This window comes from Streptomyces sp. NPDC029956 (assembly GCF_055574655.1).
Genome location: NZ_JBVHZJ010000016.1, coordinates 8,451 through 122,169 on the forward strand (window position 1 = coordinate 8,451; position 113,719 = coordinate 122,169).

Genomic DNA, 113,719 nt, shown 5'->3' on the forward strand with positions numbered 1-113,719 from the left:
AAAAACGAGTTGGGGCCTTCCCACCGCACTCTGTTGACAAACCCCCCCCCACCCCCCCCCACGCCCAACGCTGGCCCCCACCCCTCCCCCCGGCCCGCCCCCCGCCGTGTCGAACGCTCCGTCAAATGCCTGGTCAGGCATGGTCTGTCTGCCCCTCGTCGATCCCCGTATGTCTTACGGGCCCCACCCTAAGGGTGGGGCCCGTGGGGGCCCAGGGGTCATGACGTGCGGCTTCTCGCCTCCGCCGCTTCCCGGCCACACGCGTACGCGAGGGCGCTGATCAGTTCCTCGGCGTCGGGGAGCCAGCGGTTCGCCGGGGTGGGGCGCCGGGCCCACTGGACCGCGCCGCTGCCGCCGATGCGGGTGGGCGGGGCCGCCACGTAGTGGCCCTCGCCGCGGGTGGTGAGGTCGATGGAGGCCGGGACCCAGCCGAGCTTGCGGACGAGGTCGGGCACCTTGGTCGCGGCGCCCGGCAGGACGAAGAAGTACATCCGGCGGTCCGGGGTGCAGGTGACCGGGCCGAGCGTCAGCTCCATCCGCTCCATCCGGGCGAGCGCGAGGAACCCGGCCGACTCGGGCACCTCGATCGCGTCGAACGTCCGGCCCGTCGGCAGCAGGATCGACGCCTTCGGCTGCTTCGACCACATCCGCCGGGCCCCGACCCCGCTGCCGGTCGCCAGGGTCGACCAGTCGGGCCTGACCGCGTGGGCGCCGGGCACGGCGCACGCGTCCGCCCCGCAGGAGCAGCGCTCCCGCCCCTCGACGGCCTCCAGCCAGGTCCCGGGAAACACGTCCCAGTGCCGCTCTTCCGCGTACCGCACGGCACTGTCCAGCAGCTGCTCGCCGCGCTGCTGGGGGATCTGTGCGGCTTCCGTGACTCCGATGGTCTCTTCCACGTGGAACACAACTTCCCCCGCCACCTGGGGTTACGGCCAGGGCGCGGAGCGGTGTGAGGCATCGATCCTGCACGCGGGGCGCATCGGTGCACGAGCGGGGGCGCGCGGGGGGCCGGGGAGCTGGGGTGGGTACGGACAGGTGGGGGCGCCGGTGGCGAAGCCGCGGCCGACGTGTCCGGTTTCGCGTGTTCACATCGGCATTGACCGGATATTCACCGGGCAGTGATCTCCTCTCCGATGATCACCGCACGGCCTCAGGGGGTTACTCATGGCAGCCAGGCCACTCGTTCCGCGTCAGCTCAACGAACGGCTCCAGGCGCTCATCCAGGAGGCCGGCTGCTCCAACGCCGGCCTCGCCCGCAGGGTCAACATGGTCGGCGCGGAGCGCGGCCTCGACCTGCGGTACGACAAGACGTCGGTGGCGCGCTGGCTGCGCGGGCAGCAGCCGCGCGGGCGCGCGCCGGGGATCATCGCCGAGGCGCTCGGCCGCAAACTGGGCCGTACGGTCACGATCGACGAGGTCGGCATGGCCAACGGCCGCAACCTCGCGGCCGGGGTGGGGCTCCAGTTCGCGCCGACCGTACCCGGCGCGATCGAGCAGGTCTGCGAGCTGTGGCGCAGTGACGTGGGCCGCCGCGACTTCCTCTCCGGCTCCGCGGTCGCGGCCTCCGCGCTCGTCGAACCCAGCCGGGACTGGCTGATCACGGGCCCGGACCCGCACGTGGCCCGGATGGCGGGGGCGCGCGTCGGGGTCGCGGACGTGGCGGCCGTACGGGAGATGACGGCGGCGCTCGTCGACCTCGACCGGCGGTTCGGCAGCGGGCACGTGCGCCCGGTGGTCGTCCACTACCTCAACAGCGTGGTGTCGGGGATGCTGTCCGGCTCGTACCGTGAGGCGGTCGGCCGGCAGCTGTTCGCGGCGGTCGCCCGACTGACCGAACTCGCCGGGTACATGGCGGTGGACACGGGAGAACCGGGCCTCGCCCAGCGGTACTACATCCAGGCGCTGCGGCTCGCGCAGGCAGCCGGTGACCGGGGCTACGGAGGCTATGTCCTCGCCGCCTCCATGAGCCACCTCGCCGCACAGCTCGGAAACCCCCGGGAGATCGCCCAGTTGGCGCGGGCCGCGCAGGAGGGGGCGCGCGGGAAGGTGCCGCCGCGCGCGGAGGCGATGTTCCAGGCGGCCGAGGCGCGCGGGCACGCCCTGCTCGGGGACCTCAGCGCCTTCGAGACGGCGGCGGGCCGTGCCGTACGGGCCCTGGAGCAGGCCGATCCGGAGTCGGGCGACGACCCGGCGTGGATCGCGCACTTCGACCAGGCGTACCTGGCGGACGAACTGGCGCACTGCTACCGGGATCTGGGGCAGGCGGACGCGGCGGCGCGGGCGGCGGAGGAGTCGATCGCCGGTCATCCCGCGACGCGTGCGCGGCGCCGGGCGATCGGCCTCGCCCTGCTCGCCTCGGCGCAGGTCCAGCAGCGCGAGGTCGAGCAGGCCTGCCGCACGGGCACGCGCGCGCTCGAACTGCTCGGCACGCTGCGGTCGTCGAGGGGTGCGGAGTACCTGGAGGACCTGCGGGAGCGGCTGGAGCCGTACGCGGGGGAGGCGGTGGTACGGGAGTTCGGGGCGCGCATGGAGCTCCATGCGGCGTAGTCCCTGCTGGGAGCGGGGCCGTTCGAGAAGGTTGTGTAACCGGGCTCACACGTGTGTGCGGAGCCCGGGGCGTACCCGGTAGCGTGAGCCGACGATTCCGTAGGTCCATCAGTAGGAGTCCCGGTGACGCAGAACGGACAGGGTCCGGAGCCGCAGTACCCGGCGGTGCCCCCCGCGCAGAACGCCCAAGGGGGAGCACAGCCGTACGGTGGCGCCTGGGGTCCCGCCGGCGCGGCGCCGGGCGGGCAGCCGCTGCCGCCCGCGCAGCCCCTGCCTCCGGAGGCGGCGCCGGGCGGCGCCGCCGACATGCAGTCCACCCAGTACCTGCCGCCGGTCCCGCCGCCGCAGCCCGGTTACGGCTACCCGGCGCCGGGTGCCCCGGGCGGCGCCGACATGCAGGCGACCCAGCACATAGCCCCGGTCCCGGGCGGGATGCCGCCGGTGTCCCCGGTCCAGGGCGGGATGCCCCCCGTACCGGGGCAGCAGCCGGGCTACGGGTACCCGCAGCAGGTGCCCGGCGGGATGCCGCAGCCCGGTCAGCAGCCCGGGTACGGCTATCCGCCGCCGGCCGGGGACATGCAGGCCACCCAGCACATCGCCCCCGTGCCGCCGCAGCAGGGCGGGGGCGCCCAGACCCAGTTCCTGGGCACCGGGCCGCTCCAGGCGCAGGGCCCCGGGCCCACGGGTGCCTCCGACGCGACCCAGTACATCGCCCCCGTACCGGCGCAGGAGCCCGGTGAGCGGCAGCCGCCCGCCGAGTTCGACAACCTGTTCCGTACGGAGGCCCCGCGGGCGCCGCAGGCCCCGCAGCAGCCGCACACGCAGGCGTACCAGCAGCCCGCCCCGGCCCCGTACCAGCAGCACCAGCCGCCGCAGCACCAGCAGCACCATCAGCCGCCGGCGCCCCCGCAGCAGTACGCGTACGAGGGTGCCTACTACGACGACGGTGCCGACCCCGAGCCCCCGCGCCGCAAGTCCCCGCTCGCGCTGATCGCCGCCGTCGTCGTCGGCTGCGCGGTCGTCGGCCTCGGCGCCGGTGCGCTGCTCAGCGGTGGCGACGAGGACAAGGACCCCAAGAAGGGCACCGAGACCGTCGCGGAGAGCTCCGCCGCCCCGTCCGGCGAGGCGACGACCGAGCCCGCCGAGAAGCCGGCCGACCCGGCGGAGCCGCAGGCGCAGGAGCTGAGCAAGCTCCTCGCGACCAGCAGCGACAGCCGTGACACGGTGATCAGCTCGGTCGAGTCGATCAAGCAGTGCAAGAACCTGGACAAGGCCGCGAGCGACCTGCGGGGCGCTGCGGAACAGCGCCGGAACCTGGTCACCAAGCTCCAGTCGCTCTCGGTCGACAAGATCCCGGACAACCCGGCCCTGACGGCCTCGCTCATCAAGGCCTGGCAGGCCTCGGCGTCCGCGGACGACCACTACGCGGCCTGGGGCGACCAGATGAAGGCCAAGAAGGCCTGCAAGGGCGGCAAGGCGCGCTCGACCAGCCACCTCCTCGCGGCGAACAACAAGAGCGGCGAGGCCACCGCGGCCAAGAAGCAGGCGGCCTCGCTGTGGAACCCGACGGCCTCGAAGTACGGCCTGGAGAAGCGGACGTACACCCAGCTGTAGCCGGGTCCTCCCCACCGGCCGCCGTCCGGCCGTGGGGCACCCGCCGCAGCCGTGGCCGCGGCGGGGGTGGGGCTCAGGGAGCGGTTCGCACGGTCTCGCCGACGTCGACGAAGCCGGGCTTCTGCGCCACCAGCTGCCCCTTGCGGACCACCTGGAACGTCACCTCGTGGTTGACGATCCGGGGGAAGCCCGGGGCGCCGAGCAGGTCCTCGTACTTCCAGCGCAGGGTCGGGGTCAGGCCGCCGGTGTCGATCTGCGCGCCCCGGTCGAGGGCGCGCGCGATCTGCGTGGCGGTGATCTTGTCGGTGTCGAGGGACTCGACGACCTTCTTGAGGACCGTGTAGGCGATCCAGGTGGTCTGGACGCCCGCGTCGGCCGGGTCGACCCGGTTGTCGGCGAAGGCGTGCTCCTGGATGACCTTCCGCATCGGCGCCCAGCTCTTGTCGGAGGCCTCCGGGTACCAGCCGGTGACGAACGCCCCCTCGAAGGGGCTGTGGGCGCCGCCGGTCCGGTCGATCACGGGCTGGCCGACGCTGCCGAGGACGGACGAGATCCGCACGCCGCCCTTCTCGCCGTCGCCGTCACCGGAGCCCTCGCCGTTCCCGCCGTCGCCGTTCCCGCCGTCGCCGTCCTCCTGCGGGAGGCGGCGGAAGGAGTCGAAGAAGGTCTGGGTGCGCTCGCCGAGCACGGCGGTGACGCAGCCGTCCTCGTCGCCGGCCTGCTTGCGGGCCTCGACGGCGGGCTCGGTGTACTCGGCGGCGTCCTCGACGGCGGGGATGTCGACGGCGCTGCGGTGGCTCGCCTTGCGCAGGCCCGAGTTGAGGAGCTCGGGGAACTTGTCGCCGGCGAGGGTGTCGGGCCGGACGAGGGAGACCCTGCGGCAGGACGCGGCCAGCTGCATGCCGTGACCGGCGATGAGCGAGGCCTGGCCGCCGTTGACGGGGTAGGAGAGCGAGCTGGTGAACTCGTCCTCGGTGATCCCGTAGCCGCCGATGTACGGGATCCCCGCGGCCTCCAGGGGGGCCATGAAGGCGCGCCCGTTCTGGCTGTACGAGCCGACGACTGCGACCGCCTTCTCGTGGGCGGCGCGGCGGGCGCAGGCGGCGGCGCCGGTGGTGGTGTTGTGCTCGTTGCAGGTGAGGATGCGCAGCTCGTGCCCGTCGATGCCGCCCTGGGCGTTCACCCAGCGGGCGAAGGTCTGCGCCATGGCGGGCATTCCGGGCATGTTGGTGGCCCGGGTCTGGTCGGGAGCCCACGTCATGACGGTGACGGGCTCCCTGGAGCCCCCCGTGGCTCCAGGGAGCACGCCACAACCGGTGAGCAACGAGGCTCCGGCCGTCGCGGTCGTGACGTACGCGAGGAGTGAGGTCAGTCGCCGTCCGGTCATGGACACGCACATTTCCGCCTCACGGGTAACGCGGGAGTGAGCATGGTTCAACAGGGGGTGACGACAAGGTGAATTACGGGGGTTGCGAGGGGGCGGCTCCGGTTACCGGACAAGGGAACGTACGATCGAAACGTGTCCAGTCCAGTCTCCGGTTCGGTTAACTCTTCCCGTCGCGGCCGTCGCTCCTCCACCATGGGCGGCATGCCGCTCAACGACATGCCGTGGTGGCGCTGGCGCAGCAACGTGCGCTCGGCGCTGCACATGCTCTCCGACCCCGGGTTCCACGAGACCACCTGGCTGGCCGGCCTCGACGGGTACGGCGACGTCACCGACGCCGTCTACCGCCTGGTCGAGGACACCTGGCTCGACAACTGGTCAGCCGAGAAGTACGTCGGCTCGATCTTCCGCGACACCGGCGAGGCCGCCCTCGTCGACGTCGCCGTCCTCCGGGTGCTGCGCATCATGCACCAGGTGGGCCCCGACGCCCCCGTCTCCGCCTACCTCCAGCACCCCGGCTGGCCCGAGGCCGTACGGGCCGCCCGCGAGGCCCACGTACACCTCGCGCGGGCGGACGGGGAGGACCCGGACACGCCGCCGCGCTCCCTCGACGTGCTGCACATCATGACGGGGTCCGTCTGACGGACGGTGGGTCACCGCGCAGCTCCGGATATGGCAGGCTGACCGGATGACCGACCAGTACGTCCTCACCCTCTCGTGCCCCGACAAGCAGGGCATCGTGCACGCCGTGTCGAGCTACCTCTTCATCACCGGGTGCAACATCGAGGACAGTCAGCAGTTCGGAGACCGTGACACCGGGCTCTTCTTCATGAGGGTCCACTTCTCTGCCGAGGCCCCGGTGAACGTCGACAAGCTGCGCGCCAGCTTCGTCGCCGTCGGCGACTCCTTCGAGATGGACTGGCAGATCCACCGACCCGACGAGCGCATGCGGGTCGTCCTCATGGTGTCGAAGTTCGGCCACTGCCTGAACGATCTGCTGTTCCGCTCGCGGCTCGGCGCCCTGCCGGTCGAGATCGTGGCCGTCGTCTCCAACCACACCGACTTCGAGGAGCTCGTCGGCTCGTACGGGCTGCCCTTCCGGCACATCCCCGTCACGAAGGACACCAAGGCGGAGGCCGAGGCCGAGCTCCTGGACCTGGTCCGCGAGGAGAACGTCGAGCTGGTCGTCCTCGCCCGCTACATGCAGGTCCTCTCCGACGACCTCTGCAAGCAGCTCTCCGGGCGGATCATCAACATCCACCACTCCTTCCTCCCGAGCTTCAAGGGCGCCAAGCCCTACCACCAGGCGCACGCGCGCGGCGTGAAGCTGATCGGCGCGACCGCCCACTACGTGACGGCCGACCTCGACGAGGGCCCGATCATCGAGCAGGAGGTCGAACGGGTCGCCCACGACGTGACCCCGGACCAGCTGGTCGCGATCGGCCGCGACGTGGAGTGCCAGGCACTGGCCCGCGCGGTGAAGTGGCACGCGGAGCACCGCATCCTGCTCAACGGCCGCCGCACGGTGGTCTTCGCGTAACACCCGCCTGAGCGTGCGGCCGCGAGGCGCCCGGCAGCCGGGAGCCGGCGGTGCGGGGGCGGACCGGGGCGGGGACGCCCTACGGACCGGGCGGGCGCGGTCTACAGCCGGCTCAACGCCGCCGCCGCCGACAGGACGTCCCTGATCGCCTCGCGGTCGCCGTCCTGGCCCGCCGCCGCTTCCTCCGGGGAGATGTGCCCCGCCACCAGCTGGCAGAACTCCACCCCGTCCATCGCCACCTGCGCCACGACCTGCTCCGGCGAGCCGAGCGCCGCCGGGGAGTCCAGTGCGATGTACCAGTGGCCGCCGCCCGCGCCCTCCACCTCCAGGTGCAGCGAGCGGCCCGGCGTGCCCGCCGCGACCAGATGACGGGCCGGCGAGGCGAGGCCGGTGCGGCGCCGGTTCGCCAGGGCGCCCGGCAGCAGTCGCGCCGCCAGGTCGATCATGCTGTGCAGATGCGCCCCGCTCGGCGCCGCGTACGGGTACGCCACCGCGTTCGCGATGTCGTCCGCGTGCACCCAGCACTCGAACGCCCGCTCAAGGAGCGAGTCCCGGAGCGGCAGGGCGAAGTCCTTGTACGTGACCGTCAGGTCCGCCACGCCCCGCCCCGCGAACGACACCGTCCGGATCAGCGTGTGGCTCTGGTCCCGCCACGGGCCGCGGATCGAGCGGTTCGGCGGCCGGTCCAGGCCCGACCAGAACGCGTCCGTCCGCTCCGAAGGCGACAGCTCCGGGGTCCCCGCCCCCAGCGGGTCCTCCAGGCCGAGCGCCGCCGACACGAGCCCGTCCACCGCGAAGAGGTGCGCCATGACCCCGGCGACCGTCGCCTTCCGGCGTACGATCCGGCCCTCCTCGTACCACTTCAGCCGGACCGGCGCGTGCCACTCCGACTCGCCGATGTCCCGGAGCAGGGCGTCGAGCCGCGCGGTCTCCGCGTCGTACGGCGTGACCCACTCCGGCACCGGGATGCGGGCCGGCCGCCGGCCCAGGCAGTTCTCGAGCACCCGGGACCGCAGCAGCGGATCGAGGTCCAGGTCGCGGTCCTCGTGCAGCAGCGCCACCGCGTCCCGCAGCCGCAGCGCCTCGTCCGCGCACGGCGCGCAGGCCGTCAGGTGGTCCTCGACGGCCTGCGTCTCCCCGGGCGAACACGCCGAAAGGGCCCAGGCCCCGAGAAGGGACTTGAGCACCCCGTGCGTCAGGACGGGTACGTCGGGCTCGGGCTCCACCCCGGGCTTCTCCTCTTCCGCCGCGTCGCTCGGACCGGCCGTGAGGTCCGCGTCGCTCGGGCCGGCCGTCAGGTCCGCGTGGTCGTCCGCCGCGCGGCGCGGCCCAGGTATCCACGGGGCGCGTGCGACGTCGTCCTCGTCGTCGCCGTTCGCCCGGGTCACCGTGCCCGTCCGTAGCCGGGCGGACCGCCGCCCTCGGCGAAGGGCCGGTTGGCCGAGGAGAGCAACTGGAGTCCCAGGCGCAGGCGCCGCCGCGCCTCGTCCTCGGTGACGCCGAGGTCGGCGGCGGTCTGCCGGTAGTCCCGCCGCTGGAAGTACGCCAGTTCGAGCGCGGCCCGGAGCGGCGTCGGCATGGACGTCACGATGTAGTCGGCGCGGGCCGCGACCGACGCCCGCCGCACCTTCTGCTCCAGCTCCTCCGCCGAACCCCGGCCCGTCTCCGCGTACGCCGTCGTCTCCGCCTGCCGCAGCCGGTGGACGGCCTGCCGCTGCGTCAGCTTGGCCACCCACGAGCGCAGGTTCCCCTGCTTGGGGTCGTACGCGTCCGGGTTCTCCCAGATGTAGCCGAAGACCTCGCGGGTGATCTGGTCGGCCGCGTCGTCGTCGTCGAGGACCCGGTGGGCGAGGCTGTGCACCAGGGCCGCGAACCGGTCGTACAGCTCGCCGAGCGCGGCCGCCTCGCCACGCGCCAGCCGCTGCTGCATCCTGCGGTCCCAGCGCGGTGGTGTGTCCATCGCCATCCGACCCTCGCCCCTCCCGGCTCCGGCGGCTCTCCGTGTCTACTCCAAAGTAGTGTGCCGCCCCGACAACGCACGCATGTTTGCCGCAAGTGCGCCCTTGACGGGGGCCCGGATGGTAAGGAAAGCGCCATCCCCGCGCCCGGGGGTTTCGGACCGTGCCCGTGGGGCAGGCGGCGACCGTGACGACGATCGAGGTCGACGAGGACGAGTACGGCTCCTGGACGGTGTTCCGCGTGCGGGGCGAGATGGATCTGGTCACCTCCCCCCGGATACGCCGCCGCGTCCACGACGTCGTGGCGGGCGGCCGCCACGACCTGGTGATCGACCTGTCCGCGGTGCGGTTCTGCGACTCCAGCGGGGTGGGAGTGCTGATCGCGGCCCGCCGGCTGCTCCGCTCCTGCGGCGGCCGGCTGCGCCTGATCCTCCCCGAGGACCGGGACGGCCACGTCGGCAGGGTCCTCACCGCGCTCGGCGTCCGGCGCCTCTTCGAGGTGTACGAGGACGTCCCGGGGGCGCTGACGGGGGCGGCGGAACTCGCCGACGTGTCCCTCCCCAGCCAGCAGGTCACCGACCGAATCGCTCCCTGAGCTTGTACTTCAGCACCTTCCGCAGCGTCTCGTTGCGGGGGAGGGCGTCCACCACCTCCAGCTGCTCCGGCAGCTTGTGGACCGACAGGCCCGCCTCCCGCAGGAAGGCCGTGACCAGCGGGAGGGTCAGCGGGGCGGCTCCCGGGGGCTGTTCGACGACGGCGCAGACGCGCTCGCCGCGCTCGGTGTCCGGGAGGCCTATGACGGCGGCGTCGCCGACGTCCGGGTGCCGGTGGAGGAGGTCCTCGATCTCCTTGGCCGAGATGTTCTCTCCCTTGCGGATGATGATGTCCTTGATGCGGCCGGTCAGGACCAGGTGCCCGCTCGGGGTGAGGTGCCCGACGTCGCCGGTGACGAGGAAGCCGTCCTCGTCGAAGGCGGCGGCCGTCTGCGCCGGGTCCAGATAGCCCCGGCAGACGGCCTCCCCGCGGAGCCGCACCTCCCCGGAGCCGGTGATCCGGATCTCCATGCCCTCCGGCGGGCGGCCCTCGGTCGTGGCGAGGTTCTCGGTGGTGTCGTCGGGCGCGCCCATGGTGATCATGGGGACCTCGGTCATGCCGTACCCGTGGGTGAGCTGGCAGCCCAGCTCCTTCCGTACGGCGTGGTAGATCTCCGGCGGCTTCGGCGCCCCGCCGCCCGCGAGCAGCCGCAGGGTGGGGATGACCGGCTCGCCGGGCTGTTTGCGCTGCTCGGCGAGGAACATCGAGTAGAAGGCGGTGGAGCCGCCGGCGACCGTCACCCCGTGCCGCCGGTACTCGCCGAGGGCGTCGGGCAGCGCGAACTGTTCGAACATGACGGCCGGGAATCCGTACAGCAGCAGCATCACCGTGTAGTCGGGCCCGGCGATGTGCGCGTACGGGAAGGCCATCGAACCGACGTCGGACGCGGTGAGCTGCAGCGCGTGGGCGAGGCAGGAGCCGCCCGCGAGCAGTGAGCGGTCGGTGTGCAGGACGCCCTTGGGGTCGGAGGTCGTGCCCGAGGTCCAGTAGATCCAGCGGACGTCGGTCCCGGAGGAGGGCGGGGGAGGCAGCGTCGCCGGGTCGCCGTCGGGCAGGGAATCGGGGCCGTACGCCTCGAAGATCCCGTGCGCGCCGAGCCGCCGGGCCATCTCCGTATGGTCGAATTCACGCCAGACTCCGGGGACGGCGAAGAACTCGGCTTTGGACTCCCGCAGGGCGAAGCCGACCTCCTTGTCCCGGTAGAAGGGGATCACGGGCGTCTGTACGGCTCCGATGCGGGCGAGCGCGAAGGAGAGCACCGCGGTCTCGATGCGGGTGGGCAGCTGCCAGGCGACGACCGTGCCCGGGCGCACCCCCATGGCGTGGAGTCCCGCGGCGCAGCGTTCGGCGCGCTCGCGCAGCCCGTCGAAGGTGAGGACCCGGTCGCCCTGGAGGAGGACGGGCCGGTCGGGGGTGAGGGCGGCGCGGCGCTCGACGAGCTCCCAGAGCGTGCGGGCCGCGCCCAGGGCGTGTGCGGTCTGATCCATGACCGGACTCCTCTTGGCTGACGTTCCGTCAGATCGTCCGGCGAGCGTAGAGGTCGGGCGCTTGTCGGTCCAGGGGTGCGGGGCTAGCCTGATGCCGTCAGATCTGACGGTCCATCAGAAACATGGAGGGGTCATGACGGAACTGCCCCGCATCATCAGCGTCGACGACCACGTGATCGAGCCCGCCCACCTCTTCGAGACCTGGCTCCCGAAGAAGTACCGCGACCGCGGGCCCCAGCCCCTCACCGCCGGCATCGGGGAGCTCGCCTACGTCGCCGGCAAGTACCAGATCACGATGGACCCGGACGGCCCGCCGACCGACTGGTGGATCTACGAGGACCTCAAGTTCCCGTACAAGCGGAACATCGCCGCCGTCGGCTTCGACCGCGACGACATGACCCTGGAGGGCATCACCCGCGCCGAGATGCGGCGCGGCTGCTGGGACCCCAGGGCCCGCCTCGCCGACATGGACCTCAACCACGTCGAGGCCTCCCTCTGCTTCCCGACCTTCCCCCGGTTCTGCGGCCAGACCTTCGCCGAGGCCCACGACAAGGAGGTCGCCCTCGCCTGCGTGCGCGCCTACAACGACTGGATGGTCGACGAGTGGTGCGGCGACAGCGGCGGCCGGCTCATCCCGCTCTGCATCATCCCGCTCTGGGACATCGACCTCGCCGTCGCCGAGATCCGGCGCAACGCCGCCCGCGGCGTCAAGGCCGTCACCTTCTCCGAGATCCCCACCCACCTCGGCCTGCCCTCGATCCACTCGGGCTACTGGGACCCCTTCTTCGCCGTCTGCCAGGAGACGGGCACGGTGGTCAACATGCACATCGGCTCCAGCAGCCAGATGCCCGCCGCCTCGCCCGACGCCCCGCCCGCCGTCCAGGCCTCCCTCAGCTTCAACAACGCGATGGCCTCGATGATGGACTTCCTCTTCAGCGGGGTCCTCGTGAAGTTCCCCCGGCTCAAGCTCGCCTACAGCGAAGGCCAGATGGGGTGGATCCCGTACGCCCTGGAGCGCGCCGACGACGTGTGGGAGGAGCACCGCGCCTGGGGCGGCGTCCGCGACCTCGTCCCCGAGCCGCCGTCCACCTACTACTACCGGCAGATCTTCTGCTGCTTCTTCCGCGACAAGCACGGCATCGCCTCGCTCGACGTCGTCGGCCGCGACAACGCCACCTTCGAGACCGACTACCCGCACGTCGACTCGACCTTCCCGCACACCAAGGAGGTCGCCCTCGACCACGTCCAGGGCCTCGACGACGAGACGATCTACAAGCTCATGCGGGGCAACGCCATCCGCATGCTCGGCCTCGACCTCGACCGGGGCGTCGACTTCGGGCGGGGCACCGCCTGATGGACCTCTCCTGCACCGGCGAGGAGGAGGAGTTCCGCGCCCGGCTCCGGGAATGGCTCACCGCGACCCTGCCCGGCCTTCCGCCGAGACCCGACCCGCTGGACTGGCCGGCCCGCCGGGCGTACGACTGCGGCTGGCAGCGCCGGCTCCACGACGCCGGATACGCCGACGTGCACTGGGACGCCTCCCCGACGCAGCGGCTGATCTTCCTGGAGGAGACCGAACTCGCCGGGGCGCCCTACGTCGGCGCCAACTTCGTCGGCCTCCTCCACGCCGGCCCCACCATCGCCGCCGAGGGCACGGCCCGACAGCGTGCCCGCTGGCTGCCGCCGGTCCTGCGCGGCGACGAGGTCTGGTGCCAGGGCTTCAGCGAGCCCGGCGCCGGCTCCGACCTCGCCTCGCTCCGGACCCGGGCGGTCCGGGACGGGGACGCGTACGTCGTCACCGGACAGAAGATCTGGACCTCGCACGCGGAGGTCGCCGACTGGTGCGAACTGCTCGTACGGACCGACCCGGACGCGCCCTCGAAGCACCGGGGCATCACCTGGCTCGCGATGCCCATGGACGCCCCCGGCATCACCGTACGACCGCTGCGCACGCTCGCCGGCTCCACCGAGTTCGCCGAGGTCTTCCTCGACGAGGTGCGGGTGCCCGTCGAGAACCGGGTCGGCGAGGAGAACGACGGCTGGCGCGTCACCATGGTCACCCTCTCCTTCGAACGCGGCACCGCGTTCGTCGGAGAGGTCGTCGCCTGCCGCCGCCTGCTCGGCGAACTCGCCCGCACCGCCCGGAAGAACGGCACCTGGGACGACGCCGTCCTGCGCCGCCGCCTCGGCAGGCTCTCCGCCGAGTTCCGGGCCCTGTGGCGGATCGTCCAGGCCAATGTCAGCGAGGCCCAGGCGACCGGCGGAGTGCCTGGCGCGGGCGGCTCCGTCTTCAAACTGCACTACTCGCACGCCCGCCAGGAGCTGTACGAGGCCGCCGCAGCCGTCCTCGGCCCCGACGCGCTCGACCTCGGCCGCGACTGGACCCTCGACCGGCTGTCCTCGCTCTCGTACACGATCGCCGCCGGCACCTCCCAGATCCAGCGCAACATCGTCGCCGAGCGCATCCTCGGCCTCCCGAAGGGCCGGTGACCCCCGCCATGGACTTCCGACTCACCGAGGACCAGCGGGCTCTGCGGCGGGGCGTACGGGACCTCCTCGAAGGCCGCTTCGACCGGGAGGCGCTCCGGGCGGCGGTCGACTCCGGCGGGGAGCTGGACCGCGACCTGTGGCGGGAACTCGGCGCGGCCGGGTTCTTCGCCCTGCGCCTGCCGGAGGAGGAGGGGGGCGTGGGGCTGGGCCTTCCGGAGGCGGTCCTCGTGTTCGAGGAGGTGGGCCGCGTGCTGCTGCCGGGGCCGCTGGTGGCGACGCACGCGGCGGCGGGCTCCGTGCCGGGTGCGGCGGAGGGGGCCGTGGTGGTGACCGAGGTGGCCGAGGGCCTCGTCCCCTGGCTGGACGCGGCGGATGTGGTGGTCGGCGACGCCTCCGGGGCCGTACCGCTGCGATCCGTCGACCCGCTGACCCCCCTGCACCGGGTGCCCGTGCCCCCGCCGGGCGCCGGGCGGGAGGCGGGTCTCGAAGCCGTCCTGCTCACCGCCGCCGAGCAGGTGGGCAGTGCCGGGCGGACCACCGAGGCAGCGGTCTCCTACGCCCGTGAGCGGGAGCAGTTCGGGCAGGTCATCGGGGGTTTCCAGGCCGTCAAGCACCTCTGCGCCGGGATGCTCGTCCGTACCGAGCTCGCCCGGGCCGCCGTCCGGGCCGCCTCCCTCACCGTCGACCCCGTCGAGATCGCGGGCGCCAAGCTCCTCGCCGACGAGGCCGCGACCGCCAACGCCCGCGACTGCCTGCAGGTCCACGGCGGCATGGGCTTCACCTGGGAGGCCGACGTCCACCTGCATCTCAAGCGCGCCTGGGTGCGGGCCGAGCTGCGGCTGCCCGCCGCGCGCGCCGAGGAGGCGGTGGCCGCCGGACTGTGACTCCCGGCATCGCTCTCCGCGCCCGCCGGGTCACGGAATGTTGATATCTGGTTGTGTCCTTCGACGGGGCCGTCACGGCCCGGAGTCGGCCTCCGGCTCCGGTACGCTCCGTGGGATGCGAGTGCTCGTTGGCCCGGATCGTCCCGGTGTCGCCCCTGAGGTGGCTCCGGGCCCGGGAATGCGCGCCGCTCGCGCCCCGAGGAGGCGCCCCGCGCGCTCCTGTTCGACTCCCCGCAGCGTGCGTCGCACAGTATGGACTACGCGTACTCCTTCGCGCTGGAATATGCCCGAAGCGCTTGTTGCGGTGACTGTACGTCAACCATGCTGTCTCGCAAGGGAATCACGTTCCGTAAGGGCGTCGATGGCTGTGAGGCGCGAGGCGATGTGTCCGCCGGTTCGGATGGTGTGAGCGGTGCAGGTGCTTCAGGTTCAGTTGGAGGTCGGGTCGGACCCGGCGGAGGTGGGGCGAGCCCGGAGGTGGGCCCGGTCACGGCTCGCCGGCTCGGGCATAGGCGATGACGAGCCGCTGGCCGAGACGCTGGTGCTGCTCATCTCCGAACTCGTGACCAACGCCGTGGTGCACACCGGCTGTCCGGCCGTCCTGCGGATGCTGTTCGCGGCGGAGGGCGGGGTGCGGGTCGAGGTGGCGGACGCGAGCGACCGCCCGCCGCGGCCCCGGCACGCGGAGGGCGACGACACCAACGGGCGCGGCCTGGAGCTGGTCGACGGCCTCGCGGACCGGTGGGGCTGGCAGCCCGAGGGTGCCGGCAAGAGCATCTGGTGCGAGGTGGACCCGGCTCCGGCCGTGCCTTCGCCGGGTCTGCGGCCCGGCCCGGCGCACGGTTCGGGGCACGCTCCCGGCGTCGGCCCCGCTTCGGGGCCCGGGGCGTCGGTGGCGCCCGGCCGGGTGCACTGCTGACGGTTCGCGGCCGGGTGGCGGGTGACGGCGGCCGAGCCGTGCGCGCCGTCACCCGTCGACGTACCGGTGCTCAGAGGACGGCGACCGGCGCCACCGGTGTGCCCGTACCGCCCACGAAGGGCTCGGGCATAGCGGAGAGCAGGAAGGCGTAGCGCCGCTCTTGTGCACAGGCTGTGGACAGAGCTTCCAGATTCCAGTTCTGCCCCTGGAGCATGCCCATCTCGACCAGGTCGAGGGCGTGCACGGGCAGCCACAGATCCTCGATCTCCGGCGGGAAGATCTCGAAGGTGAGGGTGTCGTCGGCGACCGCCGCGACGTCCCGGGCGTGGAACCACTCCGGCGTACGGATCGAGAGTCCGGGTGACGGGAAAGCGTATCCGTGCCGGTCGCCGGCCAGGTACGACTGCATCTGACCCGTCCGTACGAGCACGATGTCGCCGGACCGTACGGTCACCCCACCGAAGTCGGCGGCCTCGTCCAGGTCCTCGGGCGTGACGGCGTGGTCGCCGGGCAGCCGGTCCAGGCCCTTGGCGGCGGCCACGTCGAGCAGCACCCCGCGGCTCACGAGGTGGCGGGCCGTGTGGATGCCGCTGAACTCGGAGCGGCCGTGCGGGGTGATGGTGGCGGCGGGGCGGCCGTTGTAGATGTGGCCTGAGTGGGAGACATGGGTCAGGGCGTCCCAGTGGGTGCCGGCCTGCAGGCCGAGGGTCACGACGTCGTCGCTGGTGGCGACCGTGCCGGGGCCGAAGAGCTCCTGGTTGATCTGGACCATGACGTGGAGCGGGTTGACCCGCCCCGGGATCATGCCGGTCTGGACGCCGTCCTGCTTCAGGTCGACGGCGAGGGGGACGCGGTGGCCGGTGCGGACGGTGGCGACGGCCTCGCGTACCACCTCGTCGGTGACGAGGTTCAGGGTGCCGATCTCGTCGTCCTGGCCCCAACGGCCCCAGTTGTTGACGCGCTTGGCGATCTCGTGGAATGCGGCGGGCAGAGACATCGGGGCCTCCGGGGTCTTGTTTTCCGGTATCTGACGGACCGTAGAATCCTGACGACGAATGAATCTAACGGACCGTCAGAAACTGCGGGAGGGGCCGGGCGTGGGGAACTTCTTGGCTGGCAAGGTCGTCGCCGTGACGGGCGCGGGACGGGGCATCGGCCGCGCCGTGGCCCTCGCGTGCGCGGCGGAGGGCGCGAAGGTCGTCGTCAACGACTACGGGGTGTCGATCGAGGGCGGTGAACCGACCTCGGAGATCGCGCTGTCGGTGGTGAAGGAGATCGAGGCGGGGGGCGGCACGGCGGTCGCGGTCGCCGACGACATCTCGACGATGGCGGGCGGACAGCGGGTCGTCGACGTCGCCCTCGCCGAGTACGGGCGCCTGGACGGGGTCGTGTGCGTGGCGGGCATCCTGCGCGAGCGGATGCTCTTCAACATGTCCGAGGAGGAGTGGGACCCGGTCGTCGCGACGCATCTCAAGGGCACGTTCACGGTCTTCCGGGCCGCCTCGGCGATCATGCGGCGGCAGGGGACCGGGACGCTGATCGGCTTCACCAGCGGCAACCACCAGGGCTCGGTGGCGCAGGCCAACTACTCCGCCGCGAAGGGCGGGATCATCTCCCTCGTCCGGTCGGCGGCGCTCGGCCTCCACAAGTACGGGGTGACGGCGAACGCGGTGGCGCCGGTGGCACGGACCCGGATGTCGGCGAACGTCCCGATGGAGCTCAAGGAGATCGGGGAGCCGGAGGATGTGGCCGCCCTCGTCGTCTACCTGCTCTCCGAGCGGGCCCGCGAGGAGAGGATCACCGGCCAGGTCTACACGATCGCCGGCCCGAAGATCGCGGTCTGGGCGCAGCCCAGGGAGCTGCGGGCGGGATACGCGGAGGGCGGCGCCTGGACCCCGGAACGGATCGCGGACTTCCTGCCGGGGACGGTCGGGGTGGACCCGATGCCGATGCTGGCGCGCCTGGAGGAGATGGCCCGGGCCGCGGCGGCGGGCGACCGCCCCAATGCGGGTGACCGCCCCGGCGCGGGCGCGGGCCCCGACGCGAATGCCCGTACCGACGCGAGTGCCGGTACCGACGCGAGTGAGAGGAGCGGCTCATGAGGGGCGTGGTCTTCGACGGGAAGCAGGTCCAGGTCGTCGACGACCTGGAGGTGCGGGACCCCGGGCCGGGTGAGGTGCTGGTGGGGATCGCGGCGGCCGGACTGTGCCACAGCGATCTGTCGGTCGTCGACGGAACCATCCCCTTCCCGCCTCCCGTCGTCCTCGGACACGAGGGCGCCGGGGTCGTCGAGGCGGTCGGACCCGGGGTCACGCACGTCGTCCCGGGTGATCACGTGGCCCTGTCGACCCTCGCCAGCTGCGGAGCCTGCGCGGACTGCGACCGCGGGCGGCCCACCATGTGCCGGAAGGCCATCGGGATGCCGGGGCAGCCGTTCTCACAGGGCGGGCGACCGGTCCACCAGTTCGCGTCGAACTCGTCGTTCGCCGAGCGGACCGTCGTGAAGGCGGTCCAGGCGGTGAAGATCCCGCAGGACATCCCGCTGACCTCGGCGGCGCTGATGGGCTGCGGCGTCCTCACCGGGGTCGGGGCCGTACTGAACCGGGCGAAGGTCGGGCGGGGCGAGACGGTCGTCGTCATCGGCACGGGCGGGATCGGACTCAACGTCCTCCAGGGCGCCAGGATCGCCGGCGCGCTGACGATCGTGGCCGTGGACACGAACCCGGCGAAGGAGGCGGTGGCCCGGCAGTTCGGGGCGAGCCACTTCCTGACCTCCACCGACGGGGTGCGGGAGATCCTCCCCACCGGCGCCGACCACGTCTTCGAGTGCGTCGGACACACCGGGCTCGTCCGGACCGCGATCGACCTCCTCGACCGGCACGGGCAGGCGATCCTCCTCGGCATGACCGCGCCGAAGGCGGAGGCGAGCTTCCTGCCCGCCGCGATGTTCCTGGACAAGTCGATCCTGGGCTGCCGGTACGGCTCCTCGCGCCCCCAGCGCGACATCCCGCTCTACGCCGAGCTGTACCGCTCGGGCCTCCTCCTCCTCGACGAACTCGTCACCGCCACCTACCCGGTGGAGGAGTTCGCGAGGGCCGTGGAGGACGCGGAGGCGGGCAAGGTGGCCCGGGGGGTCCTCACTTTCTGAGGGCGCGGTACGCCGCCACGGTCCGGTCGAGGGCTTCCTCGACCGGGGTGGCGACGGCGCCGAGCCGCTTCTCGACGAGCGCGGAGTCGACGACGAACGGCTCCGCGAACTCGTAGCGCATCTCGATCAGTTCGCGCACGGTCGGGTTGAACGCGCCCAGCACGTACAGCGCCGCCGTCGGCATCCGGCGCACGCGGGCGGAGCCGGGGCGGCCGGTGGCGCGGTGGGCCAGGTCGACGAGTTCGCGGGTCGTGCGGGTCCGAGGGTCGTTGGGGAGGTGCCAGACGCGCCCCGGGGCGTCGGGGTGCCGGCCGAGGAGGGCGAGCGCCTCCCCGATGTCGGGGACGTAGGTGTACGTGTGCGGCTGGTCCGGATCGCCCAGGACGGTGGCGGTGCGCCCGGCGAGGAGAGCCGGGACGACCAGGTCGCCGAGGTTGGACTGGGCGCCGCCGCGCGGCCCGAAGTAGTCGGAGGCGCGCCCGATCGCCACCTCCACGCGCCCGGCCCTGTGGGCGGCGAGCAGGTCCTGGGCCATCCGGCCCCGGAGCCTGCCCTTGCGGGTGGTCGCGGCCTCGGGTGTCTCCTCGGTGAACGGGCGGCCCCCGGGCGGCCCGTAGCTGTAGACGTTGTCCATCGACACCATCCGGGCGCCGCTCGCCTCGGCCGCGGCGAGGACGCCGGCCTGGAGGGCGGGGAACTCCTGCCGCCATCGGTGGTACGGCGGGTTGAGGGCCTGGTAGACGACGGCCGCGCCGGCCGCGACGGCCGTGGTGAACGCGGGATCGGCCGCGTCACCGGCCGCCACCTCGACACCGTCGGGGACGTCCGCCCGGCCGGACCGGTTGACGATGCGTACGGACTCCCCCTGCCGGACCAGCGCCTCGGCGACGGCCGTGCCGACGGCGCCGGAGCCGAAGACCACGTGGCGGGGGTTGGTGGTGTGCTTCATGTGTCGACCTCGCGTCGGGAGCCCGGTCCGGTGGTCCGGCCGGGGGTGGTGGCGGGCAGAGTCCGTGGAGCAGGACGCCGGAGAGGGCGGAGAAGATGCGCGCCCCGGAGAACACGGGGGAGAACGGGCGGGGAGACCGAGGTGAGGAGGCCGGGGCAAGGAGACCGAGGTGGGGAGATCGATGCGGGGAAAACGGGGTGGGCCGCACGGGCGTACGTCGTTACGGTCCTGAGCATGTCCTATCGCGAGCTCGCCACCCGTCCCGTTCTCGCCTGGTCCGCCGTCACCGTCGCCGGTCGGCTCCCCGTCGCCATGGCCCCCCTCGCCCTCGTGTTCCTCGTCCGGGAGCGCCCCGGCGGGTACTCGCTCGGAGCCGTGCTCGCCGCCGCGTACGTCATCGGGGAGATCGTCGCCGCGCCCGTCCTCGGCCTGCGGATGAACGCCGAGCGCGCCCGGCCGCAGCTCGCCACCGGACTCGCCGTCGGAGCCGCCGGGTTCGCCGGTCTCGGGCTCGTGCCGGGGGCGCACCCCGTCGTGCTCGCCGCCCTCGCCCTGCTCGCCGGCGCCGGGCCCGCCGCCGTGCCCGGCGGGCTGCGCGCGCTCCTCACCAGCCTCGTCCCCGAACGGGCCGTGACCCAGGCGATGAGCATGGAGTCGGTGCTGACCTTCGGCATCTGGGCCGCCGCGCCCGCCCTCGCCACCGGCCTCGCGCTCGGCGTCGACCCCGCCGTACCCCTGCTGCTCATGGGGGTGCTGATGGCCGTCTCCGTCCCCGGCCTGTGGACGCTGCCGCCGGGCTGGCAGCAGGTCGCGAAGGAGGACGGCACGTCGCTGCGGCGGTCGCTGCTGCGGGCCTGGCCGGTGTACGTGCTGGGGGCGGCGAGCCTGACGCTGCTCGCGCTCGCCGAACTCGTCCTGCCCGCCCTCCTCGAACAGCGCGGGATCGGCATCGGCTGGGCGGGACCCCTGCTCGCCGGGTTCTCGATCGGCTCGGCGGTCGGCGCGTTCGTGTACGGCCTGCGGGGGCACTGGCCCGGCCCGCTCGCCGTCCAGTCCCTCGTCCTGGTCCTCGCGGTGGCCGCGGGCGTGGCCCTGGTCGCCGTCCTGCCGTGGACGGCGGCGATCGCCGTGGCCCTGGTGGCCGCCGGGCTCCTCCAGGCCCCGGCCATGCTCACCCGGAACCTGGCGCTCCGGCAGCTTCTGCCGCCGTCCGCGCTCGCCGCCGGATACTCGGTGATGTACGCGGCCGTCGGCGCCGGTTACGCGGCGAGCGGCACCCTGGCGGGCGGCCTGCTCAAGGTCGTCGCGCCGTCGACGGCCATCCTCTGCGGGGTCGGTCTGACCGTGCTGCTCACGGCGGCCGGCGCGGTGGGGGAGCGGCGGCTCCTCCGGGAGAGGCCCCGGCCTCAGGCAGAGGCCTCCGAGGAGGCGGCCGTGCGGAAGGTCCGCCGGTAGGACGTCGGTGTCACCCCGATCGCGCTCATCAGGTGCACCCGCAGCGATTGCGCCGTGCCGAACCCCGCGTCCTGCGCGACCCGGTCGACGGGCAGGCCGGTGGACTCCAGGAGATGCCGGGCGCGCTCGACCCGCTGCTGGGTGAGCCACTGGCCGGGGCTGATGCCCACCTCGTCACGGAAGCGGCGGGTGAACGTCCGTACGCTCATCGCCTCCCTCTCGGCCAGGTCCCGCAGCTGGATCGGCTCATGGAGGTGGGCGAGGGCCCACGCCCGTGCGGTGGTCGTGGTGTGGGTCCGGGCCTCCGGCAGGGGCCGCTCGATGTACTGGGCCTGACCGCCGTCCCGGTGCGGCGGTACGACGGTCCTGCGGGCGACGTCGTTGGCGACGGCCGTGCCGTGGTCCCGGCGCACGATGTGCAGGCACAGGTCTATCCCGGCTGCCACGCCCGCCGAGGTGAGGACGTCGCCGTCGTCGACGAACAGCACGTCGGCGTCGACCCGTACGCGCGGGAAGAGCCGCTGGAAGTGCTCGGCCGAGGACCAGTGGGTGGTGGCCGGGCGCCCGTCCAGGAACCCGGCGGCGGCGAGCACGTACCCGCCCGTGCAGATGGAGACGAGCCGGGTGCCGGGCCGGATGTGGGCGAGCGCGGCGGCCAGTTCGCCGGGAAGCCGGCCCTCGTCGTAGACCGGACCGAGCTCGTACGAGGCCGGTACGACGACGGTGTCGGCGGTGGCGAGGACCTCCGGGCCGTGCTCGACGTGGATCGAGAAGTCCGCGTCCGTCGGCACCGGGCCCGCCACCGTCGCGCAGGTCACGATCTCGTACAGCGGACGGCCCCCGCTGTCCTTCGCACGGCCGAAGATGCGGTGCGGGATGCCCAGCTCGAAGGGGAGGAGTCCGGGCAGTGCGAGCACGGCGACGCGGTGCGGGGGCGGTTCGGGCGACGGCGGCACGGGCGGTGCTCCCTCCGGGGGTCGGTCGAAATTCAGTGGTGGTGTAGACCACGTGGTGATAGGTCTACCTCTCCGTGACGGACAACACGTACAAGTCTGAGGCCGCCGAGCGGATTCCCGCCCCGGCCGAGCCGCCCGCGCTGTGGAACCGTAACTTCCGGCTCTTCTTCGTCGCCCGGGGCGTCGCCGTCTTCGGCGAGGGCATGGTCCCGGTCGCCTTCGCCGCCGGACTCCTCGGCGCCGGCCACTCCGGCGCCACCGTCGGCTACGCGCTCGGCGGCTGGACCGCCGCCTTCGCGCTCTTCGTCCTCTTCGGCGGCGTCCTCGCCGACCGCTTCACCGCCCGCCGCATGATGATCCTCGCGGATCTGTTGCGACTGCCCGGAGCGGCCGTCCTCGCCGTCGCCTTCACGCTCGGCGGCCCGCCCCTCTGGGCGGTCTACACCCTCTCCGTCCTCAGCGGAGTCGGCGCCGCCCTCTTCCAGCCGGGCGTCGCCTCGACCATCCCGCGCATCGCGCCCGACGTACAGCGCGCCAACGCCGTCCTCCGGGTCGTCGAAGCCCTCATGATCATGGCGGGCCCGGCGGCGGCGGGCGTGCTCGTCGCCGTGTGGAACGCGGGCGCCGCCTTCGCCGTCAACGGCGCGACGTTCGCGGTCAGCGCCCTCTGCCTCGCCCTGATGCGGATCGCCCCGATCCCCTCCGACTCCCTGCGGCGCGACTCCCTCGGCGCCGAACTCGTCGGCGGCTGGCGGGAGTTCAGAGCACGGAACTGGCTCTGGGGGGTCATCGCCATCTGGACCGTGTACGGACTCACCGTGGCCGGCCCCATGGTGCCGCTCACCGCGAGCCTGGTCACCGAGGACCACGGCTCGGCCACGTACGGCGTGCTCATGGCCGTCAACGGCGCGGGCAGCGCCGTCGGCGGGCTGCTCGCCCTCAGGCTGCGCCCGCGCACTCCCCTCGCGGCGGGCGCGGTCGCACTCCTCGGCCTCCCCGTGAACCTCGTGCTGCTCGGCCTGGGCGCGCCCGTGGCGCTGCTCGGCGCGGGCCAGTTCATCGGCGGCGCGGCCTTCGCCTTCTGGCTGGTGATGTGGTCGACGGCCGTGCAGACGCACGTACCGCAGGAGGCCCTGAACCGGATGCACGCGTACGACGTGGCCGGCTCGCTCCTGATGATGGGCGTCGGCCGCACCCTGTCGGGCCCGGTGGCGGCGGTGGTCGGCGCGGAGGAGGTGCTGCTGGTGGGGGCGGGGATCGCGGTGCTCGTGGTGGGCGCGCTGCTGGCGGTACGCCCGATCAGGACGCTGCCGAGGGTGTGAGCGGCGGTGTGGGCCACGGTCCGTGCCCCGGGCCGTGCCACGGTCCGTGCCCCGGGCCGTGACGCGATCCATGGCCCGATCCGTTCGAAAGCTGTCGTCCGGGCCAATGGTCGGACGCGGGGCGGCCCGGGATGCTCAGTGGCATGGCCCAGACAACCGAGACACCGCCCGCCGATACGCCCGACGGGCGGGCTCCCCGCAGCCCGAGTGCCCCGCACGCCCCGCACCCGCCCCGGATCCATCGCGCCTGGTTCGTCGCGGCGGTCACCTTCGTCACGATCATCGGCGCGGCGGCGTTCGCCTCGCTCCCGGGCCTGCTGATCGAGCCGCTGCACAAGGAGTTCGACTGGTCGCGGGGCACGATCGGCTTCGCCGTCTCGGTGAACCTCGCCCTCTACGGCCTCACCGCCCCCTTCGCCGCCGCCCTCATGGACCGCTTCGGCATCCGCCGGATCGTGGCGGTGGCGCTGTCGGTCATCGCGCTGGGCTCGGTGCTCACGGTGTGGATGACGGCGGCCTGGCAGCTCGTCCTGTTCTGGGGCGTGCTCGTCGGGCTCGGCAGCGGCTCGATGGCCCTCGCGTTCGCGGCGACCGTCACGAACCGCTGGTTCACGGCCCGCCGGGGCCTGGTGACGGGCATCCTCACGGCGGCCGGCGCGTCCGGGCAGCTGGTGTTCCTGCCGCTGCTGTCCTGGCTGGTCGAGCACCACGGCTGGCGCCCGGCGGCCGTGACCGTGGCGCTCGCCGCGCTCGCGGTGGTCCCGTTCGTGTGGCTGCTGCTCCGGGACCATCCGTCGGACGTCGGGCTCGCCCCCTACGGCGGGGAGTACGCCGACAAGCCGGCGCCGGTCACGGGCGCGGCCCGGCGCGCGGTGACGGTCCTGTTCAAGGCGGCCCGCACGGGCCCGTTCTGGCTCCTGGCGGGCACGTTCGCGATCTGCGGGGCGTCGACGAACGGCCTGGTGAAGACCCACTTCGTACCGGCGGCCCACGACCACGGGATGCCGGTGACGGCGGCGGCCGGACTGCTCGCGGTCATCGGGGTCTTCGACGTCGTCGGCACGATCGCCTCGGGCTGGTTCACCGACCGCTTCGAGGCCCGCCGCCTCCTCGCGGTCTACTACGCGCTCCGCGGCGTCTCCCTCCTCTTCCTGCCGATACTGCTCGCGCCGTCCGTGCACCCGCCGATGCTGTTCTTCATCGTGTTCTACGGCCTGGACTGGGTGGCCACGGTCCCGCCGACGATCGCCCTGTGCCGCGAGCACTACGGCGAGGACTCGGCGATCGTCTTCGGCTGGGTCCTCGCCTCCCACCAGGTGGGTGCGGCGGTCGTGGCGTTCGCGGGCGGGGTGGCCCGTGACGTCTTCGGCTCGTACAACCTCGTCTGGTACGCCTCGGGCGCGCTGTGCGCGGCGGCCGCCCTGATGGCCCTGGTGATCCGCCGACCCCGGACGGAGACGATGTCCCCGGCAGGAGCATGATGGCCGGCAGGGGGTGATCGCGCATGAGCGGTCGGGACGCGGGCGTGCGGGAAACGGGCGCGGGCGTACGGAATACGGGCGGCCGGGACGCGGGAGGCCGGGGCGAAGGCCGTACGTACGGCCGGATGCTGTGGGCCTCGGTGCTCGCGCTGGCCCTGGAGGGGGCCGTCGCCCTGATCCTCCTCGTGGTGTTCGGGGACACCGGGCAGCCGGAGCCGGGGGAGGAGCGCCTCAGCGCGCTGACCCTCCTCGCGCTCCCGTTCCTCGCGGTGTTCTGGCTGCTTCCGGCGCTCGCGGTCTCCGCCGGGCTCGTGCTGCCGGTCGTGCTCCTCGGCGAGGCCCTGACACGCCGGCTGGGCGGGCGCCCGACCGGCTGGCACCTGCTCCTGTCGACGGCCGCCGGAGCCCTGCTCTGGCCGCTCGCCGGCGGGCCGGGCTGGCTGGTGGCCACGGTGTGCCTGGCCGCGGCGGTGCTCGTCGCTCGCCACGCACGACGGGGCTACTTCGTGGCGCTGCTGGTGTGGGGGACGGTCGTGGTGCTGACCGTGTTCCTGCTCGGCAGCCTGGGCCTGTACACGGGCGCGATCGAGCCCTGACGGCGGTTCAGCGACACGGCCTAGGCGCCGAACCGCCCGAACCTCCCCCGGTGGAACAGGAGTGGGTCTCCGTCCTCCTCGGCCCCCAGCGACTCCACCCGCCCCACCACGATCAGATGGTCGCCCCCGGTGTGCACGGCGGTGATCGCGCAGTCGATCCAGGCGGGCGTGCCGGCGAGCCGGGGCGAGCCCGTGACCGGGGCCGGGGTCCAGTCGACGCCTGCGAACTTGTCCGCCCCGCTGACCGCGAACGACCGGCACAGCGGCCCCTGGTCGGCCCCGAGGATGTTGACGCAGAAGGTGCCCGCACCCGCGATCCTGGGCCAGGTCGTCGACGTACGGGCGACCATGAAGGCGACCAGGGGCGGGTCGAGGGAGAGGGAGGCGAAGGACTGGCAGGCGAACCCGGCCGGTCCTTCCGGGCCGAGCGCGGTCACGATCGTGACCCCGCTCGCGAAGTGGCCGAGGACGCGGCGGAACTCGGCCGGGTCGACGGGCGGTCGCTCGTCCTCCCGTACCGCGCGCAGTACCGGCCGGGGCAGTGGTTCCACGGCCGTCGGCGAACCGGCCGCTCTCAGGTGTCGGACGACGGTGGCCGCCATCCCCGCGTGTCCCATCACACCGCCATTGAACCTGACGGTTCGTCAGATGAGAAGGGCGGAGACGGCGGAGACCGGCGGGAAGACCGGCGGGAGACCCGGCACGCGAAAGCCCCCGGGGCGACGGCAGGACCGCCGCCCCGGGGGCTCTTCGCTCGTACGGCCGCGGGATCAGCCGGCGACGGCGCCCGTCGCCCTGGTCCAGGCGACACCCGAGACGTGCCCGGTGCGGTGGGCGGTCACCCTGACGGTGATCCTGGTCCCGCGCTGGGCCTTGGTGAGCGTGAACGTGCCACGGGTCGCCCCGCTGATCGCCCGCCCGTTCGCGTACCACTGGTACGCGTACGAGGTCGGCGCCGGCGTCCACGTACCCCGGTTCAGGGTGAGCGTCCGCCCGACCTTGACGGTGCCGGTGAGGGCCGGGGCCTTGGTCGCCTTCGGCGCGGCGCCCTTCACCGCGAGGGATCCGCTGACCGCGGTGAGCGTCGGGTGCCCGGCCTTCCGTGCGATCACGGCCACCGACAGTTGCCTGCCCTGGATCGTGGACGGAATCGTGTAGGTGGAGGCCGTGGCCCCCGCGATCGCGACCCCGTTGGCCCGCCACTGGTACGCGAGCGAGTTCACCGGCAGCGACCACGACCCGGGCTTCGCCGTCACCTTCCCGCCGACGACCGCCGTACCGGAGATTCCGGGGGCGGCGGTGTTGCGGAGCGCGGCGACGACGGTCACCGACGGCTTCATGTACTGCACGCCGAACGCGTGGACGCTGGTGCTCAGGGAACCGAGCGGGGCGTTCGTGAGGTCCAGCGCGACCGTCATGCTGCGCCGGTCCGGCGCGACGGAGAGGGTGGTGGACTCGGCCCGGAAGGAGCCGCTCGTCACGACGACCTTGGCCGAGCCGGGCAGCGCCGTGCCGGCGACGGTCATCGAGATCTTCCCGCGGCCGACCGTGGCGGGGCCCACGACGCCGACGGAGCGCTCGTCGGAGCCGCAGACGACGCCGTCGCAGGAGAACTGCGCCTTGACCGGCGTGGAGGCCTGGGCCGGCTTCTCCGGCAGGCCGATCACGAGCGTGGTCGGCTTGGCCGTCCTCGGGTAACCGCCCGACAGCCCGCAGCTGTAGATCTCGCCCTGACTCGTGTACGAGCCCCCGCAGAAGTTCACCCGGCTGGTCCGGTCGTACATCCGGGGCCGCGGCATGGTCGCGAAGGTGCCGGCCGGGCTGAACGCCGCTTCGTAGTAGTCGCCCGAGGCGGTCGGGAGCGCCCAGCACAGCGTGGCGCGCTGCTCGCTGAGGGTGCCGGTGAGCGGACCGAAGCCGTAGCTCACGTTGGCCACCTTGGCGCACTCCGGGGCGGGCCCGGCCGGCGTGCCGATACGGGCGGCGTCGAGCCGGTAGGCGGCCGGTGCGGTGCTCCCCGCCGGGACCTGGATCAGCACCTGGTAGGCGGCGGAACCGGTGGCGGCGCAGCCCTTGGCGAAGTAGTCGCAGACCGCGTCGCCCTTGGCGTCCATGGCCAGGAGACGGACGGCGTCGTTCGCGTCCCGCGCGTCCAGGTGCAGGGTGTCCCCGGCGGCGGACGTCGTGACCCGGTGGCACCGGAAGGTGCCGGGTGCGGCCGGGACGCCTCCGGTGGACGGGCCGCCGACGGCGACGGCCGGGGTGGTGACGCAGCCGCGCGCGGTGGAGGTCACGTCGTGGCGGGTCAGCAGGGTCTCGGCGGGCATGTCACGGCCCTGGACGAGGACCGTGTGGGCGAGGCCCGGGGTCAGGTCGCAGACCGAGAAGGTGCCGTAGTAGTTGCGGATCTCGCAGCTGACCCTGCCCTTCGCGTCCACCACCACGGCCTCGGCGGACGAGCCGCCGGCACCCTTCGCGATCTGGAACAGCTCGTTCGCGGAGTGGGCGGTGGCGGGGATCGTCAGGCAGCCGGCGAAGACACCGTTGCCGGTCTTCACGACCGACCGGGCCGGGGTCGCGCTGAACTCGGCGGCGGTGAAGGTCGGGCAGGCGGACGGTGCGTCGGTCCGGTGGACGACGAGCCCGTAACCGTCGCCGCCCTCGTACGGGTCCTCGTCGATGACGATCATCCGGTAGGGGCCGGTGCCGCCGAGCGTGCAGGTGGCGTCCCACAGGTTGGTGGCGTGGAGGCACTGCTCGGCGCCGGTCGCGTCGTACACCGTGATGTCGGTGGAGAGGTCCGACTGGATGGCGAGGTGCGCGCCCTGCGGCAGCGGCAGGTTCAGGCAGTCGACCTCGCCGGGGGCGGAGAACGTGCCCCGGTAGGCGGCGGTCGGCGCGACCCCGTCCACGCAGCCCTCGGTGGAGCCGCGGCCGAAGAACTGGACGGCGTCGTCGGTGAGGACGGTGTACGCCGTGCCCGCCGCGAGCGTGCAGAGCTCCTCGTAGCTCCGGCAGGCGTAGGTGCCGTCCTGCTTGTACACGGAGACGCTGCTGCGGTTGCCCTCCTCGTCCACGGCCCGCACGTCGTGGCGGCCGGACACGGTGGGTGTGAACGTCTTGCAGCCGGTCGCGGGGCCCGACCGGTCAGGCGCGGTGCCGTAGACGGACGGGGCGGCGGTGGCGCAGCCCGCGGGGTCGGACAGGCGGCGGACCTTCAGCGTGTAGGGGGCGTTGGAGCTGCCGTCCTCCTGGTTGCCGACGACCGCGTGGACGCGGTAGCCGTCGGTGCCCTCGGGCAGGACGCAGCCCTCGGAGCCGTCCTGGTTGCGCTCCACGCAGAGGCGCTTGCCGGTGGCGTCGGAGATCCACGCGAAGGAGTCGCCGTGGGTGACGCGCCGCAGCTCCGTCGTGATCCGCTCGCCCGGGGCGGCGGTGAACGAGTGGCAGACGACGCCCAGCGGGCCGGCGCCGGTGCCGGTCGCCGGGGCCGTGGCGTACCCGGTGCCGGGAACGGCCGGGCAGTCGCCCGGGGTGGCGGCCATCAGCGGGACGAGGGCGACCCGGTTCCTGGCGGCCTCCCAGGCGTTGTTGGTGAGCTGGAGCGTGTACCGGCCGACGGCCAGGTCGCACCAGGCGTCCTTGTACTGCCAGTCCTGGCACGTGACCTTGTCCTCACCCGCGTACAGCCCCGGGTAGGTGTCGTGGCTGCCGTCGATGAGGAGGCGGTACGTGCCGGGCTGCTCCACGGTGACGGTGAAGCAGGTGGTGCCCTTCGACTCGATGGTGACCTGCTGGACCGCGTCGCCCGGCTCGCCGATCGGCGCGAGCGGCATCGCGGGACACGGGGCCGCGTTGGGCGTCGGGTCGGCGGTCGGCGTCGGGTCGGTCGTGGCCGACGGCTCAGGCGCGTTCGGCTCGGAGGCGGTCGGTTCCGGCGCGGTCGGCTCGGAGGCGGTCGGCTCAGGCGTCGGGTCCGTCGTCGAGGGCTCCGGCTCCGGCGCGGGCGCCGGGCTCGCGGCCGGCGGCGGCGGTGTCGCCGCCAGGGCCGTGCCCGTCGGGAGCAGTGGGCCCACGAGGGCGGTCAGCAGGGCCGGGACCAGCAGAAGAGATCTTCCGGATCTTCGGGATCTTGTGCGCGAGCGCGCGGAGTTGGGCATTCCGTTCCCCCCGGAGCGGCGGTGTGTCATATGCGCGACACACGATACGGCCCAGGTCCACCGCCGTCGCGCGACTATCTCCCCTCGTACCGCGCCCCCCGCCGCTCCACGAAGCTCGCCACACCCTCCTTCGCGTCCCGCGTCGTCATGTTGATCTCCTGCGCCGCCGCCTCCGCCGCGAACGCGGCGGCGCGGTCCACGTCCAGGGACGCGTTCACCAGCTGCTTCGTCAGCGCGAGCGCCCGCGTCGGACCCTGCGCCAGCCGCTCCGCCCACTCCCGGGCCGTCTTCTCCAGGTCCTCCGCCGGGACGACCCGGTTCACCAGACCCATGCCGTACGCCTCCGCCGCCGACACCGCGTCCCCGAAGAACATCAGCTCCTTGGCCCGCTGCGGCCCGACCAGCCGCGGGAGCAGATACGCCCCGCCGCCGTCCGGGACGAGCCCCCTCCGCACGAACACCTCGATGAACCGCGCCGACTCGGACGCCAGGACCAGGTCGCACGCGAACGCGAGGTGAGCCCCGATCCCCGCCGCCGTCCCGTTCACCGCCGCGATCACCGGCTTCTCGCAGTCCATGACGGCTCCGATGAACCGCTGCGCCCCGCGCCGGATCGTGCGCGCCACGTCCCCGGGGACGGTCTCCGAGACCGCCGGCGCGCCCCGCAGGTCCGCCCCCGCGCAGAAGCCCCGGCCCGTCGCCGTCACGACCACCGCCCGGACGTCCGGGTCGGCGGAGGCCTCGTCGAGCAGGGCCATGATGCGTTCCCGCTGGTCCCAGGTGACCGCGTTCATCGCCTCGGGGCGGTTGAGGGTGATCCACGAGACGCCGTTCTCGACGGTGTGGAGGACGTCCGGCACATCGGTCGGCAGGACGCCCGGCACATTGGTCGGCCGGACGTCCGGCACATCGGTCGGCACGTCGGTCACAAGAACTCCCGGAAGGTGTCGGCTCGGCTATCGACAGATCGCGAGTGCGTCCAGGGCCACCGCGCCCTGCCCCCGCGGCAGCACCATCAGCGGGTTGATGTCGAGCTCGGCGAGGTCGCCGTCGAGCTCCAGGGCCATCCGCTGGACCCGCAGCACCACTTCGACGAGCGCGTCCACGTCGGCCGGCGGCGCACCCCGTACCCCGTCGAGGAGGGCCCGGCCGCGCAGCTCGGCGAGCATCGAGCGCGCCTCGGACTCCCCGAACGGCGGGACCCGTACGGCCGTGTCGTCGAGAACCTCCACGAGGACCCCGCCGAGCCCGACCGTCACCGTCGGGCCGAACAGGTCGTCGCGGGTCACGCCCACCACCATCTCGACGCCGCGCCCGACCATCTGGCAGACGAGGATGCCGTCGAGGTCGATCGACTCGAAGCGGGCGATGTCGGTGAGTTCGCGGTAGGCGTCCCTGACCTGGCTCGCGGAGGTCAGCCCGACCTTCACCAGACCCAGTTCGGTCTTGTGGGCGAGCTGCGCGCCCGAGGCCTTCATCACGACCGGGTAGCCGACGAGCCCGGCGGCCCGGACGGCCGCCGCCGCGCTGGTGACGAGCTGCTCGCGCGGCACCCGTATCCCGTACGCCCGCAGGAGCTGCTTCGCCGCGTGCTCGCTGAGCCGCCGGCCGGGCCGCATGAGGGCCTGGGCCTTGCGGAAGGAGGGGGAGGGGCTGCGGGGGGCCTCGTCGAAGGGCGAGCGGTAGGCGGTGGTGAAGCGGTGGTGGTCGAGGTAGGCCTTCACCGCCCCGATGCAATTGGCGAACGTACGGAAGGTGGCGACGCGCGAGGAGCCGAGCAGGGTCGTGCGGTACGCGTCCTCCGTACCGACCGGGGACCCCCACACCACGCACACCAGCTTGTCCGTCGCCTCCGCGGCGTCGACGAGGTCCTGGGCGAGCTTGTCGCTCATGGGAGGGAACGGCCCGGTGATCGGACAGATCAGCACGCCCACGGACGGGTCGGCGAGGATCGCGTCGATGATCTTCCGGCCGCGCCAGTCGCCCACCGGGTGGCCGCCGTTGTCGACGGGGTTGGCGACGCTCAGGTACTCCGGGATCCACTGGTGGAGTTCGTCCTGCTTGGCCTGCGGGAGGGTGGGCAGCCGGAGGCCCGCCTCGGTGGCCAGGTCGGCGAAGTGGGCACCCGTACCGCCGGAGATGGAGTAGACGACGACGCCGTCGGCCTGCGGGCGGCGGGCACGGGCGAGCAGGGTCGCGGTGTCCTGGAGCTGGTCGAGCCCGTCGACCCGGATCACCCCGAACTGGCGCATGGCCGCGTCGACGACCTGGTCGGCGCCCGTGAGCTTGCCGGTGTGGGAGGCGGCCGTACGGGCCCCGGTCTCGGTGCGGCCGACCTTCACGGCGACGACCGGGACGCCGTGGCGGGCGGCCCGGTCGGCGGCGAGGAGGAAGGAACGGCCGTCCTTGAGGCCCTCGACGTAACAGGCGATGGCGCCGACCTCGGGCCGTCCGGCGAAGTACGAGATGAAGTCGGAGGTCTCCAGGTCGGCCTCGTTGCCGGTGGGCGCCCAGTGGGAGAGGCGGACGCCGAGCTCCTGGAGGGTGAAGACGGGCCGCCCCTGGTGGCCGGACTGGGTGATGAGGGCGACGGCGGGGCCGTCGAGGTCCTCTCGGAAGCGCTCGAAGGCGTTGAGGTTGGTGTTGGGGCCGAGGAGGCGGAGTCCGGAGCGGCGTACGGCGGCGGCGAGACGTTCCTGTGCGGCGGCCCCGGCCGCGCCGGTCTCGGCGAAACCGGAGGCGAAGGCGACCGCGAACTTCACTTTCGTCTCGGCGAGTTCCTCGATGACGGGAAGCGGGTCGGCGACGAGGAGGACGGCGAGGTCGACGGGTTCGGTGAGCGCGCCGACGGAGGGTACGCAGTCGATCCCGAACACGCTGGTACGGGTCGGGTGCACGGGCACGAGCCGGGCCCCGACCCGCTCGGCCCAGGCGAGCAACTGCCGGGTGATCCCGGTGTTCGGCCGGCCCTCGGCGTCGGACGCGCCGACGACGGCGACGGACTCGGGACGGAAGAAGCGGTCGAGGTCGGGCACGGCGGCGTGCAGCGGGCGCCCGCTGACGTCCTGGTCGCCCGGGGCGGCGGTGACCCCGTGCACGGTGGTGCGGGGTGATTCCCCGCACGCGACCACGCGGGCGCGTAGATCGGTGGTGAAGGTGCCGTGAGTCGATCCAAGCATGCGTTCCGCCCGCCCTTCACCCGTCCGTATACACCTGACGCTCAGTCAGATTACAGAACTGACGGCCAGTCAGGAATAGGTGTGAGGCGCCGGGTGCGCGAGGTGGCGGTCGCCCGGGGGGCGGGGCCGCCCGGAGAGGGCCGGCCGGGGGCTACCGTGCGATCCGCCGTGCGATCTTCTCCGCGTCGATCGCCAGCTCGCGGAACATCCCGCTGATCGGGTTCGTGAACCCCGTGAAGTACAGCCCCGGCGCCTCGCGCGGGCAGCGCGCCCCGTGCACCACCGGATGCCCGCGCCCGTCCAGCACGTCCAGATGACCGACGAGCGGCTCCAGGGCACGCCGGTAGCCGGTCGCCGCGATCACCGCGTCGGGGGCGATCCGCGTGCCGTCCGCGAGGACCACCTCGCCGTCCTCGAAGGCCTCCACTGCCGCGACGATCTCGACCTTCCCCGCCCGCACCGCGTCGATCAGGCCCACGTCCTGCACCGGGATCGCGCCCTCGCGCTGGCGCGTCGCGAGGCCCTTGTCGGGCCGGGGCAGCCCGTACGCCGAGAGGTCCGGCGTCCCGACCCGGGCCACGAGGGCGCCCATCCGGTCGACGAGAGCCGTCGGCAGACGGCGGACGAGGATGCCGGAGCGCTGCGCCGGCCAGCCGGCGGTGGTGCGCTTCACGATGTGCGGGACGGTCCGCACGGCGAGCCGCACCCGGGCGGCGCCGCCGTCGGCGAGGTCGGCGGCGATCTCGGCGCCGGTGTTGCCGATGCCGACGACGAGGACGTCCTTCCCGGTGTACGGCTCCGGGTTGCGGTAGGTCCGGGCGTGGTCGAGACGCCCCTTGTACGCGTCGCGGCCGGGCCAGTCGGGGAGGCGCGGGGTGTGGTTGTAGCCGGTGGCCACGACGACCGCCCGCCCCGTGAGCCGGCGCCCGCCGGTCGCGTGCAGGACCCATTGGGCCCCGGCCCGCTCGACCCGGAAGACCTCGACGCCCGTCACGATCTCCAGCTCGTGCTTCTCCGTGTACTTCTCCAGGTAGCGCACGACGTCCGCGCGGGCGACCCAACGTCCGAACGAGCGGGGCATCCTGAGGCCCGGGAGGGCGGAGAGCCGTCGGGTGGTGTGCAGGCGGAGCCGGTCGTAGTGGGCGCGCCAGGAGGCGCCGACGGCGTCGGACTTCTCCAGGACGACGGCCCGGACGCCCCGCGCGCGCAGGGCGGCGGCGACCGCGAGTCCGCCGGGGCCCGCGCCGATGACGTACACGGGGTGGTCAGTCTGTGGAGAGAGTGCAAGGGGGGTGGTGGCCATGAATGCTGAGCGTAATGACGTGTACACGCTGTGGGTCTCGGTCAAGAGGGATTTCGGTTGCGAATCGGTCACGCCGACCACTCGTCCCGGTCGCCCGGCGCCCGCCTCTTGCGCGGGAGGCCGGGCTGCGCTGAACTGACGTACCGTCAGATTCAGTGTATCCCACGAGGGGGAGCGCGCATGCAGACCGTCTGGCTCACCGGCGCCGAATGGCTCGCCGTCCTCCGCATCGGCCTCGGCCTCTGGTGGCTGGAGAGCTGGCGCCACAAGGACAAGAAGGGCTGGTTCGAGCGCGGCACCGGCATCGCCTGGGCCGCCGACGTGGCGGGCAGACACAAGTGGCCACCGGTCAGGAAGGGCTTCGAGACGATCGTCGCACCGCGCCCCAAGCTCATGGCGTACGTCGTCGTCTACGCCGAACTGGCCCTCGGGCTCGGCCTCGTGGTCGGCTTCCTGACGCCGATCGCCCTGATCGGCGGCCTCCTCCTGAACCTTCTCTACCTCGTCCTCATGATCCACGACTGGGCCGAGCAGGGGCAGAACGCGATGATGGCCCTCATCTCGCTCGTCGCGCTCCTCGCCCTGTCCTGGCAGACCTGGTCCCTCGACCACGCGATCGGACTGTTCTGATGACGGCCGCCGACCCCGACATCGACGCCTTCACCCGCCCGTACTGGGACGCCGCCGCCGAGGGCCACCTCCTCCTGCGCCGCTGCACGGCCTGCGGCCGCGTCCACCACTACCCGCGCGAGTTCTGCCCGCACTGCTGGAGCGAGGACGTGACCTGGGAGCGCGCGAGCGGCCGCGCCACCCTCTACACCTGGTCCGTCGTCCACCGGAACGACCTCCCGCCCTTCGGCGAGCGCGTCCCGTACGTGGCGGCGGTCGTCGACCTCGCCGAGGGCCCGCGCATGATGACGGAGGTCGTGGACGTGGCGGAGGCGGAGCTCCGGATCGGCATGGAGCTACGGGTCGCCTTCCGGGCGGAAGGAGAGGCGACGGTACCCGTCTTCACGGAAGCCGCCACCGGGCGCCGGGCGTAGGTCGCAGCGGGTCGAGCCGATGCGACGGATCGGCCCGATCAGACGGGAGAGACGTTCCTCCAGAGCTGGGTCGCGCTGCTCGGGTCGCAGGAGTACGACATCATGAACGGCGGCCCGGCGACCATGCACTGGCCGCTGTTCATGTTCTTGATGGTCATGCCGGCGGACGTCTTGGTGTTGATCTTCCACGACTGGAGACTGGAGCCGTTGCACGCCTTGGCGGTGAAGCCCGGCGTCCCGCCCGGCTGGAGGCAGTGGCCGGTCGCCTTGTTGACCAGCCGGAAGGCGCCGTTCGCTCCGGGCGAGTAGATCCAGGTGTAGGAGATCGTGCCGCTGTTGGGCGGGGTGCCGCACGGCACGGTGTTGACCAGGATGGCGTAGCCGGGGTTGGACTCGGCCAGGCACTCGCCGTTGGAGACGCTCTCGATCGAGTACGTCCCGGACGGTGCCGAACCGCCGGAGGCCGGCGGCGCGGGCTTCGTGGTCCGCGGCGGCTGCGTGGCCGGAGGGCGGGTCGTGGCACCGCCACCACCGGGGCTCGTGGGGTTGGAGCCGCCGCCGGACGGGTCGGAAGGATCTGCCCCGCCGCCGGAGCCACTGCCGGAGCCGTTCCCGCCACCGTCCCCGGGCTGGTTGCCGGTGCCGCCGACGCCACCGCCACCCGCGCCGCCGTCGGCGGGTGGGGGCGCGCCGGGGGAGGAGCCCGGAGGCTTGGACGACGGCGGCTTGCTGCCGGGCGGGGTCTTGCCGGTGGGCGAGCCGGGCGCGGTCGACGGCAGCTGTACGTTCGCCGGCTGCGAGGCCACGGAGGACGGTGACGAGGACGGCCCGGGGCCCGCGCCGAGCTGGCCGATCTGGTACGGGCCGAGGGCCATGGTCAGGGTGGTGCCGGTCGCCACGACCACGGGCACGGCGAACATGACGAACCGGTTGCGACGCTTCTCGCGCGGCCCGCGAGCAGCGGAACCGGTGACGGCGAGCGGATCGGGAGAGGCGGTGGAGGGCTCCTTCGAGCCCGCCTGCGGGGTGAGGGAGGCGGTGGCGACGTCCTCGGCGGGCTCGGCCTTCGCGAGCTCCGCCAGATGCTCGGCGGTGGGCGACTCGGCGGCGAAGGCGGCCCGCTCGGCTATGCGCTCACCGACGGCGGAGGGCCAGAGGGTGCCTGTGGCGCGCTCGGTGGTGCGCGCGACGAGCTCGGCGGCCGTGGGGCGGTCGGCGGGGTCCTTGGAGAGGCAGGTGCGGATGAGGTCGGCGAGCTCGGGCTCGGTCTCGGTGAGCCGGCCGAACTCGGGCTCGGCGTGGACGACGCGGTAGAGCAGGTCGGGGCCGGAGCCGTCACCGAAGGGAGGGCGGCCGTTCGCCGCGTAGAGGAGGAGGCTGCCGAGGGCGAAGACATCGGCGGCGCCGGTGAGCCGGCGGTCGGCGACGGCCTGCTCGGGGGCCATGTAGGCGGGGGTGCCGATGACCATGCCGGTCTTGGTGAGCCGGCTCTGGTCGGCGGCGCGGGCGACGCCGAAGTCGATGAGGGAGAGACCGGAGGAGGTCAGCATGACGTTGGAGGGCTTGAGGTCGCGGTGCACCATGTCGGCGCCGTGGACGACCCCGAGCCCGGCGGCGGCCTCGCGGAGGAGCCGCCAGAGGGCGGGACCGGGGAGGGGGCCGCCGTGCAGGCGGATGGCCTCGTTGAGGGTGATGCCGGGGATGAACTCGGTGGCGAACCACGGTGGTTTGGCGGTGCGGTCGCTGGCGAGCAGCCTGGTGTTGGCGCCGGCGGGGAGCCGGGCGAGGTTGTCGAGCTCGTGACCGAAGTGGTTGAGGAAGTCGGCGTCTTCGGCGAGGACGGGGAGGACCCGCTTCACCGCGGCGAACTTCCCCGGCACGGCGCCGAGATAGACCCGTCCCATCCCACCGGACCCGAGGACACCGAGGAGTCTGAAGGCGCCGATCTGCCGGGGGTCACCCGGCTCCAGTGGCATGGCTCCGCTGCCGTCCAGGCTGCCCGAATGAGAGTTGTTTTCCAGTTCCCCCTGCATGGGCCACACAGTAGCGGAGGGGGTTTGGGATCTGAATTGAAGCCAAGTGCTTGTTGTGGGGCTGTAGTTGAACGAGAGGTGGCGCTTTCGGCGGGGGTTCTGGGGGTGGACCGGCTTTGAGGGTGCGGGTGCGGCCGCCCTCTTTCCGAGTGTGGCGGCCTCCGTCACCGCGTCAAGGGCGCTCCCTGCGGTCGCGTCGCTGCGCGATGGGCTGCGCCCACCCTTGACCCGGCGGCGGAGGCCGCCTTTTCACACTCGGAGGGCGCCCGGGGGGCGTGGCCGCGCGGGGCTTCGGGCAGTGGCCGGGGTCGGAGTGTGCGTCCGTCGGCCGGTGGGTGGGGGCTCGGCTAGCGGCGGGGGTCGGTGGGTCTGCTTGCCTTGGTTCGGGGTGCGCGGTTGTTGAATGGGGCGGCCCGGCGGCGCTTAGCGGCCGGCCGAAGTCCTCGGGTCGGGATTCAGGCCCCGCTGGTCGCTGTTGGTGGGTGGTGGGGAGCGGGTCGCGGGAGTTTCCTGCACTTTCACCGCCCGAAAAGGGTGATTGGCTACATCTGTCCCCATATCCCAGGGTGTGTTACCTGGAGTAATGCGCAGTTACTCACGCCCCCATCCACCGGGAGTGACCAGCGGGGTCTGAAGCCCCACCCCGGACGGCCTTTCGCCGCTGAGCCGGAGCCCGACCGCCCCATCCAACAACCGCGCACCCCGAACCCACCGGAACCGCGCCACCGACCCCCGCCGCTAGCCGAGCCCCCACCCACCGACCGGCGGACGCAGGCGGCGAGTGGCCGCTGCCCGAAGCCCGGCGTGGACCCCGCCCCCGGACCGCCCTCCGAGAGTGTCTTCGCTCCTGGAGGTGGTGGGTCAAGGGTGGGCGCAGCCCATCGCGCAGCGACGCGACCGCAGGGAGCGCCCTTGACGCACCACCGGAAGGAGCGACTCTCGGAAAGAGGGCGGTCCCACCAGAAGCCCCCACACCCGGCCCACCCCAAGGACCCCGGAGACCTCCCGCTTCCAAGCCGCCCGGGCGCCCCGGGGCGACCCAAGCCGCCCGGACCCGCCCGGACCCGCCCGGACCCGCCCGGACCCGCCCGGACCCGCCCGGACCCGCCCGGACCCGCCCGGACCCGCCCGGACCCGCCCAGACCCGCCTGGCCCCCCGCCCCGCCCCGGATCACACCCCGACCGCTCCATCGATCCGTTCGCGGATCAGGTCGGCGTGGCCGTTGTGACGGGCGTACTCCTCGATCATGTGGATGAGCACCCAGCGCAGTGACACCGCTCCCCGCCACGCGTCACGCCCCTCGGCATCGAGGTGCGGAGCCTCGGCCACGAAGGCCTCTGCGAAAGCGACTTCGGCCTCCCAGGCCGCCCACGACTCCGCGACGGTCTCGGGTTCCGGGCCGGAGCCGTCGAAGTCGCCCTCGGGTGCTTCGACGGAGGAGAAGCGCAGCTCGACGTCGTGCCCGGCGAGCACGGACCGGAACCAGCGGCGTTCCACGTCCGCGAGATGCCGTACGAGTCCCAGCAGGGACAACGAGGAAGGGGGCACGGACCGCACGGCCAGTTCCGCTCCCAGCCCCGCGCACTTCAGCTTCAGCGTGGCCCTCTGGGCATCCAGCATCGCCACGAGCATGGTCTTCTCGTCGCCCGTCGCAGGGCCGCCGAACCGGCGCTCGCTGTCGGCACCGGTGAACAGTTCGATCCGTCGGTCGGGAATCTTCATACCCGCATCATGGGCTCCGGCCGGCCGCCCCCGTAACCCGGCCGGCGAGTGAACTCCCTTCTCCGACCGGCTACTTCCTCAGGTCAGCGCACCCGTGATGTGGGGAGCGGCCTCCGCGAGCGACCGGAAGTGCCGGTGCGCCTCGGGGTGCGGGGCCTCGGTGTTGACCGTCCAGACCGTCATCCCGGCCGCGAGGCCGGAGCGGACGCCGGACGGCGCGTCCTCGATCACCAGGCACTCCGCCGGGTCCGCTCCCAGCTTCTCGGCCGCGAGCAGGTACGGCACCGGGGACGGCTTCCCCTCGGCCACCGACGCCGCGTCCACGATCAGCCCCGGCATCGGAAGGCCGGTCCGCTCGAACCGCCCCCGCACCCGGTGCTCGTAGTTCGACGTGACGAGCGCCCAACGGTCCGGCGGCAGGGCGTTCAGCAGCTCTGCCGCTCCTTCGAAGGCCCCGTACGAGCCCGTCCGGACGTCCTCGTCCTCCAGCGCGTGCAGCACGGCGAGGCACTCGTCCGGGTCCCGCTCCGGGACCACGGCCGCGAACGTCTCGACGGGCCGCGTCCGGAGCGCGACGGCGTACACCTCGTCCCCGTCGACCCCGTACCGCGCGGCCCACTCGTGCCACACCCGGCGCTGGTTGGCGACGGCGTCCATGAGGGTGCCGTCGACGTCGAAGAGAACGAACGTGCTGGTCATGCGACCGATGCTAGGCACTGTCGTCAACCTCCCGCCTGCCCCGCGTCGTGGGGCCGCCCTCCGGGCGACGACGGGAACGTGACGACGGGACCTAGGAGCCGGTCGTGCCGTCGACCAGCTCGCGCAGGATGTCCAGATGGCCGTTGTGCCGGGCCGTCTCCTCGACGAGGTGGAGGATGATCCAGCGGAGGTCGACGTACCGGCCGTCGCGCATGGATCGCTTGGCGCGGGTGTCGAGGTCGTTCCCCGCGACGAGTTCGCGGTAGCGGGCGCTCTGTTCGGCGTATTCGCCGAGCAGCTGCGCGAGGGGGAAGTCGACCGCGATGCGCATCTCGCGGTCGGGGTCCTCCTCGGTCCAGGGGCCCTCGTCCTCCTCGCCGAGGAAGACGACCTGGAACCAGTAGTACTCGACCCAGCGGAGGTGGTTGATCACTCCGCTCAGGGTCATCAGAGGTGAGCCCGGCAGGGGCGCGCTGCGGGCGTTCTCCGCGGAGACGTCCTCGCACTTGGCGCGGGCGGTGTCGCGTGCGTAGTCGAGGAACGTGGTGAGCTGGGTGCGCTCGTCCCACGCGGACGGAGTGTCGTCGATTCTGGTCATCGCACGAAGCGTCCCCGATCGCCGCGTGCCTGTCGACGTGTTTATCGGCATCCTGGATCCGCCTGCCCGGGCCGTGGGCCGAGGCCCATGCCGGTCAGTCTCCTTCCCACGGTCGTCAGTCGAGGCCCATGCCCGTCAGTCGTTCCCGGGCCGCGGCTCGTACCTCTGCGGTCTCCATCGGGTCGTCGCGCAGTACGGCGATGCGTTCCCAGGTCTCCCGGCCGTCGGGTGCCGAGGCGATTCCCAGCAGCCGCGGTCGAGGGGCGTCTCAGGTGGGCCGGGGGAGGACCCTCTTGGCGCCGAGCCGGACGGCGTACCGGTCTCGTGCCGCGAAGTCCGCCGTCCCCCACACCGCCGGGTGCCCGACCTCCGCGCACAGGTGGAGGATCGCGTCGTCTCCGGCGTGGACGCCGACATGAGCCCCGTACGCGTCGGCCGTGGCGTTGAAGAGGACCAGGTCCAGGGGCTGTGCGACCGGCACGTGGACCGTGGCCCCGGTGTCGCTCCACAGCTCCGAGGAGCGGAGCTCCGGAGGCGTCAGGCCGAAGTGCCTGAGCACCTCGTACGCGAACAGCTGGCAGTTGGCGCCGGCCGCGAGTCCCGGCCGGGCGGTCACGGCGGCCGCGCCGGGGAAGCGTGATCCGTCGTAGCGGACGGTCCGGAACTCCGCCGGGAGGGCGGTGACGATGGACTCCATTCGTCGTCCTTCCTGTGGGCTCCGTCGTCCCTTGCCCCGCCCGGGCCGCCCGGGCCGCCCGCCCCGCGTCCCGGCGGGCAGGGCGACCCAGAGCGGCCCCGGGGCGGCCCAGGGCGACGGGATCAGACGATCGGGTGGCGCGGAGTCGGCGTCGCCGGGTAGACGGAGCTGGTCTCGCGCGGGCCGAACGGCGTCGCGGCCGTGCCCGTGCCCCGGTAGACGAACGAGCCCGTCTTGCCGTACGCGAACAGGTCGTTGCGGCCGTCGCGGTCCACGTCGCCCATGCCGACGAGGTGGGTGTACGCGCCCCAGCCCGCGCCGACCCTGACCCGGGCGGAGAACGTGGTGCCGGTGGAACCCTGGTGGAGCCAGAGGACGCCCGCGGTGTCCCGGGCGAGGAGGTCGCCCTGCGGCGTACCGGCGATGTCGCCGACGGCGGTGATCTGGTTGTAGCCGCCCCAGCCCGCGCCGACCTTGGTACGGGTCCGGAAGGGCGCCGATGCGTTGCCCGTGCCCTGGTACGACCACAGGACGCCGGAGGCGTCGGTGGCGAGGAGGTCGGCCCAGCCGTCGCCGTTGAGGTCGCTGCCGCCGGTGATCTTGTTGTACGTGTTCCAGCCGGGGCCGATCTTGGTCCGGCCGGTGAAGGTGCCGTCGCCCTTGCCGAGGTACAGCCAGAGGACGCCGGAGGTGTCACGGGCGACCAGGTCGGCGGGGGCGGCGCCGGCGACGTTGCCGACGGCCTCGATATGGTCGTACGCGTTCCACCCGGCGCCGACGAGCCGGCTCTCCAGCGACCAGTAGTCGGAGGAGGAGGCGGTCTTCCTGACCTCGTCGAGCCACAGGCGGCCGGAGGCGTCGCGGGACAGCAGGTCCGGGGCGCCGTTGTCGTCGTAGTCGTGCAGGCCCGCCTTGCGGGTCACCTTGAAGGTGCCCGTCTTCTTCAGGTCGGGGCCGATGCCGTTGAGCGGCTTGGCGTCGAGCTCCCAGACGTAGTCGCCGTTGGGGGCGAGGCCGTTGGCGAGGGTGCCCTGCCAGTCGAGGCGGATCTGCCCCTGGTTGGAGAACGGCAGCTCCGTGGTCCGGCCGGTGCGGACGTGGCGCAGGGTGACCTTGCCGGCCGCGTTCTCGCGGGACAGCTGCCACAGGAGCGTCGCCCTGCCGCCGTTGCGGTCCAGGTCGATCGTGGACGGGACGTCGGTGGAGGTGAGGGTGAGCGCGGTCGGGGCGTCGGTGCTCGCCACCAGGGTGGCGGTCGGCCTGCCGTCCGCGCCGGGGGAGATCCGGTAGATGCCCTCGCCCTGGGCGACCGTGCCGCCGCGCGCGTAGAGGTCGCCGTTGGGGGCGGTGGTCGAGCTGGAGACGTGGTCGAGGAGCTTGACCGTGGTCCGGGGGTCCGCCAGGGAGCGGGCGGTCAGCGGGAAGAGGGCGGAGGTGAGGGGGGCCGTACCGCCGTTGAGTTCGGCGGTGGTCACCCAGTTCCCCACCACGTTGACGTCGATGTCGGCGCTGGTCGACGCCTGGCCGAGGTCCGTGGTGACCCAGTCGGCGTCGATGCCCCGGAGGGCGGTCACCAGCTGGACGCGGTTGGCGGTGGTGCGCTCGATCCAGGCCCAGTGGGTGCGGGAGAGGAAGGCGTCGGACCCGGTCCGCTCGGAGTGCGTCTCGATCGGCGAGTCCACCGCCTTTCCGGTGGCGGTGTCCACGGGGGCGATGTAGGTGATGCCGGTGTCGGTGGTGTACTGGATCAGCACGACGCCGGGGGTGGTGGCCCAGATGCGGCCGAGGCTGGCGTCGCCGGGGACGACGGTGACGTCGACGATGGTGGGGGTGCCCGTGGTGCGGCTCACCAGGTTCACGTCGAGCACGCCGGTGTCCTCGTCGGTGCGCGCCATGACCAGTGTCTCGCCGGCGGTGCCGCGGACCGTGTAGCGCTGGTCGTTGTGGGACAGGCCGTACCGGAGGGAGTCGTCGCTGTTCATGTCGTTCAGCCAGTAGACCGTCTTCGACGCCTCGTTGGAGAAGACGGTGTCGGACTGGGCGCCGAAGTAGCTGGTGCGGGGCTCGGCCAGGGACCTGGTGGTGCCGTCGGCGTACTTCGTCCAGCGGTACTGGGCGCCGGACGGGTACACGGCGCGGGTGAGGAAGCCGGTCGCTCCGGCGCTGAGGATCTCCGTGGGGTGGGGCAGGGTGGCCACGGCGTCCGCCTGGGCGGGCGCCTTCACGGCGGCCACCGGGGCGGCGGCCGCGGGGGCGGCGGTCAGGGCGCCACCGGCGGTGACGGCCAGGACCGCGGTGACGGCCGCGACGAGTCGCCGTCGGGATGCACGGGGCACACGGGAGTGAGTCAAGAAACGTTCCTTCGCAGGCGTGGGTACGCGGGACGCCACGAGGGGCACACATGCGACGGACGGCCCCCCACGGCACATCGAAACGGCGCGCGATCATCGCCGCGCCGTTCGATGAGACTCACGGCGGGGTCCGTTGGTTGTACGGACCCGAGCCAACTCCACCGGTTCTGAAGGGAGTCCGGAGAATCGGTCCGGTTCTGCTCGTCGAACCGGTTCCGGTCGGAGTCGATCCTGGTCCGGGCGGCCCAGGTGCCGTCGGCGGCTGCTCGCCGTGGCCGAGCGTCTGCCGGGCGTCGTAGAAGGAGGAGGTGGCCGCCGGCCCGGTAGGCCGCTACCGCCGCTCCACCACACCCCGTACGTACGCAGCCTGCCCCGCGTGCTGGAGGTCGTCCGCGATCACCGACACCAGCCGGACGCCGAGGGTGACCGGCGGATCCCAGGCGCTGTCGACGATCCGGTCCAGGTCCGCGTTCGTCACCGACCGCACCAGGTCGAGGGTCCGCGCGTGCACCGCGTCGTGGTACCCGAGCAGCAGCTCCGCCGGGACGCGCACCTCGCCCACCTGCGCGCTCGTCTGGCCGTACCCCGTCGCGCCCTTCCCGAAGGGCAGCCCGAAGCGGTCCTGCCAGCCGTCCGTGTCCCACAGCTGGTCCGTGTCGAAGGCGCCCGCGAGGTGATCGTCCTGGATCCGGGTGAGATGCCAGACCAGCCAGGCGATCGAGTTGGCGTCCGGATCGACCCGGGCGGCGAGCGCGTCCTCGGTGAGGCCCTCCACGGCCTCGTGGACGGCCTCCTGGACCCGGCCGAACGAGTCGACCAGCAGACCGGCGCTGTTCATGGGGGACATGAAGGGCTCCTCTCGACGACGAGCGAGCAGCGGTACGGGCTCCGCGGAGCCCCTCCGTCGAGCGGCTCCGCCGAGGCAGCGGTTACGAGCTCCGCTCCGCCCGCCACCGCTCGACCGTCGCCTCGACGTCGAAGGGCTTGAGGTTCAGCGGCGGACCGACCGGCGGCCGGAGCAGCGCCTCGGCGATCCTGGTGTTGATCTCGCCGAGGATCCGGCGGACCTGGCTCTCCGAGACGGCCGCGGCCACCGCCTCCTCCGCGTCCTCCGCGGCCTTGCGCAGGGCCAGCGAGGGCGGGAGGACGGACGCGCCCTCGCTGTGCATCTTTCCCTTGATCCACCACAGCTCGTCGTACGGCGCCGAGTCGTCGGGGAGCGGCTTCCCGAACCCCGGCAGACTGCTGAACTCACCACGCTCCGACGCCTCGCGGATCTGCTTGTCCACGAACGACTCGAAGCTGACTCCGGGCGGCTTGCGTTCGGTCATGTGTCCAGACTACGTAAGCCCCGCGGTACGGGTGTGGCCTTCGCCGTCTACTGCGAGACGCGATCTTCCGGCACGCTGTGGTCCGTTCGCTGTCGGTCAACGCGCGTCGACCCTTGTCCCCAGGCCCCCAACCCCCACGTACCGGAGGACGCATGCGTGCCCGGATCACCCCCCTCGGCACCCTGCTCGCGCTCGTCGCGGGCCTGCTCACCGCGCTCGTCACCACCACCCCCGCCCAGGCCGCGCCGCTCTTCAAGGCGCCCTTCCCCTGTGGCCAGACCTGGACGTACAGCCACCACTCGGCCGAGGTCCGCCAGGCCCTCGACTTCATCCGCTCCGACGGCGGTACGACCGCCGGCACCGCGGTCCTGGCCTCGGCGTCCGGGACCGCGTACCGCTACTCCCAGCCGTCCGGCGCGGGCAACTACATCGTGGTCGACCACGGTGGCGGCTGGAAGACGTACTACTTCCACCTGAACGCGTACGCGGTGGCCAACGGCGCCGCGGTCTCCCAGGGCCAGCAGATCGGCACCACCGGCAGCACCGGCAACAGCTCCGGCGCCCACATCCACTACGAGCAGCTGTACAACGGCGTCGGCCAGTCGATCGTGATCAACGGCTCCTCGCTCGCGCCCTACCCCGGCGCGTACGGCTCCAAGTCCCTGACCAGCGACAACGGCTGCTCGGGCGGGGGAGGCGGGAAGTACTGGGTCGACACCTTCGCCAACGCCACCGGCTACGCCCAGGCCAACACCAACGCACCCCAGGGCGTCCTGAACCAGGGCACGAACTACGTCTACTGCAAGGTCTGGGGCCAGGAGATCCGGGACGCCGCCGGGAACTACAACCACTGGTGGCTCAGGACCGACCTCGACACCGTGTACGCCGGGAAGAACGGGCGCGGGGCGTACGTCTCCGCGTACTACCTGTCCCGCTGGGGCAACGACGAGGCCCGCGACAACAACGGGACCGTGATCCCGAACTGCTGACGGCTCCGGAAGGGCCCCGGCCCGCGAAAGGCCTGCAAAGCCCGCAAGGGGAGGAGTCCCGCACCCGGGCAGGGCCCCGGCCCGCGAAAGGGCAGGAGCCCCGCTCGTGCCCGAAGGCACGGAGCGGGGCTCCTTGGGTACTGCTCTAGTCGTGCGTGTCGCCGACCCAGGCCCTTAGGCCGGGGAGACGTTCTCCGCCTGCGGGCCCTTCGGGCCCTGCGTGACGTCGAAGGTCACGAGCTGGTTCTCCTCGAGCGAACGGAAGCCGTTCGCGTTGATCGCGGAGTAGTGGACGAAGACATCCGGGCCGCCGCCGTCCTGGGCGATGAAGCCGAAGCCCTTTTCAGCGTTGAACCACTTCACGGTTCCGGTAGCCATGAGCCCTCCTATGGGCCAAAGGGTCGCCCTGCTCCAGAACCTGCAAACAAGTCTGAAAACTACAAAAGCCTGCGGGTCACATGCTCCGCAGGCTCTGTACTGCAAGGGAAACCAAACTGCAACTTGCGTTGAGCGTAGCACGCAGCCCGGCCAGGACGGTAGAGGGAAAGATCACGTCACTCGCATGTTTGATCTCGCTCCGTGTGCTGACGCGCGTGCCCCGGCGATGCCCACGGTACGAGACGGGTCTAGCCTCACGATGTGGACAATGCAACCGACGACCAGCAGCGCAGCCGGCCCCGCGTCGGGCACATCCAGTTCCTGAACTGCCTCCCCCTCTACTGGGGCCTGGCCAGGACCGGAACGCTCCTCGACCTCGAGCTGACCAAGGACACCCCCGAGAAGCTCAGCGAGCGGCTGGTCCGGGGTGATCTGGACATCGGCCCCATCACCCTCGTCGAGTACCTCCGCAACGCGTCGGACCTGGTCGCGCTCCCCGACATCGCCGTCGGCTGCGACGGGCCCGTCATGTCCTGCGTGATCGTCTCGCAGCGGCCCCTGGAGGAGCTGGACGGGGCGCGCGTCGCGCTCGGCTCCACCTCCCGTACCTCCGTACGCCTCGCCCAGCTGCTCCTCGCCGAGCGGTACGGGGTGGCACCGGACTACTACACCTGCCCCCCTGACCTGGGCCTGATGATGCAGGAGGCCGAGGCGGCCGTCCTCATCGGCGACGCCGCGCTCCGCGCCTCGCTGCACGACGCGCCCCGGCTCGGCCTCCAGGTCCACGACCTCGGCCTCATGTGGAAGGACTGGACGGGCCTCCCGTTCGTCTTCGCCGTGTGGGCGGCGCGCAAGGACTTCCTGGCGCGCGAGCCGGAGACCGTCCACGAGGTGCACCAGGCGTTCCTCGCCTCCCGGGACCTCTCCCTGGAGGAGGTCGCCAAGGTCGCCGAGCAGGCAGCCCGCTGGGAGACCTTCGACGCCGAACTCCTGGAGCGGTACTTCCGTACGCTCGACTTCCGTTTCGGCCCCGAGCAGCTCGCCGGGGTGCGCGAGTTCGCCCGCCGCACCGGACCCACGACCGGCTTCCCGGCGGACGTCGCCGTCGAACTGCTTCCGCCCTCGCGGGATTAGCGGCACGCGCGCGTTCCGGGTTCCCGAGTTCCGGATTCGACTTCCCGCCGGTCTTCCCGCCGGGCCCCGCGGTCGGTCTTCCCGCCGGGTCCCGCGGTCGGTCTTCCGTCGATCTCCCGCGGGCCTTCCGCCGGCTTCCCGGAATTCGCCGTCGCGTCTCCGTTCGGTAATTCACCCCTTTATCCCTGTCCGGACCGTCCGTATTGCCGCCCCGCCCCCGCACGCCACCCGACGGAAGCCGTGAGGAGCGCTGGCGTAGGCTGGTTCGGTCGACAGAACCCCTCCGAAAGGGACACACCCGGTGACCGAGAAGGCCGAACTCCAGTCTGTTCTCGACCGCGCCGCCGCGGGTGGCCGGATCACCCCCGAGGAGGCGCTCGACCTCTACCGCTCGGCGCCCCTGCACGCACTCGGCTCCGCCGCCGACGCCGTGCGCCGCCGCCGGTACGCGGGGACCGAGCACATCGCGACGTACATCATCGAGCGGAACATCAACTACACGAACGTCTGCGTGACGGCGTGCAAGTTCTGCGCCTTCTACGCCGCCCCCAAGGACACGAAGAAGGGCTGGACCCGCGACCTCGACGACATCCTGCGCCGCTGCGCGGAGACCGTGGAGCTCGGCGGCACCCAGATCATGTTCCAGGGCGGCCACCACCCGGACTACGGCGTCGAGTACTACGAGAAGCACTTCGCCGCCATCAAGGCCGATTTCCCGCAGCTGGTCATCCACTCCCTCGGCGCGTCCGAGGTCGAGCACATGGCCCGGATCAGCGGGGTCTCCGTCGAGGAGGCCATCACCCGTATCCACGCGGCGGGCCTCGACTCCTTCGCCGGCGCCGGCGCCGAGCTCCTGCCGGAGCGGCCGCGCAAGGCCATCGCCCCGCTCAAGGAGAGCGGCGAGCGCTGGCTGGAGATCATGGAGATCGCCCACGGCCTCGGGGTCGAGTCGACGTCCACCATGCTGATGGGCACGGGCGAGACCAACGCCGAGCGGATCGAGCACCTGCGGATGATCCGTGACGTGCAGGACCGGACGGGCGGCTTCCGGGCCTTCATCCCGTACACGTACCAGCCCGAGAACAACCACCTCAAGGGCCGCACGCAGGCCACGCTCCTCGAGTACCTGCGCATGATCGCCATCAGCCGGCTGTTCCTCGACAACGTCGCCCACATCCAGGGCTCCTGGCTCACCACGGGCAAGGAGATCGGCCAGCTCACCCTGCACTACGGCGCGGACGACCTCGGCTCGATCATGCTGGAGGAGAACGTCGTCTCCTCGGCCGGCGCCAAGCACCGCTCCAACCTGCGCGAGATGATCGACATGATCCGTACGGCGGACCGCGTCCCGGCACAGCGCACCACGACGTACGAGCACATCGTCGTCCACGACGACCCGGCGAACGACCCGGTCGACGAGCGCGTCGCCTCCCACATCTCGTCCACGGCGATCGAGGGCGGCACGGCGCACCCCGAGCTGAAGCTCCTCGACGCCAACTGACGCGCCCGTGCTGACCATCCACGTCGCCGAGGCGACTCCCGAGACGGCCGTCCTGGTCGACGGCGACCACGTCGCCGCCGTCGGCCCGTACGAGGACCTGGTCGCCGTCAGGCCCGAGGCACGGGTGCGGCGGTGGCCCGGCATCCTCACGCCCGGACTCCTCAACCCCTTCGGCCCCGAGCTGCTCGAAGGCATGTACCACCCGGACCCCCGGGAGGCCGAGGGGTTCGGCACCAAGCCGATCCTCGGCGAGCGTGCGCAGCGGATCTTCCGGGCGGACGCCTCCCGGCGCGGCGCGTCCGCCCGCCGGGGCGTGCAGCAGCTCCTCGCGCACGGAACGGTCGCCGTCGCGGGCGAACTGCGGAGCCAGGCCGCCGTGGACGCCGTGCGCCGGGCCGGCCTCGCCGTCGGGCGCCGTCCGGAGAAGCTCCCCGGCGGCCCGTCCTTCTCGCCGGTGCCGCTGATCCTGCTGCCCGGCCTGGCACCGGGCGGCCCGGCCCGCTTCGCCGTCTTCGACGTCCCGGACCGGGCGTCCCTGGCCGGCCTGGGCGCGGCCACGTGCGTCGCCACCGTCATCGGCGGGCGGCTGGTCTACCGGGTCCGCTGAGCCGTCCCTGGCTCGTTCAGAGCCAGGGGAACGGGTTCATCGGGTCCTCCGACGGGTCCAGCGGTGCCGGAGTCTCCATCGGATGCGCGTCCGCGGCCTTCACCAGCTCCAGGAAGCGCGGGTCGGCGGTCACGACGAGCAGGTCGCGGACCGTCACCGGCACCACCGAGTTCCCTCCCCCTCCCGCGTAGACGGAGAGCTCGACCCGGCTCTTGCGGTACTGGTACTCCACGGTCGACCTGGCGGTCGACTCACGGACAGGGCCGGTCCTCAGCCGCGTGTCCTCCTCGCAGGAGGGAACGTCCTCCGCCCGCGTCTCGCAGTGCCGGAGAGCGGCAGGGGTGGCCGGCCGCACCGAGAAGACGAGGCGGAAGGTTTCGCCGTCCGCGGCGATCAGGTACTTGGCCGCCCCGTTCGACTGCGGGCGGACGTCGGTGACCTTCGCGGGCAGCAACTCGTCGAGGAGTACCGCCGCCCTCCGCTGGTGCTCCGCGACGCGTTCCCGAAGGGCCTCGGCGGCGGTGCGCGGCGGCACCCCGGCCACGTCCGCCGCCGGACGAGGCAGCAGCGCCGTGAGACCGAGGGCTCCCGCCACGAGCACACCGCACACCGCCCCGACCGTGAACCGGGACCGGGCCCGCCGCCTGCGGCCCTCGCGCACCGCGAGCGGGGCGAGGTCGGGCAGCGCTGGCAGACCGTCCGTCGTCCGGTCCATGGCGTCGCGCAACAGAGTGATGTCGTCGTTGTTCTCCACAGCAGACCTCAGCTTTCCGCGATCGAGAGCCCGGCATCCGCCAGGCGTACGCGAAGTCGGGCGAGCGAACGGGAGCACTGGCTCTTGACGGTGGCTTCGCTGCACCGCAGCAGCGAAGCGACGGAGGACACGCTCTGGTCCTCCCAGTAGCGCAACACGACCATCGCCCTTGCCCGGGGCGGGAGTTCGGCGAGCGCGCAGAGCAGGGTCACGCGCAGGTCGGTGTGGTCGGCGGCGGGTGCCGGGGCCATGCCGCCGGTCCGGGTGAAGGCGAGCAGGTCGCGCAGTCGGCGCCGTCGCTCGGACAGGAAGGTGCGGGTCAGCACGGTCTTGGCGTACGCGTGCGGATGATCGGCGGTGCCCGCGCGCCGCCAGTGCTGGTAGAGCTTGGCCAGGGTGGTCTGGGTCAGGTCGCGGGCGGTCTCGGGGTCGCCGCAGAGCAGGTACGCGGTGCGGTACAGCCGCTGCTGTGCGACACGCGCGAACTCCTCGAACCCGGCGACCGTCGCATCGACCGGGCGGGGAGCCGGTCCGCCGGCGGGTCCGTCCGCCGGTCCGAATCCGGCTTCGGCCACCTGCCCGGCCGCGGGTCCGTCCGCCGGTCCGTCCGCCGGTCCGGCCGCCAGTCCGTCCGCGGGTCCGGCCGCCAGTCCGTCCGCGGGTCCGGGTGCCGGTCCGGTCATGGGACCTGGTCTCGTTTCGGTCGGTATCGCCATCGCACCCCTGCCTTCCTCGCCGGCGTGTGCCGGCCACCGTCCTGCACTCACCCCTCCTTGAGAGCGGTCGCGTCCAAAAGGTTGAAGCGGTACGAGGACGGAATCCGGCGGCTGCTTGAATGGGGACCGTGACCCGAGCCTCCCTGGACAAGCAGCCGCACGAAGTCGCCTCGATGTTCGACGACGTGGCGGCGAACTACGACCTCACGAACGACGTGCTCTCCCTGGGCCAGGACCGGCGCTGGCGCAAGGAGGTCGCGAAGGCGGTCGACGCGCGCCCCGCGCAGAAGGTCCTGGACCTGGCGGCCGGCACGGCCACCTCCTCGCAGCCTTTCGCCCGCGCGGGCGCGTACGTCGTGCCCTGCGACTTCTCCCTCGGGATGCTCCGGGTCGGCAAGAAGAACCACCCGTGGATGCCGTTCACGGCCGGCGACGGCACGAAGCTGCCGTTCCGCGACGACGTGTTCGACGCGGTCACCATCTCCTTCGGCCTGCGGAACATCCAGGACACCGAGCAGGCGCTGCGCGAGATGTACCGGGTGACGAAGCCCGGTGGCCGGGTCGTCATCAGCGAGTTCTCGCACGCCACCTGGGCGCCGTTCCGCACGGTGTACGAGGAGTACCTGATGCGCGCGCTGCCGCCGGTGGCCCGCGCGGTCTCCTCGAACCCGGACGCGTACGTGTACCTGGCCGAGTCGATCCGCTCCTGGCCCGACCAGCCGACCCTGGCGGGCATGCTCCAGAAGGCCGGCTGGTCGAAGGTGGCCTGGCGGAACCTGACCGGTGGCATCGTCGCCCTCCACCGGGGCTTCAAGCCCGCCTGACCACCCGCCGGCGGTTACTTCACGTACAGCCCGTAGCCGCCCACGCCCGTGTACACCGCGTCCGCCACGTCCCGGTGCACGGGCGTCCCGTTCACGAGGTCCGTCGGCGGGGTGTGCACCTGCGTGCCCGTCTGCAGGGTCGTGGAGCCGCCGCCGTCCAGGTTGAGGGCGTCGATGATCCCGAGCTCGGGGGAGTCCAGGAGCGCGGCGAAGCTCCGCAGGTAGTCGCCGTCCTCGTTGTCCTTCCCGGTGAGGGTGACGAGCACCGGGCGGCCGCGGGAGTTGGTGCCGAGGGCCGTGCGCGAGTCGGTGCAGATCAGGGTCGTGCCGTCGGCGCCCTTCTCCGTACCGCTGCACGAGTCGGGCAGTTCGGCGGGGACGTCGCCGGAGCGCAGCAGGTGGTGGAAGGAGCTGACGACGTCGACCGAGTCGTCCAGCGGGATGTCCCGGTTCGCGGTCACGTCGTGGAGCTTCTGGTCGACCGTCACGACGTCGTCGCGGACGAGCCGCGCGCGGAGCCACTGGGCCCCGGTGCCGATGCCCTGGATGATCCGGCCGCCCGCGGGGACGACGGTGCCGCCGCGGCCCTCGCGGGCCTCGGTGACGACCCCGTGCGCGTCGACGACGACCTCGAAGCCGGGGTCGGCGGTGGCGGCGACACCCGGGTCGGTGCCGGGCCGGGGGACGGGAGCCCCGTAGTCGTCGGTGAAGACGACGATCTCGTCCGGGTCGGTGTAGACCGGCGGGCTGGTGCCGACCTGCACGTCCTCGGCGTCGCGCGCGCAGTGCGGGGCGCGGCCGGGGGCCCGGTCGACGTCGTCGATCCGTACCGTCTCGCCGGTGGACGCGATCAGCTTCATGTCCGTACGGAGCTTGGTGATGTGCGGAATGCCGTACTGGATCACCGCGCCGGTGCTGCCCTTGCCGGCGCTCCAGCAGCTGGAGCTGTGCAGGGTGCCGTCGGTGGCGGAGACGCCGGTGTGCACGACGGTCTTCTCGGCGCCCGCGGCCGCGGGCTCGCGCTGGAACAGGCCGCCGTTGACGCCCGCGTACGGGTGGCGGGTCGGGACCGTGGTGACCCGGGCGAGCTGCTCGGTGAGCGTCTCGGCGGTGGAGCCGTTCGTGCCGAGGGTGCTTTCCAGGGTGAGGGCCCCCGCGACGGGGTCGATCTCGACGATCTGGAGGATGCGGGCCTTGGCGCGGTTGTCGAGGGTCGTCTCGGTCCAGGTGGTGCGGGTGACGCCGGTCGTGACCGTGACGGGGGTGCCGGCGGTCCAGCGGGCGGCGAGCGGGCTCGGGGCGGGTTCGCCCGCGCCGGAGGCGGGCGAGGTGAGGGCGAGGACCGCACCGAGGGCGGCGGCCGCGGCCGGCCAGGTGCGTCGGTTCCGGGTCACTGGCAGTCCGCCGTTCCGTTGACGAGTTCGTGCGAGCGGAAGGTGCCGGCGAACGGTGCCGGGACGGTGGTGCTGTCGCCGCGCAGGACGACGTACGCGCCGAAGCGCTTCTGGCCCGAGGTGTCGGCCGGGTCGGCCCAGCTGCCGGTGAAGGTGGCCTCGGGGTAGAAGCAGACGTGCTTCTGCGTCCGGTTCCAGGCCGACCTGGGGGCGGCCTCGGCGCCGTAGACGTTGCCGTAGTTCCTGGTGGCGGCGTCGGTCGACGGGAGGTGGGCGGTCATCAGGCCCCGGCCGTTCGCCTCGGTGAAGGTGCAGACCCGGTTGTCGGGGCAGCGTTCGTAGCCGGTGAAGCAGAGGGCGCGGGTCGGGACCAGCTTGTGGGAGCGGACGGCGCCGGGGGCGTACGCGTCCTTGTTGCCGGGCTTGACGGTCTCCAGGAGCCCGCCGTAGGCGGGGGCGCCGTAGACGCACGCCCACAGGGCGGTGTTGTTCTTCGCGGAGAGGCTCCTGCCGTCCCAGCTCGCGTCGTAGCCCTGCAGGGCCTGCCGGTCGGTGAAGTCCCGCCGTTCCCCAGTCCCGTCGGCCCCGGAGTAGAGGCAGAGGGTGGCGGGCGGGCAGTCGTCGTACGGTGCGGGGTCGGCGTTCGCGGGCAGCACGAGGAACACCGAGCAGAGGAGGGCGAGGGCGGCTGTGATCAGCGCGCCCCGCCGTATGTCGATACGGAGGTCGGTCACGGATGATCATCGTGCCAGTACGCTCCGCGCAAGGGAACGCGCGTTCGCCCTGAAGGGGCCGGGCGGGGCGGGCTCCAGCCCTCGGGGGTGACCCTCCGGCCCCGGCGCGACAGGCCCCCCTAGACTTCGATACGTTCCCATCGCCGAATCACCGGGAGATCTCGCCGTGACCGAGCAGCCCCTCTCCGAGCACAGCGCGGACGTCATCGTCGTCGGGGCAGGCCCGGCCGGATCCACCACCGCGTACTACCTCGCCAAGGCCGGACTGGACGTCCTCCTCCTGGAGAAGACCGCGTTCCCCCGGGAGAAGGTCTGCGGCGACGGCCTCACCCCCCGCGCCACCAAGCAGCTCGTCTCCATGGGCATCGACATCTCCGAAGAGGCCGGCTGGCTGCGGAACAAGGGCCTGCGGATCATCGGCGGCGGCGTCCGCCTGGAGCTCGACTGGCCGGAACTCGCCTCGTACCCGGACTACGGACTCGTCCGCAAGCGCGACGACTTCGACGAGCAGCTCGCCCGCCAGGCCCAGAAGGCCGGTGCGCGCCTCTACGAGCGCTGCAACGTCGGCGCGCCGATCATCGACGACCGTACGGGCCGGATCACCGGCGTCCACGCCAAGCTCGGCGAGGAGAAGCGCGAGGTCACCTTCCACGCCCCGCTCGTCGTCGCCGCCGACGGCAACTCCACCCGGATCTCCCTGGCGATGGGCCTGCACCGGCGCGAGGACCGCCCGATGGGCGTCGCCGTCCGCACGTACTTCACCTCGCCCCGGCACGACGACGACTACCTGGAGTCCTGGCTGGAGCTGTGGGACCGGCGCGGCCCGCAGGACCGGCTCCTGCCCGGCTACGGCTGGATCTTCGGCATGGGCGACGGCACGTCCAACGTCGGCCTCGGCATCCTCAACTCCTCGAAGGCCTTCCGCGAGCTGGACTGGCGCGAGGTCCTCAAGGCCTGGTGCGCCTCGATGCCGGAGGACTGGGGCTTCACCCCGGAGAACATGACGATGCCGATCCGCGGCGCGGCCCTCCCGATGGCCTTCAACCGCCAGCCGCACTACACCAAGGGCCTGCTGCTCGTCGGTGACGCCGGCGGCCTCGTCAACCCGTTCAACGGCGAGGGCATCGCGTACGCCATGGAGTCCGGCCAGATCGCGGCCGACGTCATCGTCCAGGCGCACGCCCGCGCGACCCCGGCCCAGCGCGAACTCGCCCTGCGGAACTACCCGCAGGTCCTCAAGGACACCTACGGCGGCTACTACACGCTCGGCCGCGCCTTCGTGAAGCTCATCGGCAACCCGAAGGTCATGAAGATCGCGACCCAGCGCGGCCTGACCCACCCGATGCTCATGAAGTTCACGCTGAAGATGCTGGCGAACCTGACCGACCCGTCGGGTGGCGACGCCATGGACCGCATCATCAACGGACTCTCGAAGGTGGCCCCGAAGGCCTGAACGTCTGCCGGTAGCCGGACGGGGACACCCCGACGGCACGGGTGAAGTGGCGACGGAGATTGGCCGCCGAGCCCAGCCCGCTGTGGTCGCCGACCAGCTCCACCGGCAGGTCGGTGGACTCCAGCAGGGTCTGGGCGCGGGCCACTCGCTGCTGCAGCAGCCACTGCAGCGGCGTCGTGCCGAACTCCTCGCGCACCCGCCGGTGGAAGGTCCGCGGGCTCATCCGGGCCCGCCGGGCCAGCTCCTCCACGGTCAGCGGCTCGGACAGGTGCTCGGTCGCCCACTGCAGTACGGGCCCCAGGCTGTCGTCGTCGCTGGGCGGGAGCGGCGCCTCGATGAACTGGGCCTGGCCGCCGGGACGGTGGGCCGGGACGACGAGGCGGCGGGCGAGCTGCCCGGCGACGGTCGCCCCGAGGTCCGTGCGCACCAGGTGCAGACAGAGGTCGAGCGCGGCGGTGGCCCCGGCGCTGGTCAGGACGGACCCCTCGTCCGTGTAGAGGACCGAGTCGTCCACGATCACCTCGGGGTGGCGGGCGGCCAGTTGCGCGGTGTGCTGCCAGTGCGCGGTGGCCCGGCGGCCGTCGAGGACACCGGCGGCGGCGAGCGCGAAGGCACCGGTGCACAGCGACACCATGCGGGCGCCGGACGCGGCGGCCGCGCGCAGCGCCTCGACCAGCTCGGCCGGCACCTCCTCGCCGTCCTCCACGACCGCGTCGGGCACGGACGGCACGATGACGGTGTCCGCGCCCACGAGTCCGTCGAGACCGTGGTCGGTCCGTACGGAGAAGACGCCGCCCTCGCCGGAGTCCCCGCAGAGCCGCAGCTCGTACCAGGGGTCGGCGAGGTCCGGATGCGGGATGCCGAAGACCCCGCACGCCAGGGAGAGTTCGTACAGCTCCCACAACGACGTTCCGGTCCGCCGGTCCGGGAGGACGGCGATGGCGACCACACCTGCGCTCATGCCGCCGACCGTACGGCAGGAATCGTGCGGTCGTCGTCGGTCCTGCCACTGTCGTCCGGATTCCGCCGCTGCGAGCGTGGATTCCATGAACGCACAGAACCCCGACGCGCAGAACGCCGACGCACCGAACCCCCACGCACAGGCCCCCCACGTACAGAACGCCCGCACGCAGAACCCCGACGCGCGGAACGTCACCGTCATCGGTCTCGGGCAGATGGGCTCCGCCCTCGCGGCCGCCTTCCTCGCCGCCGGCCACCGCACCACCGTCTGGAACCGCACCCCCGGGAAGGCCGACGCCCTCGTCGCCCGGGGCGCCGTCCGCGCCGCCTCCGTCGCGGAGGCCGTCGCCGCGAGCGGGCTCGTCGTGGTCTGCGTCCTCGACCACCCGGCCGTACACGGGCTCCTCGCCCCGGTGGCCGGGGCGTTGCGGGGCCGGGTCCTGGTGAACCTCACGTCCGGTTCGCCGGAGCAGGCCCGCGCGGAGGCGGAGTGGGCGGCCGAGCACGGCATCGGCTACCTCGACGGCGCCGTCATGACGACCCCTCCGGGGGTCGGCGACAGCGCCAACATGATCCTCTGCTCGGGCTCGCCCGAGCTGCTCGCCGCGCACCGCGCGACGCTCGCCGCCCTCGGCGACCCGGTGGACCTCGGGCCGGACGCGGGGCTCGCCTCGCTCTACGACGCGGGTCTGCTCGGCCTCATGTGGTCCGTCTTCGGCGGCTGGCTGCACGCGACCGCCCTCGCGGGCGCGGACGGCGTGCCGGCCCGGGACTTCACGGCGGTGGCGAACCGCTGGCTGAAGACGGTCTCCTGGTTCATGGCGGGGTACGCCGAGCAGATCGACGCGGGGCGGTACCCGGGCGCCGACGCCACGATCGACGTCCAGGTGGCGGCGATCGGGCACCTGCTGCACGCGGGGGAGGTGCGGGGCGTCGACAACCGGCTTCCGGAGCTGCACCTGGAGCTGATGCGCGCGGCGGTCGCGGCGGGCCACGGAGGGGACAGTTACGCCCGGATCATCGAGAACTTCCGCAAGTAGGACGTGCGGGGCGTATCGGGACGGGAATGGGAAAAGCCGTCACTCCCCCGAGGAGTGACGGCTTTTCGCGGGCCGTGAGGTGCGGGTCGGTCAGAGGAGACGGACCGCGCCGGAGGGCATGTCCCAGTCCAGGGAGCGCTCGACGACACCGGTCGACGAGTTCTGCGCGCCGACGTAGTTGCCGCCGCCCACGTAGATCGCGACGTGGTACGAGCCGCTGCGGCTGCCCCAGTACAGGATGTCGCCCGGCTGCAGGTTGCTCAGGGAGACGGAGGTGCCCATGCTCGACTGGTCGTACGAGATGCGGGGCAGGTCGATGCCGGCCTGGCGGTAGGCGGCCTGGACGAGGCCGGAGCAGTCCCAGGAGTTGGGGCCGGTGCCGCCGGTGACGTACGAGTCGCCGACCTGGGCGCGGGCGAAGGCCACGATCGCGGCGGCGGAGCCGGTGGGGGCCTGGGTCTGGCTCTCGTCGGAGCCGGCCGAGGAGCCGGAGTCGGAGGAGCTGCCGCTCGCCGACGTCGAGGTGAGCTGGGTGCGCTCGCTGGTGCGGGAGGCGCGCTCCTGGGCCTCCTTGCGCTCCTGCTCGGCCTTCGCCTCGGCCTCGGCCTTGAGGCGGGCCTTCTCGGCCTTCTCGGCGGCGGCCTTGCGGTCGGCCTCGGCCTTGGCCGTCTTGGCCTCCTTGGCGGCCTTCTGCAGCGCGAGGTTCTCCTGCGTCTGGAGGCTCTGGTCGAGCGCCTCCTGCTGGGAGGCCTCGGCGGAGGCGGCGACGGCGGAGGCGAGACCGGAGCCGGTCTCGAGCGAGCCCAGGGTGGGCATTTCGATGGTCTCGGTCACCGGCTCGGCATTCGCCGGCCCGGCAGCACCGGCCACCGCGATGGTGCCGAGGACGCCACCGGCAACTCCGGCTCGCAGCGCGAGCTTCGAGGCGCTGCGGCGGGGCTTCCGGTGGCTGGGTATGTGAGCGGTGTGGGACATGAGGACAACCGCTATCAGGGCTTCACGGTTCCCTTCAAGAAACGTGGGTTGCGCCACAGTTACGTTCGGAATCTCATAATCCGCTTCTGTGGCGCCCTTATTGACGCCGTAACGGGCAAATCGGGCACAGCTCATCTGGCGCTTGATCACGGGTTTTCAATGAAACGTCCGAATTGCCCGACGCTTACCACCTCTTGACGCATGTGGCCAAGCCCCATGCTTTTGGAGGCTTCGGAGTGTGGTGCAGGTCACACTTCTGTCTCGCGAACGCTCGTGAACGGGCGCACGCGTCCACCGCCGTACGCCGAGCCCCTCGACCGGGCGACGGGCGGTTCCTTTATCACCCGGATGAGTCCATCGCCAATTTGCCTGTAGTGACCATCACTTGATAGTGCGACACCCCCTCCGATCAGCGATTTCCGGTCCGGATGTCACATCTGGTGATCACCTGGGCGCTTCGCGCAACAAGATCACCGCTCATCCGACTTCATGATCCTTCGTCAGGTGGTGGAGATCACAAACTCGTTGCTGTACCCCGTGTCGCAGATCACAGAGGGGCGGGCATAAGATGCGGGGCAGCCGGGCTTGTGAACTGCCTCACATGGGGGCGATCTTTCACGGTCCGGCCGTGCGGTCCAACGGTCAAGGACGACTGGAAGGAGCGAGGAGCGTGAATGCGTACGCGCCCGTCCTCGTGCTCGGTGCCCTGGGTGCGGGGTTTGCGATCTTCTCCGTGGTCATGGCCACGCTTATCGGGCCAAAGCGGTACAACAGGGCAAAACTTGAGGCGTACGAGTGCGGCATCGAGCCGACACCCACTCCCGCCGGAGGCGGCCGCTTCCCGATCAAGTACTACCTGACGGCGATGCTCTTCATCGTCTTCGACATCGAGATCGTCTTCCTCTACCCCTGGGCTGTCACCTTCGACGCCCTGGGGCTTTTCGGGCTCGTGGAGATGCTGCTCTTCGTGCTCACCGTCTTCGTCGCCTACGCGTATGTGTGGCGTCGCGGCGGCCTGGAATGGGACTGAGGGGCTGAGGGGCACCTATGGGACTCGAAGAGAAACTCCCGAGCGGCTTTCTGCTGACGACGGTCGAACAGGCCGCGGGCTGGGTGCGCAAGGCGTCCGTGTTCCCCGCGACCTTCGGCCTCGCATGCTGCGCCATCGAGATGATGACCACCGGAGCCGGCCGGTACGACCTGGCCCGCTTCGGCATGGAGGTCTTCCGCGGCTCACCGCGCCAGGCCGACCTGATGATCGTGGCCGGCCGGGTCAGCCAGAAGATGGCGCCGGTCCTGAGGCAGGTCTACGACCAGATGCCCAACCCCAAGTGGGTCATCTCCATGGGCGTCTGCGCCTCCTCGGGCGGCATGTTCAACAACTACGCGATCGTCCAGGGCGTCGACCACATCGTGCCGGTCGACATCTACCTGCCGGGCTGTCCGCCGCGCCCGGAGATGCTGCTCGACGCGATCCTCAAGCTCCACCAGAAGATCCAGACCTCCAAGCTCGGCGTGAACGCCGAGGAGGCGGCCCGGGAGGCGGAGGAGGCGGCGCTCAAGGCGCTGCCGACGATCGAACTGAAGGGTCTGCTGAGGTGACCGACGCACGCGCGGCCGCCGGGCCGCAGACAGCGACGAAGCCGGCACCTCTGCTCCCCCTGCCTTCGTCGGGTGGTGCCCCCAGCGCGGGCGGAGAAGGGAACGGTTCAGCACAGTGAGCGACGAGACACCCAATCCCGAGAAGGACCTCAGCGCGCAGAACCTGCCGGGGCAGCGCGGGGAGCACGGCGAGGAGGTCCGCGTACAGCGCGGCATGTTCGGCGCCAACAACGGCGGCGACACCTCCGGATACGGCGGACTCGTCCGCTCGATCCGGCTCCCCGGGCCGGCCTCCCGCCCCTACGGCGGCTGGTTCGACGAGGTCGCCGACGAACTCGAGGGCGCACTGGAGGAGCAGGGCCTGCTCCCCGAGAACGCCATCGAGAGGACGGTCGTCGACCGGGGCGAGCTCACCTTCCACATCGAGCGGGAGCACCTCGTCCGCGTCGCCCGGACCCTCCGCGACGACCCGGCGCTCCGCTTCGAGCTCTGCACCGGCGTCTCGGGCGTCCACTACCCGGGCGACAAGGGCCGCGAGCTGCACGCCGTCTACCACCTGCGCTCGCTCACCCACGGCCGGCTGATCCGCCTGGAGACGTCCGCCCCGGACACCGACCCGCACCTGCCGTCGCTCGTCGCGGTCTACCCGACGAACGACTGGCACGAGCGCGAGACGTACGACTTCTTCGGCATCGTCTTCGACGGCCACCCCGCCCTCACCCGGATCATGATGCCGGACGACTGGCAGGGCCACCCGCAGCGCAAGGACTACCCCCTCGGCGGCATCGCCATCGAGTACAAGGGCGCCCAGATCCCGGCTCCGGACCAGCGGAGGTCGTACAGCTGATGTCCACGTCCCACGCGTCTCCCCGAGAGACGACAGAAGGCACCGTCTACACGGTGACCGGCGGCGACTGGGAAGAGGTCGTCCAGTCCGCCGCGAAGGCCGACGACGAGCGCATCATCGTCAACATGGGTCCCCAGCACCCGTCCACCCACGGCGTGCTCCGGCTCATCCTGGAGATCGACGGCGAGACCGTCACCGAGGCCCGCTGCGGCATCGGCTACCTCCACACCGGCATCGAGAAGAACCTCGAGTACCGGACCTGGACGCAGGGCACCACCTTCGTCACGCGCATGGACTACCTCACCTCGTTCTACAACGAGACGGCGTACTGCCTGGGCGTGGAGAAGCTGCTCGGCATCACCGACCAGATCCCGGACCGGGCCAGCATCATCCGCGTCCTGCTGATGGAGCTCAACCGGCTCTCCTCCCACCTGGTGTGCATCGCCACCGGCGGCATGGAGCTCGGCGCCACCACGATCATGATCTACGGGTTCCGGGACCGCGAGATGATCCTGGACCTGTACGAGCTGATCACCGGCCTGCGCATGAACCACGCGTTCATCCGCCCCGGCGGCCTCGCCCAGGACCTGCCGCCCGGCGCCGTCGACGCCGTGCGCGAGTTCGTGAAGACCATGAAGAAGAACCTGCCGGAGTACGACAAGCTCGCCACCGGCAACCCCATCTTCAAGGCCCGCATGCAGGACGTCGGCTACCTCGACCTCACCGGCTGCATGGCGCTCGGCGCGACCGGACCGATCCTGCGCTCGGCGGGCCTCCCGCACGACCTGCGCAAGACCGACCCGTACTGCGGCTACGAGGACTACGACTTCGAGATCCCCACCGCCGACACCTGCGACTCCTACGGACGCTTCCTCGTCCGCCTTGAGGAGATGCGGCAGTCCCTCCGGATCGTCGAGCAGTGCCTCGACCGTCTGGAGCCGGGCGACGTCATGGTCGGCGACAAGAAGATCGCCTGGCCCGCGCAGCTCGCGCTCGGCGTCGACGGCCTCGGCAACTCCATGGACCACATCGCGAAGATCATGGGCACCTCCATGGAGGCCCTGATCCACCACTTCAAGCTGGTCACCGAGGGCTTCCGGGTCCCGGCCGGGCAGGCCTACGCGGCCGTCGAGTCGCCCAAGGGCGAGCTCGGCGTGCACGTCGTCTCCGACGGCGGCACCCGCCCCTTCCGGGTCCACTTCCGCGACCCGTCCTTCACCAACCTCCAGGCCATGGCCGCGATGTGCGAGGGCGGCCAGGTCGCCGACGTCATCGTCGCCGTCGCCTCCATCGACCCCGTGATGGGAGGCGTCGACCGATGACCGACCAGATCAGTCTGGGCATGCCCCAGCTCCCCGCCCCCGCGTACCCGGCCGAGGTCCACGCCCGCCTCACCGAGGACTCGCGGGCGATCATCGACCGCTACCCGGACTCCCGCTCCGCGCTCCTGCCGATGCTGCACCTCGTGCAGTCCGAGGAGGGCCATGTCACGCGTACCGGCATGGCGTTCTGCGCCGAGACCCTCGGCCTGACCACCGCCGAGGTCACCGCCGTCGCCACCTTCTACACGATGTACCGGCGCAAGCCCTCCGGCGACTACCAGGTCGGCGTCTGTACGAACACGCTCTGCGCGGTCATGGGCGGCGACGCCATCTTCGAGGAGCTCAAGGAGCACCTTGCCGTCGGAAACAACGAGACGACCGAAGACGGCAAGATCACGCTCGAGCACATCGAGTGCAACGCGGCCTGCGACTTCGCCCCCGTGGTGATGGTCAACTGGGAGTTCTTCGACAACCAGACCCCCGAGTCCGCCAAGCGCATGGTCGACGACCTGCGGGCCGGCCGGACCGTCGAACCCACCCGCGGCGCCCCGATCTGCACCTTCAAGGAGACCGCCCGCATCCTCGCCGGTTTCCCCGACGAGCGCCCCGGCGCCGTCGAGGCCACCGGCGGCGCGGGCGCCGCCTCGCTCGTGGGACTCCGCCTCGCCAAGGGCGAGCAGCCGCACCACCGAATCGTCCACCCGCGTGGTGAGACCTCCGGTCAGGAGGGGGAGTGATGACCTTGGCCGCCGAGATCAACAACAGTAGCCCCGAGAAGCTCCTTTCCCCCGTCCTCTCGGCCTTCTGGGACCAGCCCGACTCCTGGACCCTGGAGACCTACGAGCGGCACGAGGGATACCAGGGACTCAGGCGGGCCCTCGCGATGAGCCCCGACGCCCTCATCGCGTACGTCAAGGAATCCGGCCTCCGCGGACGCGGCGGCGCCGGCTTCCCCACCGGCATGAAGTGGCAGTTCATCCCGCAGGGCGACGGCAAGCCGCACTACCTCGTCGTCAACGCCGACGAGTCGGAGCCCGGCACCTGCAAGGACATCCCCCTCCTCTTCGCCAACCCGCACTCCCTCATCGAGGGAATGATCATCGCCTGCTACGCGATCCGCTCCGAGCATGCGTTCATCTACCTGCGCGGCGAGGTCGTCCCCGTCCTGCGCCGCCTCCACGAGGCGGTGCGCGAGGCGTACGCCGCCGGCCTCCTCGGCCGGAACATCCTCGGCAGCGGACTGAACCTGGACATCACCGTGCACGCCGGCGCCGGCGCGTACATCTGCGGTGAGGAGACCGCGCTGCTCGACTCGCTCGAAGGGCGCCGCGGCCAGCCCCGGCTGCGCCCGCCCTTCCCCGCGGTCGCCGGTCTGTACGCCTGCCCCACCGTGGTGAACAACGTCGAGTCCATCGCGTCCGTTCCCGCGATCCTCAACAAGGGCAAGGAGTGGTTCACCTCGATGGGCAGCGAGAAGTCCCCGGGCTTCACGCTGTACTCGCTGTCCGGCCACGTCTCCTCGCCCGGCCAGTACGAGGCCCCCCTCGGCATCACCCTGCGCCAGCTCCTCGACATGAGCGGCGGCATGCGCCCCGGCCATCGGCTCAAGTTCTGGACCCCCGGCGGCTCCTCCACCCCCATGTTCACCGACGAGCACCTCGACGTGCCCCTCGACTACGAGGGCGTCGGCGCCGCCGGATCGATGCTCGGCACCAAGGCGCTCCAGTGCTTCGACGAGACCACCTGCGTCGTCCGGGCCGTCACCCGCTGGACCGAGTTCTACGCCCACGAGTCCTGCGGCAAGTGCACCCCCTGCCGCGAAGGCACCTACTGGCTCGTCCAGTTGCTCCGTGACATCGAGGCCGGCAAGGGCAAGCTGTCCGACCTCGACAAGCTCAACGACATCGCCGACAACATCAACGGCAAGTCGTTCTGCGCCCTCGGCGACGGTGCCGCCTCGCCGATCTTCTCCTCGCTCAAGTACTTCCGCGAGGAGTACGAGCAGCACATCACCGGCCGCGGCTGCCCCTTCGACCCGGCCAAGTCGACCGCCTGGGCGGACAACCACAAGGAGGTGACCGCATGACCGTCACCACGCCCCAGCCCGCCGGCGGCGGCAGCCCGGCCGTACCACCCGAAGATCTCGTCTCGCTGACGATCGACGGCATCGAGATCTCCGTCCCCAAGGGGACCCTGGTCATCCGCGCCGCCGAACAGCTCGGCATCGAGATCCCGCGCTTCTGCGACCACCCGCTCCTCGACCCCGCCGGCGCCTGCCGCCAGTGCATCGTCGAGGTCGAGGGCCAGCGCAAGCCGATGGCCTCCTGCACCATCACCTGCACCGACGGCATGGTGGTGAAGTCGCAGCTGACCAGCCCCGTCGCCGAGAAGGCCCAGCACGGTGTGATGGAGCTCCTGCTCGTCAACCACCCGCTGGACTGCCCGGTCTGCGACAAGGGCGGCGAGTGCCCCCTGCAGAACCAGGCCATGTCCCACGGCCAGGCCGAGTCCCGCTTCGAGGGCGTCAAGCGCACCTACGAGAAGCCGGTCCCGATCTCCACCCAGGTGCTGCTCGACCGCGAACGCTGCGTCCTGTGCGCCCGCTGCACCCGCTTCTCCAACCAGGTCGCGGGCGACCCGATGATCGAACTCATCGAGCGCGGCGCCCTCCAGCAGGTCGGCACCGGCGAGGGCGACCCCTTCGAGTCGTACTTCTCCGGCAACACCATCCAGATCTGCCCGGTCGGCGCCCTCACCTCGGCCGCCTACCGCTTCCGCTCCCGCCCCTTCGACCTCGTCTCCTCGCCGTCCGTCTGCGAGCAGTGCGCCGGCGGCTGCGCCACCCGCACCGACCACCGGCGCGGCAAGGTCATGCGGCGGCTCGCCGCCGACGACCCGGAGGTCAACGAGGAGTGGATCTGCGACAAGGGCCGCTTCGGCTTCCGGTACGCCCAGCAGCGCGACCGGCTCACCACCCCGCTCGTCCGGAACCCGGAGAACGGTGAACTGGAGCCCGCGTCCTGGCCCGAGGCCCTCGAAGCCGCCGCCCGCGGTCTCGTCCGCGGCCGCACCGGCGTCCTCGCCGGCGGCCGGCTGACCGTCGAGGACTCCTACGCGTACGCCAAGTTCGCCCGGGTCGCCCTCGACACCAACGACATCGACTTCCGGGCCCGGATCCACTCCGGCGAGGAAGCCGACTTCCTGGCCTCCGCAGTCGCCGGACGCGGCCGCGACCTGGACGGCACGGGCGTCACGTACACCTCGCTCGAAGCAGCCCCGGCCGTCCTCCTCGTCGGCCTGGAGTCCGAGGAGGAGGCCCCCGGCGTCTTCCTGCGGCTCCGCAAGGCCTGGCGCAAGCACGGCCAGAAGACCTACGCGGTCGCCGCCTACGCCACCCGCGGCCTGGAGAAGTCGGGCGGCACCCTGCTGCCCGCCGCCCCCGGCACCGAGACCGAGTGGCTCGACGCACTCACCTCCCGGGTCGGCCTCGAAGGCGACGGACTCGCCGCCGCCGAGGCCCTCCGCCAGGAAGGCGCGGTCCTGGCCGTCGGCGAACGCCTCGCCGGCGTCCCCGGCGCCCTGACCGCCGCCCTGCGCGCCTCCGCCGCCACCGGCGCCCGGCTCGTGTGGATCCCGCGCCGCTCCGGCGAACGCGGAGCCGTCGAGGCCGGAGCGCTCCCCGCGCTGCTGCCCGGCGGCCGGCCCGCGACCGACCCGCGCGCGCGTGAGCAGGTCGCCGCCGCCTGGGGCGTCCGCGAACTCCCGCACGGCTACGGCCGCGACACCGGCCAGATCGTGGAGGCCGCCGCCACCGGCGAACTCGCCGCCCTGCTCGTCGGCGCCGTCGAGGTCTCCGACCTCCCGGACCCGTCGCGCGCGCGAGAGGCCCTCGACGCGGCCTTCGTCGTCTCCCTGGAGCTGCGGCCCAGCGAGGTCACCGCACGAGCCGACGTCGTCCTCCCGGTCGCCGCCGTCGCGGAGAAGCCCGGCACCTTCCTCAACTGGGAGGGCAGGGCCCGGATGTTCGAGGCCGCGCTCAAGCCCGAGCAGATGACCCGGCCCCTGGCCCCGGCGGACGCGCGCGTGCTCCACATGCTCGCCGACGCCCTCGACGCCCACCTGGCGCTGCCCGACCTCAAGGCCGTACGCCGGGAACTCGACCGGCTCGGCGGCTGGACGGAGGAGCGGGCCTCCGAGCCCGTCGAGCCCGGTCAGGCCGCACCGCGGCCCGGCGACGGCGAGGCCGTCCTCGCCGGACACCGGATGCTGCTCGACCTCGGCCGGCTCCAGGAGGGCGACACCGCCCTCGCGGGCACCCGGCACGAGGCCGTCGCCCGGCTCTCCGCCGCCACCGCCGCCGACACCGGCGTCAAGGACGGCGACACCCTCGAAGTCACCGGCCCCGCGGGCTCCGTCGCCTTCCCGCTCCGGGTCACCGAGATGCCCGACCGCGTCGTCTGGCTCCCGCTGAACTCGGCCGGACGCGGTGTCCTCTCCGACACCGGCGCCCACCCCGGCGACCTGGTCCGCATCGGCCCGGCGACCCCGAGCCCCGTCGATGTCACGGAGGTGCAGGCATGACCACGCCGCTCGCCGCCGAAGACCTGTCCATGTTCGGTACGGACCCCTGGTGGCTCGTCCTGATCAAGGCGGTCTTCTGCTTCGCGTTCCTGATGATCACCGTGCTGTTCTCCATCGTGTGGGAGCGCAAGGTCGTCGCCTGGATGCAGCTGCGCGTCGGCCCCAACCGGCACGGCCCCTGGGGTCTCCTCCAGTCCCTCGCGGACGGCGTCAAGCTGATGCTCAAGGAGGACGTGATCGTCAAGAAGGCCGACAAGGTCGTCTACGTCCTCGCCCCGATCATCGCGGCCATCCCGGCGTTCATGGCGATCGCCGTGATCCCCTTCGGTCCGGCCGGCAACGAGGTCTCGATCTTCGGCCACCGCACCTCGATGCAGCTGACCGACCTGCCCATCGCGATGCTGTACGTCCTCGCGGTCGCCTCGGTCGGCATCTACGGCATCGTCCTCGCCGGCTGGTCCTCGGGCTCCACGTACCCGCTGCTCGGCGGCCTCCGCTCCTGCGCGCAGATGATCTCGTACGAGATCGCGATGGGCGCGGCGTTCGCCTCCGTCTTCCTCTACTCCGGGTCGATGTCGACCTCGGCGATCGTCGAAGCGCAGGCGGACCGGTGGTTCGTGATCCTGCTGCCGGTGTCGTTCATCATCTACATCGTCACGATGGTCGGTGAGACGAACCGCGCCCCGTTCGACATGCCGGAGTCCGAGGGCGACCTCGTCGGCGGCTTCAACACCGAGTACTCGTCCATCAAGTTCGCGCTGTTCATGCTCGCCGAGTACGTGAACATGGTGACGGTCTCGGCCGTGTCGGTGACGCTCTTCCTGGGCGGCTGGCGGGCCCCGTACCCGGTCTCCACCTTCTGGGAGGGCGCGAACCACGGCTGGTGGCCGATGCTCTGGTTCGTCATCAAGGTCCAGCTGCTGCTCTTCTTCTTCATCTGGCTCCGCGGCACGCTGCCCCGCGTCCGCTACGACCAGCTGATGAAGCTCGGCTGGAAGGTCCTCATCCCGGTCTCCGTGGTCTGGCTGATGCTGGTCGCCACCGTCCGGGCGCTGCGGAACGAGAACATCGCCTTCGGCAACATCGTCCTGTACGTCGCCGGAGCCGTCCTCGGACTGCTGCTGCTCTCCTTCGTGGTCGACGCGTTCCGCGACCGGAAGGCGAAGGCCGCGGCGCCCGCACCGGAGGACACCCGCTCCTTCGACCCGATGGCCGGAGGCTTCCCCGTACCGCCCAAGCCCGGACAGTCCCTGCCGGCCGTCCCGCGGCGCAGGCCCCGGCACGAGCGGGACCTCGTCGCGAGCGGCGCCCCCGATACAGCCACTGCGAGTGATGGAAAGGAGACGGACGGTGTCTGATTTCCAGAATCCGGTGGCCGGCTTCGGCGTGACCTTCAAGGCCATGTTCAAGAAGCGGCTGACCGAGCAGTACCCGGAGCAGCAGAAGACGACGGCGCCCCGCTTCCACGGCCGGCACCAGCTCAACCGTCACCCCGACGGTCTGGAGAAGTGCATCGGCTGCGAGCTGTGCGCCTGGGCCTGTCCCGCCGACGCCATCTACGTCGAGGGCGCGGACAACACGGACGAGGAGCGCTACTCCCCGGGCGAGCGGTACGGCCGCGTCTACCAGATCAACTACGCCCGCTGCATCCTCTGCGGACTCTGCATCGAGGCCTGCCCCACCCGGGCACTGACGATGACCAACGAGTTCGAACTGGCCGACTCCTCCCGCGAGAACCTGATCTACACCAAGGAGCAGCTTCTCGCGGGCCTCGAAGACACCATGGTCGACTCGCCGCACGCGATCTTCCCGGGCATGACGGAGCAGGACTACTACCTGGGCCTCGTCGAAGGCGCCGCGCCCGGGACCGTCCGCCAGGTCGCCGTGTCCAAGGGGGAGAAGGACGAGCCGGAGGGGGCGGACGCATGAGCACGAGCACGAACCTCGCGGCGTACGCCACGTCCTCGGGCGAGGCCTTCCAGTTCTGGGTCCTCGGCACCGTCGCCGTCATCGGCGCCCTCTGCACGATCCTGATGAGGCGGGCCGTGCACTCGGCGCTCTGCCTCGCCGGAACCATGATCATCCTGGCGGTCTTCTACCTGGCCAACGGGGCGTACTTCCTCGGCATCGTCCAGATCGTCGTCTACACCGGCGCGATCATGATGCTCTTCCTCTTCGTCGTCATGCTGGTCGGTGTCACGGCCGCGGACTCGCTGAAGGAGACCATCAAGGGCCAGCGCTGGTGGGCCGTCGCCTGCGGCCTCGGCTTCGGCATCCTGCTCGCCGCCGGCATCGGCAACGCCTCGCTGACGGAGTTCGCCGGACTCGGCGCCGCCAACAGCGCCCACGGCGGAAACGTCGAGGGCCTCGCCGCCCTCATCTTCACCAAGTACGTCTTCGCCTTCGAGATCACCGGCGCGCTCCTCATCACCGCCGCCGTCGGCGCGATGGTGCTCACCCACCGCGAGCGCACCGAGCGGGCCGCCACCCAGCGCGAGCTGGCCGAGCAGCGCGTACGGGAAGGCAAGCACCTCCCGCCGCTCCCCGCGCCCGGCGTCTACGCCCGGCACAACGCCGTGGACATCGCCGGTCTGCTGCCCGACGGCACCCCCGCGGAGCTCACCGTCATGCAGACCCTGCGCAAGCGGGGGCAGATCCGGGACGTGTCCACCGAGGCCCTCGCCGACCTCAAGGCCCTGGAGCAGCGCTCCGAGGAGCGGCTCGGCCGGGACCGGGACGAAGAGGAGGCCACCCGGTGAATCCCGTCAACTACCTGTATCTCTCAGCCCTGCTGTTCACCATCGGTGCGGCCGGGGTCCTGATCCGGCGCAACGCGATCGTGGTCTTCATGTGCGTCGAGCTCATGCTCAACGCCTGCAACCTCGCGTTCGTCACCTTCTCCCGCATGCACGGAAACCTCGACGGCCAGATCATCGCCTTCTTCACGATGGTCGTCGCCGCCGCGGAGGTCGTCGTCGGGCTCGCGATCATCGTGTCCGTCTTCCGTGCCCGCCACTCGGCCTCGGTCGACGACGCCAGCCTGATGAAGCTGTGAGGGGCTGACCGTGGAAAATCTCATTGCGCTGCTCATCGGGGCACCCCTGCTCGGCGCGGCCGTCCTGCTCCTGGGCGGGCGGCGGCTCGACAGGATCGGGCACTGGATCGGCACGCTCCTCGCGGCCGCCTCCTTCGCCATCGGCCTGGCGCTCTTCGCCGACATGCTCGGCAAGAGCGCCGACGACCGGGCCCTGCACCAGCGGCTCTACACCTGGATCCCCGTCGAGGGCTTCCAGGCGGACGTCGCCTTCCAGCTCGACCAGCTGTCGATGACCTTCGTCCTGCTGATCAGCGGGGTCGGCACGCTCATCCACGTCTACTCCATCGGATACATGGAGCACGACGAGCGCCGCCGCCGCTTCTTCGGCTACCTCAACCTGTTCGTCGCGGCGATGCTCCTGCTCGTCCTCGCCGACAACTACCTGCTTCTGTACTTCGGCTGGGAGGGCGTCGGCCTCGCCTCGTACCTCCTGATCGGCTTCTGGCAGCACAAGCCCACCGCGGCCACCGCCGCGAAGAAGGCCTTCCTGGTCAACCGGGTCGGCGACATGGGCCTCTCCATCGCCATCATGATCATGTTCACCACCTTCGGCACCTTCGCCTTCGGACCGGTGCTGGCGTCGACCGGTGAGACCGGCGAGGGCACGCTGACCGCGATCGGTCTGATGCTGCTCCTCGCCGCCTGCGGCAAGTCGGCCCAGGTGCCGCTGCAGTCCTGGCTCGGGGACGCGATGGAGGGCCCGACCCCGGTCTCGGCCCTCATCCACGCGGCCACGATGGTGACCGCCGGTGTGTATCTGATCGTCCGCTCCGCCGACATCTTCAACGCCGCCCCCGACGCGCAGCTCGTCGTCACCGTGGTCGGCGCCGTCACGCTCCTCTTCGGTGCGATCGTCGGTTGCGCGAAGGACGACATCAAGAAGGCCCTCGCCGGATCGACGATGTCGCAGATCGGCTACATGATCCTGGCCGCGGGCCTCGGCCCCATCGGCTACGTCTTCGCGATCATGCACCTGGTGACCCACGGCTTCTTCAAGGCCGGTCTGTTCCTCGGTGCCGGTTCGGTCATGCACGGCATGAACGACGAGGTCGACATGCGGAAGTACGGCGGCCTGCGGAAGTACATGCCGGTCACCTTCGTCACCTTCGGTCTCGGCTACCTCGCGATCATCGGCTTCCCCGGCCTGTCCGGCTTCTTCTCCAAGGACAAGATCATCGAGGCGGCCTTCGCCAAGGGCGGCACCGAGGGCTGGATCCTCGGCGCGGTCACCCTGCTCGGCGCGGCCATCACCGCGTACTACATGACCCGCGTGATGCTGATGACGTTCTTCGGCGAGAAGCGCTGGCAGCCCGACGCGGACGGCAACCCGCCGCACCCGCACGAGTCGCCCAAGTCCATGGTCATCCCCATGGTCCTGCTCGCCGTCGGCTCCGTCGCCGCAGGCGCGTTCTTCGAGTTCGCCGGGTTCGTCGAATGGCTGGAGCCGGTCACCGGATACGCCCACGGGCACCCGCCGATCAGCGCCGCCGCGGTCACCACCGCCACCGTCGCCGTCATGGTGATCGGAGTCGGCCTCGCGTACGTCCAGTACGGGCGCAAGCCCGTCCCTGTCGTCGCCCCGCGCGGCTCGCTCCTCACCCGGGCGGCCCGCCGCGACCTCCTCCAGGACGACCTCAACCACGCCGTCTTCGTCCGCGGCGGCACCCACCTGACCCGCTCGCTCGTCTATGTCGACCACACCCTGGTCGACGGCGTGGTCAACGGCACCGCGGCCTCCGTCGGCGGACTCTCCGGCCGGCTGCGCAAGCTCCAGAACGGCTACGTCCGCTCGTACGCGGTCTCCATGTTCGGAGGTACGGCGGTGCTCATCGCCGCGACCCTGCTGATGAGGGCGGTGTAACTTCCATGTCCTTCCCGCTCCTTACGGTGACGGCAGCGGTTCCGGCGGTCGGTGCGATCCTCACCGCCGCCGTCCCCGCCGCCCGCCGCACCGCCGCCAAATGGCTGGCGCTGCTCGTCTCGCTCGCCACGCTCGTGCTCGCCGCCGTCGTCTTCGTACGGTTCGAGCCCGGCGGCGAGCGGTACCAGCTGACCGAATCGCACTCCTGGATCAAGGACTTCGGCGTCCGCTACGAGCTCGGGGTCGACGGCATCGGGGTCGCGCTCATCGCGCTGACCGCGCTGCTGATCCCGTTCATCGTGCTCGCCGGCTGGCACGACGCCGACCCTCTGGAGACCTCCTCCAAGCGGTGGCGGCCCACCCAGGGCTTCTTCGCCCTGATCCTCATGGTCGAGGCGATGGTGATCCTCTCCTTCGAGGCCACCGACGTCTTCCTCTTCTACATCCTGTTCGAAGCCATGCTCATCCCGATGTACTTCCTCATCGGCGGCTTCGGCGACCGCGCCCACGCGGGCTCCGACGAGAACGCGGCGGCCCAGCGCTCCTACGCGGCCGTCAAGTTCCTCCTCTACAACCTGGTCGGCGGCCTCATCATGCTGGCCGCCGTCATCGGGCTCTACGTGGTCGCGGGGAACTTCTCGCTCACCGAGATCGCCGAGGCGCGGGCCAACGGCTCGCTGGAGATGGCGACCAGCACCGAGCGGTGGCTGTTCCTCGGCTTCTTCTTCGCCTTCGCGGTGAAGGCGCCGCTCTGGCCGCTGCACACCTGGCTGCCGAACGCGATGGGGGAGGCGACCGCCCCGGTCGCCGTCCTCATCACCGCCGTCGTCGACAAGGTCGGCACCTTCGCGATGCTCCGCTTCTGCCTCGGGCTCTTCCCCGAGGCGAGCAAGTGGGCCACCCCGGCGATCGTCGTCCTCGCCCTCATCAGCATCGTGTACGGCGCGCTGCTCGCCGTCGGCCAGCGGGACATCAAGCGCCTGGTCGCCTACGCGTCGATCTCGCACTTCGGCTTCATCGTCCTGGGCATCTTCGCGATGACCACCCAGGGCCAGTCCGGTGCCACGCTCTACATGGTCAACCACGGCATCTCGACGGCCGCCCTGATGCTCGTCGCCGGCTTCCTGATCTCCCGGCGCGGCTCGCGGCTCATCGCCGACTACGGCGGTGTGCAGAAGGTCGCCCCGGTACTCGCCGGCACCTTCCTCATCGGCGGTCTCGCGACCCTGTCGCTGCCCGGACTCGCCCCGTTCGTCAGCGAGTTCCTCGTCCTGGTCGGCACGTACGCCCGCTATCCGGTGGCCGGTGTCATCGCCACCACCGGCATCGTCCTCGCCGCGCTCTACACCCTCGTCCTGTACCAGCGGACGATGACCGGGCCGGTGAAGGAGGAGGTGCGGGAGCTGCCCGACCTCCGCGTGCGTGAGCTGGCTGTGGTCGTCCCGCTGATCGCCCTCCTGATCTTCCTCGGGGTCTTCCCCAAGCCGCTGACGGACGTCGTCAACCCGGCCGTGCAGCACACCATGTCCGACGTCCAGCAGAAGGACCCCACCCCCGAAGTGGAGGCGGCCAAGTGAGCACCTCAGCCGTCGCATCCTCTGTCCACAGCCTGTGGACGACCGCTGCCGAACCGCTGGACAAGATCCCGGCACCCCACATCGAGTACGTCCAGCTCTCGCCCGTACTCATCGTGCTCGGCGCCGCGATCGTCAGCGTCCTCGTCGAGGCCTTCGTGCCCCGCAAGGGCCGCTACTACAGCCAGGTGTTCCTCAGCGTCGTGGCGCTCGTCGCCGCCTTCGCCGCCATCGTCGGCCTCGCGGCCGGCGGCTACGGCTCCACCAAGGCCCACATCGCGGCCATGGGCGCCATCGCCGTCGACGGACCCGCCCTCTTCCTCCAGGGCACCATTCTCCTCGCCTCCGTCGTCGCGGTCTTCACCTTCGCCGAGCGCAGGCTCGACCCGGCCGACCACGGCCACAAGGTCGACTCCTTCGCCGCCGAGGCCGCCGCCGTCCCCGGCAGCGACCACGAGAAGGCCGCGATCAAGGCCGGGTTCACCACCACCGAGGTCTTCCCGCTCGCCCTCTTCGCCATCGCCGGCATGCTCGTCTTCCCGGCGGCCAACGACCTCCTGACGCTCTTCATCGCCCTGGAGGTCTTCTCCCTCCCGCTGTACCTGCTCTGCGCCGTCGCCCGCCGCAAGCGGCTGATGTCGCAGGAGGCGGCCGTCAAGTACTTCCTGCTCGGCGCCTTCTCCTCGGCCTTCCTGCTCTTCGGGATCGCCCTGCTCTACGGCTACGCGGGCTCCGTCTCGTACGCCACCATCGCCCAGGTCGTCGACGGCTCGATCGCCACCGTCAACCCGGCGCTCGCCGACACCATGGGCAACGACGCGCTGCTGCTCATCGGCTTCGCGATGGTCCTCACCGGGCTCCTCTTCAAGGTCGGCGCCGTGCCGTTCCACATGTGGACCCCGGACGTCTACCAGGGCGCCCCGACCCCGGTCACCGGCTTCATGGCCGCCGCGACCAAGGTCGCCGCGTTCGGCGCGCTGCTCCGCCTGCTGTACGTGGTGCTGCCGGGCCTCACCTGGGACTGGCGGCCGGTCATGTGGGGCGTCGCCATCGTCACCATGCTGGGCGGTGCGATCGTCGCCATCACCCAGACCGACATCAAGCGGCTCCTCGCGTACTCGTCGATCGCGCACGCGGGCTTCCTGCTCGCCGGTGTCATCGCGGCCACACCCAGCGGAATCTCGTCCGTCCTCTTCTACCTGGGCGCCTACTCCTTCGTGACCATCGGTGCCTTCGCCGTCGTCACGCTGGTCAGGGACGCGGGCGGCGAGGCCACCCACCTCTCCAAGTGGGCCGGTCTGGGGCGCCGTTCGCCGCTCGTCGCGGCGGTCTTCGCGGTGTTCCTGCTCGCCTTCGCCGGCATCCCGCTGACCTCCGGCTTCTCCGGGAAGTTCGCGGTCTTCAAGGCGGCGGCCGACGGCGGCGCGGGCGCGCTCGTCGTGGTCGGTGTGATCTCCTCGGCGATCGCCGCGTTCTTCTACATCAGGGTCATCGTGCTCATGTTCTTCAGCGAGCCCAAGGCCGACGGCCCCACGGTCGCCGTGCCCTCGGCCCTGACGACGGTCACGATCGCGGCGGGTGTGGCGGTCACGCTGGTGCTCGGGTTCGCGCCGCAGTACTTCCTGGACCTCGCGAACCAGGCGAGCGTGTTCGTCCGGTAGTTCCGGCCGTACGCGTGAGGGGCCCGGCTCGGGGGCGAGCCGGGCCCTTCGTCGTGCGCGGGGTTCGTCGTACGCGGGGGTGACCCGCGGGAGGTGTCCGTGCCATCGTGGGAACCGCCCCCAGTGGTCTGTACCAGTAGAGGAGAGGGAGCCGCACCATGAGCGGCACGACCGCCTTACCCGGGACCCCCTGCGCCACCCCCAGAGCCGGCGACCCGCCCATGCACCGCCTGGAGGTCCGGCTGCCCGACCAGGTGCCCTTCGCCGTGGGGACCTTCGACACCATCGGCCCGATGTCCAGGGCCGCCTTCCCGCACCGGCACACCTTCTACGAGATCGTCCACGTCACCGCCGGGACCGGCACCCATGTCGTGGACCTCGCCCGCTGGGAACTCCACCCGCCCCACCTGGGCCTCATCCTGCCCGGACAGCTGCACCACTGGGAGGACATCCGGGGCCTGGACGGCACCGTCGTCCTCTTCACCGAGGACTTCCTCCTCGACCACCCCGGCGACCGGGACCTCCTGCGCCGCCTCGGCGAGCGGCCCTGGCTCACCCTCGACGGACCCTCGCACGCGCGGACCGGCCGCCTGATGGGCGAACTCATCGAGGAGTACGGGCACGGCGCCGACGGCTTCGCGACCGTCCTGCGCTCCCTGCTGCACGTCCTCCTGGTCCGTACCGCGCGCCTGCGTGGCCCCGGCACCCGCACGGCCCCGCCGGGCAGGCCCGCGGCCGTCGCCGAGGACTTCGCCCGCCTCCTCGCCCGGCCCGGAACGGACGGGGCGACCGTGCGGGAGTGCGCCGAGCTGATCGGCGTCACCCCGGGCTACCTCGCCGAAGCCGTCCGGGCGGCCACCGGCCGCACCCCCGGAGCGCTCCTCCGCGAGGCGCGCTCCCGGGAGGCCCAACGCCTGCTGGTCGGAACAGTGCTGTCCATACGTCAGGTCGCCGCCCGGGTCGGCTTCGACGACCCCGCGTACTTCTGCCGCTTCTTCCGCCGCGAGACGGGACTCAGCCCCGGGGACTTCCGGAGGTCCCACGAGACGCGCCGCGACCGGAAACACCACGACCGCCGCGATCCGTCCATCGAAGGCGGCGCCCGGCCCGCCTAGGTTCAGTGCCGACCCCCCTCAGCCCCCACGCGAGGAGCAGCCAGGCATGGACAACGAGACCAGTACCGGGCACGTCACCCGCAAGGCGGTGCTGCGGGCCGCGATCGCGGCCGGCATCGCGGCGCCCGCGGTCCTCATGGGCGTACCGGCGCTCGCCCGTACGCTCACGGCGGGCGAGACGGCGCCCCCGCTCACGCCGGAGTGCGACGACGGCGACGACCCCACCCCGCCGCAGACCGAGGGCCCGTACTTCAAGCCCAACTCGCCCCTGCGGAACAGCCTGCTGGAGTCGGGCACGGTCGGCGTCCGGCTGACGGTGAGCGGCTACGTCTTCGGGCTCGCCTGCCGGCCGATAGCCGGCGCCCTGCTCGACTTCTGGCAGGCCGACACCAACGGCGCCTACGACAACACCGGCTTCCGGTTCCGCGGGCACCAGTTCACCGACGCCCAGGGCGCGTTCAAGCTGACCACGATCGTGCCCGGCCTCTATCCGGGCCGCACCCGGCACCTCCACGTCAAGGTGCAGGCTCCCGGGCGCCCGGTGCTCACCTCGCAGCTGTACTTCCCCGGCGAGCCCCGCAACAACACCGACAGCATCTTCGACGCCCGGCTCCTGATGAGCGTGCGGAACGCGGGCGCGGCGAAGGAGGCGGCCTTCGACTTCGTCCTGAACGTGCCGCAGAACCCCGGCCCGAGTCCGACCGCCACCGTGACCACCCAGCCGCCCGGCGGGAGTTGGGCCGCAGGGACCGCCTACCGGGCGGGCGACCTCGTCACGTACGGCGGCCCGGCCTATGTGTGCCTGCAGGCACACACGGGCCAGGCCGGCTGGGAGCCGCCGAACGTGCCCGCGCTCTGGCGGGCCGTGTAGGCGGGCCGATCAGGCCGAGGGGGCGATCCGGCCCCGGACCTCGCCAAGACCCACCCGCGTGCCGTCCGGGCCCGGCGCCCAGGCCGTCATGACGACCTCGTCGCCGTCCTCCAGGAACGTCCGCTTGCCACCGGCGAGTTCGATGGCGTCGCGGCCGTTCCAGGTGAGTTCGAGCAGCGAACCGCGCTGGTTCACCTCGGGCCCGGACACCGTGCCGGAGCCGTACAGGTCACCCGTACGCAGCGAGGCGCCGTTCACCGTCATGTGGGCCAGCTGCTGCGCGGCGGTCCAGTACATGGTGGAGAACGGCGGCTCGGCCACCGCCTCGCCGTTGATCTCCACCGTGATCCGCACGTCGAAGCCGCCCGGCTCCTCCTCGTCCGCGTCGTCCAGGTACGGAAGGAGCGGGAAGTCCCGCGCGGGCGGGGCGGTCCGGGCGGCGTCCAGCGCCTCCAGGGGCGTCACCCACGCCGCCACCGAGGTCTGGAACGACTTGCCCAGGAACGGGCCCAGCGGCACGTACTCCCAGGCCTGCACGTCCCGCGCCGACCAGTCGTTGAGCAGCGTCAGACCGAAGACGTGGTCCCGGAAGTCGGCGAGCGCGACCGGCCTGCCCAGCTCCGACGGGGTGCCGACCAGGAAGCCGACCTCCGCCTCGATGTCCAGCTTGACGGACGGGCCGAAGACCGGGGCCGGGTCCGTCGGGGCCTTGCGCTGCCCCGAGGGGCGGACGACATCGGTGCCGGAGACCACGACCGTTCCCGCGCGACCGTGGTATCCGATCGGCAGGTGCTTCCAGTTGGGCGTGAGCGCGTCGCCGTCGGGGCGGAAGATCCTGCCGACGTTCGTCGCGTGGTGCTCGCTCGCGTAGAAGTCGACGTAGTCCGCGACCTCGTACGGCAGATGCAGGGTCACCTCGTCGAGCGGGTGCAGCAGCGGCTCGATGTCCGCCCGGTGCGCGGGCACCGTCACCCAGGCCGTGAGGGCCCGGCGGACGTCACGCCAGGCGGTCCGCCCGGCCGCGAGCAGCGGGTTGAGGTGGGGCCGGTCGAGGAGCGCCGCGTACGGGGAGCCGAGCGCGTGCGCCGCGGCACCCGCGTCCAGCACGTGCCCGCCGATCCGGACGCCGAGCCGGCGCCGGTCGGGCTCGTCGGCGGTGGAGAAGACGCCGTACGGGAGGTTGTGCGGGCCGAAGGGATCGCCCTCGGCCAGATCGAGCGGGCTGTGCTCGGACATCGGTGCGGGCCTCGCTTTCCACGTGTGTGGGGGACACGTTACGGGGCTCGCAGGCGGGCGGGGATGACATGGATCACACAGAAAGTGCGGCCTCCGTGGGCAACTGAGGCGCTTTGTGTGCTTTGCGTGGTCGGAGGGTGCGCGACCCTGCTCCGAGCTGCGAAAACAGGGCTCCCGAAGGGCCGTTCCTGGCCATACGATCACGGTGGTATCGCGCCGCGTGAGGTTGCCGCAGGCGCGCGCCCCGCACTTCTCTCATCATTCCCTGACCAGGAAAAAGGGTCCCGCACTGTGAAGATTCGTCGCATCCTGGCGACCGCCGTGGCCGCCGCCGTGACCACCCCGATCGTGTTCCTCTCGGCCGCGCCCGCCTTCGCCGACACGAAGCCGACGCCCGCGTCGACGCAGAAGCCCGCGTCGGGTGACGAAGACCCCGACTTCGCCGAGTACGAGAAGCTCCTCGCCGCCGTCACGAAGGCGGAGGAGAAGGTCGACGCGCTGGAGAAGCAGCGCGTGACGCTCGTGACCGAGCTCAGGAACATGAAGCTCGACGAGGCCCTGGCGACCGAGGTCTCCGAGGCCGGGAAGGCTCTCTTGGCGGCCAAGGCCGCCAAGAAGGACGCGGACGAGAAGCTGGTCAAGGCCGAGGAGGCCCTCGCGGCCGCCACGCCGGAGCAGAAGGAGGCGGCCGAGAAGGCGGTCGCCGACGCGAAGACGGCCGTCGAGGAGGCCGCTGCCGATCTGACCGCCGCCGAGCTCCGCAACACGAGGGCGGCGGAGGCCACGAAGCCCTACTACGACGCGCGCCTCGCTCTCACTCAGAAGATCTCCCTCCTCGACGCGGACCTGATTCTGGCCCGTACCGACCTCGCCGCCGCCGAGAAGGCCCTGGAGGAGTTCGAGGAGGGCGGCTTCGGCGACTGTGAGGACGAGGACTCCCTCAAGTCCCTCAAGGTCGCGCTGAGCGGCCCGAAGACGGTCACCGCCGGCCAGAGCGCCACCTTCTCGCTGCGCGTGAGCAACTCCGCCGAGCGGACCCTCGAGGAGGTCCAGGTCGCCGTCAACGCCATGCGCCTCCCCGAGCCCGGCGAGGTCATCGACGACGAGACGGACTTCGCCGAGCGGATCATCCCCGTCGAGTGGTCCTCCGCCGACAACCTGGAGTGGACCTCGTTCACCGAGAGGTTCGACTCCATCGAGGTCGGCAAGCTCGTCAAGGGCGGCCACTACGACGTGAAGCTCCGCCTCACGGTCCCCGCCGACGCCCCCGCGGGCGAGGGAACGATCTTCAGCTTCGGCTCGTACGAGAAGTTCGACGGTGACTGCGGCGACAGCGATCAGTTCGCGCAGTCCGAGTTCGACATCCTCGCGGCCAAGACCGACAAGCCGAAGCCGACGCCCGAGCCGACCCCGTCGGAGACCACCGCGACGCCCACCCCGGCGCCCACCACCGGTGGCAACGACAACACCACCCAGCAGGGCGGCTCCTCGAACACCCCGGTGAACGGCAGCCTGGCCGCCACCGGCGCGAACGAGAACCTCACCCGGCTCGGCCTCGCGGCCGCCGCGACCGTCGCCCTCGGCGCCGGCGCGATGGTCATCGCCCGTCGCCGCAAGGCCGGCCCGAACGCGTAACCGGGCCCAGCCCCTCCCGGTCCCCCGTACGGCGTGCTCTCAGCCCGCCGTACGGGGGATCGTCTTCTCCCACGTCCGGTGGAACACGACCTCCCCGCCCTCCTTGCACACCACCTCGTTCGTCGTGAAGAACGCGTCCGCGTCACAGGTGATCTCCGAGCGGGTGTCGACCGTGACGTCCCAGGCCAGCTCCGGGCGGTGCAGCCGGATCGCCCACTCCGAGCTCGTACGGGCGGACAGCGGCCCGCTCTCGTCGATCGTGTACGTCTCCACCGCGTCCTCCGTGAACTCCAGTCCGTCCGGGTACACGCGCGTGCCGCCGTACCTCGGGTCGACCTCCAGGGTCCATTCGCCCTTCGCCACGTCCCTGACCACCACCCGCTCGGGCCGCGGCTCCTCCAGGGTGCGCGGGAAGACCACGCCGAGCGGCTCCGACTGCTCCGGCTCCTCCCATCCGACGGCGTCCTGGGTGGGGCGGCGAACCGGCAGGGTCAGGGAGGAGCCCGCCGGGTCGAGGGTGAAGCCCGCCGCGTCCGGCTGCGGCCAGATCCACGGCCAGTACGTGGACGAGACCGCGAGGCGCACCCGGTGGCCGGGCGCGAAGGCGTGGCCGATGCCGTTCAGCTCGAAGACGAAGCTCTCCGTCTCGCCGATCTGCGCCTCCACGGCCCGGTCGCGGCCGTAGCGGGCGGAGAAGTTCAGCACGCCCCGGGTGACCAGGGTGGAGGACCCGTCGGGGGCGATGTCGCAGAGCCGGGCGACGACCTGCCCGGTCGGGGCGGCCGTGCGCAGGGCGAGGCTCACCGACGGGCGGCCGAGGACCTCGACGGGCCCGCCGTCCTTCGGGACGGGGAAGTCGAAGCAGGCCGAGTGGGCGTCCTCGTCGCGCTGGTCGGGCGGCAGGTCGGCGTCGTTGCCGAAGGGGAAGAAGCGGCCCGCGTCGAGCCCGGTCTGCTGCGGCGAGTCGACCACGACCGGCACGCCCTGGAAGGCGTACGTCACGGGGGAGACGTTCGGGGAGGGCCAGGCGGGGTCGGTGACCCAGCGGCCCGGCAGCTCGTCGTACACCGTCGCCGGCAGGTGAGAGTCGCTGATCCAGGAGCGGAGCAGCGGCTCGGCCATCACGTCGTTGTCGGCGTCCTTGAGGTGGTGGTCCCACCAGCGCAGGGTCTCCTGGAGGAAGCCGATGGCCGGGCCGGGCGGCAGGCCGCGGTCCGGGTACTGGTGCGACCAGGGGCCGATGATGCCGCGCACCCGGTCCTGGGGGAGGTGCTGGACGAGCCGCAGGACGGTGTCGCGGTACGGGTCGTGCCAGCCGCCGACGGCGAGGACGGCGGCCCGGATCGCGCCGTAGTCCTCGCAGACGCTGCCGTGCCGCCAGTAGGCGTCGCGGGTCTGGTGGGAGAGCCAGGTGTGCAGGAACGGCTCCACGGTCTCCAGGCGCTTCAGCCACATCGCGCGCCACTCCTCGCCCACGTACTGCGGGTCGGGCGGGCGGCAGACGAAGGCGAGCATGGTGGCGGCCCAGGCGTGCATGTCGACGGCGAGGACCGAGCCGCCCATGTAGTGGACGTCGTTGTCGTAGCGGTCGTCGGTGGAGCAGACGGTGACGACGGCCTTGAGCGGTTCGGGGGCGAGCGCGGCGATCTGGAGCGAGTTGAAGCCGCCCCACGAGATGCCGAACATGCCGACCTTGCCGGTGCACCACGGCTGCTCGGCGAGCCAGTTCACGACGGCCACGCCGTCGGCGAGCTCGACCGGGTCGTACTCGTCGCCCGGCAGGCCCTCGCTGTTGCCGTGGCCGCGGACGTCGACCCGTACGGAGGCGTAGCCGTGACCCGCGTACCAGGGGTGGCGCTGCCAGTCCCGGGGCGCCGTCCAGTCGGTGAGCCGGTACGGCAGGTACTCCAGGAGCGCCGGCACGGGCTCGTCGGTGAGCGGCCGCCACACGCGCGCGTACAGCCGGGTTCCGTCGGGCAGCGGGATGCGGAGGTCCTCGTGGCGGGTCTCGTACGGGAACTCGGTACGGATCTTCGGCATCAGGTCACCTCAAGGGACGGGTGTGCGGTCCTCAGCGGACGGGGTGCATGGTGCGGCGCAGCCAGGGCGCCAGGGCGATCACGACGAGGCCGACGACCACGGCCACGGCGCCGTTCACTCCGAAGTAGACGGGCTTGGAGACGTCGTCGTAGAGCTTCACGGTCTGCGCCTGGATGCCGTTGGCGAGCGCGAGGGAGAGGAACCAGAGCGACATGGTCTGGCTGGAGAAGGCCTTCGGTGCGAGCTTGCTGGTGGCCGACATCCCGGAGGTCTCCAGGAGCACGTCTCCGAGGCCGAGCAGCAGGTACGAGCCGACGATCCACCAGGCGGCCATCTGGTACGTGTCGTCGGCGTGGCCGGAGGTCGGCAGGACCATCAGGAGGAACGACAGACCGCCGAGGATGACGCCGAAGGCGATCTTGTTGGAGGCGTGCGGCTGTCTGTGCCCCATCCGGGCCCAGACGGCGGCCACGACGGGCGCCAGGGCCACCTCGAAGGCGCCGAGCGCGGAGGCGTACCAGCTCGCCGGGAAGTCGAAGCCGAGGATGGTCGTACGGGCGTTGGTGGACGCCAGCAGGATCATCGTCGAGTACGCCTGGAAGAGGATGAAGTTGAAGACGACCGAGGCCAGGAACAGCACGATGTACGGCTTGAGGCGGCCGCGTTCCTCCGCGGTGACGCGGGGGCTCGTGAACATCACCCAGAAGTAGACGACCGGCGCGATCACCGAGACCACGGTCAGCACGTCCACGAACCGGTCCATGGTCAGCCAGCCCGCGAGCGCGAGGGCGGTGGCGACGACGGCCACGGCGACCGTGCCGGCGACCATCAGCCGGACCGCCCGCCGCATGGCCTCGGGGGCCAGCGCGAACTCGGCGGAGTGTTTGCGGCCGGCCAGGTGACGGCGGCCCGCCACGTACTGGACGAGGCCGAGTGTCATGCCGAGCGCGGCGGCCGAGAAGCCCCAGTGGTAGCCCTTGTGGTCGGCGAGCCAGCCCGTGATCAGCGGGCCGGCGAACGCGCCGATGTTGATCGCCATGTAGTAGAGCGCGAAACCGGCGTCCCGGCGGTCGTCGTCCGTCCGGTACAGCTTGCCGACCATGGTCGCCACGTTCGGTTTGAGCAGTCCGGTGCCCGCGCTGATCAGGCCGAGGCCCACCCAGGTCATGGCGGCCGTGGGCACGGCCATCGCGTAGTGGCCGCAGGCGATCAGGATGCCGCCCCAGAGGACCGCGCGGTACGAGCCGAGGATGCGGTCCGCGAGCCAGCCACCGGCCACCGAGACCAGGTAGACCAGCGTTCCGTAGGCCGCGGCGACCGAGGCCGCGGTGCCCGACGCCATGCCGAGACCGCCGTCGGAGACGGCCGCGGCGAAGTAGAGGACGAGGATCGCCTGCATGCCGAGGAACGAGAACCGCTCCCAGACCTCCAGGCCCGAGAGGGTCAGCAGCCCCCGGGGGTGTCCGAGGATGGCGTGGTCGTCCTCGGGGGGAGGCTGCTCGCCGTTCGTATCGGTGTCGATCGTTGTTCGGGACAAAACGCATACTCCTGGTCGTATGAGCTGATCCCGAACATACCGGGGGTGACGGGAAGGCGCCCACGGTGATCGAAAGGTGACCGGATACGCTGGCTTGAGTGAATCGAGCGACACATCGACAATCCATGTGATCGTCAGCGTGATCGCCCGCAATCCGTGTGAACGATTCGTGGGAACGTCAGCAGGCGTCAGCAGACAGGAGACCCCCTCGTGACCGTCGTCGGGCCGTTCGGTCTTAGCGTGCGGGACCAGGCTCTTGAGGCCGATGTCCAGACCGGGTTGGCGGCAGTGGAGGCGGGCCTCCTCGACGCCACCAAGAGCGATGTCCCCTTCATCACGGAGGCCGCGCAGCACCTCGTCCTGGCCGGTGGCAAGCGGTTCCGCCCCCTGCTCGTGATGCTCGCCGCCCAGTTCGGCGACCCCTACGCGCCCGGCGTCGTGCCCTCCGCCGTCGTCGTCGAACTCACCCACCTGGCCACGCTGTACCACGACGACGTCATGGACGAGGCCGACGTCCGGCGGGGCGTCGACAGCGCCAACACCCGCTGGGGCAACTCGATCGCCGTCCTCACGGGTGACTTCCTCTTCGCCCGCGCCTCGCACACGCTCGCGGACCTCGGCCCCGAGGCCGTACGCATCCAGTCCGAGGCGTTCGAACGGCTCGTCACCGGCCAGATCCTGGAGACCGCCGGCCCGCAGGAGGACCGCGACCCGGTCGACCACTACCTCGACGTCCTCGGCGGCAAGACCGGCTCCCTCGTGGCCGTCTCCTGCCGCTTCGGCGCCATGATGTCCGGCGCCGACGAGAGCGTCGTCGACATCCTCACCCAGTACGGCGAACGGCTCGGCGTCGCCTTCCAGCTCGCCGACGACGTCCTCGACATCGCCTCCGACTCCCACGAGTCCGGCAAGACCCCCGGCACCGACCTCCGCGAGGGCATCCCGACCCTGCCCGTCCTGCACCTGCGGGCCGCGGCCGCCGCACACGGGCGCCCCGAGGACCTGGAGCTCGTCGAGCTCGTCGACGGAGACCTGACCGACGACGAGCGGCACGCCGAGGTCCTGCGCCGGCTGCGCGCCCACCCGGCCCTGGAGCAGGCCCGCCGGGACACCGTGCGGTACGCGGAGGAGGCGCGCGCGATGCTCGCGCCGCTGCCGGACGGATACGCGAAGGCCGCCCTCGCGGAGATGTGCGACGCGGTGGTGCACCGCGCGGGCTGAGGCCCGCGGGGAGCCGAGGCCTCCGGGAACACGCACAGGGCGGCCTGAGGCCCCTTCGGGAACGGTGCGCGGGCGGGCCGCCACGGTCCGCCGCACGGCGGCCCCTCTCAGGGTCGGGTCATCCCGAAGCAGTACGCGAGGTTGATCCCCGGGGCTGACGCTTCCGCCCCTTCCCTTTGGTGAGATGGAGACATCGACCACGAGGGCCCGTGAGGGCACGGAGGTAGGGGAGACCATGGCAGAGTCCCGTAAGGCGAGCCGGTACATCGTCCCGGTCGCGGTGGCAGGAGTTGCCGCGGCGACCATCGGCCTCGTCCCGGCGCTGGCGGCGTCCGGAGACCCCGATCTGCCGAAGATCACCGCCCAGCAGCTCATCGAGAAGATCGCCGCTTCCGACACCCAGACCCTGTCCGGCACGTTCCGGATCTCCACCGACCTGGGACTGCCCCTGGACGGCCTGACGTCCGGCCTCGGCGGCCTCGCCGGCGGGATGGGCGGCGGCGCCGGCGGCAGCACGTCGGTCGACCCCTCGGAGCGGCTGACCCAGCTCGTCTCCGGCAGCCACACCCTGCGGGTGGCCGCGGACGGCCCCGAGCGCCAGAAGCTGACCCTGCTCGACGGCTCCGACGAGTACAGCCTGATCCACAACGGCGACGACGTCTGGGCGTACGACAGCAAGTCCAAGGAGGTCTTCCACGAGAAGGCCCCGGCGGACGCGGACGCCCCGGGCGCCCACGACGGCCCGGAGGGCAAGGAGCTCCCGGGAACGCCCAAGCAGCTCGCGGACGAGGTCCTGAAGGCGGCGGGCGACACCACGTCGATCACCGTCGACGGTACGGCGAAGGTCGCCGGCCGGGACGCGTACCAGCTGGTGATCAAGCCGAAGCAGTCCGGGTCGACGGTCGAGTCGATCAAGATCGCGGTGGACGCGGCGAACGGCACCCCGCTGAAGTTCACCCTCGCCTCGGTCGAGGGCGGCAAGCCCGTCGTCGACGCGGGCTTCACGAAGGTCGACTTCTCGAAGCCGGCGGCCTCCGACTTCACCTTCAAGGCGCCGGAGGGCGCGAAGGTGACCGAGGGCGCGGCGGAGAAGGCGGCGGGCGAGAAGGGCGACCCGTTCGGCGGGCAGCTGCCGGAGGGCCTCGAGGACGCGTTCGGCGGCTTCGGTCCGGGCCTCGACTCCGGCAAGGGCGGCGTGAACGTCATCGGCGAGGGCTGGACGACGATCGCGAAGATCGACACCGGGGCGGCGGCGCCCAGGACGGACGAAGCGCCGAAGGAGGTCCAGGGGCTCCTGGACTCCTTCGGCGACAAGGTCACCGGCGCGTTCGGCTCGGGCACCGTCTTCAAGACGAAGATCGTGAACGCGCTCCTCACCGACGACGGCAGGGTCTACGTCGGCGCGGTGACGAAGGACGCGCTGGTGGCCGCGGCGAACGCCGGCAAGTAGAACTGTACGGAAAAGAGTTGGGACCCCGGGCGGGTCGGGGGCGATGTTCACCGACCCGCCCGGGCGTTCTTGTGTTCCTGCGCCGCGGCCTTACGGGAACGTCAGCTTGAAGCTGTTGATGTAGCCGGTGTCGACCGAGGCCTTGTCCTGGGCGCGGAGCTTCCAGGCGCCGTTGGCGACCTCGGAGGAGGCGTTCACGGTGAAGGTCTGGACGATGTTGTCGGCGCTGCCGCCCGACCGGTTGGACAGGCTGTAGACCGAGCCGTCCGGGGCGACGAGGTCGACGACGAGGTCACCGCGGTAGGTGTGGACGATGTTCACGTCCACCTTGAGGGTGGAGGGCGCGTTGCCCGTGACACCCGTGACGTTGACCGTCGAGGTCACCGCGGCGCCGTTGTCGGGGATCGAGACGTCGGCGGTGTTCTCGAAGACCGTGCCGGTGGGCGGCGTGGTCGTGCCGGCGGACAGCGTCCAGACCGCGTGTGCGATCGCGTCGCTGTTGCGGTCGAGGGCGGTGTCGTTGATGTTCGACGTCGTGTCGCAGGACGAGTGGTAGCAGCGGTCGAAGGCCGTGGCCGTACCGCCCCACTTCTGCACCTGGGCACTGGACTTGACCCGGCTGGCGCCCGTGAAGAGACCGCCGACGGGGACGCCGACGTTCTTGAAGGAGGCGTGGTCGGAGCGACCGTCGCCCTCCGTCTCGATCTCCGTCGGGACGCCGAGACCGGCGAAGTAGTTCTTGAAGGTCGTCTCGATCGTCGGGTCGTCGTCGTAGACGAAGTAGCCCGGGTTCGGCGAGCCGATCATGTCGAAGTTGAGGTAGCCGGAGAGCTTGGCGCGCTCGGTGGTGGGCAGCTGCGACACGTAGTACTTCGAGCCGACGAGACCGAGCTCCTCGGCGCCCCACCAGCCGAAACGCAGGTGCTTGGTGGGCTGGTAGCCGGAGCGGGCGACGGCGAGGGCGGTCTCGAGGACGGCCGCGGAGCCGGAGCCGTTGTCGTTGATGCCGGGACCCGAGGTCACGGAGTCCAGGTGTGAACCGGCCATCAGGACCTGGTTCGGGTCGCCTCCGGGCCAGTCGGCTATCAGGTTGTAGCCGGTGGATCCGCCGGAGGTGAACTGCTGGACGGTGGTGGTGTAGCCGGCGGCGTCCAGCTTGGCCTTCACGAAGTCGATCGACGCCTTGTAGCCGGTGCGGCCGTGGGCGCGGTTGCCACCGTTGGCGGTGGCGATCGACTGGAGGTCCGTCAAGTGCTGCTTGACGTTGGCCAGCGGGATGTCGGGCGCGGCTGCGGCCGCGGCCGGGTTGGCCGAGGCGGTGGTGCCGGTGAGCCCGGCGAGGGCGAGCGCCGCGAGAGCGGCGATCGCGGTGGCTTTGGTGGCACGTCTGGGCACGGAGATGGTCATCTGTGGGGGCTCCGGATTCCGAACGGGGATGGGACGGAACGTGCGAGACGCCTCGGGCTTGAGTGCCACGAGGCGTTGGAGCTGTGCGAGTGCGTGTGCTGTGTTCAGTTGTCTGGGTGTTCAGATGTTCTGTTGTGCGTGCTGAATGTTCAGTGAGATTTTGACTCCGCGTCAAGAGCGGAAACCGGTCAGGTGTGTTCGCTCATCGAACAAGTGCCTCGCCGGCCGCCACTCGCGCACGGCGCCGACGCCCCGTTCCAACTCCTGCTGGACACAGGTGACATGGAGGTGGAGGGTCCCGGACGAAGTCGCCATGCGCATGATCGCGGGGCGGTCTCCGCTGCCCTACGCTGCTGACCGTGAGTGGAATAGATCTCGGGAACGGAATCGTCGGCGCCATCCTCGGAGTCGTCTTCGCGACCCTCTTCCAGCAGTGGACCCAGGACCTCTGGTTCAAGGTCAGACGCCGATCCGCCGGAGTCGTCCGCAGCCTCACCTACCGGCAGGGGGAGGGCCGCGCCTGGGACACGTTCTCCCTCGGGCCGCTCCACACCTCCGCCCTCATCGTCGAGGGCGACGGCGACCGGGCCATCGCACCCGAGTCGATCCATGTGCAAGTGCTCGACGGAGAGGTCGAGTTGCCGGAGGACATGGCGGGCTGGCGCGCCGAGATCGAGGCCGAGGAGGCCAGGGTCGTCGCGGCCGGCGAGCGCCGGCCCGTCTGGAACGGGCCCCGGTACGCCGTCGAATCCTTCGAGATCTCCCGCACCGCCCTGGACGAGCAGTCCGAGGTCCACCTGCGGCTGAGGCCCACGGACTACTACACCTTCCTCGCCGCCCAGCAGCTCGACAGACGTCTCGCGGACGGCACCACACCGCGCGGCCGCTACCTCGATCCGGACGCACCGCTCACCTCGCCGGCGTTCCTCCAGTGCAGCTTCGCGGCGAACGTCGCCGTCGTGACCGCCGACCACCTGCTCGTCGTCAGCCGCCGGAGCGCGCGCGTCCGCATGGCCCCCGGCCTGTGGAACTCCTCAGTGAACGAGGGTCTCTCCCGGCACATCGACTCGGCCGGCCGCAACGCCCCCGACATGCACGCCGTCGCCAGGCGGGGCATGCGGGAGGAACTGTCGATCGAACCCCACGAGTACTCGCTGTCGCTGCTCGCCTTCGTGCTCGACGTCGACAAGCGCCACTGGAGCGCGCACTTCTACGCCCGCCTCACCGAACTCACCGGCGACGAACTGCAGGCCCGGATGAGCAGGGGGGTCGCGGATCGCTGGGAGCACGACACGATCGAGTACGTACCCTTCCGCAGCGCGGACGTGACCCGCCACCTCCTGGCCCCGGAACGCCGCCACCGCTGGGCGCCCCTGGCCCCGTCCCTCTTCCACCTGGCCCTGGTCCACGTCCACGGACGGGCGTCGGTGGAGCGGGCGGAGGCGCAGGTGGTGCGGCGGCTGTAGGGGGTTGGGGGGAGGGGTGGGGGCGAGGTGTCGAGGGTGGTCCGGCTTTGTGAGTGTCAGGTGCGGCCGCCCTCTTTCCGAGTGTGGCGTCCTCCACCACCGCGTCAAGGGCAAGTCGGCTTCGCCGATGGCCTTCGGCCACCCTTGACCCGGCGGCGGAGGCCGCCTTTTCACACTCGGAGGGCGCCCGGGGGGCGTGGCCGCGCGGGGCTTCGGGCAGTGGCCGCTCGCCGCCTGCGCCCGTCGGCCGGTGGGTGGGGGCTTGGCTTGTGGTCGGGGCCGGTGGGTCTGCTTGCCTTGGTTCGGGGTGCGCAGTCGTTGAATGGGGCAGCTGGGCGGCGCTTAGCGGGTTGTGGTGGTTGGTTGGTCGGGATTCAGGCCCCGCTGGTCGCTGTTGGTGGGTGGTGGGGAGCGGGTCGCGAGAGTTTCTTGCACTTTCACCGCCCGAAAAGGGTGATTCGGCTTGTCTGTCCCTATATCCCAGCGTGTGTTACTCGGCGTAATGCGCAGTTACTCACGCCCCACCCGCCAGGAGTGACCAGCGGGGCCTGAAGCCCCACCCCGGACGGCCTTCGCCGCTGAGCCGGAGCCCGACCGCCCCATCCAACAACCGCGCACCCCGAACCCACCGACACCAGCCCACCCCACCCCCGCCGCAAACCAAGCCCCCACCCACCGACCGGCACACGCCCTCCCACGCCGACCGCTGCCCGAAGCCCGGCGTGGACCCCGCCCCCCGGACCGCCCTCCGAGAGTGTCTTCGCTCCTGGAGGTGGTGGGTCAAGGGTGGCCGAAGGCCATCGCGCAGCGACGCGACCGCAGGGAGCGCCCTTGACGCACCACCGGAAGGAGCGACTCTCGGAGAGAGGGCGGTCCCACCAGAAGCCCACACACCCGGCCCACCCCAAGGGCGCCACCCCAAGGATCCGCACCCCTCACAATCCCCCCCACCCCGCCCCTCCATCAAGATCATCCGGCATGCAGAATGGCCCGTATGCCTACCTCGAACACTCCGAAAACGGCAATAATCGACGACGCCCCGATGGTCAGCGGCGTCCTGGCGCGCGCCTTCGGCGACGACCCGATGATGCGCTGGTTCTTCCCCGACGACGCCTCGCGCGAGGCCGGGCTCGGGCGGTACTTCACCACCCTCTTCACCCGGCAGTACGGTCTCCACGGCGTCTGCGAGCGCACCGACTCGGCCGCCGCCTTCTGGGTGGCGCCCGAAGGGCAGGACAAGGCCGTTCCCGATGCCGCCACCGTCCAGGAGCTCCAGGAGATCCTCGGCGACCGCGCCGACCTCTTCCGTCAGGCCGTCGAGGCGGCTGCCGGGCACACGCCTCCCGAGCCCCATTGGTACCTCGCCGTCATCGGCGCCGACCCCGCCGCCCGCGGTCAGGGCCACGGCTCCGCGCTGCTGCGTTCCGGTCTCGCCCAGGCCGACGCCGCCGGCATGCCCGTCTACCTGGAGTCCTCCAAGCCGGACAACCTCCCCGTCTACGAGCACTTCGGCTTCGTCGTCCTCGGCGAGGCCTCCCTCCCCGGCGGCGGCCCCACCCTCTGGGCCATGCGGCGCGCCCCCCGCGACCCGTCCGGTCTCTGACCTGCCAGGGGTGTGAATCGAGCGGCGGCCGCGAGCGGTCCGGCATAGGGTCGGCATCCCGGCCGCCGTCTCCCCGAAGGAGCGCACCTCATGAAGATCGCCGTACTCGGCACCGGCGAAGTCGGCCGTCGGCTCGCCACCAAGCTGGCCTCCCTCGGCCACGAGGTCGCGATCGGCTCCCGTACCTCCGACAACGCCGAGGCCGTCGCATGGGCCGATGAGTACGGCGGCGAGCACGGCGGGCACGGGACCTTCGCGGACGTTGCCGGGCCCGCCGAGCTCGTCGTCAACGCGACCGGCGGGCTCGTCTCCCTCGCCGTCCTGCAGTCCGTCGGCGCGGACAGGCTGCGCGGCAAGGTCCTCCTCGACGTGTCGAACGGGCTCGACATCTCCGAGGGCTTCCCGCCCAAGGTCGTCACCCCCGACGGCGTCAGCATCGCCGAGCAGCTCCAGCGAGCGTTCCCTGAGACCCGGATCGTCAAGTCGCTCAACACCATGACCAACACGGTCATGGTCGAGCCCGGCCGCGTCCCGGGCCACCACAACGTCTTCCTCAGCGGTGACGACGAGGGCGCCAAGGCCGTCGTGGCCGGCCTGCTCGGTTCCTTCGGCTGGGCCCCCGACCGGATCCTCGACCTCGGTGACCTGACGAGCGCCCGCGCCACCGAGCAGCTCGTGCAGCTGTGGCTGCGGCTCTACGGGATGCTCGGCACCGGCGACTTCAACTTCTCGGTCGTCACTGCGCCGACGCCGGAACCGGCGGCCTGATCTACCGCTGCCCCTGCCCGCGCAGGTGGTCCAGCAGGCCCGCCGGCTCCGGGTAGGGCTCTTCGCGCGGGAGCAGGAGCCGGGCCGCCGCCAGGTCGCCCGTGCGGACCAGTTCGTGGACCCGGTGCGCGAGGGGGGTCACGTCGCGTACGGACACCGTCCACTCGTCCGCGTACCGGCGGGACGCCTCGCCCGACAGGCCGAGCTGGAGCGAGCGGTACGGGAGTGCACGGAGGTGCGGATCGCGTTCCGGGTCCCACTGGACGCGCGCCGGTGCCTGTCTCAGGTCCCGCTTCCAGGTGTCCTGATCGGGGTGGAAGCCGCGCTTGTAGTGGGAGAGACAGGCGTTCCGCAGGGCCCATTCGAAGCCCTCGCGGGTGATCTCGACGGCGAGGACGGTCTCCTGGCCCTCCTTCTTCCCCCAGCCCGAGCGGTACATCATCCAGAGGAACGACGGCTTGATCCATGTCATCCGGTCCCGCTTCCAGGTGGCCGGAAACCGTCCCTCGCGGGCCGCGGGCAGGCCGATCCCGGGCCGGTACGCCTGGTAGACGGTGACCGTGCGGTCGGTGTGGAGCGCGCGGATGCGGTACTTCGGCTCGTCGGTGGCCGACTTCGTTTCTTCCATGGCCATGAGGATGGGTGAAGTCAGGGGCCGGGGCCACCGGTTATCCGTGGTCTGCGGTGACGGACGGCGGCAGACGGTGAGGGGCGCCCCTCAGGACGCCGGCACCGCCTCCCGTGCGTCGTACTCCTCCCGTGCCGCCGCGATCTCGTTCTGGTGCCGCTCGGTCCAGGTGACGAGGGAGCGGATCGTGGTGTGCAGCGTGCCGCCCAGGGGTGTCAGTTCGTACTCGACGCGGGGCGGGACGACCGGGTGGACCGTGCGCTTCACGAGGCCGTCGCGCTCCAGCTGGCGCAGGGTCACGGTCAGCATGCGCTGGCTGACGCCGTCGATCTCGCGCTTGAGCTCCGTGAAGCGCAGCACCCGGCGGTCGAGGAGGGCGATGACGAGGAGCGACCACTTGTCGGCGACCCGGTCGAGGATCTGCCGTACCTCGCAGTCCTCCCGGGTGTCCCACTGGAAGGGGTCGGGATCGCCGTCGTCCCCGTACGTTCCCGTGCAGTGGCTCGGCGGCTTCGAAGTGGCGTCCATGGCACCCGATGATTCCGCAGGGGAGAGACGGTTACAAGAGGGAACCGACCCCCTGGCCGGTAACCGTCGCTGCGACCAAGCTCACGGCCCGAGTGCCCCTGTACGCGCCTAATGTGGATGGATGAACGATTCGCCCGGCTGTCCGCTGACGGACGTCGCCGCCACGTACATGCCCCGGCTCTCGGAGATGACCTCCGAGCCGGGGCTCGCGGCTGCCGTCGACCAGCACGCCGCGGCCGTGTGCGACGCCCTGATCCCGGCCCAGCGGGGGCCGCAGGGCCGGACCGTCCGGCGGGAGGAGCTCGCCGACTACGTCCGCGGGTTCACCGACTGGCTGACCGGGGTCGACTGGACCGCGCCCGTCGGTCACGACTTCGCGACCCTCCGCCTGACGGCGGTCTGTTGGCTGATCCGGGAGCACGACCTGCTGGACGCGTGAGGTCAGGGTGCCGGTCGGGCGGGGGACACCGCGGGTGCCTGCGCCTGAGTCGGTTCCGTCGTGACGGCGTCTGCCGCCTCGGCCGCGGCCTTCGCCGCCTCCATCGCCGCCCTGCTCCGGCGGGCCGTGCGCAGGGCGTCCCAGGTGAGGATCGTCAGGGCCAGCCAGACGAGGGAGAAGCCCGCCCAGCGCTCCGGCGGCATCTCCTCGTGGAAGTAGAGGATCCCGAGGAGGAACTGGAAGGTCGGCGCCAGGTACTGGAGGAGGCCGAGCGTCGACAGCGGTACGCGGATCGCGGCCGCTCCGAAGCAGACGAGCGGCACGGCCGTGACGATGCCGGTGGCGGCCAGCAGGGCGGTGTGGCCCGCGCCGTGGGAGCCGAAGGCGAGGGTGCCCTGGGTGCCGAGCCAGGCGAGGTAGCCGAGGGCCGGCAGGAACTGGATGGCGGTCTCGGCGGCGAGCGACTCCAGGCCGCCGATGTTGACCTTCTTCTTCACCAGGCCGTAGACGGCGAAGGAGAAGGCGAGGGTCAGGGAGATCCAGGGCGGCTGCCCGTATCCGATGGCCAGGACGAGGACGGCGGCGAAGCCGATGCCGACGGCGGCCCACTGGGCCGGGCGCAGTCGTTCCTGCAGGACGAGGACGCCGAGGGCGATGGTGACGAGCGGGTTGATGAAGTAGCCGAGGGAGGCCTCGACGACATGGCCCGTGTTGACGGACCAGATGTAGAGGCCCCAGTTCACCGTGATGACGGCGGCGGCGACGGTGATCAGGGCGAGCTTGCGAGGGCTGCGGACGAGCTCGCGTATCCAGCCCCAGCGGCGCACCGCGAGCAGCGCGACGCCCACGAAGACCAGGGACCACACCATGCGGTGGGCGAGGATCTCGACCGATCCGGCGGGCTTGAGGAGCGGCCAGAAGAGCGGGACCAGGCCCCACATGCCGTAGGCGCCGATCCCGTAGAGCAATCCTGCTCGTTCCTCGTTCTCCGTCTTCACCGGACCTCCCGCCCTGTGCCGCGCTGTCCTGTCGAAGGTAGCGCCGCACGGGGCGGGTTGTCATGCCCGTACCGCTATACGGTCATGACTGGAGGAGGCGGTGGTCAGGAGCCGGCGAGGGCTTCCTTGATCGTCACGGCGATCGGGGTGGTCGGGCGGCCGATCAGGCGGGTCAGGTCGCCCGTCTGCCGGGCGAGGGCGCCGTGCTCGACGGCCCGGTCGACGTCGACCAGGATCTCGGCGAAGGGGACCGGGACTCCGGCGCCGGTGAGGATCGCGAGGTGCGCCTCGGCGGGCACGTTGCTGTACGTGATCTCCTGGCCGGTCTGGGCGGCGACCTCGGCCGCGTACTCGGCGAGCGACCAGGCGGTGTCGCCGCTCAGCTCGTACGCCTTGTTCAGGTGCTCCTCGGCGGGTCCGGCCAGGACGGCGGCCGCGGCGGCGGCGTAGTCGGCGCGGGCGGCGGAGGCGATCCTGCCCTCGCCGGCGTTGGCGACGACGGCGCCGTGGGCCAGGACGGGGGCGAGGTTCGCGGTGTAGTTCTCGGTGTACCAGCCGTTGCGGAGGAAGGTGTACGGCAGTCCGGAGTCGAGGATCAGCCGCTCGGTGACCTTGTGCTCGGCGGCCAGGTCGAAGTCGGCCTCGTCGCCGCCGAGGACACCGGTGTACGCGAGCTGGGCGACGCCGGCGGCCTTGGCGGCGTCGATCACGGCGGAGTGCTGGGCGACGCGCTGCCCGACCTCGCTGCCCGAGACGAGGAGCACCCGGTCGCCGGCCTCGAAGGCTCCGGCCAGGGTCTCCGGCTTGCTGTAGTCCGCGATCCGCAGCTCGACACCGCGCTCCGCGAGGTCGGCGGCCTTCGCCTTGTCGCGGACCACGGCGACGACGGACTCGGCGGGGACGGTGGGGCTGGAGAGGAGGGCGTCGATGACGAGACGGCCGAGCTGGCCGGTGGCTCCGGTGACGACGAGGCTCATGGTGTGTCCTTTTCCGGTGGGGTGCGAAGGGCGATGCACTCACCGTACGTCGGGCGCTAACCTTTCGAAAGTACCCACTTTGAAGTAAGGTACTGGCATGGGAGTAAGCCCGCGATCCGAGAAGCCCGACGTGAATCAGCAGATGTGCCCCTCGCGGCTCGTCCTGGAGCACGTCACCAGCCGCTGGGGCGTTCTGGTCCTGGCGGCCCTCCTGGAGCGCTCGTACCGCTTCAGCGAGCTGCGCCGGCACATCGGCGGCGTCAGCGAGAAGATGCTCGCCCAGACGCTCCAGACCCTGGAGCGCGACGGCTTCGTCCACCGCGACGCCAAGCCCGTCATCCCGCCGCGCGTCGACTACAGCCTCACCGGGGCCGGCGAGGAGGCCGCCCGCCAGGTCTGGGAGCTGGCCCGCTGGTCCGAGCGACAGGTCGCCGCGGTGGAGGGGGCTCGCGAGCGCTACGACGAGGCTCGTCGCGAGAGCGCCGGCGCTTCGGCCTCCTGAGGGCGTGACCAGGGCGCGGCACCCCGCCGTGTCCGTGCGCTACGACAAGGGGCACGGCCCCGGTGGCCGTGCCCCGTGGTCGTGGTGTCCGGTCAGCCCACGACCGTCCACGTGTCGTTGCCCGTCAGCAACTGGCTCAGATCGCCCTTGCCGTGCTGTTCCAGGGCCGTTTCCAGCTGGTCGGCCATGAGGGTGTCGTAGACGGGGCGGTCTACGGATCGGAAGACTCCGATGGGGGTCTGGTGGAGGGTGTCGGGGTCTGCGAGGCGGGAGAGGGCGAAGGCGGTGGTGGGGGTGGTGGCGTGGGCGTCGTGGACCAGGATCCGCGACTCGTTGTCCGGGGTGACGGTGACGACCTGGAGGTCGCCGGTGGCGGGGTCGCGGAGGACGCCCTTGTCGTTCTCGGCGCCGAAGCGGATCGGCTGTCCGTGTTCGAGGCGGATGACGGCTTCCTTGGCCTGGTCCCGGTCCTTGAGGACCTCGAAGGCGCCGTCGTTGAAGATGTTGCAGTTCTGGTAGATCTCGACGAGCGCGGTGCCGTTGTGGTCGGCGGCCTGGCGCAGGACCTCGGTGAGGTGTTTGCGGTCGGAGTCGACCGTGCGGGCCACGAAGGAGGCTTCCGCGCCGAGGGCGAGCGAGACGGGGTTGAAGGGGGAGTCCAGGGAGCCCATCGGGGTCGACTTGGTGATCTTGCCGACCTCGGAGGTGGGGCTGTACTGGCCCTTGGTCAGTCCGTAGATCCGGTTGTTGAAGAGCAGGATCTTGAGGTTGACGTTGCGGCGCAGGGCGTGGATGAGGTGGTTGCCGCCGATGGAGAGTGCGTCGCCGTCGCCGGTGACGACCCAGACGGACAGGTCGCGGCGGGAGGTGGCGAGGCCGGTGGCGATGGCGGGGGCGCGGCCGTGGATGGAGTGCATCCCGTAGGTGTTCATGTAGTACGGGAAGCGGGAGGAGCAGCCGATGCCGGAGACGAAGACGATGTTCTCCTTCGCCAGGCCGAGTTCGGGCATGAAGCCCTGGACGGCGGCGAGGACGGCGTAATCACCGCAGCCGGGGCACCACCGCACCTCCTGGTCGGACTTGAAGTCCTTCATGGACTGCTGGGCCTCGGCCTTGGGGACCAGGTGGAGGAGGGGCTCAGGCATCGATGGCCTCCTTGAGGACGGCGGCGAGCTGTTCGGCCTTGAAGGGCATGCCGTTGACCTGGGTGTGGCTGCGGGCGTCGACGAGGTACTTCGCCCGGACGAGGGTGGTGAGCTGGCCGAGGTTCATCTCGGGGACGACGACCTTCTCGTAGCGCTTGAGGACCTCGCCGAGGTTCTTGGGGAAGGGGTTGAGGTGGCGGAGGTGGGCCTGGGCGATGTGGCCGTTGTCGCGGCGGATGCGGCGGACGGCGGCGGTGATGGGGCCGTAGGTGGAGCCCCAGCCGAGGACCAGGGTGCTCGCGCCGTCGGGGTCGTCGACCTCGATGTCGGGGACGTCGATGCCGTCGATCTTGGCCTGTCGGGTGCGGACCATGAACTCGTGATTGGCGGGGTCGTAGGAGATGTTGCCGGTGCCGTCCTGCTTCTCGATGCCGCCGATGCGGTGTTCGAGGCCGGGGGTGCCGGGCACCGCCCACGGGCGTGCCAGGGTCTGCGGGTCGCGTTTGTAAGGCCAGAAGACCTCGGTGCCGTCGGCCAGTTCGTGGTTGGGGCCGGTGGCGAACCGTGTCCGCAGGTCGGGGAGTTCGTCGACGTCCGGGATGCGCCAGGGCTCGGAGCCGTTGGCGAGGTAGCCGTCGGAGAGCAGGAAGACCGGGGTGCGGTAGGTGAGGGCGATCCGGGCCGCCTCGATCGCCGCGTCGAAGCAGTCGGCGGGTGTCCTGGGGGCCACGATCGGGACCGGGGCCTCGCCGTTGCGGCCGTACATGGCCTGGAGGAGGTCGGCCTGCTCGGTCTTGGTGGGCAGGCCGGTGGACGGGCCGCCGCGCTGGATGTCGACGATCAGCAGCGGCAGCTCCAGGGAGACCGCGAGGCCGATCGTCTCCGACTTCAGCGCCACGCCGGGGCCGGAGGTGGTCGTCACGCCGAGTGCGCCGCCGAAGGCCGCGCCGAGCGCGGCGCCGATGCCGGCGATCTCGTCCTCGGCCTGGAAGGTGCGCACGCCGAAGTTCTTGTGCCTGGACAGCTCGTGGAGGATGTCCGAGGCCGGGGTGATCGGGTAGGAGCCCAGGTAGAGGGGCAGGTCCGCCTGGCGGGAGGCGGCGATCAGGCCGTACGACAGGGCCAGGTTCCCCGAGATGTTCCGGTACGTGCCGGTGGGGAAGGCCCGGGTCGCGGGGGCGATCTCGTAGGAGACGGCGAAGTCCTCGGTGGTCTCGCCGAAGTTCCAGCCGGCCCGGAAGGCGACGATGTTCGCCTCGGCGATCTGCGGCTTCTTCGCGAACTTCTGCCGCAGGAACGTCTCGGTGCCCTCGGTCGGCCGGTGATACATCCAGGACAGCAGCCCCAGCGCGAACATGTTCTTGGAGCGCTCGGCCTCCTTCCGGGACAGGCCGAAGTCCTTGAGGGCCTCGACGGTCAGCGTCGTCAGCGGCACCGGATGGACCCGGTAGCCGTCCAGCGAACCGTCCTCCAGCGGCGAGGTCGCGTACCCGACCTTGGCCATCGCGCGCTTGGCGAACTCATCGGTGTTGACGATGATCTCGCCACCGCGCGGCACGTCCCCGATGTTCGCCTTCAGGGCGGCGGGGTTCATCGCGACCAGCACGTTCGGGGCGTCACCCGGCGTCAGGATGTCGTGGTCGGCGAAATGCAACTGGAAGGACGAGACACCCGGCAGAGTCCCGGCGGGCGCCCGGATCTCGGCCGGGAAGTTCGGCAGCGTGGAGAGGTCGTTCCCGAAGGACGCCGTCTCCGAGGTGAAACGGTCACCCGTCAGCTGCATGCCGTCACCGGAGTCACCCGCGAAACGGATGATCACCCGGTCGAGCCGGCGCACTTCCTTCTCGGTGCCGTGGTGCGACTTCGCCGGGGCGCTGCGCTGCTCCCCGAGCAGGGCCCCACCGGCCTCGCTACTGACCTGGCTGGTCACTGAACTGGACCTCCCTCGCGGCAAGGGGACTCTCCGCCGGAGGCGGGAGAAGGCTCGGGATGCGGTCGGCCGATCACCGTCCGTCCCGAGGCCCACCCTACGACGGTAAGGGGGGCCCTCCCGGGACTTCTCACATCATGGACCTCTTTTTGAGACGCCCTCTTGCCCTGAATTGTCACGTTCTGTCGCCACCCGGAGTGTTCCGGAAAGCCGGATTCCGCCTCATTCTTTGGACCTAGGGCCCCTGGGGGCCTCCCACCGGCCGCCGTCCGGGTGGTGACTCGGGCCGCGACTCGCGTCGTGACCAGGGCCGTGGCCCCCGAAGGGCGGTTTCACGTCATCTGACAGGGTGTCAGATGATCAGGATTTCAGATACGTCAACACCGCCAGTACCCGCCGGTGATCACCGTCACTCGGTGAGAGTCCCAGCTTCAGGAAGATGTTGCTGATGTGCTTCTCCACCGCGCCGTCGCTCACGACCAGCGCCTTCGCGATGGCGGAGTTCGTCCGCCCCTCCGCCATCAGACCGAGGACCTCCCGCTCGCGCGGCGTCAGGTTCGCGAGCACGTCCTGCTGACGGCTCCGGCCCAGCAGCTGCTGCACGACCTCGGGATCCAGCGCCGTACCACCGCCGGCGACCCGCACCACGGCGTCCACGAACTCCCGGACCTCGGCCACCCGGTCCTTCAGCAGATACCCGACACCGCGACTGGAACCGGCCAGAAGTTCGGTGGCGTACTGCTCCTCCACGTACTGCGACAGCACGAGCACACCGAGTCCCGGATGCTCCTTCCGCAGCCGCACGGCCGCGCGGACCCCCTCGTCCGTGTGCGTCGGCGGCATCCGCACGTCGGCGACGACGACATCGGGCAACGCGCCCTCCGCGGCGAGCCCGGCAACGGTCTCGACGAGCGCCTCACCGTCCCCGACTCCGGCGACCACGTCATGCCCCAGATCGGTGAGAAGCCGGGTCAGTCCCTCCCGCAGCAGCACGGAATCCTCCGCGATGACCACCCGCACGCGCCCGACCCCTTGATCCACACCCACGCCCAACAGCCCCCATGCCTTCTTGCCCGAGCACTTCCTGCGACTCGGCCAGCATCGCAGGATCGCCTCGCGTTGTGCTCAATCCGAGAGGCTCAATCCGAGAGGGGACAGCCGCCGACCCTCGCCCCTGTTCCCCGTCGCGGGCCCCTGTTCCTCCGCAGGACTCCGTCCGGGGGACCCCACGGCCCGCGCGCAGGGCGGCGCCCCGAGGCCCGAGGACCCCGGGGCGCCCGGCCCGGCGCAGCGTCACGCCCGCCAGGGCAGCTCCACCGTCACCGTCGTGGGCCCGCCCTCCGGTGAATCCACCGCGAGCACCCCGTCCACCGCCCCCACCCGCTCGGTCAGCGAGGACAGACTCCGCCCGGTCACGACGTGCGCCCCGCCCACCCCGTCGTCCCGCACCTGCAGCATCAGCCGGTCGCCCGTGCGCCACACATCCACCCAGGCCCGCCGCGCCCGCGCGTGCGCCGTGACGTTCCGCAGCAGCTCCGAGACGGTGAAGTACGCGATGCCCTCGATCGCCGCGACCGGCCGCGCCGGCAGGTCGACGTCCACCGACACCGGAACCGCGCACCGCGAGGCCACCGCCGACAGTGCCGCGTCCAGACCCCGGTCGGTGAGGACGGCCGGGTGGATGCCCCGGGCGAGGTCCCGCAGCTCCTGGAGCGCGAGCTTCACCTCACCGTGCGCCTCGTCGACGAGAACGGCCGCCGCCTGCGGATCCTCCGCGAGCTTCTCCTTCGCGAGCCCCAGATCCATGGCGAGCGCGGCGAGCCGGGCCTGCGCACCGTCGTGCAGATCGCGCTCGATGCGCCGCAGGTCCGCGGCCGCGGTGTCGACGACGACACCGCGGTCCGACTCCAGCTCGGTGACACGGGAGGCCAGCCGGGAGGGCCCGAGCAGCCCGGAGACGAGGAAGCGGTCGACGGCGACGAACCCGCGCAGGAGCCAGGGACCGACGATCACGAAGAGCAGCCCGACGAGGCTCGTGACGGCGATCTCGAAGGGGGAGTCGAGGTAGAGGTTGTGGGTTCCGTCGCCGTACAGCTGAATGCCGTCCTGCCCGGCGTACGCCGGGAAGACCCATTGCCACAGCGGATACGTGAAGAGGCTCCAGCCCCAGGCCCAGAAGGCCACGGTCACGGAGAACGAGAAGATCGCCCACGGCATGTGCACGATCGCGTACAGCAGGTGGCGCCAGGACGCCCCGCTCTTCAACATGGCACCCATCCAGGAGAAGGCCCCGCCGGTCCGGCCCCGTACCGGTTCGGGAGCCTGCACGTCGACATCGAGCAGGGCACGCGCCCGGGCCCGCTCGACGGCGCCGAAGCCCCGGCACATGGCGAGGGCCCCGGCGAGGATCGGCACGCCGAGGAAGGTGATGAGCAGCCCGGCGCCGGCCGAGACGAAGGCGATGGAGAGCGCGAACCAGCAGACGCTCAACGGCAGCCCGATCAGCACGTAGAGCAGCGCACGCCACGTGCGGCCCTCGAACGGCGCGCGGATCGCGGCGGGGAGGTGGGAGGCCATCGCTGGAGTCCTTCTCTGCTCAGGGAGGGGCGGGCGGTACGTATCCCGGGCGGTACGTATCCCAGGGTTCCGTGCCGGGCCTCCCGGGACCATGAGGCGGGTGGGCGTCTGGGGGCGGGGGTTTTCCCTACCCTGGGCGTACGGGAGGGGGCCGGCGCCAGGCCCGACCGGCCCATGCGCCGCCTTGTCGACGACCGAAAGGCCGACGGGGGAGCGAACGTCGTCCGCTCCCCCGTCGGCCCGCGCACCCGGCTGCCGTCACGCCCCCGGACGCGACCGCCACGGCAGTTCCGCCGTCACCGTCGTCGGGCCGCCCTCCGGAGAGTCGAGGACGAGCAGGCCGTCCACCGCCCCGAGCCGTTCCGCGAGGCCCGCGAGCCCCGTGCCGCCGTCGAAGCGGGCGCCGCCCGCCCCGTCGTCCCGCACCTGGAGCAGCAGCCGGTCCTTCGCCCGCCACACCTCCACGGACGCCGACCGCGCCCGTGCGTGCTTCGAGACGTTCTGGAGCAGCTCCGACACCGTGAAGTACGCGATGCCCTCGATCGCCTCCGCCGGCCGCTCCGACAGGTCCACCGTCACCTTCACCGGCACCGTGCAGCGCGCCGACACCGACGACAGAGCGGCGCTCAGCCCGCGGTCGGTGAGGACGGCCGGGTGGATGCCCCGGGCGAGGTCCCGCAGTTCCTGGAGCGCGAGCTTCACCTCGCCGTGCGCCTCGTCGACCATCGCCGCGGCCGTCTCCGGATCGTCGAGGAGCTTCTCCTTCGCGAGGCCGAGCCCCATCGCGAGCGCGACGAGCCGGGCCTGCGCACCGTCGTGCAGGTCCCGCTCGATGCGCCGCAGGTCCGCGGCCGCGGTGTCGACGACGACACCCCGGTCCGACTCCAGCTCGGCGATCCGCCGCTCCAGTTCGTCCGAGGGGGAGAGCAGACCCCGGACCATGCCCCGGTCGGCGTTGGCCATGCCCCGGGACAGGAACGGCAGCACGGGCCAGAGGACGATGAGGGAGACGAGCGCGATCGTGAACGTCACGATCCCCCACGGCAGCCGGATCAGCCCGTACAGCTGCGTCCGCCAGGCCACCGGGTCCTTCAACGTGCTCCACAGCCAGCCGAAGAAGCCGCCGCGCGACGGCAGCGGGGACGGTTCGGCGATCTCGACCCCGAGCAGCGCCCGGGCCCGCGCCCGCTCCGACCTGCCGATGAGACGCGCACCGCCGAGCCCGAGGGCGAGCAGGGGGAGCCCGATGACGGTGACGGACAGGCCGACGCCGAGGAGCACGCTCACGACCGCGTAGACGAAACCGACCAGCGCGGTGAGGAGATTGGAGAGGAGGAAGGCGATCTCCTTCCAGGTCTCCTTGCCGTAGGCGGTGCGCTTGGGCGGACGCGGACGAGGGGACGGGTCGACGGCGGCCCCGGAGGACGCGGCGGGATCAAGATCGGCGGTCATGCTCTCCAGCCTGCCGGTCGAGGACCGTGCGACGCCATGGGGGAGGTGGGTGAGCGGCAGGGGGGATATCCCCACCTGGCCTTCCGCCAGGCCTTCGTCAGGCCCCCGCCGAGGTCCCCGCCAGGCCCCGCCGAGGTCCCCGCCAGGCCCCGCCGAGGTCCCCGTCGATCCCCGCCGAGGTTCCCGTCGGGCCCCGCCGGCCCTCCGTCAGGCCCGTACGAGGACCGGGCCGGGCTCCTGCGAGGACGGCACCAGGCCCGTACGAGCACTGCGCGAGGACCGTGCTCACGCGACTGCTTACGGTCCCTTTAGCAGGGCCTAGACTCGCGTGCGTACAGAAGTGACTCATGAGACACCGAGACCGAGGGGCGGACGGACGTGCGGGAACAGACCGTTGTCGCGGCCGACGCGACGGGCGCGGCGGACTACTTCCAGACGTACTCCGTCGTCGGCCTGCTCGCCGTCGTCGGAGTGCTCTTCGTCGCCGTGGCGTTCGGCGCGGGCCGGTTGCTGAGGCCCGTCGTGCCGACGCCCGAGAAGCTCCTCACGTACGAGTGCGGAGTCGACCCCGTGGGGGAGGGCTGGGCGCACACCCAGGTCCGCTACTACGTGTACGCCTTCCTCTACGTCATCTTCGCCGTCGACTCGATCTTCCTCTTCCCCTGGGCGACGGTCTTCGCCGCGCCCGGCTACGGCGCCACGACCCTGGTCGAGATGTTCGTCTTCCTCGGCTTCCTGGCCGTGGGGCTGCTCTACGCGTACAAGAAGGGCGTCCTGGCATGGACGTAACACCCCTGCCCACACCCCTGCCCGCTCCGAAGCTGGGGCCGCTGGCCCGCCTGGCCCCCGAGCCGATGAAGGTGGTCCTGAACTGGGGCCGCCGCTACAGCCTGTGGGTCTTCAACTTCGGGCTCGCGTGCTGCGCGATCGAGTTCATCGCCGCGTCGATGGCCCGGCACGACTTCATCCGGCTCGGCGTGATCCCCTTCGCGCCGAGCCCGCGCCAGGCCGACCTGATGATCGTCTCGGGCACGGTGACGGACAAGATGGCACCGGCGGTGAAGCGGCTGTACGAGCAGATGCCGGAACCGAAGTACGTCATCTCCTTCGGCGCCTGCTCCAACTGCGGCGGGCCCTACTGGGACTCGTACTCGGTCACCAAGGGCGTCGACCAGATCATCCCGGTCGACGTGTACGTGCCCGGCTGCCCGCCGCGCCCCGAGGCGCTGCTCCAGGGCATCCTCAAGCTCCAGGAGAAGATCGCGCGGGAGAGCCTCGCCGAGCGGTACGCGACCACCGGCGGCGCGTCGGTCGCACAGCTGACGAGCCCACTGGTGGAGCCTCCGTCGGCCGAGGGCGCGTCGGCCGATAGCCCGTCGGCGGAGCGACCGTCGGCCGCGAGGCCGTCGGCGGAGCGACCGGGAGCCGAGGCATGACGGCGTACGACTCCCTCCCCGACTCCGTGACGGAGATCTTCGGCGAGGAGGCGACGGCGGAGCAGGCGTACGACCTGCTGACCGTCGACGTCCCGCCGGGCTCGTGGATCACGGCGCTCGAAACGGCCCGGGACACGCTCGGATGCACCTACTTCGACTGGCTCAGCGCGGTCGACGAGCCGGGCACGGGCTTCCGGGTCTGCGCGCACGTGGCCGCGGTGGGGGAGGGGCGTCCGCGCCGCCTCCTGCTCCGGACGACGGTCCCGCACGCGGCGCCCGTCCTGCCCACGGCGATCGGCGTGTACGCGGGCGCGGGCTGGCACGAGCGCGAGACCCACGAGATGTTCGGCGTGGACTTCACGGGCCACCCCCACCTGGTGCCGCTGCTCCTCCCGGAGAACTTCGAGGGCCACCCGCTGCGCAAGGACTTCGTCCTCGCGGCCCGGGTCGCGAAGGCGTGGCCGGGCGCGAAGGAACCGGGCGAGTCCCACGACGGCGGCCCGAAGCGCCGCCAGATGCTTCCCCCGGGCGTCCCCGACCCCAACGAATGGGGACCCCTGAAGGGCCAGCTGCCCCCGGCCCCGGCACGCCCCGCCCGAGCGGCCGCAGGCGACCGCCCGGTCCGCCGGACCCGCTCGGTGACGGAGGGCTCGGCGACCCAGCCGGAAGCCCCGACGACGCCGCCTACGGACACCCCCCGCCCGCCGCGCCGCGCGCGGTCGGTGACCGAGGGCTCGGCGAGCCAGGCGGCCGCGAGCCCGGAGCCGTCGGCTGCCGAGGCGGAGACCCCGCCCGCGGCGGCCACTGAGCCGTCGGCCGACACCCCGCCCGCGGCGGCGCGCCCGCCGCGCCGGACGCGTTCCGCGGCGGACGGCTCGGCGAGCCAGGCGGCACCTGCCCCGGAGCCGTCGGCTGCCGAGGCCGACACTCCGCCTGCGGCGGCCCGCCCGCCGCGCCGGACCCGCTCGGTGACCGAGGGCTCGGCGAGCCAGGCGAGCCAGGCGACCCTGGACGGCCCCGCGTCCCGCGCGGAGTCCGTGCCCCCACGTACCCGCAGTTCGGACGCGCCCTGGCACCACGCCCGTCCGGCCTTCGACGAGGAATCGACCCCTCCGCAGACCCCGGCGGAGCCGGAGGCCCCGGCTGAGCCGCAGACCCCGGCGGCGGCGCCCGAGCCGGAGGCCGAGGCCGTGCCCGCTTCCGCGCCCACCTCCGGCACGGAGTCCGGCACCCCGCCCAAGGACGGCTCCACCGGCACCACGGGTCCCACCGGCTCCACCGGCTCCACTGGCTCCACTGGCTCCGCCGGCACCACGGGCCCCACCGGGACCGCCGGCACCACGGGCCCCACCGGGACCGCCGGCACCACTGGTCCCACCGGGACCACTGGCACCACCGACCCGACCGACCCCACCACCCCCGCCGGAGGCGATCCCGCGTGAACGACGTACTCGACGTCGCCCTCCGGCTTCTCGTCGTCTTCGCCGTCTTCCTCGTCATGCCGCTCGTCGTCGGCCAGACCGAGCACAAGGTCATGGCCCACATGCAGGGCCGCCTCGGCCCCATGTACGCCGGTGGTTTCCACGGCTGGGCGCAGCTCGTCGCCGACGGCGTGAAGTTCGCGCAGAAGGAGGACGTCGTCCCCCAGGACGCCGACCGGCGGGTCTTCCAGCTCGCGCCGGCCGTCGCGCTCCTCCCGTACCTCCTCGTTCTCGTCGCGATCCCGATCGGTCCGAGCGAGGGCGCCGTCGGGCAGGTCGTCGACGCCGGCATCTTCTTCGTGCTGGCCGTGATGGGCGTCGGTGTCCTGGGCAGTCTGATGGCCGGCTGGGCGTCCGCGAACAAGTTCTCGCTGCTCGGCGGGCTCCGTACCGCCGCCCAGCTCCTCGCGTACGAGCTCCCCATGCTCCTCACGGCCGCCTCCGTCGCGATGGCCGCCGGCACCGTCTCGCTGCCCGGCATCCTCAACGCCTTCGAGTGGTGGTGGGTGCCCTGGCAGATCGTCGGCGCCCTCGTCTTCTTCGTGGCGGGCCTGGCCGAGCTCCAACGGCCCCCGTTCGACATGCCCGTCGCCGACTCGGAGATCATCTTCGGCGCTTACACCGAGTACACCGGTCTCCGATTCGCGCTGTTCCTGCTCGCCGAGTACGCGGGCATCGTCGTCCTGTGCGGTCTCACCACCGTCCTCTTCCTCGGCGGCTGGCACGGCCCGTTCGGCGGCGACGGTCTCGGCTGGGTGTGGACCCTGCTCAAGACCGCCGTCCTCGCGTTCGTCGTGATCTGGCTGCGGGTCAGCTACCCGCGCCTCCGCGAGGACCAGCTCCAGAAGCTCGCCTGGACGACCCTCGTCCCGCTCGCGCTCGCGCAGATCGCGCTCACCGGCATCGTGAAGGTGGCGATCCAGTAATGGCCGTTCCCGGCTCCGGCCTCGCCAAGGGCCTCGCCGTCACGCTCCGCACGATGACGAAGAAGACCGTCACCGCGCAGTACCCGGACGTCCAGCCCGAGCTGCCGCCCCGCACCCGCGGGGTCATCGGGCTGTTCGAGGAGAACTGCACGGTCTGCATGCTCTGCGCCCGTGAGTGCCCCGACTGGTGCATCTACATCGACTCCCACAAGGAGACGGTGCCGGCGGCCGCCCCCGGTGGCCGTGAGCGCAGCCGGAACGTCCTCGACCGCTTCGCCATCGACTTCTCCCTCTGCATGTACTGCGGTATCTGCATCGAGGTGTGCCCGTTCGACGCGCTGTTCTGGTCGCCCGAGTTCGAGTACGCGGAGACCGACATCCACGAGCTGACCCACGAGCGCGACAAGCTCCGCGAGTGGATGTGGACGGTTCCCGAACCGCCCGCACTCGACCCGCGCGCGGAGGAGCCGAAGGAGATCGCGGCCGCCCGCAAGGCAGCCGACAAGGCCGCCGCCGCAGCTCAGGCCGAGGCGGCAGCCGCGGCCGAGGCCCGGGCCGCAGACCAGTCCGAGGGGGACGGGTCGTGATCCTCGCCGCCGCCCAGCACGCCCAGCACGTCGCCCAGCAGGCTGCCCAGCAGCCCGTGCTGAACCAGCAGACCCAGGGCTTCCTCTCGCCCACCGGCGTCGAGATCGCCTTCCTCCTCGTCGGCCTCGTCACCCTCGGCGCCGCCCTCGTCACCGTCACCACCCGCCAGCTCGTCCACGCCGCGCTCTGGCTGGTCGTGGCGCTCGGTGGTCTCGCCGTCGAGTACCTGCTCCTGACGGCCGAGTTCATCGCCTGGGTCCAGGTCCTCATCTACGTCGGCTCCGTCGTCGTCCTCCTTCTCTTCGGGCTCATGCTCACCAAGGCCCCCATCGGCCATTCACCGGACGCAGACTCCCGCAACAGACCGGTCGCCGCGGCCGTCGCGCTCGCCGCCGCGGGCGCGCTCGTCTGGGTGGTCGTCGACGCGTTCCGTACGACCTGGATCGACCTCGACGGAGCCGTGCAGGGCTCCACCGCGGCGACCGGCGAGATCCTCTTCCGGCACTGGGTGCTGCCGTTCGAGGCGCTGTCCGTGCTTCTCCTTGCCGCCCTGGTCGGCGCCATCGTGCTCTCCCGCAGGAAGAAGGAGGAGCAGCGCTGATGCACCTCGCCTACCCGGCCGTCCTCGCCGCCCTCCTCTTCGCCATCGGCGTGTACGGCGTCCTCGCCCGCCGCAACGCGATCCTGGTCCTGATGTCCGTCGAGCTGATGCTCAACGCCGTCAACCTGAACCTGGTCGCCTTCGACGTCTGGCTCCGCGACACCCTGCACGCCGGTCAGGCCCTCACCCTCTTCACCATCGCCATCGCCGCCGCGGAGATCGGCATCGGTCTCGCGATCGTCCTGATGGTCCACCGCAACAAGGGCACCTCGGACATCGACCGGCTCCGTGACACGGCGGAACCGCCGCAGCCCTGGGACACCGCGGCCGAGGACGGCACGCCCACCGACGACACGCCCACCGGCGAGAAGGCCGAGGCCACCGCGTGACCACCACGACCCTCGCCGTCCTTGTCCCCCTCCTCCCCTTCCTCGGCTCCGTCGCCGGACTCCTGCTCGGCCGCACCGCCCCCGGCTACGTCCGCCCGCTCGCGGTACTGCCCACCCTCGCCGCCGCGGTCCTGGCCGTGACCGTCGCCGTACGGCAGGGCGGCGGGAAGACGATCGACGCCGCGACCCAGCTCACCCCCACCGGCTCGGTCCCCATCGACCTGGCCCTGTACATCGACGGCTTCGCCGCCCTCGTCGCCGTACTCGTCGGCGTCGTCGCCACCTGTGTGCAGATCTACTCGACCGGCTACCTCCGCGAGGACCCGCGCTACCCCTCGTACGCCGCGCTCGTCTCCCTCTTCACCTCCGCGATGCTGCTCGTCGTCTACTCCGGCGACCTGATGGTGCTCCTGGTCGGCTGGGAGATCATGGGCATCTGCTCGTACTTCCTCGTCGGCCACTACTGGGAGACCCCCGAGGCGCGGGCCGCCTCCCTGAAGGCCTTCCTCGTCACCAAGCTCGGTGACGTCCCCTTCCTCATCGGTCTCTTCGCGCTCGCCACCGACGCGGGCACGTTCCGGATCACGGGCGTCCTCGGCGCCGTCGCGCGCGGCGAACTCGACCACCCCACGCTGATCGCCCTGCTGCTGCTCGCCGGTGTGGCCGGCAAGTCGGCCCAGTTCCCGCTGCACACCTGGCTCCCGGACGCCATGGCCGGTCCCACCCCCGTCTCCGCGCTCATCCACGCGGCGACGATGGTCGCCGCCGGCATCTACTTCACGGCCCGGCTGCTCCCCGTCTTCGCCGCGTCCGCCGCCGCGATGACGGTGCTCGCCGTGATGGCCGCGATCACCATGGTCGGCTCGGCGCTCGCCGCGCTCGCCCAGGACGACATCAAGCGGGTCCTCGCCTACTCGACGATCGGTCAGCTCGGCTACATGGCCGGCGCCCTCGCCGTCGGCGACCGCGGCTCCGCTGTCTTCCACCTCCTCTCGCACGGCGCCTTCAAGGCCCTGCTCTTCCTCGCCGCCGGCACCGTCATCCACGCCGCCGGTACGAACTCACTGACCGCCATGTCCCGCATGAGCGGCCTCGCGAAGCGCATCCCGGACGCGTACTGGACGATGACCGTCGCCCTGCTCGCGCTCGCCGCGATCCCGCCCTTCGCCGGCTTCTTCTCCAAGGAGGCCGTCCTGGTCGCCGCCGAGCACACCGCGCTCGGGGACCGGACCGTCGCCCCCGCCGGAGCCGGCTGGACCGTCCTCGTCGCCGGTCTGCTGACCGCCTTCCTCACCGCCGCGTACGCGCTCCGCCTCTGGCTGCGGACCTTCCGCGGCCGGGGCGCCGAGGCCCCCGACCACGGGCGCCAGCCGATCGCCATGACCTCCGTGCTGTGGGTGCTCGCGATCCCCTCCCTGGGCTTCGGTCTGACGGTCACGTACCTCGACGACTGGTTCGACGGGAACGCCCTCACCCCGACCGTCACCACGGCCGTCCTCGGCACCGGGCTCGCCGCCGCCGGAGCTGTGATCACGTACGCGATCTGGCGCACCCTCGCCGCCAGGACCCCGGTCGCGGCGGCCGCAGGCCAGGCGCCCGCTCCCCACGTCGCCCACCCGGACGCCGACGCCGGTCTCGTCGAGGCCGAGGCGCTGCACCTGCCGCACCCCGCCGAGGACCCGGCCGACCCCGGCCGCGCCCTCCTCGGCCCGCTGCACGGCCCCGCCGCCGACGGCTTCCATCTGGACGCCGCCTACCGGACGGCGTTCGTCCGCCCCGTCCTCGCCGCCGCCTCCCTGGTCCGCTTCCTGGACCGCGAGGTCGTCGACACCTATGTCCGCGCCGCGGGCACCTCCGCCAAGGGTCTCGGCTGGCTCGTCCGCCGCGCCCAGACCGGCAACGTGCAGACCTACCTCAGCGCCCTGCTCGCCGGCTCCGTCGTCCTGGCGATCGTCGCCGTCGCCCTCGCCAACGCCGTCGCCGGAGCGTGAGCCGTGATCGATATCAGCGAATCCGTGATGCAGTTCCTTCTGGTGGCGATCGTCGCCGGACCGCTCCTCGGCGCCGCCGCCGCGCTTCTCCCCGCCCCGCCGGGGCTGAAGGGGAAGTCCCCGGACCAGGCCGTGCTCCGCCACGGCGTCACCGTCACCGGTGTGATCCTGCTGGCCGCGATCGTCCTCGCGCTCGGCTTCGACCACGACCAGCCGTCGAGGATGCAGGCCACGACGGACATCAGCTGGATCCAGGCGCTCGACGTGCGGATCCACCTCGGTGTCGACGGCATTTCCCTCCCCCTGCTGGTCCTGACCGCGCTCCTGAGCTTCCTCTGCGCGCTGTACTCCTACTTCAAGATGCCGAGCGGCCCTTCCCCCAAGGGCTTCGTCGCGCTGCTCCTCGTCCTGGAGTCCGGCACGCTCGCCACCTTCGCCGTCCTCGACCTGGTCCTGTTCTTCCTGGCCTTCGAGATGGTCCTCATCCCGATGTACTTCCTCATCGCCCGCTGGGGCGGCGAGGGCAAGCAGGCCGCGGCCTGGAAGTTCATCCTCTACACGCTGCTCGGCTCCGTCGTCATGCTGCTCGGCCTGCTCCTCATCGGTGTGAAGGCGGGCACGTTCGACATGGTGTCACTGGCCACTGACAACGGCCGCGGGCTGACCACATCCGTGCAGGTCATCGCCGTTCTCGCTATCGGTCTCGGGCTCGCGGTGAAGACCCCGATGTGGCCGCTGCACAGCTGGCTCCCGGACGCCCACACCGCCGCTCCGACGGTCGGCTCGGTCCTCCTCGCCGGCGTGCTGCTCAAGATGGGCACGTACGGCTTCGTCCGGATCGTCCTGCCGATCGCCCCCGACGGCATGCGGATCCTCGCCCCCTACCTCGCCGCCTTCGCCGTCGCCGGGATCATCTACGGATCGCTCGCCTGCCTGGCCCTCGTGCGGCCCGGCAACAAGGGCGACCTCAAGCGCCTCATCGCCTACTCCTCCGTCGGCCACATGGGCTTCGTACTCCTCGGCATCGCCACCATGACCCCCACCGGGGTCAACGGCGCCCTCTTCGCCAACGTCGCCCACGGCCTCGTCACCGGCCTGCTCTTCTTCCTGGTCGGCGCGGTCAAGGACCGGTACGGCACCGCCGACCTCGACGCCCTCGCCGGAGCCACCGGCGCCGCCCTCTACGGCCGCGCCCCGCGCCTCGGCGCGCTCCTCGCCTTCGCCGCCGTCGCCTCCCTCGGTCTGCCGGGACTTGCCGGCTTCTGGGGCGAGATGCTGGCCCTGTTCGGCGCCTTCGAGCCCGCCGAGGGCCTCAGCCGCCCCGCCTTCCTCACCTTCATGGCGATCGGCGCCTTCGGCACCCTCCTCACCGCCGCGTACCTCCTGCTCGTCGTCCGCCGCGTCTGCATGGGCGGCCCCCGCCCCGCCGGGGAGACACCGATCGCCGACGTCCAGGGGTACGAGTTCGCCGCCTGGACCCCGCTCGTCGCCCTCACCGTCCTCGCCGGCCTCTGGCCCGCGGTCCTCCTCGGCCTCACCGACCCGGCCGTCCAGAAGCTCCTCGCCGGAGGCACCCGATGACCCCTGTGACGGCCTTCGCCGGCGAGTCGCTCGTCCAGTCCGTCGACTGGCTCACGATCGCGCCCCCCACCCTCACGGCCGTGGTCGCCCTCGTCGTGCTCGTCGCCGACCTGTTCGTCCCCGAGGAGCGCAAGCGGCTCCTCGGCTGGACCGCGATCGCCGGCCTGGTCGCCGCCCTCGCCCTCCTCGTCCCGCTGCGGGCCGGCGACCGCTCCACCTTCTGCCTCACCGCGGACACCGGGGTCGGCGCGTGCAGCTACACCGCCGACCGGTTCACGCTGGTCATCCAGCTGCTCGTGCTCGGCGGCGCGCTCCTGACGGCGCTGCTCTCCCTCACCGAGACCCGCGAGAAGCTCCCCGCCGGCGAGTACTGGTTCCTGCTGCTCTCCTCGGCGGCCGGGGCCGCCCTGCTGCCCGCCTCCCGGGACCTCGCGACCCTGGTCGTCGCCCTCGAGGTGGCCTCGCTGCCCGCCTTCGCGCTCGTCGGCCTCAAGCGCGGCGACCGGATGTCCGGCGAGGCCGCGCTCAAGTTCTTCCTGTCCTCCGTGACCGCGACCGCCGTCACCCTGCTCGGCGTCAGCTTCGTGTACGCCGCGACCGGCACCCTCCACCTCACGGAGCTCGCCCAGGCCCTCGACGACGTCCCCGGCCAGCTGCAGACGCTCGCCGAGGCAGGCGTCGCCCTCACCCTCGTCGGCTTCGCCTTCAAGACGGCCGCCGTGCCCTTCCACTTCTGGGTGCCGGACACCTACGTCGGCGCCCCGCTGCCCGTCGCCGCCTATCTGTCGGTGGTCGGCAAGGCCGTCGGTTTCACCGGGCTCATCCTGGTGACGGTCGTCGCCTTCCCCTCGTACGCCGATGTGTGGGGTCCGGCGCTCGCCGCCCTCGCCGCCCTGACCATGACCGTCGGCAACGTCGCCGCCCTCCGGCAGCTGTCCACGCGCGCGTGGAGCGCGGTCCGGCTGCTCGCCTGGTCCTCCGTCGCCCAGGCCGGCTACCTGCTCGTGCCGATCGCGGCCGCCGCGTACTCCAGTGACGACCAGATCGGCGCCACCGTCGCCTACGCCCTGATGTACGCCGTGGTGAACCTCGGCGCGTTCGCGGTCGTCGCGCTCGTCGCCCGCCGGCACCCGGAGAACCGGATCGCGGACTACCGGGGCCTGTACGCGGAGAGCCCCGCCGCCGCTCTCGCGCTCGCCTTCTTCCTCCTGAATCTGGCCGGTTTGCCCCCGGGTATCATCGGCCTCTTCGCCAAGGTGACCGTCTTCTCGTCGGCCGTCGACGCGGGCCTTGGCTGGCTGGCCGTGATCATGGGCGTCAACGTCGTGATCGGGCTGTACTACTACCTCCGCTGGACGGCACTGCTGTTCCGTACGCCGGAGGGCGCGGTACGAAAGGCGCCTGCCGGGACCTCCGTCCCCCACACGGTCCCCGCGCCGATCACCCTGGCGATCGTGCTGACCGCCGCCGCCGGAGTCGTCCTGTCGGGCTACCCGCAGATCGCGCTCCGCTTCGCGGCGAACAGCCTGTTCTGACCCCCCCACAAACGAAAGCCAGGGAGCGAGTACCACCGTGCTGAACGGATTCAAGGACTTCATACTTCGCGGGAACGTCATCTCGATGGCCATCGGTCTGGCCGTCGGAACGGCGTTCACGGCCGTCGTCACCGGCTTCAGCAAGGCCTTCATCACCCCGCTCATCGGTCTCGCGACCGGCTCCGTCGGCAACTTCAACGACGCTCAGTTCCACGTCGGCAAGACCGTCTTCCCCTACGGCCTCGCCATCTCCGCCGCCATCGCCTTCGTCATCACCGCCGCGGTCCTCTACTTCCTGATCGTCGCCCCGCTGGCGAAGGTCCAGGCGAGGTTCGCCAGGGAGGAGGCCGCCGACCCGAAGTCCGAGAAGCGCGACTGCCCCCGCTGCTTCACGGAGATCCCGGCCATCGCCTCCCGCTGCGCCCACTGCACCAGCGAGGTCGAGCCCACCCTCCTCTTCGAGGAGAAGATCCCGGCCGCCCGCTGATCACCCGAACGGCCCACACCCCGCCACCGGCGCCCCCGGTGCGGCCGGGGGAACCCGAACCTCCCGCCTGGCGTTGACCAGTACGGAAGGGTCCACTGGACCTGGGAGTCCCTCCCGGACGACGTCCGGGGGCGGATGACCACGAAGCAAAGGGTTCCCCTGCCGCACCACTTGGAGGGCGTACCGTGCACCGCCGGCACAACGGGCTGAAGACCGCCGTACTTCTCGGAGGGCTCTCCGCCCTCATCATCGTCATCGGCAGCTTCTTCGGCCGTACGGGGCTGATCGTCGCGCTCTTCGTGGCGCTCGGCACCAACGCGTACGCGTACTGGAACAGCGACAAGCTTGCGCTGCGGGCCATGCGGGCCCGTCCCGTCAGCGAGTTCGAGGCCCCCGCGCTCTACAAGATGGTGCGGGAGCTCTCCACGCAGGCGCGTCAGCCCATGCCGCGGCTCTACATCTCACCGACCCAGGCGCCCAACGCCTTCGCGACCGGACGCAACCCGCGCAACGCCGCGGTGTGCTGCACCGAGGGAATCCTCGCGATCCTCGACGAGCGCGAGCTGCGCGGGGTCATCGGCCACGAGCTGAGCCATGTCTACAACCGGGACATCCTCATCTCCTCGGTCGCCGGAGCGCTCGCCTCCGTGATCATGTTCCTGGTCAACTTCGCGTGGCTGATCCCGGTCGGCCGCTCCAACGACGACGACGGCCCGGGCCTCCTCGGCTACCTG

The 113,719-nt window shown here is 71.7% G+C and carries 101 protein-coding genes (1 of these 101 running past the window's edge); 60 read left to right on the forward strand and 41 right to left on the reverse strand.

Annotation, left to right across the window (positions count from 1 at the left end):
- Positions 1-218 precede the first annotated feature (218 nt).
- Positions 219-905 carry a bifunctional DNA primase/polymerase gene (locus ACZ4XX_RS15255; RefSeq protein WP_468508404.1) on the reverse strand — a complete coding sequence of 229 codons (687 nt, stop codon included), beginning with the start codon at positions 903-905 and terminating at the stop codon, positions 219-221.
- A gap of 259 nt (positions 906-1,164) precedes the next feature.
- On the opposite strand from ACZ4XX_RS15255, the gene ACZ4XX_RS15260 reads away from it, so the two are divergent.
- Both ACZ4XX_RS15260 and ACZ4XX_RS15265 read left to right on the forward strand, forming a co-directional pair.
- Positions 1,165-2,547, forward strand: a complete 1,383-nt coding sequence (locus ACZ4XX_RS15260; RefSeq protein WP_468508405.1) for a transcriptional regulator — start codon at positions 1,165-1,167, stop codon at positions 2,545-2,547.
- A gap of 123 nt (positions 2,548-2,670) precedes the next feature.
- Positions 2,671-4,161, forward strand: coding sequence for a hypothetical protein (locus tag ACZ4XX_RS15265; protein ID WP_468508406.1), 1,491 nt, complete (start codon positions 2,671-2,673; stop codon positions 4,159-4,161).
- 73 nt (positions 4,162-4,234) lie between these two features.
- Here the strand turns inward: ACZ4XX_RS15265 and ACZ4XX_RS15270 are convergent, their stop codons facing one another.
- On the reverse strand, positions 4,235-5,548 hold the full coding sequence (locus tag ACZ4XX_RS15270) for an ABC transporter substrate-binding protein (RefSeq protein WP_468508407.1): 1,314 nt from the start codon (positions 5,546-5,548) through the stop codon (positions 4,235-4,237).
- A gap of 192 nt (positions 5,549-5,740) precedes the next feature.
- Between ACZ4XX_RS15270 and ACZ4XX_RS15275 the strand changes: the two genes are divergently transcribed.
- Both ACZ4XX_RS15275 and purU read left to right on the forward strand, forming a co-directional pair.
- Positions 5,741-6,187: an SCO4402 family protein gene (locus ACZ4XX_RS15275; RefSeq protein ID WP_148003050.1), complete on the forward strand. Its 447-nt coding sequence runs from the start codon at positions 5,741-5,743 to the stop codon at positions 6,185-6,187.
- A gap of 46 nt (positions 6,188-6,233) precedes the next feature.
- Positions 6,234-7,085 carry a formyltetrahydrofolate deformylase gene (gene purU, locus ACZ4XX_RS15280; RefSeq protein WP_468508408.1) on the forward strand — a complete coding sequence of 284 codons (852 nt, stop codon included), beginning with the start codon at positions 6,234-6,236 and terminating at the stop codon, positions 7,083-7,085.
- Between the two features lie 101 nt (positions 7,086-7,186).
- On the opposite strand, the gene ACZ4XX_RS15285 is transcribed toward purU, so the two are convergent.
- Complete coding sequence (locus ACZ4XX_RS15285) at positions 7,187-8,473, reverse strand: maleylpyruvate isomerase N-terminal domain-containing protein (RefSeq protein ID WP_468508409.1); 1,287 nt, start codon at positions 8,471-8,473, stop codon at positions 7,187-7,189.
- Positions 8,470-9,051, reverse strand: a complete 582-nt coding sequence (locus ACZ4XX_RS15290) for a sigma-70 family RNA polymerase sigma factor (RefSeq protein WP_266968060.1) — start codon at positions 9,049-9,051, stop codon at positions 8,470-8,472. Before ACZ4XX_RS15290 ends, ACZ4XX_RS15285 begins: the two co-directional genes overlap by 4 nt.
- A 179-nt stretch (positions 9,052-9,230) precedes the next feature.
- On the opposite strand from ACZ4XX_RS15290, the gene ACZ4XX_RS15295 reads away from it, so the two are divergent.
- On the forward strand, positions 9,231-9,638 hold the full coding sequence (locus tag ACZ4XX_RS15295) for an STAS domain-containing protein (protein ID WP_468508410.1): 408 nt from the start codon (positions 9,231-9,233) through the stop codon (positions 9,636-9,638).
- Here the strand turns inward: ACZ4XX_RS15295 and ACZ4XX_RS15300 are convergent.
- The gene (locus tag ACZ4XX_RS15300; RefSeq protein WP_468508411.1) at positions 9,616-11,124 is read right to left on the reverse strand and encodes a class I adenylate-forming enzyme family protein; all 1,509 of its coding nucleotides are present in this window, start codon (positions 11,122-11,124) and stop codon (positions 9,616-9,618) included. The genes ACZ4XX_RS15295 and ACZ4XX_RS15300 overlap by 23 nt on opposite strands.
- A 133-nt stretch (positions 11,125-11,257) precedes the next feature.
- On the opposite strand from ACZ4XX_RS15300, the gene ACZ4XX_RS15305 reads away from it, so the two are divergent.
- The 4 genes from ACZ4XX_RS15305 (at position 11,258) to ACZ4XX_RS15320 (ending at position 15,417) form a co-directional block, all read left to right on the forward strand.
- Complete coding sequence (locus ACZ4XX_RS15305; protein ID WP_468508412.1) at positions 11,258-12,478, forward strand: amidohydrolase family protein; 1,221 nt, start codon at positions 11,258-11,260, stop codon at positions 12,476-12,478.
- Positions 12,478-13,614, forward strand: a complete 1,137-nt coding sequence (locus tag ACZ4XX_RS15310) for an acyl-CoA dehydrogenase family protein (RefSeq protein ID WP_468508413.1) — start codon at positions 12,478-12,480, stop codon at positions 13,612-13,614. The genes ACZ4XX_RS15305 and ACZ4XX_RS15310 overlap by 1 nt, the downstream gene beginning before the upstream one ends.
- 8 nt (positions 13,615-13,622) lie before the next feature.
- On the forward strand, positions 13,623-14,498 hold the full coding sequence (locus tag ACZ4XX_RS15315) for an acyl-CoA dehydrogenase family protein (protein ID WP_468508414.1): 876 nt from the start codon (positions 13,623-13,625) through the stop codon (positions 14,496-14,498).
- A 412-nt stretch (positions 14,499-14,910) separates the two neighbouring features.
- Positions 14,911-15,417: an ATP-binding protein gene (locus ACZ4XX_RS15320; protein ID WP_468508415.1), complete on the forward strand. Its 507-nt coding sequence runs from the start codon at positions 14,911-14,913 to the stop codon at positions 15,415-15,417.
- Positions 15,418-15,487: 70 nt separating this feature from the next.
- Here the strand turns inward: ACZ4XX_RS15320 and ACZ4XX_RS15325 are convergent, their stop codons facing one another.
- A complete protein-coding gene (locus tag ACZ4XX_RS15325; protein ID WP_468508416.1) occupies positions 15,488-16,414 on the reverse strand; it encodes a cyclase family protein in 927 nt (308 codons plus the stop codon).
- Positions 16,415-16,514: 100 nt separating this feature from the next.
- Between ACZ4XX_RS15325 and ACZ4XX_RS15330 the strand changes: the two genes are divergently transcribed.
- Entirely contained in the window at positions 16,515-17,519 is a 1,005-nt protein-coding gene (locus tag ACZ4XX_RS15330) for an SDR family NAD(P)-dependent oxidoreductase (RefSeq protein ID WP_468508417.1), read from the forward strand.
- Entirely contained in the window at positions 17,516-18,565 is a 1,050-nt protein-coding gene (locus ACZ4XX_RS15335; protein ID WP_468508418.1) for a Zn-dependent alcohol dehydrogenase, read from the forward strand. The genes ACZ4XX_RS15330 and ACZ4XX_RS15335 overlap by 4 nt, the downstream gene beginning before the upstream one ends.
- On the opposite strand, the gene ACZ4XX_RS15340 is transcribed toward ACZ4XX_RS15335, so the two are convergent.
- The gene (locus tag ACZ4XX_RS15340; protein ID WP_468508419.1) at positions 18,555-19,514 is read right to left on the reverse strand and encodes an NAD-dependent epimerase/dehydratase family protein; all 960 of its coding nucleotides are present in this window, start codon (positions 19,512-19,514) and stop codon (positions 18,555-18,557) included. The genes ACZ4XX_RS15335 and ACZ4XX_RS15340 overlap by 11 nt on opposite strands.
- A 234-nt stretch (positions 19,515-19,748) precedes the next feature.
- Between ACZ4XX_RS15340 and ACZ4XX_RS15345 the strand changes: the two genes are divergently transcribed.
- Entirely contained in the window at positions 19,749-20,969 is a 1,221-nt protein-coding gene (locus ACZ4XX_RS15345) for an MFS transporter (RefSeq protein ID WP_468508420.1), read from the forward strand.
- On the opposite strand, the gene ACZ4XX_RS15350 is transcribed toward ACZ4XX_RS15345, so the two are convergent.
- Positions 20,921-21,925 (reverse strand): GlxA family transcriptional regulator, encoded by a 1,005-nt coding sequence (locus tag ACZ4XX_RS15350; protein ID WP_468508421.1) that lies wholly within the window; start codon positions 21,923-21,925, stop codon positions 20,921-20,923. The two genes, ACZ4XX_RS15345 and ACZ4XX_RS15350, sit on opposite strands and share 49 nt — an antisense overlap.
- Before the next feature lie 74 nt (positions 21,926-21,999).
- Here ACZ4XX_RS15350 and ACZ4XX_RS15355 point away from each other — a divergent pair, with 74 nt between their 5' ends.
- The 3 genes from ACZ4XX_RS15355 to ACZ4XX_RS15365 all read left to right on the forward strand — a co-directional run bounded on the left by ACZ4XX_RS15355 (position 22,000) and on the right by ACZ4XX_RS15365 (position 25,324).
- Positions 22,000-23,247, forward strand: a complete 1,248-nt coding sequence (locus ACZ4XX_RS15355) for an MFS transporter (RefSeq protein ID WP_468508422.1) — start codon at positions 22,000-22,002, stop codon at positions 23,245-23,247.
- 143 nt (positions 23,248-23,390) lie between these two features.
- Positions 23,391-24,728: an MFS transporter gene (locus tag ACZ4XX_RS15360; RefSeq protein ID WP_468508423.1), complete on the forward strand. Its 1,338-nt coding sequence runs from the start codon at positions 23,391-23,393 to the stop codon at positions 24,726-24,728.
- 23 nt (positions 24,729-24,751) lie between these two features.
- Positions 24,752-25,324, forward strand: a complete 573-nt coding sequence (locus tag ACZ4XX_RS15365; protein ID WP_468508424.1) for a hypothetical protein — start codon at positions 24,752-24,754, stop codon at positions 25,322-25,324.
- A gap of 20 nt (positions 25,325-25,344) precedes the next feature.
- Here the strand turns inward: ACZ4XX_RS15365 and ACZ4XX_RS15370 are convergent, their stop codons facing one another.
- The 5 genes from ACZ4XX_RS15370 to ACZ4XX_RS15390 all read right to left on the reverse strand — a co-directional run bounded on the left by ACZ4XX_RS15370 (position 25,345) and on the right by ACZ4XX_RS15390 (position 33,966).
- A complete protein-coding gene (locus tag ACZ4XX_RS15370; RefSeq protein WP_468508526.1) occupies positions 25,345-25,941 on the reverse strand; it encodes a flavin reductase family protein in 597 nt (198 codons plus the stop codon).
- A gap of 153 nt (positions 25,942-26,094) precedes the next feature.
- Positions 26,095-29,400, reverse strand: coding sequence for a hypothetical protein (locus tag ACZ4XX_RS15375; RefSeq protein ID WP_468508425.1), 3,306 nt, complete (start codon positions 29,398-29,400; stop codon positions 26,095-26,097).
- A gap of 158 nt (positions 29,401-29,558) precedes the next feature.
- Complete coding sequence (locus ACZ4XX_RS15380) at positions 29,559-30,356, reverse strand: enoyl-CoA hydratase/isomerase family protein (RefSeq protein WP_468508527.1); 798 nt, start codon at positions 30,354-30,356, stop codon at positions 29,559-29,561.
- Positions 30,357-30,440: 84 nt separating this feature from the next.
- On the reverse strand, positions 30,441-32,663 hold the full coding sequence (locus ACZ4XX_RS15385; RefSeq protein WP_468508426.1) for an acetate--CoA ligase family protein: 2,223 nt from the start codon (positions 32,661-32,663) through the stop codon (positions 30,441-30,443).
- 151 nt (positions 32,664-32,814) lie between these two features.
- Positions 32,815-33,966: a flavin-containing monooxygenase gene (locus ACZ4XX_RS15390; RefSeq protein WP_468508427.1), complete on the reverse strand. Its 1,152-nt coding sequence runs from the start codon at positions 33,964-33,966 to the stop codon at positions 32,815-32,817.
- 180 nt (positions 33,967-34,146) lie between these two features.
- On the opposite strand from ACZ4XX_RS15390, the gene ACZ4XX_RS15395 reads away from it, so the two are divergent.
- Positions 34,147-34,596: a DoxX family membrane protein gene (locus ACZ4XX_RS15395; protein ID WP_468508428.1), complete on the forward strand. Its 450-nt coding sequence runs from the start codon at positions 34,147-34,149 to the stop codon at positions 34,594-34,596.
- Positions 34,596-35,009: a Zn-ribbon domain-containing OB-fold protein gene (locus ACZ4XX_RS15400; RefSeq protein ID WP_468508429.1), complete on the forward strand. Its 414-nt coding sequence runs from the start codon at positions 34,596-34,598 to the stop codon at positions 35,007-35,009. The genes ACZ4XX_RS15395 and ACZ4XX_RS15400 overlap by 1 nt, the downstream gene beginning before the upstream one ends.
- Positions 35,010-35,047: 38 nt before the next feature.
- Here the strand turns inward: ACZ4XX_RS15400 and ACZ4XX_RS15405 are convergent, their stop codons facing one another.
- The 8 genes from ACZ4XX_RS15405 to ACZ4XX_RS15440 form a co-directional block, all read right to left on the reverse strand.
- Positions 35,048-36,985 (reverse strand): serine/threonine-protein kinase, encoded by a 1,938-nt coding sequence (locus tag ACZ4XX_RS15405; protein WP_468508430.1) that lies wholly within the window; start codon positions 36,983-36,985, stop codon positions 35,048-35,050.
- Between the two features lie 1,228 nt (positions 36,986-38,213).
- Positions 38,214-38,765 carry a DinB family protein gene (locus ACZ4XX_RS15410; RefSeq protein WP_468508431.1) on the reverse strand — a complete coding sequence of 184 codons (552 nt, stop codon included), beginning with the start codon at positions 38,763-38,765 and terminating at the stop codon, positions 38,214-38,216.
- Positions 38,766-38,843: 78 nt separating this feature from the next.
- Complete coding sequence (locus tag ACZ4XX_RS15415; protein WP_468508432.1) at positions 38,844-39,464, reverse strand: HAD family hydrolase; 621 nt, start codon at positions 39,462-39,464, stop codon at positions 38,844-38,846.
- A gap of 91 nt (positions 39,465-39,555) precedes the next feature.
- Positions 39,556-40,062: a DinB family protein gene (locus ACZ4XX_RS15420; protein ID WP_468508433.1), complete on the reverse strand. Its 507-nt coding sequence runs from the start codon at positions 40,060-40,062 to the stop codon at positions 39,556-39,558.
- Between the two features lie 268 nt (positions 40,063-40,330).
- Positions 40,331-40,759, reverse strand: coding sequence for a hydrolase (locus ACZ4XX_RS15425; protein ID WP_468508434.1), 429 nt, complete (start codon positions 40,757-40,759; stop codon positions 40,331-40,333).
- A 122-nt stretch (positions 40,760-40,881) separates the two neighbouring features.
- Positions 40,882-43,110: an FG-GAP repeat domain-containing protein gene (locus tag ACZ4XX_RS15430; protein WP_468508435.1), complete on the reverse strand. Its 2,229-nt coding sequence runs from the start codon at positions 43,108-43,110 to the stop codon at positions 40,882-40,884.
- A 331-nt stretch (positions 43,111-43,441) separates the two neighbouring features.
- Positions 43,442-43,948 carry a mycothiol transferase gene (locus ACZ4XX_RS15435; protein WP_468508528.1) on the reverse strand — a complete coding sequence of 169 codons (507 nt, stop codon included), beginning with the start codon at positions 43,946-43,948 and terminating at the stop codon, positions 43,442-43,444.
- Between the two features lie 91 nt (positions 43,949-44,039).
- Positions 44,040-44,441, reverse strand: a complete 402-nt coding sequence (locus tag ACZ4XX_RS15440; RefSeq protein WP_468508436.1) for a DnaJ family domain-containing protein — start codon at positions 44,439-44,441, stop codon at positions 44,040-44,042.
- A gap of 152 nt (positions 44,442-44,593) precedes the next feature.
- Between ACZ4XX_RS15440 and ACZ4XX_RS15445 the strand changes: the two genes are divergently transcribed.
- Positions 44,594-45,430, forward strand: coding sequence for a M23 family metallopeptidase (locus tag ACZ4XX_RS15445; RefSeq protein ID WP_468508437.1), 837 nt, complete (start codon positions 44,594-44,596; stop codon positions 45,428-45,430).
- Between the two features lie 174 nt (positions 45,431-45,604).
- Here ACZ4XX_RS15445 and ACZ4XX_RS15450 read toward each other — a convergent pair whose 3' ends face one another.
- Positions 45,605-45,808 carry a cold-shock protein gene (locus ACZ4XX_RS15450; RefSeq protein WP_015035453.1) on the reverse strand — a complete coding sequence of 68 codons (204 nt, stop codon included), beginning with the start codon at positions 45,806-45,808 and terminating at the stop codon, positions 45,605-45,607.
- 261 nt (positions 45,809-46,069) lie between these two features.
- On the opposite strand from ACZ4XX_RS15450, the gene ACZ4XX_RS15455 reads away from it, so the two are divergent.
- The 3 genes from ACZ4XX_RS15455 (at position 46,070) to ACZ4XX_RS15465 (ending at position 49,050) form a co-directional block, all read left to right on the forward strand.
- Positions 46,070-46,942 (forward strand): menaquinone biosynthetic enzyme MqnA/MqnD family protein, encoded by an 873-nt coding sequence (locus ACZ4XX_RS15455; RefSeq protein WP_468508438.1) that lies wholly within the window; start codon positions 46,070-46,072, stop codon positions 46,940-46,942.
- 301 nt (positions 46,943-47,243) lie between these two features.
- Entirely contained in the window at positions 47,244-48,443 is a 1,200-nt protein-coding gene (mqnC, locus tag ACZ4XX_RS15460) for a cyclic dehypoxanthinyl futalosine synthase (protein WP_468508439.1), read from the forward strand.
- A 7-nt stretch (positions 48,444-48,450) separates the two neighbouring features.
- Positions 48,451-49,050, forward strand: coding sequence for an imidazolonepropionase-like domain-containing protein (locus tag ACZ4XX_RS15465; RefSeq protein WP_468508440.1), 600 nt, complete (start codon positions 48,451-48,453; stop codon positions 49,048-49,050).
- A gap of 16 nt (positions 49,051-49,066) precedes the next feature.
- On the opposite strand, the gene ACZ4XX_RS15470 is transcribed toward ACZ4XX_RS15465, so the two are convergent.
- Both ACZ4XX_RS15470 and ACZ4XX_RS15475 read right to left on the reverse strand, forming a co-directional pair.
- A complete protein-coding gene (locus ACZ4XX_RS15470; protein WP_468508441.1) occupies positions 49,067-49,804 on the reverse strand; it encodes a hypothetical protein in 738 nt (245 codons plus the stop codon).
- 8 nt (positions 49,805-49,812) lie between these two features.
- Positions 49,813-50,379, reverse strand: a complete 567-nt coding sequence (locus ACZ4XX_RS15475; RefSeq protein WP_468508529.1) for a SigE family RNA polymerase sigma factor — start codon at positions 50,377-50,379, stop codon at positions 49,813-49,815.
- Between the two features lie 269 nt (positions 50,380-50,648).
- Here ACZ4XX_RS15475 and ACZ4XX_RS15480 point away from each other — a divergent pair, with 269 nt between their 5' ends.
- The gene (locus ACZ4XX_RS15480; RefSeq protein ID WP_468508442.1) at positions 50,649-51,344 is read left to right on the forward strand and encodes a demethylmenaquinone methyltransferase; all 696 of its coding nucleotides are present in this window, start codon (positions 50,649-50,651) and stop codon (positions 51,342-51,344) included.
- A gap of 14 nt (positions 51,345-51,358) precedes the next feature.
- On the opposite strand, the gene ACZ4XX_RS15485 is transcribed toward ACZ4XX_RS15480, so the two are convergent.
- Both ACZ4XX_RS15485 and ACZ4XX_RS15490 read right to left on the reverse strand, forming a co-directional pair.
- Complete coding sequence (locus ACZ4XX_RS15485) at positions 51,359-52,738, reverse strand: phosphodiester glycosidase family protein (protein WP_468508443.1); 1,380 nt, start codon at positions 52,736-52,738, stop codon at positions 51,359-51,361.
- Complete coding sequence (locus ACZ4XX_RS15490) at positions 52,735-53,472, reverse strand: peptidase inhibitor family I36 protein (RefSeq protein WP_468508444.1); 738 nt, start codon at positions 53,470-53,472, stop codon at positions 52,735-52,737. The genes ACZ4XX_RS15485 and ACZ4XX_RS15490 overlap by 4 nt, the downstream gene beginning before the upstream one ends.
- A 166-nt stretch (positions 53,473-53,638) precedes the next feature.
- On the opposite strand from ACZ4XX_RS15490, the gene ACZ4XX_RS15495 reads away from it, so the two are divergent.
- A complete protein-coding gene (locus ACZ4XX_RS15495) occupies positions 53,639-54,925 on the forward strand; it encodes a geranylgeranyl reductase family protein (RefSeq protein WP_468508445.1) in 1,287 nt (428 codons plus the stop codon).
- Here the strand turns inward: ACZ4XX_RS15495 and ACZ4XX_RS15500 are convergent.
- Positions 54,891-55,886: a GlxA family transcriptional regulator gene (locus ACZ4XX_RS15500; protein WP_468508446.1), complete on the reverse strand. Its 996-nt coding sequence runs from the start codon at positions 55,884-55,886 to the stop codon at positions 54,891-54,893. The two genes, ACZ4XX_RS15495 and ACZ4XX_RS15500, sit on opposite strands and share 35 nt — an antisense overlap.
- Positions 55,887-55,971: 85 nt before the next feature.
- Here ACZ4XX_RS15500 and ACZ4XX_RS15505 point away from each other — a divergent pair, with 85 nt between their 5' ends.
- Positions 55,972-56,925: an NAD(P)-dependent oxidoreductase gene (locus ACZ4XX_RS15505; RefSeq protein ID WP_468508447.1), complete on the forward strand. Its 954-nt coding sequence runs from the start codon at positions 55,972-55,974 to the stop codon at positions 56,923-56,925.
- Between the two features lie 90 nt (positions 56,926-57,015).
- Here the strand turns inward: ACZ4XX_RS15505 and ACZ4XX_RS15510 are convergent, their stop codons facing one another.
- Positions 57,016-57,900: a C40 family peptidase gene (locus ACZ4XX_RS15510; protein WP_468508448.1), complete on the reverse strand. Its 885-nt coding sequence runs from the start codon at positions 57,898-57,900 to the stop codon at positions 57,016-57,018.
- Positions 57,901-58,570: 670 nt separating this feature from the next.
- Here ACZ4XX_RS15510 and ACZ4XX_RS15515 point away from each other — a divergent pair.
- The 16 genes from ACZ4XX_RS15515 to ACZ4XX_RS15590 all read left to right on the forward strand — a co-directional run bounded on the left by ACZ4XX_RS15515 (position 58,571) and on the right by ACZ4XX_RS15590 (position 76,431).
- Entirely contained in the window at positions 58,571-58,930 is a 360-nt protein-coding gene (locus ACZ4XX_RS15515; protein WP_019888619.1) for an NADH-quinone oxidoreductase subunit A, read from the forward strand.
- Between the two features lie 17 nt (positions 58,931-58,947).
- A complete protein-coding gene (locus ACZ4XX_RS15520) occupies positions 58,948-59,502 on the forward strand; it encodes a NuoB/complex I 20 kDa subunit family protein (protein ID WP_024756031.1) in 555 nt (184 codons plus the stop codon).
- 115 nt (positions 59,503-59,617) lie between these two features.
- Positions 59,618-60,349 (forward strand): NADH-quinone oxidoreductase subunit C, encoded by a 732-nt coding sequence (locus tag ACZ4XX_RS15525; RefSeq protein ID WP_266968147.1) that lies wholly within the window; start codon positions 59,618-59,620, stop codon positions 60,347-60,349.
- Positions 60,349-61,671, forward strand: a complete 1,323-nt coding sequence (locus tag ACZ4XX_RS15530; protein WP_468508449.1) for an NADH-quinone oxidoreductase subunit D — start codon at positions 60,349-60,351, stop codon at positions 61,669-61,671. The genes ACZ4XX_RS15525 and ACZ4XX_RS15530 overlap by 1 nt, the downstream gene beginning before the upstream one ends.
- Positions 61,668-62,408, forward strand: coding sequence for an NADH-quinone oxidoreductase subunit NuoE (gene nuoE, locus ACZ4XX_RS15535; RefSeq protein ID WP_468508450.1), 741 nt, complete (start codon positions 61,668-61,670; stop codon positions 62,406-62,408). Before ACZ4XX_RS15530 ends, nuoE begins: the two co-directional genes overlap by 4 nt.
- On the forward strand, positions 62,405-63,757 hold the full coding sequence (gene nuoF, locus ACZ4XX_RS15540) for an NADH-quinone oxidoreductase subunit NuoF (protein WP_468508451.1): 1,353 nt from the start codon (positions 62,405-62,407) through the stop codon (positions 63,755-63,757). Before nuoE ends, nuoF begins: the two co-directional genes overlap by 4 nt.
- On the forward strand, positions 63,754-66,252 hold the full coding sequence (locus tag ACZ4XX_RS15545; protein ID WP_468508452.1) for an NADH-quinone oxidoreductase subunit G: 2,499 nt from the start codon (positions 63,754-63,756) through the stop codon (positions 66,250-66,252). Before nuoF ends, ACZ4XX_RS15545 begins: the two co-directional genes overlap by 4 nt.
- On the forward strand, positions 66,249-67,610 hold the full coding sequence (gene nuoH, locus ACZ4XX_RS15550) for an NADH-quinone oxidoreductase subunit NuoH (protein WP_468508453.1): 1,362 nt from the start codon (positions 66,249-66,251) through the stop codon (positions 67,608-67,610). The genes ACZ4XX_RS15545 and nuoH overlap by 4 nt, the downstream gene beginning before the upstream one ends.
- Entirely contained in the window at positions 67,585-68,181 is a 597-nt protein-coding gene (nuoI, locus tag ACZ4XX_RS15555; RefSeq protein ID WP_030318831.1) for an NADH-quinone oxidoreductase subunit NuoI, read from the forward strand. The genes nuoH and nuoI overlap by 26 nt, the downstream gene beginning before the upstream one ends.
- Positions 68,178-69,011, forward strand: coding sequence for an NADH-quinone oxidoreductase subunit J (locus ACZ4XX_RS15560; protein WP_468508454.1), 834 nt, complete (start codon positions 68,178-68,180; stop codon positions 69,009-69,011). Before nuoI ends, ACZ4XX_RS15560 begins: the two co-directional genes overlap by 4 nt.
- Positions 69,008-69,307: an NADH-quinone oxidoreductase subunit NuoK gene (nuoK, locus tag ACZ4XX_RS15565; RefSeq protein WP_030693539.1), complete on the forward strand. Its 300-nt coding sequence runs from the start codon at positions 69,008-69,010 to the stop codon at positions 69,305-69,307. The genes ACZ4XX_RS15560 and nuoK (ACZ4XX_RS15565) overlap by 4 nt, the downstream gene beginning before the upstream one ends.
- A gap of 10 nt (positions 69,308-69,317) precedes the next feature.
- Complete coding sequence (nuoL, locus tag ACZ4XX_RS15570; protein ID WP_468508455.1) at positions 69,318-71,210, forward strand: NADH-quinone oxidoreductase subunit L; 1,893 nt, start codon at positions 69,318-69,320, stop codon at positions 71,208-71,210.
- A gap of 5 nt (positions 71,211-71,215) precedes the next feature.
- On the forward strand, positions 71,216-72,787 hold the full coding sequence (locus ACZ4XX_RS15575; RefSeq protein WP_468508456.1) for an NADH-quinone oxidoreductase subunit M: 1,572 nt from the start codon (positions 71,216-71,218) through the stop codon (positions 72,785-72,787).
- On the forward strand, positions 72,784-74,445 hold the full coding sequence (gene nuoN / locus ACZ4XX_RS15580; protein ID WP_468508457.1) for an NADH-quinone oxidoreductase subunit NuoN: 1,662 nt from the start codon (positions 72,784-72,786) through the stop codon (positions 74,443-74,445). Before ACZ4XX_RS15575 ends, nuoN begins: the two co-directional genes overlap by 4 nt.
- A 158-nt stretch (positions 74,446-74,603) precedes the next feature.
- On the forward strand, positions 74,604-75,560 hold the full coding sequence (locus tag ACZ4XX_RS15585) for a helix-turn-helix transcriptional regulator (protein ID WP_468508458.1): 957 nt from the start codon (positions 74,604-74,606) through the stop codon (positions 75,558-75,560).
- A gap of 46 nt (positions 75,561-75,606) precedes the next feature.
- Positions 75,607-76,431: a dioxygenase family protein gene (locus ACZ4XX_RS15590; protein WP_468508459.1), complete on the forward strand. Its 825-nt coding sequence runs from the start codon at positions 75,607-75,609 to the stop codon at positions 76,429-76,431.
- Positions 76,432-76,440: 9 nt separating this feature from the next.
- On the opposite strand, the gene fahA is transcribed toward ACZ4XX_RS15590, so the two are convergent.
- Entirely contained in the window at positions 76,441-77,667 is a 1,227-nt protein-coding gene (gene fahA, locus ACZ4XX_RS15595) for a fumarylacetoacetase (protein ID WP_468508460.1), read from the reverse strand.
- A gap of 291 nt (positions 77,668-77,958) precedes the next feature.
- On the opposite strand from fahA, the gene ACZ4XX_RS15600 reads away from it, so the two are divergent.
- Positions 77,959-79,302 carry a peptidase gene (locus tag ACZ4XX_RS15600; protein WP_468508461.1) on the forward strand — a complete coding sequence of 448 codons (1,344 nt, stop codon included), beginning with the start codon at positions 77,959-77,961 and terminating at the stop codon, positions 79,300-79,302.
- 39 nt (positions 79,303-79,341) lie between these two features.
- On the opposite strand, the gene ACZ4XX_RS15605 is transcribed toward ACZ4XX_RS15600, so the two are convergent.
- Positions 79,342-81,342, reverse strand: a complete 2,001-nt coding sequence (locus ACZ4XX_RS15605; protein ID WP_468508462.1) for a CocE/NonD family hydrolase — start codon at positions 81,340-81,342, stop codon at positions 79,342-79,344.
- 31 nt (positions 81,343-81,373) lie between these two features.
- Positions 81,374-82,879 (reverse strand): peptide MFS transporter, encoded by a 1,506-nt coding sequence (locus tag ACZ4XX_RS15610; protein WP_468508463.1) that lies wholly within the window; start codon positions 82,877-82,879, stop codon positions 81,374-81,376.
- A gap of 210 nt (positions 82,880-83,089) precedes the next feature.
- Here ACZ4XX_RS15610 and ACZ4XX_RS15615 point away from each other — a divergent pair, with 210 nt between their 5' ends.
- The gene (locus ACZ4XX_RS15615; protein ID WP_468508464.1) at positions 83,090-84,100 is read left to right on the forward strand and encodes a polyprenyl synthetase family protein; all 1,011 of its coding nucleotides are present in this window, start codon (positions 83,090-83,092) and stop codon (positions 84,098-84,100) included.
- Positions 84,101-84,335: 235 nt separating this feature from the next.
- On the forward strand, positions 84,336-85,550 hold the full coding sequence (locus ACZ4XX_RS15620; RefSeq protein WP_468508465.1) for a LolA family protein: 1,215 nt from the start codon (positions 84,336-84,338) through the stop codon (positions 85,548-85,550).
- Positions 85,551-85,640: 90 nt separating this feature from the next.
- Here the strand turns inward: ACZ4XX_RS15620 and ACZ4XX_RS15625 are convergent, their stop codons facing one another.
- The gene (locus ACZ4XX_RS15625; RefSeq protein WP_468508466.1) at positions 85,641-86,957 is read right to left on the reverse strand and encodes a M28 family metallopeptidase; all 1,317 of its coding nucleotides are present in this window, start codon (positions 86,955-86,957) and stop codon (positions 85,641-85,643) included.
- A gap of 359 nt (positions 86,958-87,316) precedes the next feature.
- Between ACZ4XX_RS15625 and ACZ4XX_RS15630 the strand changes: the two genes are divergently transcribed.
- From ACZ4XX_RS15630 to ACZ4XX_RS15640, 3 genes are all read left to right on the forward strand, one after another.
- Complete coding sequence (locus ACZ4XX_RS15630; RefSeq protein ID WP_468508467.1) at positions 87,317-88,423, forward strand: hypothetical protein; 1,107 nt, start codon at positions 87,317-87,319, stop codon at positions 88,421-88,423.
- A gap of 985 nt (positions 88,424-89,408) precedes the next feature.
- Positions 89,409-90,026: a GNAT family N-acetyltransferase gene (locus ACZ4XX_RS15635; protein WP_468508468.1), complete on the forward strand. Its 618-nt coding sequence runs from the start codon at positions 89,409-89,411 to the stop codon at positions 90,024-90,026.
- Between the two features lie 90 nt (positions 90,027-90,116).
- Positions 90,117-90,794: an NADPH-dependent F420 reductase gene (locus tag ACZ4XX_RS15640; RefSeq protein ID WP_468508469.1), complete on the forward strand. Its 678-nt coding sequence runs from the start codon at positions 90,117-90,119 to the stop codon at positions 90,792-90,794.
- Between the two features lies 1 nt (position 90,795).
- On the opposite strand, the gene ACZ4XX_RS15645 is transcribed toward ACZ4XX_RS15640, so the two are convergent.
- Both ACZ4XX_RS15645 and ACZ4XX_RS15650 read right to left on the reverse strand, forming a co-directional pair.
- A complete protein-coding gene (locus tag ACZ4XX_RS15645) occupies positions 90,796-91,428 on the reverse strand; it encodes a DUF4291 domain-containing protein (RefSeq protein ID WP_468508470.1) in 633 nt (210 codons plus the stop codon).
- Between the two features lie 84 nt (positions 91,429-91,512).
- Positions 91,513-91,950: a winged helix-turn-helix transcriptional regulator gene (locus ACZ4XX_RS15650; RefSeq protein ID WP_468508471.1), complete on the reverse strand. Its 438-nt coding sequence runs from the start codon at positions 91,948-91,950 to the stop codon at positions 91,513-91,515.
- A 121-nt stretch (positions 91,951-92,071) separates the two neighbouring features.
- On the opposite strand from ACZ4XX_RS15650, the gene ACZ4XX_RS15655 reads away from it, so the two are divergent.
- Positions 92,072-92,389 (forward strand): DUF6401 family natural product biosynthesis protein, encoded by a 318-nt coding sequence (locus ACZ4XX_RS15655; RefSeq protein ID WP_468508472.1) that lies wholly within the window; start codon positions 92,072-92,074, stop codon positions 92,387-92,389.
- A 2-nt stretch (positions 92,390-92,391) separates the two neighbouring features.
- Here the strand turns inward: ACZ4XX_RS15655 and rarD are convergent, their stop codons facing one another.
- Positions 92,392-93,387, reverse strand: a complete 996-nt coding sequence (rarD, locus tag ACZ4XX_RS15660; RefSeq protein ID WP_468508473.1) for an EamA family transporter RarD — start codon at positions 93,385-93,387, stop codon at positions 92,392-92,394.
- Between the two features lie 104 nt (positions 93,388-93,491).
- The gene (locus tag ACZ4XX_RS15665) at positions 93,492-94,364 is read right to left on the reverse strand and encodes an SDR family oxidoreductase (RefSeq protein WP_468508474.1); all 873 of its coding nucleotides are present in this window, start codon (positions 94,362-94,364) and stop codon (positions 93,492-93,494) included.
- A 97-nt stretch (positions 94,365-94,461) separates the two neighbouring features.
- On the opposite strand from ACZ4XX_RS15665, the gene ACZ4XX_RS15670 reads away from it, so the two are divergent.
- Positions 94,462-94,866: a winged helix-turn-helix transcriptional regulator gene (locus ACZ4XX_RS15670; RefSeq protein ID WP_468508475.1), complete on the forward strand. Its 405-nt coding sequence runs from the start codon at positions 94,462-94,464 to the stop codon at positions 94,864-94,866.
- Between the two features lie 92 nt (positions 94,867-94,958).
- Here the strand turns inward: ACZ4XX_RS15670 and ACZ4XX_RS15675 are convergent, their stop codons facing one another.
- The 5 genes from ACZ4XX_RS15675 to ACZ4XX_RS15695 all read right to left on the reverse strand — a co-directional run bounded on the left by ACZ4XX_RS15675 (position 94,959) and on the right by ACZ4XX_RS15695 (position 101,970).
- Positions 94,959-96,011 (reverse strand): 2-oxoacid:ferredoxin oxidoreductase subunit beta, encoded by a 1,053-nt coding sequence (locus tag ACZ4XX_RS15675; protein ID WP_468508476.1) that lies wholly within the window; start codon positions 96,009-96,011, stop codon positions 94,959-94,961.
- Positions 96,004-97,941 (reverse strand): 2-oxoacid:acceptor oxidoreductase subunit alpha, encoded by a 1,938-nt coding sequence (locus ACZ4XX_RS15680; protein ID WP_468508477.1) that lies wholly within the window; start codon positions 97,939-97,941, stop codon positions 96,004-96,006. The genes ACZ4XX_RS15675 and ACZ4XX_RS15680 overlap by 8 nt, the downstream gene beginning before the upstream one ends.
- Before the next feature lie 360 nt (positions 97,942-98,301).
- Positions 98,302-98,961 carry a response regulator transcription factor gene (locus ACZ4XX_RS15685; RefSeq protein WP_329281824.1) on the reverse strand — a complete coding sequence of 220 codons (660 nt, stop codon included), beginning with the start codon at positions 98,959-98,961 and terminating at the stop codon, positions 98,302-98,304.
- 273 nt (positions 98,962-99,234) lie between these two features.
- Positions 99,235-100,518, reverse strand: coding sequence for a sensor histidine kinase (locus tag ACZ4XX_RS15690; protein WP_468508478.1), 1,284 nt, complete (start codon positions 100,516-100,518; stop codon positions 99,235-99,237).
- A 258-nt stretch (positions 100,519-100,776) separates the two neighbouring features.
- Positions 100,777-101,970 (reverse strand): sensor histidine kinase, encoded by a 1,194-nt coding sequence (locus tag ACZ4XX_RS15695; protein ID WP_468508479.1) that lies wholly within the window; start codon positions 101,968-101,970, stop codon positions 100,777-100,779.
- Positions 101,971-102,348: 378 nt separating this feature from the next.
- Between ACZ4XX_RS15695 and ACZ4XX_RS15700 the strand changes: the two genes are divergently transcribed.
- The 12 genes from ACZ4XX_RS15700 to htpX all read left to right on the forward strand — a co-directional run.
- Complete coding sequence (locus ACZ4XX_RS15700; RefSeq protein ID WP_055600797.1) at positions 102,349-102,759, forward strand: NADH-quinone oxidoreductase subunit A; 411 nt, start codon at positions 102,349-102,351, stop codon at positions 102,757-102,759.
- The gene (locus tag ACZ4XX_RS15705; RefSeq protein ID WP_468508480.1) at positions 102,750-103,406 is read left to right on the forward strand and encodes an NADH-quinone oxidoreductase subunit B; all 657 of its coding nucleotides are present in this window, start codon (positions 102,750-102,752) and stop codon (positions 103,404-103,406) included. The genes ACZ4XX_RS15700 and ACZ4XX_RS15705 overlap by 10 nt, the downstream gene beginning before the upstream one ends.
- Positions 103,403-104,848 carry an NADH-quinone oxidoreductase subunit C gene (locus tag ACZ4XX_RS15710; protein ID WP_468508481.1) on the forward strand — a complete coding sequence of 482 codons (1,446 nt, stop codon included), beginning with the start codon at positions 103,403-103,405 and terminating at the stop codon, positions 104,846-104,848. The genes ACZ4XX_RS15705 and ACZ4XX_RS15710 overlap by 4 nt, the downstream gene beginning before the upstream one ends.
- Positions 104,845-105,813, forward strand: coding sequence for a complex I subunit 1/NuoH family protein (locus tag ACZ4XX_RS15715; RefSeq protein ID WP_468508482.1), 969 nt, complete (start codon positions 104,845-104,847; stop codon positions 105,811-105,813). The genes ACZ4XX_RS15710 and ACZ4XX_RS15715 overlap by 4 nt, the downstream gene beginning before the upstream one ends.
- Positions 105,813-106,400: a NuoI/complex I 23 kDa subunit family protein gene (locus tag ACZ4XX_RS15720; protein WP_468508483.1), complete on the forward strand. Its 588-nt coding sequence runs from the start codon at positions 105,813-105,815 to the stop codon at positions 106,398-106,400. Before ACZ4XX_RS15715 ends, ACZ4XX_RS15720 begins: the two co-directional genes overlap by 1 nt.
- Positions 106,401-106,456: 56 nt before the next feature.
- Positions 106,457-107,002, forward strand: a complete 546-nt coding sequence (locus tag ACZ4XX_RS15725; RefSeq protein ID WP_468508530.1) for an NADH-quinone oxidoreductase subunit J family protein — start codon at positions 106,457-106,459, stop codon at positions 107,000-107,002.
- Positions 107,002-107,391, forward strand: coding sequence for an NADH-quinone oxidoreductase subunit NuoK (gene nuoK, locus ACZ4XX_RS15730; RefSeq protein ID WP_468508484.1), 390 nt, complete (start codon positions 107,002-107,004; stop codon positions 107,389-107,391). Before ACZ4XX_RS15725 ends, nuoK (ACZ4XX_RS15730) begins: the two co-directional genes overlap by 1 nt.
- Complete coding sequence (locus ACZ4XX_RS15735; protein ID WP_468508485.1) at positions 107,388-109,382, forward strand: NADH-quinone oxidoreductase subunit 5 family protein; 1,995 nt, start codon at positions 107,388-107,390, stop codon at positions 109,380-109,382. Before nuoK (ACZ4XX_RS15730) ends, ACZ4XX_RS15735 begins: the two co-directional genes overlap by 4 nt.
- 27 nt (positions 109,383-109,409) lie before the next feature.
- Positions 109,410-110,963: a complex I subunit 4 family protein gene (locus tag ACZ4XX_RS15740; protein ID WP_468508531.1), complete on the forward strand. Its 1,554-nt coding sequence runs from the start codon at positions 109,410-109,412 to the stop codon at positions 110,961-110,963.
- Positions 110,960-112,498, forward strand: a complete 1,539-nt coding sequence (locus tag ACZ4XX_RS15745) for an NADH-quinone oxidoreductase subunit N (protein WP_468508486.1) — start codon at positions 110,960-110,962, stop codon at positions 112,496-112,498. The genes ACZ4XX_RS15740 and ACZ4XX_RS15745 overlap by 4 nt, the downstream gene beginning before the upstream one ends.
- A 37-nt stretch (positions 112,499-112,535) precedes the next feature.
- Entirely contained in the window at positions 112,536-112,985 is a 450-nt protein-coding gene (mscL, locus tag ACZ4XX_RS15750; RefSeq protein ID WP_468508487.1) for a large conductance mechanosensitive channel protein MscL, read from the forward strand.
- A 185-nt stretch (positions 112,986-113,170) separates the two neighbouring features.
- Positions 113,171-113,719: the 5' portion of a zinc metalloprotease HtpX gene (htpX, locus tag ACZ4XX_RS15755; RefSeq protein ID WP_468508488.1), read on the forward strand. Its footprint extends 315 nt past the window's final position; 549 of the gene's 864 nt are visible here — the first part of the coding sequence; its start codon is at positions 113,171-113,173; its stop codon lies off the right edge, out of view.

Bases quoted from the DNA above. Each gene is read 5' to 3' on its own strand.
- ACZ4XX_RS15440 (WP_468508436.1), bottom strand. From the start codon at position 44,441: ATGACCGAACGCAAGCCGCCCGGAGTCAGCTTCGAGTCGTTCGTGGAC.
- nuoE (WP_468508450.1), top strand. From the start codon at position 61,668: ATGACCGACCAGATCAGTCTGGGCATGCCCCAGCTCCCCGCCCCCGCG.
- nuoK (WP_468508484.1), top strand. From the start codon at position 107,002: ATGCACCTCGCCTACCCGGCCGTCCTCGCCGCCCTCCTCTTCGCCATC.
- ACZ4XX_RS15635 (WP_468508468.1), top strand. From the start codon at position 89,409: ATGGCCCGTATGCCTACCTCGAACACTCCGAAAACGGCAATAATCGAC.
- ACZ4XX_RS15435 (WP_468508528.1), bottom strand. From the start codon at position 43,948: ATGAACAGCGCCGGTCTGCTGGTCGACTCGTTCGGCCGGGTCCAGGAG.
- ACZ4XX_RS15260 (WP_468508405.1), top strand. From the start codon at position 1,165: ATGGCAGCCAGGCCACTCGTTCCGCGTCAGCTCAACGAACGGCTCCAG.
- ACZ4XX_RS15695 (WP_468508479.1), bottom strand. From the start codon at position 101,970: ATGACCGCCGATCTTGATCCCGCCGCGTCCTCCGGGGCCGCCGTCGAC.
- ACZ4XX_RS15575 (WP_468508456.1), top strand. From the start codon at position 71,216: ATGTCCTTCCCGCTCCTTACGGTGACGGCAGCGGTTCCGGCGGTCGGT.
- ACZ4XX_RS15670 (WP_468508475.1), top strand. From the start codon at position 94,462: ATGGGAGTAAGCCCGCGATCCGAGAAGCCCGACGTGAATCAGCAGATG.
- ACZ4XX_RS15450 (WP_015035453.1), bottom strand. From the start codon at position 45,808: ATGGCTACCGGAACCGTGAAGTGGTTCAACGCTGAAAAGGGCTTCGGC.
- nuoH (WP_468508453.1), top strand. From the start codon at position 66,249: ATGACCACGCCGCTCGCCGCCGAAGACCTGTCCATGTTCGGTACGGAC.
- nuoI (WP_030318831.1), top strand. From the start codon at position 67,585: ATGGAAAGGAGACGGACGGTGTCTGATTTCCAGAATCCGGTGGCCGGC.
- ACZ4XX_RS15370 (WP_468508526.1), bottom strand. From the start codon at position 25,941: ATGGGACACGCGGGGATGGCGGCCACCGTCGTCCGACACCTGAGAGCG.
- ACZ4XX_RS15405 (WP_468508430.1), bottom strand. From the start codon at position 36,985: ATGCCACTGGAGCCGGGTGACCCCCGGCAGATCGGCGCCTTCAGACTC.
- ACZ4XX_RS15345 (WP_468508420.1), top strand. From the start codon at position 19,749: ATGTCCTATCGCGAGCTCGCCACCCGTCCCGTTCTCGCCTGGTCCGCC.
- ACZ4XX_RS15420 (WP_468508433.1), bottom strand. From the start codon at position 40,062: ATGACCAGAATCGACGACACTCCGTCCGCGTGGGACGAGCGCACCCAG.
- ACZ4XX_RS15710 (WP_468508481.1), top strand. From the start codon at position 103,403: ATGACGGCGTACGACTCCCTCCCCGACTCCGTGACGGAGATCTTCGGC.
- fahA (WP_468508460.1), bottom strand. From the start codon at position 77,667: ATGTCCGAGCACAGCCCGCTCGATCTGGCCGAGGGCGATCCCTTCGGC.
- ACZ4XX_RS15305 (WP_468508412.1), top strand. From the start codon at position 11,258: ATGACGGAACTGCCCCGCATCATCAGCGTCGACGACCACGTGATCGAG.
- ACZ4XX_RS15315 (WP_468508414.1), top strand. From the start codon at position 13,623: ATGGACTTCCGACTCACCGAGGACCAGCGGGCTCTGCGGCGGGGCGTA.
- ACZ4XX_RS15270 (WP_468508407.1), bottom strand. From the start codon at position 5,548: ATGACCGGACGGCGACTGACCTCACTCCTCGCGTACGTCACGACCGCG.
- ACZ4XX_RS15520 (WP_024756031.1), top strand. From the start codon at position 58,948: ATGGGACTCGAAGAGAAACTCCCGAGCGGCTTTCTGCTGACGACGGTC.
- ACZ4XX_RS15300 (WP_468508411.1), bottom strand. From the start codon at position 11,124: ATGGATCAGACCGCACACGCCCTGGGCGCGGCCCGCACGCTCTGGGAG.
- ACZ4XX_RS15665 (WP_468508474.1), bottom strand. From the start codon at position 94,364: ATGAGCCTCGTCGTCACCGGAGCCACCGGCCAGCTCGGCCGTCTCGTC.
- ACZ4XX_RS15425 (WP_468508434.1), bottom strand. From the start codon at position 40,759: ATGGAGTCCATCGTCACCGCCCTCCCGGCGGAGTTCCGGACCGTCCGC.
- ACZ4XX_RS15645 (WP_468508470.1), bottom strand. From the start codon at position 91,428: ATGGCCATGGAAGAAACGAAGTCGGCCACCGACGAGCCGAAGTACCGC.
- ACZ4XX_RS15675 (WP_468508476.1), bottom strand. From the start codon at position 96,011: ATGCCTGAGCCCCTCCTCCACCTGGTCCCCAAGGCCGAGGCCCAGCAG.
- purU (WP_468508408.1), top strand. From the start codon at position 6,234: ATGACCGACCAGTACGTCCTCACCCTCTCGTGCCCCGACAAGCAGGGC.
- ACZ4XX_RS15415 (WP_468508432.1), bottom strand. From the start codon at position 39,464: ATGACCAGCACGTTCGTTCTCTTCGACGTCGACGGCACCCTCATGGAC.
- ACZ4XX_RS15545 (WP_468508452.1), top strand. From the start codon at position 63,754: ATGACCGTCACCACGCCCCAGCCCGCCGGCGGCGGCAGCCCGGCCGTA.
- ACZ4XX_RS15360 (WP_468508423.1), top strand. From the start codon at position 23,391: ATGGCCCAGACAACCGAGACACCGCCCGCCGATACGCCCGACGGGCGG.
- ACZ4XX_RS15505 (WP_468508447.1), top strand. From the start codon at position 55,972: ATGAACGCACAGAACCCCGACGCGCAGAACGCCGACGCACCGAACCCC.
- ACZ4XX_RS15390 (WP_468508427.1), bottom strand. From the start codon at position 33,966: ATGGCCACCACCCCCCTTGCACTCTCTCCACAGACTGACCACCCCGTG.
- ACZ4XX_RS15720 (WP_468508483.1), top strand. From the start codon at position 105,813: ATGGCCGTTCCCGGCTCCGGCCTCGCCAAGGGCCTCGCCGTCACGCTC.
- ACZ4XX_RS15410 (WP_468508431.1), bottom strand. From the start codon at position 38,765: ATGAAGATTCCCGACCGACGGATCGAACTGTTCACCGGTGCCGACAGC.
- ACZ4XX_RS15365 (WP_468508424.1), top strand. From the start codon at position 24,752: ATGAGCGGTCGGGACGCGGGCGTGCGGGAAACGGGCGCGGGCGTACGG.
- ACZ4XX_RS15290 (WP_266968060.1), bottom strand. From the start codon at position 9,051: ATGGCGATGGACACACCACCGCGCTGGGACCGCAGGATGCAGCAGCGG.
- ACZ4XX_RS15335 (WP_468508418.1), top strand. From the start codon at position 17,516: ATGAGGGGCGTGGTCTTCGACGGGAAGCAGGTCCAGGTCGTCGACGAC.
- ACZ4XX_RS15340 (WP_468508419.1), bottom strand. From the start codon at position 19,514: ATGAAGCACACCACCAACCCCCGCCACGTGGTCTTCGGCTCCGGCGCC.
- ACZ4XX_RS15275 (WP_148003050.1), top strand. From the start codon at position 5,741: ATGGGCGGCATGCCGCTCAACGACATGCCGTGGTGGCGCTGGCGCAGC.
- ACZ4XX_RS15740 (WP_468508531.1), top strand. From the start codon at position 109,410: ATGCAGTTCCTTCTGGTGGCGATCGTCGCCGGACCGCTCCTCGGCGCC.
- ACZ4XX_RS15400 (WP_468508429.1), top strand. From the start codon at position 34,596: ATGACGGCCGCCGACCCCGACATCGACGCCTTCACCCGCCCGTACTGG.
- ACZ4XX_RS15620 (WP_468508465.1), top strand. From the start codon at position 84,336: ATGGCAGAGTCCCGTAAGGCGAGCCGGTACATCGTCCCGGTCGCGGTG.
- ACZ4XX_RS15745 (WP_468508486.1), top strand. From the start codon at position 110,960: ATGACCCCTGTGACGGCCTTCGCCGGCGAGTCGCTCGTCCAGTCCGTC.
- ACZ4XX_RS15560 (WP_468508454.1), top strand. From the start codon at position 68,178: ATGAGCACGAGCACGAACCTCGCGGCGTACGCCACGTCCTCGGGCGAG.
- ACZ4XX_RS15310 (WP_468508413.1), top strand. From the start codon at position 12,478: ATGGACCTCTCCTGCACCGGCGAGGAGGAGGAGTTCCGCGCCCGGCTC.
- ACZ4XX_RS15510 (WP_468508448.1), bottom strand. From the start codon at position 57,900: ATGTCCCACACCGCTCACATACCCAGCCACCGGAAGCCCCGCCGCAGC.
- ACZ4XX_RS15395 (WP_468508428.1), top strand. From the start codon at position 34,147: ATGCAGACCGTCTGGCTCACCGGCGCCGAATGGCTCGCCGTCCTCCGC.
- ACZ4XX_RS15585 (WP_468508458.1), top strand. From the start codon at position 74,604: ATGAGCGGCACGACCGCCTTACCCGGGACCCCCTGCGCCACCCCCAGA.
- ACZ4XX_RS15325 (WP_468508416.1), bottom strand. From the start codon at position 16,414: ATGTCTCTGCCCGCCGCATTCCACGAGATCGCCAAGCGCGTCAACAAC.
- ACZ4XX_RS15605 (WP_468508462.1), bottom strand. From the start codon at position 81,342: ATGCCGAAGATCCGTACCGAGTTCCCGTACGAGACCCGCCACGAGGAC.
- ACZ4XX_RS15690 (WP_468508478.1), bottom strand. From the start codon at position 100,518: ATGGCCTCCCACCTCCCCGCCGCGATCCGCGCGCCGTTCGAGGGCCGC.
- ACZ4XX_RS15385 (WP_468508426.1), bottom strand. From the start codon at position 32,663: ATGCTTGGATCGACTCACGGCACCTTCACCACCGATCTACGCGCCCGC.
- ACZ4XX_RS15590 (WP_468508459.1), top strand. From the start codon at position 75,607: ATGGACAACGAGACCAGTACCGGGCACGTCACCCGCAAGGCGGTGCTG.
- ACZ4XX_RS15640 (WP_468508469.1), top strand. From the start codon at position 90,117: ATGAAGATCGCCGTACTCGGCACCGGCGAAGTCGGCCGTCGGCTCGCC.
- ACZ4XX_RS15500 (WP_468508446.1), bottom strand. From the start codon at position 55,886: ATGAGCGCAGGTGTGGTCGCCATCGCCGTCCTCCCGGACCGGCGGACC.
- ACZ4XX_RS15445 (WP_468508437.1), top strand. From the start codon at position 44,594: ATGCGTGCCCGGATCACCCCCCTCGGCACCCTGCTCGCGCTCGTCGCG.
- ACZ4XX_RS15705 (WP_468508480.1), top strand. From the start codon at position 102,750: ATGGACGTAACACCCCTGCCCACACCCCTGCCCGCTCCGAAGCTGGGG.
- ACZ4XX_RS15625 (WP_468508466.1), bottom strand. From the start codon at position 86,957: ATGACCATCTCCGTGCCCAGACGTGCCACCAAAGCCACCGCGATCGCC.
- ACZ4XX_RS15530 (WP_468508449.1), top strand. From the start codon at position 60,349: ATGTCCACGTCCCACGCGTCTCCCCGAGAGACGACAGAAGGCACCGTC.
- ACZ4XX_RS15650 (WP_468508471.1), bottom strand. From the start codon at position 91,950: ATGGACGCCACTTCGAAGCCGCCGAGCCACTGCACGGGAACGTACGGG.
- ACZ4XX_RS15655 (WP_468508472.1), top strand. From the start codon at position 92,072: ATGAACGATTCGCCCGGCTGTCCGCTGACGGACGTCGCCGCCACGTAC.